The organism is Desulfogranum marinum (genome assembly GCF_963675105.2).
GTDB classification, from domain to species: Bacteria; Desulfobacterota; Desulfobulbia; order Desulfobulbales; family Desulfobulbaceae; genus Desulfogranum; species Desulfogranum marinum.
In genome coordinates this window covers 757225-872567 of sequence record NZ_CAXXRO010000002.1, presented here as the reverse complement: position 1 = coordinate 872567, position 115343 = coordinate 757225, and the positions used below count along the sequence as shown (strand labels likewise).

110 protein-coding genes, 1 tRNA gene and 1 riboswitch (1 of these 112 running past the window's edge) are annotated in these 115343 nt (G+C 45.0%); of the genes, 72 read left to right on the top strand and 39 right to left on the bottom strand.

What is annotated here, in order from left to right; all coding sequences use genetic code 11:
- The 9 genes from ACHZCY_RS04690 to ribD form a co-directional block, all read left to right on the top strand.
- Positions 1-987 carry the 3' portion of an acyl-CoA dehydrogenase family protein gene (locus ACHZCY_RS04690; protein ID WP_319548017.1) on the top strand. It extends 162 nt beyond the left edge of the window, so only the last 987 of its 1149 coding nucleotides appear in the window; its start codon lies off the left edge, out of view; it ends in the stop codon at positions 985-987.
- 11 nt (positions 988-998) lie between these two features.
- Positions 999-1778 carry an electron transfer flavoprotein subunit beta/FixA family protein gene (locus ACHZCY_RS04685; RefSeq protein WP_205223629.1) on the top strand — a complete coding sequence of 260 codons (780 nt, stop codon included), beginning with the start codon at positions 999-1001 and terminating at the stop codon, positions 1776-1778.
- A gap of 50 nt (positions 1779-1828) precedes the next feature.
- Positions 1829-3025: an FAD-binding protein gene (locus ACHZCY_RS04680; RefSeq protein ID WP_319548016.1), complete on the top strand. Its 1197-nt coding sequence runs from the start codon at positions 1829-1831 to the stop codon at positions 3023-3025.
- Positions 3015-3764: a 3-oxoacyl-ACP reductase FabG gene (gene fabG / locus ACHZCY_RS04675; RefSeq protein WP_205223627.1), complete on the top strand. Its 750-nt coding sequence runs from the start codon at positions 3015-3017 to the stop codon at positions 3762-3764. The genes ACHZCY_RS04680 and fabG overlap by 11 nt, the downstream gene beginning before the upstream one ends.
- A gap of 81 nt (positions 3765-3845) precedes the next feature.
- Positions 3846-4076, top strand: coding sequence for an acyl carrier protein (gene acpP / locus ACHZCY_RS04670; protein WP_205223626.1), 231 nt, complete (start codon positions 3846-3848; stop codon positions 4074-4076).
- 17 nt (positions 4077-4093) lie between these two features.
- Entirely contained in the window at positions 4094-5335 is a 1242-nt protein-coding gene (gene fabF, locus ACHZCY_RS04665; protein ID WP_205223625.1) for a beta-ketoacyl-ACP synthase II, read from the top strand.
- Between the two features lie 17 nt (positions 5336-5352).
- Positions 5353-5778: a ribose 5-phosphate isomerase B gene (rpiB, locus tag ACHZCY_RS04660; protein WP_319548015.1), complete on the top strand. Its 426-nt coding sequence runs from the start codon at positions 5353-5355 to the stop codon at positions 5776-5778.
- Positions 5779-5887: 109 nt separating this feature from the next.
- Positions 5888-6352, top strand: a complete 465-nt coding sequence (gene nrdR, locus ACHZCY_RS04655; protein ID WP_205223623.1) for a transcriptional regulator NrdR — start codon at positions 5888-5890, stop codon at positions 6350-6352.
- Positions 6353-6589: 237 nt separating this feature from the next.
- Positions 6590-7699: a bifunctional diaminohydroxyphosphoribosylaminopyrimidine deaminase/5-amino-6-(5-phosphoribosylamino)uracil reductase RibD gene (gene ribD / locus ACHZCY_RS04650; RefSeq protein WP_319548014.1), complete on the top strand. Its 1110-nt coding sequence runs from the start codon at positions 6590-6592 to the stop codon at positions 7697-7699.
- Here the strand turns inward: ribD and ACHZCY_RS04645 are convergent.
- The 4 genes from ACHZCY_RS04645 to ACHZCY_RS04630 form a co-directional block, all read right to left on the bottom strand.
- The gene (locus tag ACHZCY_RS04645) at positions 7680-8642 is read right to left on the bottom strand and encodes a ParB N-terminal domain-containing protein (RefSeq protein WP_319548013.1); all 963 of its coding nucleotides are present in this window, start codon (positions 8640-8642) and stop codon (positions 7680-7682) included. The two genes, ribD and ACHZCY_RS04645, sit on opposite strands and share 20 nt — an antisense overlap.
- Before the next feature lie 89 nt (positions 8643-8731).
- Entirely contained in the window at positions 8732-9019 is a 288-nt protein-coding gene (locus ACHZCY_RS04640; protein ID WP_205223620.1) for an integration host factor subunit alpha, read from the bottom strand.
- Between the two features lie 94 nt (positions 9020-9113).
- Positions 9114-10409, bottom strand: a complete 1296-nt coding sequence (gene eno / locus ACHZCY_RS04635) for a phosphopyruvate hydratase (protein ID WP_205223619.1) — start codon at positions 10407-10409, stop codon at positions 9114-9116.
- A 71-nt stretch (positions 10410-10480) separates the two neighbouring features.
- A complete protein-coding gene (locus ACHZCY_RS04630) occupies positions 10481-11686 on the bottom strand; it encodes a type II secretion system F family protein (RefSeq protein WP_319548012.1) in 1206 nt (401 codons plus the stop codon).
- A 191-nt stretch (positions 11687-11877) separates the two neighbouring features.
- Between ACHZCY_RS04630 and ACHZCY_RS04625 the strand changes: the two genes are divergently transcribed.
- The gene (locus ACHZCY_RS04625; protein WP_205223617.1) at positions 11878-12129 is read left to right on the top strand and encodes a PxxKW family cysteine-rich protein; all 252 of its coding nucleotides are present in this window, start codon (positions 11878-11880) and stop codon (positions 12127-12129) included.
- A 113-nt stretch (positions 12130-12242) separates the two neighbouring features.
- Here ACHZCY_RS04625 and ACHZCY_RS04620 read toward each other — a convergent pair whose 3' ends face one another.
- From ACHZCY_RS04620 to ACHZCY_RS04610, 3 genes are read right to left on the bottom strand one after another with little or no spacing between them, the layout of a single operon-like run.
- The gene (locus ACHZCY_RS04620; RefSeq protein ID WP_205223616.1) at positions 12243-13553 is read right to left on the bottom strand and encodes a UDP-glucose dehydrogenase family protein; all 1311 of its coding nucleotides are present in this window, start codon (positions 13551-13553) and stop codon (positions 12243-12245) included.
- Between the two features lie 12 nt (positions 13554-13565).
- Positions 13566-14255: a YggS family pyridoxal phosphate-dependent enzyme gene (locus ACHZCY_RS04615; protein ID WP_205223615.1), complete on the bottom strand. Its 690-nt coding sequence runs from the start codon at positions 14253-14255 to the stop codon at positions 13566-13568.
- Positions 14256-14264: 9 nt separating this feature from the next.
- Entirely contained in the window at positions 14265-15080 is an 816-nt protein-coding gene (locus tag ACHZCY_RS04610; protein WP_319548011.1) for a TatD family hydrolase, read from the bottom strand.
- A 457-nt stretch (positions 15081-15537) separates the two neighbouring features.
- Between ACHZCY_RS04610 and ACHZCY_RS04605 the strand changes: the two genes are divergently transcribed.
- From ACHZCY_RS04605 to yjgA, 3 genes are all read left to right on the top strand, one after another.
- A complete protein-coding gene (locus tag ACHZCY_RS04605) occupies positions 15538-16035 on the top strand; it encodes a hypothetical protein (RefSeq protein WP_205223613.1) in 498 nt (165 codons plus the stop codon).
- A gap of 55 nt (positions 16036-16090) precedes the next feature.
- Complete coding sequence (gene coaBC, locus ACHZCY_RS04600; protein ID WP_319548010.1) at positions 16091-17320, top strand: bifunctional phosphopantothenoylcysteine decarboxylase/phosphopantothenate--cysteine ligase CoaBC; 1230 nt, start codon at positions 16091-16093, stop codon at positions 17318-17320.
- A 156-nt stretch (positions 17321-17476) separates the two neighbouring features.
- Positions 17477-18010, top strand: a complete 534-nt coding sequence (gene yjgA / locus ACHZCY_RS04595) for a ribosome biogenesis factor YjgA (protein ID WP_319548009.1) — start codon at positions 17477-17479, stop codon at positions 18008-18010.
- A 90-nt stretch (positions 18011-18100) separates the two neighbouring features.
- On the opposite strand, the gene ACHZCY_RS04590 is transcribed toward yjgA, so the two are convergent.
- Positions 18101-19021: an NAD(P)/FAD-dependent oxidoreductase gene (locus tag ACHZCY_RS04590; RefSeq protein WP_205223610.1), complete on the bottom strand. Its 921-nt coding sequence runs from the start codon at positions 19019-19021 to the stop codon at positions 18101-18103.
- A gap of 387 nt (positions 19022-19408) precedes the next feature.
- Here ACHZCY_RS04590 and tolQ point away from each other — a divergent pair, with 387 nt between their 5' ends.
- From tolQ to ACHZCY_RS04555, 7 genes are all read left to right on the top strand, one after another.
- Positions 19409-20101: a protein TolQ gene (gene tolQ, locus ACHZCY_RS04585; protein ID WP_205223609.1), complete on the top strand. Its 693-nt coding sequence runs from the start codon at positions 19409-19411 to the stop codon at positions 20099-20101.
- Between the two features lie 7 nt (positions 20102-20108).
- The gene (tolR, locus tag ACHZCY_RS04580; protein WP_319548008.1) at positions 20109-20528 is read left to right on the top strand and encodes a protein TolR; all 420 of its coding nucleotides are present in this window, start codon (positions 20109-20111) and stop codon (positions 20526-20528) included.
- A gap of 14 nt (positions 20529-20542) precedes the next feature.
- Positions 20543-21538 (top strand): cell envelope integrity protein TolA, encoded by a 996-nt coding sequence (tolA, locus tag ACHZCY_RS04575; RefSeq protein ID WP_205223607.1) that lies wholly within the window; start codon positions 20543-20545, stop codon positions 21536-21538.
- 200 nt (positions 21539-21738) lie between these two features.
- Positions 21739-23034 carry a Tol-Pal system beta propeller repeat protein TolB gene (gene tolB, locus ACHZCY_RS04570; protein WP_319548007.1) on the top strand — a complete coding sequence of 432 codons (1296 nt, stop codon included), beginning with the start codon at positions 21739-21741 and terminating at the stop codon, positions 23032-23034.
- Between the two features lie 273 nt (positions 23035-23307).
- Positions 23308-24339 (top strand): tetratricopeptide repeat protein, encoded by a 1032-nt coding sequence (locus ACHZCY_RS04565; RefSeq protein WP_205223605.1) that lies wholly within the window; start codon positions 23308-23310, stop codon positions 24337-24339.
- Between the two features lie 125 nt (positions 24340-24464).
- Positions 24465-25214 (top strand): TlyA family RNA methyltransferase, encoded by a 750-nt coding sequence (locus ACHZCY_RS04560; protein ID WP_319548006.1) that lies wholly within the window; start codon positions 24465-24467, stop codon positions 25212-25214.
- Positions 25215-25246: 32 nt separating this feature from the next.
- Positions 25247-25705, top strand: coding sequence for an SH3 domain-containing protein (locus tag ACHZCY_RS04555; protein ID WP_205223604.1), 459 nt, complete (start codon positions 25247-25249; stop codon positions 25703-25705).
- A gap of 316 nt (positions 25706-26021) precedes the next feature.
- Here the strand turns inward: ACHZCY_RS04555 and ACHZCY_RS04550 are convergent, their stop codons facing one another.
- Positions 26022-28946 (bottom strand): DEAD/DEAH box helicase, encoded by a 2925-nt coding sequence (locus tag ACHZCY_RS04550; RefSeq protein ID WP_319548005.1) that lies wholly within the window; start codon positions 28944-28946, stop codon positions 26022-26024.
- Between the two features lie 334 nt (positions 28947-29280).
- On the opposite strand from ACHZCY_RS04550, the gene ACHZCY_RS04545 reads away from it, so the two are divergent.
- The 3 genes from ACHZCY_RS04545 to ACHZCY_RS04535 all read left to right on the top strand — a co-directional run bounded on the left by ACHZCY_RS04545 (position 29281) and on the right by ACHZCY_RS04535 (position 31946).
- Complete coding sequence (locus ACHZCY_RS04545) at positions 29281-30963, top strand: prephenate dehydratase domain-containing protein (RefSeq protein WP_319548004.1); 1683 nt, start codon at positions 29281-29283, stop codon at positions 30961-30963.
- Positions 30964-31160: 197 nt separating this feature from the next.
- Positions 31161-31811 (top strand): zinc ribbon domain-containing protein, encoded by a 651-nt coding sequence (locus ACHZCY_RS04540; protein WP_205223601.1) that lies wholly within the window; start codon positions 31161-31163, stop codon positions 31809-31811.
- Between the two features lie 58 nt (positions 31812-31869).
- Positions 31870-31946, top strand: a tRNA-His gene (locus tag ACHZCY_RS04535).
- A 256-nt stretch (positions 31947-32202) separates the two neighbouring features.
- Here the strand turns inward: ACHZCY_RS04535 and ACHZCY_RS04530 are convergent.
- Positions 32203-32463, bottom strand: coding sequence for a hypothetical protein (locus tag ACHZCY_RS04530; RefSeq protein WP_319548003.1), 261 nt, complete (start codon positions 32461-32463; stop codon positions 32203-32205).
- Positions 32464-32648: 185 nt separating this feature from the next.
- On the opposite strand from ACHZCY_RS04530, the gene ACHZCY_RS04525 reads away from it, so the two are divergent.
- Positions 32649-33464, top strand: coding sequence for an SIR2 family NAD-dependent protein deacylase (locus tag ACHZCY_RS04525; protein ID WP_205223599.1), 816 nt, complete (start codon positions 32649-32651; stop codon positions 33462-33464).
- A gap of 76 nt (positions 33465-33540) precedes the next feature.
- Here the strand turns inward: ACHZCY_RS04525 and ACHZCY_RS04520 are convergent, their stop codons facing one another.
- The gene (locus ACHZCY_RS04520; RefSeq protein ID WP_319548002.1) at positions 33541-34482 is read right to left on the bottom strand and encodes a 4Fe-4S binding protein; all 942 of its coding nucleotides are present in this window, start codon (positions 34480-34482) and stop codon (positions 33541-33543) included.
- A gap of 260 nt (positions 34483-34742) precedes the next feature.
- On the opposite strand from ACHZCY_RS04520, the gene ACHZCY_RS04515 reads away from it, so the two are divergent.
- Positions 34743-35909, top strand: a complete 1167-nt coding sequence (locus ACHZCY_RS04515) for an ABC transporter substrate-binding protein (protein WP_205223597.1) — start codon at positions 34743-34745, stop codon at positions 35907-35909.
- Between the two features lie 106 nt (positions 35910-36015).
- Complete coding sequence (gene ndk / locus ACHZCY_RS04510; RefSeq protein ID WP_205223596.1) at positions 36016-36432, top strand: nucleoside-diphosphate kinase; 417 nt, start codon at positions 36016-36018, stop codon at positions 36430-36432.
- A 267-nt stretch (positions 36433-36699) separates the two neighbouring features.
- On the opposite strand, the gene ACHZCY_RS04505 is transcribed toward ndk, so the two are convergent.
- The 6 genes from ACHZCY_RS04505 to ACHZCY_RS04480 all read right to left on the bottom strand — a co-directional run bounded on the left by ACHZCY_RS04505 (position 36700) and on the right by ACHZCY_RS04480 (position 43457).
- Complete coding sequence (locus ACHZCY_RS04505; protein WP_319548001.1) at positions 36700-37266, bottom strand: flavodoxin family protein; 567 nt, start codon at positions 37264-37266, stop codon at positions 36700-36702.
- A 341-nt stretch (positions 37267-37607) separates the two neighbouring features.
- Entirely contained in the window at positions 37608-39182 is a 1575-nt protein-coding gene (locus tag ACHZCY_RS04500) for a sigma-54 interaction domain-containing protein (protein WP_205223594.1), read from the bottom strand.
- An 894-nt stretch (positions 39183-40076) separates the two neighbouring features.
- Positions 40077-40700: a cytochrome b/b6 domain-containing protein gene (locus tag ACHZCY_RS04495; RefSeq protein ID WP_319548000.1), complete on the bottom strand. Its 624-nt coding sequence runs from the start codon at positions 40698-40700 to the stop codon at positions 40077-40079.
- Between the two features lie 43 nt (positions 40701-40743).
- The gene (locus ACHZCY_RS04490) at positions 40744-41859 is read right to left on the bottom strand and encodes a cytochrome c3 family protein (RefSeq protein ID WP_319547999.1); all 1116 of its coding nucleotides are present in this window, start codon (positions 41857-41859) and stop codon (positions 40744-40746) included.
- 178 nt (positions 41860-42037) lie between these two features.
- On the bottom strand, positions 42038-42397 hold the full coding sequence (locus tag ACHZCY_RS04485) for a hypothetical protein (protein ID WP_319547998.1): 360 nt from the start codon (positions 42395-42397) through the stop codon (positions 42038-42040).
- Between the two features lie 655 nt (positions 42398-43052).
- Entirely contained in the window at positions 43053-43457 is a 405-nt protein-coding gene (locus tag ACHZCY_RS04480; RefSeq protein ID WP_319547997.1) for a hypothetical protein, read from the bottom strand.
- 347 nt (positions 43458-43804) lie between these two features.
- Here ACHZCY_RS04480 and ACHZCY_RS04475 point away from each other — a divergent pair, with 347 nt between their 5' ends.
- The 9 genes from ACHZCY_RS04475 to ACHZCY_RS04435 all read left to right on the top strand — a co-directional run bounded on the left by ACHZCY_RS04475 (position 43805) and on the right by ACHZCY_RS04435 (position 50874).
- On the top strand, positions 43805-43951 hold the full coding sequence (locus ACHZCY_RS04475) for a hypothetical protein (RefSeq protein WP_319547996.1): 147 nt from the start codon (positions 43805-43807) through the stop codon (positions 43949-43951).
- Positions 43948-44346 carry a YkgJ family cysteine cluster protein gene (locus ACHZCY_RS04470; protein WP_205223588.1) on the top strand — a complete coding sequence of 133 codons (399 nt, stop codon included), beginning with the start codon at positions 43948-43950 and terminating at the stop codon, positions 44344-44346. The genes ACHZCY_RS04475 and ACHZCY_RS04470 overlap by 4 nt, the downstream gene beginning before the upstream one ends.
- A 255-nt stretch (positions 44347-44601) precedes the next feature.
- Positions 44602-44703, top strand: a riboswitch (TPP riboswitch).
- 95 nt (positions 44704-44798) lie between these two features.
- Complete coding sequence (locus ACHZCY_RS04465; protein WP_319547995.1) at positions 44799-46061, top strand: NRAMP family divalent metal transporter; 1263 nt, start codon at positions 44799-44801, stop codon at positions 46059-46061.
- Positions 46061-46597 carry a hypothetical protein gene (locus tag ACHZCY_RS04460; RefSeq protein WP_319547994.1) on the top strand — a complete coding sequence of 179 codons (537 nt, stop codon included), beginning with the start codon at positions 46061-46063 and terminating at the stop codon, positions 46595-46597. Before ACHZCY_RS04465 ends, ACHZCY_RS04460 begins: the two co-directional genes overlap by 1 nt.
- 116 nt (positions 46598-46713) lie before the next feature.
- The gene (locus tag ACHZCY_RS04455) at positions 46714-47403 is read left to right on the top strand and encodes an NAD(P)H-binding protein (protein ID WP_319547993.1); all 690 of its coding nucleotides are present in this window, start codon (positions 46714-46716) and stop codon (positions 47401-47403) included.
- A 243-nt stretch (positions 47404-47646) separates the two neighbouring features.
- A complete protein-coding gene (locus ACHZCY_RS04450) occupies positions 47647-48786 on the top strand; it encodes a PQQ-dependent sugar dehydrogenase (protein ID WP_319547992.1) in 1140 nt (379 codons plus the stop codon).
- A gap of 760 nt (positions 48787-49546) precedes the next feature.
- On the top strand, positions 49547-49750 hold the full coding sequence (locus ACHZCY_RS04445) for a hypothetical protein (RefSeq protein WP_394713366.1): 204 nt from the start codon (positions 49547-49549) through the stop codon (positions 49748-49750).
- On the top strand, positions 49747-50142 hold the full coding sequence (locus ACHZCY_RS04440; protein ID WP_319547990.1) for a YdbL family probable chaperone protein: 396 nt from the start codon (positions 49747-49749) through the stop codon (positions 50140-50142). The genes ACHZCY_RS04445 and ACHZCY_RS04440 overlap by 4 nt, the downstream gene beginning before the upstream one ends.
- 249 nt (positions 50143-50391) lie before the next feature.
- Complete coding sequence (locus tag ACHZCY_RS04435; RefSeq protein ID WP_319547989.1) at positions 50392-50874, top strand: hypothetical protein; 483 nt, start codon at positions 50392-50394, stop codon at positions 50872-50874.
- A gap of 297 nt (positions 50875-51171) precedes the next feature.
- Here ACHZCY_RS04435 and ACHZCY_RS04430 read toward each other — a convergent pair whose 3' ends face one another.
- Entirely contained in the window at positions 51172-51363 is a 192-nt protein-coding gene (locus tag ACHZCY_RS04430; protein WP_394713365.1) for an FmdB family zinc ribbon protein, read from the bottom strand.
- Between the two features lie 146 nt (positions 51364-51509).
- Between ACHZCY_RS04430 and ACHZCY_RS04425 the strand changes: the two genes are divergently transcribed.
- The 11 genes from ACHZCY_RS04425 to ACHZCY_RS04375 all read left to right on the top strand — a co-directional run bounded on the left by ACHZCY_RS04425 (position 51510) and on the right by ACHZCY_RS04375 (position 62865).
- Positions 51510-51911: a NifB/NifX family molybdenum-iron cluster-binding protein gene (locus tag ACHZCY_RS04425; RefSeq protein WP_319547988.1), complete on the top strand. Its 402-nt coding sequence runs from the start codon at positions 51510-51512 to the stop codon at positions 51909-51911.
- Positions 51912-52382: 471 nt separating this feature from the next.
- Positions 52383-53342 carry a trypsin-like serine peptidase gene (locus ACHZCY_RS04420; RefSeq protein WP_319547987.1) on the top strand — a complete coding sequence of 320 codons (960 nt, stop codon included), beginning with the start codon at positions 52383-52385 and terminating at the stop codon, positions 53340-53342.
- A gap of 121 nt (positions 53343-53463) precedes the next feature.
- Positions 53464-53769, top strand: a complete 306-nt coding sequence (locus ACHZCY_RS04415) for a hypothetical protein (RefSeq protein ID WP_319547986.1) — start codon at positions 53464-53466, stop codon at positions 53767-53769.
- A 302-nt stretch (positions 53770-54071) separates the two neighbouring features.
- Positions 54072-54227, top strand: a complete 156-nt coding sequence (locus ACHZCY_RS04410; RefSeq protein ID WP_319547985.1) for a ketopantoate reductase family protein — start codon at positions 54072-54074, stop codon at positions 54225-54227.
- Between the two features lie 24 nt (positions 54228-54251).
- On the top strand, positions 54252-54788 hold the full coding sequence (locus tag ACHZCY_RS04405; protein ID WP_319547984.1) for a hypothetical protein: 537 nt from the start codon (positions 54252-54254) through the stop codon (positions 54786-54788).
- Positions 54789-55483: 695 nt separating this feature from the next.
- Positions 55484-56065, top strand: coding sequence for a beta-class carbonic anhydrase (locus tag ACHZCY_RS04400; RefSeq protein ID WP_319547983.1), 582 nt, complete (start codon positions 55484-55486; stop codon positions 56063-56065).
- Positions 56066-56303: 238 nt separating this feature from the next.
- Complete coding sequence (locus ACHZCY_RS04395; protein ID WP_319547982.1) at positions 56304-57296, top strand: alpha/beta fold hydrolase; 993 nt, start codon at positions 56304-56306, stop codon at positions 57294-57296.
- An 806-nt stretch (positions 57297-58102) separates the two neighbouring features.
- Positions 58103-58435 (top strand): hypothetical protein, encoded by a 333-nt coding sequence (locus ACHZCY_RS04390; protein ID WP_319547981.1) that lies wholly within the window; start codon positions 58103-58105, stop codon positions 58433-58435.
- Between the two features lie 402 nt (positions 58436-58837).
- Positions 58838-60115, top strand: a complete 1278-nt coding sequence (locus ACHZCY_RS04385; RefSeq protein WP_205224251.1) for a double-cubane-cluster-containing anaerobic reductase — start codon at positions 58838-58840, stop codon at positions 60113-60115.
- An 18-nt stretch (positions 60116-60133) separates the two neighbouring features.
- Positions 60134-60895 (top strand): acyl-CoA dehydratase activase, encoded by a 762-nt coding sequence (locus ACHZCY_RS04380; RefSeq protein ID WP_319547980.1) that lies wholly within the window; start codon positions 60134-60136, stop codon positions 60893-60895.
- Between the two features lie 623 nt (positions 60896-61518).
- Positions 61519-62865, top strand: coding sequence for a hypothetical protein (locus ACHZCY_RS04375; RefSeq protein WP_319547979.1), 1347 nt, complete (start codon positions 61519-61521; stop codon positions 62863-62865).
- Positions 62866-63174: 309 nt separating this feature from the next.
- On the opposite strand, the gene ACHZCY_RS04370 is transcribed toward ACHZCY_RS04375, so the two are convergent.
- The 3 genes from ACHZCY_RS04370 to ACHZCY_RS04360 all read right to left on the bottom strand — a co-directional run bounded on the left by ACHZCY_RS04370 (position 63175) and on the right by ACHZCY_RS04360 (position 64819).
- Positions 63175-63660, bottom strand: coding sequence for an Hsp20/alpha crystallin family protein (locus tag ACHZCY_RS04370; RefSeq protein ID WP_319547978.1), 486 nt, complete (start codon positions 63658-63660; stop codon positions 63175-63177).
- A 134-nt stretch (positions 63661-63794) separates the two neighbouring features.
- Positions 63795-64235, bottom strand: coding sequence for a universal stress protein (locus tag ACHZCY_RS04365; protein ID WP_205224245.1), 441 nt, complete (start codon positions 64233-64235; stop codon positions 63795-63797).
- Between the two features lie 203 nt (positions 64236-64438).
- Positions 64439-64819, bottom strand: a complete 381-nt coding sequence (locus ACHZCY_RS04360; RefSeq protein WP_319547977.1) for a hypothetical protein — start codon at positions 64817-64819, stop codon at positions 64439-64441.
- 707 nt (positions 64820-65526) lie between these two features.
- Here ACHZCY_RS04360 and acsA point away from each other — a divergent pair.
- Complete coding sequence (acsA, locus tag ACHZCY_RS04355) at positions 65527-67290, top strand: acetate--CoA ligase (protein ID WP_394713364.1); 1764 nt, start codon at positions 65527-65529, stop codon at positions 67288-67290.
- 44 nt (positions 67291-67334) lie between these two features.
- Positions 67335-70028 carry a bifunctional acetate--CoA ligase family protein/GNAT family N-acetyltransferase gene (locus ACHZCY_RS04350; RefSeq protein ID WP_319547975.1) on the top strand — a complete coding sequence of 898 codons (2694 nt, stop codon included), beginning with the start codon at positions 67335-67337 and terminating at the stop codon, positions 70026-70028.
- A 17-nt stretch (positions 70029-70045) separates the two neighbouring features.
- On the opposite strand, the gene ACHZCY_RS04345 is transcribed toward ACHZCY_RS04350, so the two are convergent.
- The 7 genes from ACHZCY_RS04345 to ACHZCY_RS04315 form a co-directional block, all read right to left on the bottom strand.
- Positions 70046-70279, bottom strand: coding sequence for an acyl carrier protein (locus tag ACHZCY_RS04345; protein ID WP_319547974.1), 234 nt, complete (start codon positions 70277-70279; stop codon positions 70046-70048).
- Positions 70280-70486: 207 nt separating this feature from the next.
- Complete coding sequence (locus ACHZCY_RS04340; protein ID WP_319547973.1) at positions 70487-71539, bottom strand: phospholipase A; 1053 nt, start codon at positions 71537-71539, stop codon at positions 70487-70489.
- A gap of 399 nt (positions 71540-71938) precedes the next feature.
- Entirely contained in the window at positions 71939-73381 is a 1443-nt protein-coding gene (locus ACHZCY_RS04335) for a hybrid sensor histidine kinase/response regulator (RefSeq protein ID WP_319547972.1), read from the bottom strand.
- A gap of 585 nt (positions 73382-73966) precedes the next feature.
- A complete protein-coding gene (locus tag ACHZCY_RS04330) occupies positions 73967-74896 on the bottom strand; it encodes a metallophosphoesterase (RefSeq protein WP_319548321.1) in 930 nt (309 codons plus the stop codon).
- A gap of 186 nt (positions 74897-75082) precedes the next feature.
- The gene (locus ACHZCY_RS04325) at positions 75083-75787 is read right to left on the bottom strand and encodes a rhomboid family intramembrane serine protease (RefSeq protein ID WP_319547971.1); all 705 of its coding nucleotides are present in this window, start codon (positions 75785-75787) and stop codon (positions 75083-75085) included.
- A gap of 910 nt (positions 75788-76697) precedes the next feature.
- Positions 76698-76919, bottom strand: coding sequence for a DUF1653 domain-containing protein (locus tag ACHZCY_RS04320; protein ID WP_205224236.1), 222 nt, complete (start codon positions 76917-76919; stop codon positions 76698-76700).
- A 60-nt stretch (positions 76920-76979) separates the two neighbouring features.
- Positions 76980-77615 (bottom strand): hypothetical protein, encoded by a 636-nt coding sequence (locus ACHZCY_RS04315; protein ID WP_319547970.1) that lies wholly within the window; start codon positions 77613-77615, stop codon positions 76980-76982.
- A 343-nt stretch (positions 77616-77958) separates the two neighbouring features.
- Here ACHZCY_RS04315 and grxC point away from each other — a divergent pair, with 343 nt between their 5' ends.
- The 4 genes from grxC to ACHZCY_RS04295 all read left to right on the top strand — a co-directional run bounded on the left by grxC (position 77959) and on the right by ACHZCY_RS04295 (position 81733).
- A complete protein-coding gene (gene grxC, locus ACHZCY_RS04310; RefSeq protein WP_205224234.1) occupies positions 77959-78213 on the top strand; it encodes a glutaredoxin 3 in 255 nt (84 codons plus the stop codon).
- A gap of 606 nt (positions 78214-78819) precedes the next feature.
- On the top strand, positions 78820-80472 hold the full coding sequence (locus ACHZCY_RS04305) for a fatty acid--CoA ligase (protein ID WP_205224233.1): 1653 nt from the start codon (positions 78820-78822) through the stop codon (positions 80470-80472).
- A 13-nt stretch (positions 80473-80485) separates the two neighbouring features.
- Positions 80486-81307, top strand: a complete 822-nt coding sequence (gene cbiR, locus ACHZCY_RS04300; RefSeq protein WP_319547969.1) for a cobamide remodeling phosphodiesterase CbiR — start codon at positions 80486-80488, stop codon at positions 81305-81307.
- A gap of 123 nt (positions 81308-81430) precedes the next feature.
- A complete protein-coding gene (locus tag ACHZCY_RS04295) occupies positions 81431-81733 on the top strand; it encodes a Dabb family protein (RefSeq protein WP_319547968.1) in 303 nt (100 codons plus the stop codon).
- A 191-nt stretch (positions 81734-81924) separates the two neighbouring features.
- On the opposite strand, the gene ACHZCY_RS04290 is transcribed toward ACHZCY_RS04295, so the two are convergent.
- A complete protein-coding gene (locus ACHZCY_RS04290; protein ID WP_205224230.1) occupies positions 81925-82587 on the bottom strand; it encodes a histidine phosphatase family protein in 663 nt (220 codons plus the stop codon).
- Positions 82588-82920: 333 nt separating this feature from the next.
- Here ACHZCY_RS04290 and ACHZCY_RS04285 point away from each other — a divergent pair, with 333 nt between their 5' ends.
- From ACHZCY_RS04285 to ACHZCY_RS04260, 6 genes are all read left to right on the top strand, one after another.
- The gene (locus ACHZCY_RS04285; protein ID WP_319547967.1) at positions 82921-84348 is read left to right on the top strand and encodes an Lcl C-terminal domain-containing protein; all 1428 of its coding nucleotides are present in this window, start codon (positions 82921-82923) and stop codon (positions 84346-84348) included.
- A 144-nt stretch (positions 84349-84492) separates the two neighbouring features.
- Entirely contained in the window at positions 84493-84936 is a 444-nt protein-coding gene (locus tag ACHZCY_RS04280; RefSeq protein ID WP_205224228.1) for an RT0821/Lpp0805 family surface protein, read from the top strand.
- Positions 84937-85563: 627 nt separating this feature from the next.
- Positions 85564-86322 carry a sulfite exporter TauE/SafE family protein gene (locus ACHZCY_RS04275; protein ID WP_205224226.1) on the top strand — a complete coding sequence of 253 codons (759 nt, stop codon included), beginning with the start codon at positions 85564-85566 and terminating at the stop codon, positions 86320-86322.
- A 198-nt stretch (positions 86323-86520) separates the two neighbouring features.
- On the top strand, positions 86521-87297 hold the full coding sequence (locus tag ACHZCY_RS04270; RefSeq protein WP_319547966.1) for a transporter substrate-binding domain-containing protein: 777 nt from the start codon (positions 86521-86523) through the stop codon (positions 87295-87297).
- Between the two features lie 438 nt (positions 87298-87735).
- Positions 87736-88197: a DUF4920 domain-containing protein gene (locus ACHZCY_RS04265; RefSeq protein WP_319547965.1), complete on the top strand. Its 462-nt coding sequence runs from the start codon at positions 87736-87738 to the stop codon at positions 88195-88197.
- An 88-nt stretch (positions 88198-88285) separates the two neighbouring features.
- A complete protein-coding gene (locus ACHZCY_RS04260; protein WP_319547964.1) occupies positions 88286-88837 on the top strand; it encodes a PepSY-associated TM helix domain-containing protein in 552 nt (183 codons plus the stop codon).
- A 306-nt stretch (positions 88838-89143) separates the two neighbouring features.
- On the opposite strand, the gene ACHZCY_RS04255 is transcribed toward ACHZCY_RS04260, so the two are convergent.
- Positions 89144-89347: a hypothetical protein gene (locus tag ACHZCY_RS04255; RefSeq protein WP_319547963.1), complete on the bottom strand. Its 204-nt coding sequence runs from the start codon at positions 89345-89347 to the stop codon at positions 89144-89146.
- A gap of 524 nt (positions 89348-89871) precedes the next feature.
- On the opposite strand from ACHZCY_RS04255, the gene ACHZCY_RS04250 reads away from it, so the two are divergent.
- From ACHZCY_RS04250 to ACHZCY_RS04230, 5 genes are all read left to right on the top strand, one after another.
- Positions 89872-90807, top strand: a complete 936-nt coding sequence (locus ACHZCY_RS04250) for a formate/nitrite transporter family protein (protein ID WP_205224221.1) — start codon at positions 89872-89874, stop codon at positions 90805-90807.
- A 100-nt stretch (positions 90808-90907) separates the two neighbouring features.
- The gene (locus ACHZCY_RS04245) at positions 90908-92272 is read left to right on the top strand and encodes a DUF2254 domain-containing protein (RefSeq protein ID WP_319547962.1); all 1365 of its coding nucleotides are present in this window, start codon (positions 90908-90910) and stop codon (positions 92270-92272) included.
- A 21-nt stretch (positions 92273-92293) separates the two neighbouring features.
- A complete protein-coding gene (locus ACHZCY_RS04240) occupies positions 92294-93949 on the top strand; it encodes an ABC1 kinase family protein (RefSeq protein WP_319547961.1) in 1656 nt (551 codons plus the stop codon).
- A 166-nt stretch (positions 93950-94115) separates the two neighbouring features.
- On the top strand, positions 94116-94748 hold the full coding sequence (locus tag ACHZCY_RS04235) for a flavodoxin family protein (protein ID WP_319547960.1): 633 nt from the start codon (positions 94116-94118) through the stop codon (positions 94746-94748).
- 248 nt (positions 94749-94996) lie between these two features.
- Positions 94997-97111, top strand: a complete 2115-nt coding sequence (locus tag ACHZCY_RS04230) for an LOG family protein (protein WP_319547959.1) — start codon at positions 94997-94999, stop codon at positions 97109-97111.
- Positions 97112-97423: 312 nt separating this feature from the next.
- Here ACHZCY_RS04230 and ACHZCY_RS04225 read toward each other — a convergent pair whose 3' ends face one another.
- The gene (locus tag ACHZCY_RS04225) at positions 97424-99172 is read right to left on the bottom strand and encodes a mechanosensitive ion channel family protein (RefSeq protein WP_319547958.1); all 1749 of its coding nucleotides are present in this window, start codon (positions 99170-99172) and stop codon (positions 97424-97426) included.
- A 626-nt stretch (positions 99173-99798) separates the two neighbouring features.
- On the opposite strand from ACHZCY_RS04225, the gene ACHZCY_RS04220 reads away from it, so the two are divergent.
- Positions 99799-100200, top strand: coding sequence for a hypothetical protein (locus tag ACHZCY_RS04220; protein WP_319547957.1), 402 nt, complete (start codon positions 99799-99801; stop codon positions 100198-100200).
- Between the two features lie 352 nt (positions 100201-100552).
- On the opposite strand, the gene ACHZCY_RS04215 is transcribed toward ACHZCY_RS04220, so the two are convergent.
- From ACHZCY_RS04215 to ACHZCY_RS04205, 3 genes are all read right to left on the bottom strand, one after another.
- Entirely contained in the window at positions 100553-100696 is a 144-nt protein-coding gene (locus ACHZCY_RS04215; RefSeq protein ID WP_205223935.1) for an enolase C-terminal domain-like protein, read from the bottom strand.
- A gap of 65 nt (positions 100697-100761) precedes the next feature.
- On the bottom strand, positions 100762-101658 hold the full coding sequence (locus tag ACHZCY_RS04210) for a fructose bisphosphate aldolase (RefSeq protein ID WP_319547956.1): 897 nt from the start codon (positions 101656-101658) through the stop codon (positions 100762-100764).
- A gap of 267 nt (positions 101659-101925) precedes the next feature.
- The gene (locus ACHZCY_RS04205) at positions 101926-102204 is read right to left on the bottom strand and encodes a hypothetical protein (RefSeq protein ID WP_319547955.1); all 279 of its coding nucleotides are present in this window, start codon (positions 102202-102204) and stop codon (positions 101926-101928) included.
- A gap of 323 nt (positions 102205-102527) precedes the next feature.
- Between ACHZCY_RS04205 and ACHZCY_RS04200 the strand changes: the two genes are divergently transcribed.
- Positions 102528-102950 (top strand): hypothetical protein, encoded by a 423-nt coding sequence (locus ACHZCY_RS04200; RefSeq protein ID WP_319547954.1) that lies wholly within the window; start codon positions 102528-102530, stop codon positions 102948-102950.
- A gap of 197 nt (positions 102951-103147) precedes the next feature.
- Here the strand turns inward: ACHZCY_RS04200 and ACHZCY_RS04195 are convergent, their stop codons facing one another.
- Positions 103148-103933 carry an aminotransferase class IV gene (locus tag ACHZCY_RS04195; protein WP_319547953.1) on the bottom strand — a complete coding sequence of 262 codons (786 nt, stop codon included), beginning with the start codon at positions 103931-103933 and terminating at the stop codon, positions 103148-103150.
- Positions 103934-104706: 773 nt separating this feature from the next.
- Here ACHZCY_RS04195 and ACHZCY_RS04190 point away from each other — a divergent pair.
- From ACHZCY_RS04190 to ACHZCY_RS04165, 6 genes are all read left to right on the top strand, one after another.
- Entirely contained in the window at positions 104707-105438 is a 732-nt protein-coding gene (locus ACHZCY_RS04190; RefSeq protein WP_319547952.1) for a DUF1538 domain-containing protein, read from the top strand.
- A 30-nt stretch (positions 105439-105468) separates the two neighbouring features.
- Complete coding sequence (locus ACHZCY_RS04185) at positions 105469-106269, top strand: DUF1538 domain-containing protein (protein WP_319547951.1); 801 nt, start codon at positions 105469-105471, stop codon at positions 106267-106269.
- Positions 106259-106606 (top strand): P-II family nitrogen regulator, encoded by a 348-nt coding sequence (locus ACHZCY_RS04180; protein ID WP_319547950.1) that lies wholly within the window; start codon positions 106259-106261, stop codon positions 106604-106606. Before ACHZCY_RS04185 ends, ACHZCY_RS04180 begins: the two co-directional genes overlap by 11 nt.
- Positions 106607-106642: 36 nt before the next feature.
- Entirely contained in the window at positions 106643-107044 is a 402-nt protein-coding gene (locus ACHZCY_RS04175; RefSeq protein WP_319547949.1) for a CBS domain-containing protein, read from the top strand.
- A gap of 231 nt (positions 107045-107275) precedes the next feature.
- Positions 107276-108757 (top strand): multiheme c-type cytochrome, encoded by a 1482-nt coding sequence (locus tag ACHZCY_RS04170; protein ID WP_319547948.1) that lies wholly within the window; start codon positions 107276-107278, stop codon positions 108755-108757.
- 626 nt (positions 108758-109383) lie between these two features.
- A complete protein-coding gene (locus ACHZCY_RS04165; RefSeq protein WP_319547947.1) occupies positions 109384-109941 on the top strand; it encodes an acyloxyacyl hydrolase in 558 nt (185 codons plus the stop codon).
- A gap of 120 nt (positions 109942-110061) precedes the next feature.
- Here ACHZCY_RS04165 and ACHZCY_RS04160 read toward each other — a convergent pair whose 3' ends face one another.
- Positions 110062-111018: a hypothetical protein gene (locus ACHZCY_RS04160; protein WP_319547946.1), complete on the bottom strand. Its 957-nt coding sequence runs from the start codon at positions 111016-111018 to the stop codon at positions 110062-110064.
- A gap of 487 nt (positions 111019-111505) precedes the next feature.
- Here ACHZCY_RS04160 and ACHZCY_RS04155 point away from each other — a divergent pair, with 487 nt between their 5' ends.
- Complete coding sequence (locus tag ACHZCY_RS04155; RefSeq protein WP_319547945.1) at positions 111506-111919, top strand: SRPBCC family protein; 414 nt, start codon at positions 111506-111508, stop codon at positions 111917-111919.
- A gap of 66 nt (positions 111920-111985) precedes the next feature.
- Here the strand turns inward: ACHZCY_RS04155 and ACHZCY_RS04150 are convergent, their stop codons facing one another.
- From ACHZCY_RS04150 to ACHZCY_RS04140, 3 genes are all read right to left on the bottom strand, one after another.
- Positions 111986-112549 (bottom strand): peroxiredoxin-like family protein, encoded by a 564-nt coding sequence (locus ACHZCY_RS04150; protein ID WP_319547944.1) that lies wholly within the window; start codon positions 112547-112549, stop codon positions 111986-111988.
- Between the two features lie 125 nt (positions 112550-112674).
- Entirely contained in the window at positions 112675-113703 is a 1029-nt protein-coding gene (cydB, locus tag ACHZCY_RS04145) for a cytochrome d ubiquinol oxidase subunit II (protein ID WP_205223921.1), read from the bottom strand.
- Positions 113703-115262: a cytochrome ubiquinol oxidase subunit I gene (locus ACHZCY_RS04140; RefSeq protein WP_319547943.1), complete on the bottom strand. Its 1560-nt coding sequence runs from the start codon at positions 115260-115262 to the stop codon at positions 113703-113705. The genes cydB and ACHZCY_RS04140 overlap by 1 nt, the downstream gene beginning before the upstream one ends.
- Between the last annotated feature and the right edge of the window lie 81 nt (positions 115263-115343).

Here is a 115343-nt window from a genome sequence, read left to right as displayed (position 1 = left end):
GTTCCTGAGGAATACGGTGGGTTTGGTGGGGGCTGTTTTGATATAGCCCTGGCCTTGGAAGAATTGGCACGGGGCTGTGTCGGCGTTGCAACTAGCTTTGCCGCAAGTGCCCTTGGTATTTATCCTGTTCTTATTGCAGGTAGTGAAGAGCTGAAGCAGAAATATTTGCCATCCATTGCAACTGGAGAAAAATATGCTGCTTTTGGATTAACGGAAGCAAACGCAGGCAGTGATGCCTCTGGAATCCAGACAACTGCTGTCCTGGATGGCGATGAATGGGTCCTCAATGGCACTAAGCAATGGATAACCAACGGTGGAGAGGCGCAGATTTACACCATTATAGCCTTGACTGATCCCCAAAAAGGCGCTCGGGGAGCTTCTATTTTTGTCGTGGAAGACGGCGATCCTGGTTTTTCTTATGGTAAAAAAGAAGATAAGATGGGTATCCGTTCTTCATCCACGAGGGAACTTATTTTAAAAGATTGCCGGATTCCCAAAGAACGAATGGTAGGAAGAAAAGGTACAGGCTTTATAACTGTCATGAAGACGCTGGATATTTCTCGACCAGGTATTGCAGCTCTTGGAGTAGGACTCGCTCAGGGTGCATTGGATGAGGCTGTTATCTATGCCAAACAACGTGTTCAGTTCGGTAAACCTATTGTTTCTTTCCAGGCTGTTCAGCATATTCTTGCGGACATGGCTATCCAACTCGAAGCTGCACGTGCTTTGGTGTACTCTGCAGCACGCCATATTGCTAATAATCCAAAAAATATGTCCAAAGCCTCTTCAATGTGCAAGGTTTTCGCTACAGATATGGCAATGAAGGTCACAACGGATGCTGTTCAAGTACTCGGAGGTTATGGGTATATGAAAGAGTATCCTGTCGAAAAAATGATGCGTGACGCCAAAATTTTGCAAATCTATGAAGGTACAAACCAGATTCAGCGTAATGTGGTAGGCCAGGAACTCAACAAAGAATATTCATAATAGCTGAGCCCATGCATATAGTAGTGTGTATCAAACAGGTACCGGATGCCAAAGATGTCCGCCTTGACCCGGAAACAAATACATTGGCTAGAGAAGGTGTTGAATCGATCATGAATCCATATGATCGGCATGCCCTTGAAGAAGCCGTTGCTTTGAAAGAAGAACACGGCGGCACTGTAACCGTTATTACAATGGGGCCGCCGCAGGCAGAAGAAGTGTTGCGTGAGTCAATCGCCTGCGGGGCTGACCAGGCTTTACTTGTGTCGGACCGTGCGTTTGCCGGCGCTGATACGTGGGCAACTTCTTATACCTTGGCAAAGGCAATACAAACCTTAGGCAAAGTCGATTTAACCTTATGTGGCAAGCAAGCCATTGATGGTGATACCGCACAGGTCGGTCCCGGCATTGCCTGCAGGCTTGGTGTGCCTTTTGTCACTTGCGTTCAAAAAACGCGACAATCCTCCACGGAGTCGATAATCGTTGAGCGTATGATGGATGATGGGTTCGATGTTGTACAGGTGCCGTTTCCTGCACTGTTGACTGTGGTAAAAGATATTAATGAACCTCGTGTTGCGTCTTTGAAAGGGAAAATGAAGGCCAAAAAGGCAACGATTCCTACTCTTTCAGCTGCAGATATTCAAGCAGAGCCGCAAAATTTAGGACTCACTGGTTCACCCACTCAGGTAGTCCGCGTTTTTTCGCCTGAAGCGCGAGGCGATCGTACTGTGTTCACTGGAACTGTAGAAGAACAAGTTGATCAGCTGGTACGACAACTGAAGGACCACTTTTAGTAAAAGATATAACCACACCTCTGTTTTTATATATATTACGATACGAGAACATGCTTAAGATAGACTGTGACAAATGTATTGTTTGCGGAATTTGCGAAGCTAGCTGCCCTTTCAGTGCGATTCATGTAGAAGATGATTGTGTTGTCGTCGACGATAACTGCACCCTTTGCGGGGCGTGCGTTGATAATTGCGAAGTGGAAGCGCTATCAATAGAAGTTGCTGATAAAAAAGTACAGGATGATTTCGCGGACTGGGCAGGGGTTATGGTTTTTGGAGAATGCCGCCACGGGGCCATTGCCCCTGTAACCTATGAACTTCTCGGCGTAGGCAGAAAACTTGCCGACACCAGAGGGGTTGCCTTGAGTGTTGTTCTTCTTGGTAAGAATGTGGCCGAAAATAGCGATAGTCTCATTGCTGCAGGTGCTGATTATGTCTATCTTGCAGAGCATGATGACCTTGAGCAATTTCGTGAAGATGTATACGGATATGTTCTGGAAGATATTATCCGTCAAAAGAAACCTGAGATTGTCCTTGCCGGAGCCACTGCTATTGGTCGCTCTGTTATTCCTTTTGTGGCGACCTTGATTGATGCCGGATTGACTGCTGATTGCACTCGGTTGGAAATTCGCGAAAGCGACGGGATGTTGCTGCAAACCCGGCCTGCATTTGGAGGTAATATAATGGCCACTATTGTATGCCCTGATACCCGACCACAGATGGCTACGGTGAGACCCAAGGTAATGGCTGCCCTTGAACCTGATGGCAGTCGGGTCGGGGTCATTGAATCCATTGAGGTTCGAACCAATGCTGTTTCGTCCAAAATAGAAATCTTAGAAACCGTGGTGAGTGACCAAGACCAGGTGAATATACAAGAGGTCGAGACGTTGGTTGCCGGTGGGCGTGGACTTGATTCTGCAAAAGGGTTCGAGCTTATTCGGGAACTGGCAGATGAACTCGGAGCAGCTGTAGCAGCCAGCCGCGCTGCAGTAGATTCCGGCTGGATTCCTTATCCTCATCAGGTGGGACAAACCGGAAAAACAGTTAACCCAAAATTGTATATAGCCTGTGGTATTTCAGGTGCTGTCCAGCATGCCGTAGGCATGCAGTCTTCTGATATTGTTGTTGCCATCAACCGAGATGCAAATGCGCCTATTTTTGATTTTGCTACCTACGGTATTGTTGGGGATCTTTACGATGTCATACCTGCTCTTATTAAAAGAATTCAGGAGGTAAAAAGTGAGTCTTGAAGGGAAAGTAGCACTTATTACTGGTGGTAGCAGGGGGATTGGCAGGGCAGTCTGTACTCAACTCGCCTCGTTAGGCGTTTTGGTGGGCGTTAACTATGTGTCCAATCCAGCGGCTGCCGAGCAGACTTTAGAACAGGTAAAAACTGTGGGCGGGCAGGGCTTCACTTGTCAGTTTAATGTGGCAGACACTGAGGCCGTTCAGAAAAATATAAAAGCTATTATTGATCAATACGGAAGTATTGATATTTTAGTTAATAACGCCGGCATTACAAGAGATGGATTAATGGCACGTATGAAAGAATCCCATTGGGATGATGTGCTTGATACTAATCTTAAAGGTGCCTTTAATTGCAGTAAGGCTGCAATGCGTCCCATGATGAAGAAAAAGTGGGGGCGAATCATTAATATTAGTTCGGTTATTGGTTTTCTTGGTAATGGAGGTCAGGTCAACTATGGCGCAGCTAAAGCTGGGCTTGTTGGTTTTACTAAATCCATGGCCAGGGAACTTGCCGGTCGCAATATCACTGTTAATTGCGTGGCACCCGGATACATTGTTACCGACATGACTGAAGAACTTGACCAGGAAGTACAGGATGCAATTAAAATGCAAATCCCTTTGGGCCGCCTTGGTTCCCCTGAAGATGTGGCTGCTTCTGTAGCCTTTTTCGTTTCTCCAGGTGGTGATTATCTCACAGGTCAGACTCTTCACGTTAATGGCGGCATGTATATGGGGAATTAGTGACTCTTCAGTATTGACACTGCTGAAACAGTTGCTATCTGTTTTACATTCAGAAATTAAATTTATATTTAGGAGAATACAATGGCAGTTGAAGCAAAAATGATTGATATCATCGTAGAGCAGTTGAGTGTAGATAAAGAAAAGGTGGTTCCTGGAGCCTCTTTTGTGGATGATCTTGGTGCAGATTCTCTTGATCTGGTTGAACTTATTATGGCTATGGAAGAAGAATTTGATGTTGAGATTCCTGATGAGGAAGCTGAAAAAATTGCAACTGTGCAAAACGCTATCGATTTTGTAGCAAAAATTCAATAGTAAGTAAGGATAAGTTTGTGAAAAGAAGGGTCGTTGTTACAGGTATCGGATTAGTCACTCCTCTTGGTACAGGAACTGAGAAGACATGGGAAAGTCTCGTTAATGGCCGTGGTGGTATAGGGCCGATTACTCGATTTGACGCTACCGGTCATGCTTCGCAGATTGCAGCGGAAGTAACTGATTTTAAGACGGAAGACTGGTTTGAAAAAAAACAATCCAAAAATTTGGATCTGTTTGTACAATATGCAATTGCTGCTGCTGAATTGGCCTGGCAAAACAGCGGCCTTTCCATTACCGATGAAAATAGAGAGCGGGTTGGAGTCATTACCGGATGCGGTATGGGCGGTCTGCCGACTATTGAAGAGTATCATCAAATCATGGTCGAGAGAGGACCCCGCAAAATTACCCCGTTTTTTATTCCTCGTGTAATTCCAAATATGCCTTCCGGCCATATTTCCATGCGTCTAGGTTCGAAAGGACCGAATCTCACCCAGACAACAGCTTGTGCTGCAGGCACCCATGCTGTTGGAGAGGCATTTCGTCATATCGCCTACGGAGATTGCGACATAGCTGTAACAGGCGGTACTGAATCCGTTATCTGTCCACTTGCCGTAGGTGGATTTAGTGCTATGAAGGCCCTCTCTACGCGTAATGATGATCCTGAATCAGCATCAAGGCCTTTTGACAAAGACAGAGATGGTTTTATCATTTCCGAGGGGTCGGGAATGATTATTCTCGAAGAATTGGAATCAGCCAAAAAACGCGGAGCGAAAATATACGCGGAGGTCATAGGGTACGGACAGACCAGTGACGCTTATCATATTGCTGCCCCGCCCGAGGATGGAGAAGGTGGTGCTCGATGTATGGCAGCTGCCCTGCGTGATGCGAAGCTGAACCCAGAGGATGTTGATTACATTAATGCTCATGGGACCTCAACCCCGCTTAATGACAAGTGTGAGACCCAGGCTATTAAGACTGTTTTTAAAGAGCATGCACACAAGTTAGCTGTAAGTTCAACAAAGTCTATGACCGGGCATATGCTTGGAGCCGCGGGAGGAATCGAGTCAGCATTTACTGCTCTTACCTTGGATACGGGTATAATTCCGCCAACGGTTAATTTGCATAACCCCTCGCCGGAATGCGACCTCGATTACGTTCCATTGACTGCCAGAGAAGCCAACCCTATGGTTGCTATTTCAAATTCTTTTGGGTTTGGCGGAACAAACGGTGTGGTTGTTATGAAAAAGTTCTCATCGTAATTATCCTGGAGACTGATGTGAATATTATTATTGGTTGTGACCACGGTGGATTTGAACTGAAACAGGAAATCATGACCTTCCTCCTGGAGCATGACCACCAGGTAATGGATGCAGGGTGTTACTCTACAGATTCTGTGGATTATCCGGATTTCGCTTCTGAGGTATGCCGTGCAATAGATACGCAAACAACAGATAAAGGCATACTTATATGCGGGACCGGCATTGGCATGTCTATTGCCGCAAACCGCTATCCAGGTATTCGCGCCGCACTCTGCATGGAACCTTTTTCCGCACGCATGAGCCGAGAACATAACGATGCAAATGTCTTGTGCCTTGGTGGTCGCCTGACCGGAGTGTCAATGGCTACCGCTATTGTCGATACCTGGCTGAATACAGAGTTTAGCGGCGGTCGTCACCAACGGCGTATAGATATGCTTGAATAGTAGCTCTTTTTATGATTTTATCGAGTCGCTATAGACTTTTATAACCGGTATGCTTGTAACGAGCTGCCGGTTTTTTTTTACCTATACTTACATTTCTTTTGAGGATGCCATGAAATGTCCTTACTGCAGTCATCTCGAAAATCGAGTGATTGACTCTCGGGTGAACAAAGATAAAACTATTATACGTAGGCGTCGTGCGTGTTCATCGTGTCAACAACGATTCACAACCTACGAGCGAATTGAATTGATGCTGCCCATGTTGATCAAAAAAGATGGGCGGCGAGAGCCGTGGGATCGTGGTAAAATTATAGCAGGGCTCGAAAAAGCATGTGAGAAACTTCCTGTCAGCATGACTGATATTGATGCTTTTGTTGATGCTATTGAGCTACGACTTCAAGATGCCGGAGGGAAGGAAATTTCGACTACTCAAGTAGGAGAGTGGGTGATGGAGGCGCTTCCCTCTCTAGATGAGGTTGCCTATGTACGCTTTGCTTCTGTTTATCGGCAATTTAAGGATGTTAACGAGTTTATGGATGAATTAAAGATTTTCCTCGGTAATGCAAAGGACAAATAATTATTTATGGCTAAACTACTCACAGCTACTCTCGCAATCTTCCGTCGGTCGCTTACCTCCCCGGGCGGTCTCGATCTCCATTATCGATAGGCAGACGGAGTCGTCGCTTACCTTGCTAATAAACACTCCTGTTCATATATGAGACACTTGTGAGCAGGTACAGATTTCAGGGATAATACATCAAGGACTTAGCACTCCAGTGAGTTACACCTATGCTAGGTTTCAAAAAGGAAGATTATGGAAAATTTTGATATTCATTTCATGAAGTTGGCAATACAGGAAGCCGAAAAAGGCATAGGGCGAACTTCTCCCAACCCTGCTGTTGGTGCTGTGATTGTGCATGATGGCGACATAATCGGAAAAGGATATCACAAAAAAGCAGGCACACCTCATGCCGAAATTAATGCTCTTGCCGATGCAAACAAGAACACTGCCCAGGCAACAATGTACGTTACGCTTGAACCATGCAATCATACTGGGCGTACCCCGCCATGTACTGAGGCAATTTTGAGGAGCGGGATTGAACGCGTTGTTATCGGTATGAAGGATCCTAACCCGCATGTTGCCGGTGATGGTATAACTCGTTTGCTTGAAAATGGAATCAAAGTAGAGTGCGGAATATTAGAAAAAGAATGCAAATTGTTAAATCTGCCCTTTCTTAAGCATATCTCCACTGGTCTGCCATGGGTTGTCATGAAGGCCGGGGTTAGCCTTGACGGGCGAATATCCTATCAAGTGGGCAGCGGGGGGGCAATCACCGGCGTCAAGGCATTTGAAATGGTGCATAGGTTGCGAGATAGGTTTGATGCTATTCTTGTTGGTGTTGATACGGCTTTAATTGACAATCCTAGTCTTACTACTCGAATGAGTGAAGACAGCGGGCATGATCCGTTAAGAGTAGTGCTTGATTCCAGACTGAGACTTTCAGTCGACGCACAAATGTTGCGGCAACAATCCCAGGCAGAGACATGGGTTTACTGCTGTGAGGGTGCGGAAGAAAAAAAACAGAAGGCGCTTGAAAAAAATGGGGCTAAGGTCCATAGAGTCGGAGGCCACGAGGCGCACCAGTTAGATATTAAAGAGGTTCTGTCACATTTAAGCAAAGCAGGCATAACCTCAGTTTTGGTCGAAGGCGGAAGCCGTATTCACGGTGCTTTCCTTGATGCTGATGCAGTTGACGAAGTATATCTCTTTTATGCGCCCTTTTTCATCGGTGATGCCGGTACGCCGCTCGTCAAAGGATACACATCCTTTACAAAAGGGGAAGATAACTTTTTTGTTGAGCATTCAGCGCAAGTTATTGGTACGGACATACTCTTTCATGGTATTAGGCGCTATCCCTGGTAGGTGAGGCGGGCACCATTGCCTTTAAGGCGTCAAGTTTTGACTCTAGAGCATGAATGTCATCAAAGGTAATGGAGAGGTTGCAACTGTCTTTTTCAAAGGATGCACTGTGCTGAAGCTGAAAATGTTCTGGGAGTTGCAATTGATGAATGCGTAATTGAAATGCCTTCTCTGCCTTAAAAAGTTCCGGTGAACATTGATGTTGGAGAAAGTCGAGGAGTTGATTTCCCTGTTGGGGGATGTTTTTTGCGTCCGTAATATTCTGTTGATCACAGGTTGAAAGGACTTGTTCAATGGAGCATTGTCTCCTTTTCGATAATTCAATAACCATCTGTACAAAATTATGCTGTTTTGACCCGCCAAAATGGTATTTGTCAATGAGGCTCACCAGAAGATGCTGGTCTACTTGGCTAAGCTTGTTCAACTTTTTTCCTGTTTTGAGGGTGAGCTTTCCCTTATGAATACTAATCATTGCTGTTTTTTCCAGTTGGAGTAGAGAAAGCAGCTCGTTGAACTGGTGTTTATTGGGTTTATATCCCATTATCTGTAGCAGAGGGAGTGTTTCGTGGTCAGCCAGGTGCTGCTGCGTCTGCTGGAGAAGGAGGGCATCTTCGATGGGGCTGACATTATTATCCAGGTGTTTATGCTGGGCTATATATTGATACAATTCACCAAGCTCGGTCTGGCGAGAGAGGACGAGACACGGAACCAATAGAATGTTGAATGTTATCGCTGCCTGTAATCTTTTGAAACCCGATAAAAGGTTAAATATCCCACCACCGCCTTCAGTCTCAGCAACAAGCAGGGGCTGCATGATGCCGAAATTTTCAATACTTGCAAGTAATGTGTCGTCGAGTGCGGTGTGTGCATGTATCAGGTGAAAAAAATCATTATGGGTGGAGATGATGTCGGGTTCCAGTAAACGAAACGAAGGAGCATGCTTCACGGTGTCTGCCAATAAGTAAGGGGTGGGGTAAAAGATAAAGGGGCATCAGCACATGATGCCCCTTTAGTTCATGCTAAAGGAAGGAACTCTTATGCCGAATTTATGCGGGTGCGTAAAATACCGGAAGGCTTAAAAGTGACAACACGACGAGCGTCAAGAATCAGTTCATTCCCAGTCTGAGGATTTCTTCCTCGTCTTGATTTTTTGTCCTTGATATTAAATTTTCCGAATCCGCTTAACAAGAGATCCTGCCCGTTGATAAGGGACGATTTAGACAAGGTTAAAAAGGTTTCTACAGATGCAGTTGATTGAGATTTTGTCAACGTTGGGTGTGTTTTATACACTTGTTGAACTAAATCGGCCTTGGTCAAGGTCATTTTTCACCTCCAAATGAAGCGAATTTACAATGGTTTAGTTTGTAATTAAACTGTTACTTATATGATAGGCAGCCATACCCGTAATTGTCAATCCTCAATCATTAAGAAAATGAAAAGCTGTTGTGCCTGCAAACTGCGCAACTTCACCAAGTTCTTCTTCTATGCGAAGCAATTGATTGTATTTCGCAACTCGATCACTGCGTGAAGGAGCACCGGTTTTTATTTGTCCTGCATTGAGTGCGACAGCAAGGTCGGCAATTGTAGTATCTTCGGTTTCACCGGATCGGTGCGAAATAACGGCAGTGTAGGATGCCCTGTGTGCCATGTCGACAGCATCGATTGTTTCTGTTACAGAACCTATCTGGTTAAGTTTGATTAAAATAGAATTGCATACTCCGCGCTTGATACCTTTTTGTAAGATAGCAGTATTGGTCACAAAAATATCGTCACCAACCAGCTGAATCTTGTTACCCAATTCTTGGGTAAGTTTTTTCCAGCCCTTCCAGTCGGCTTCATCAAGACCGTCTTCGATGGATATAAGCGGGTATTGTCTCACCCAGTCACTGTAAAATTCGATTAACTGGTCAGCATCTTTTTTAGATTTTTTCTCAGCAGCCAGTACGTATTTCTTTTCCGTGGCATCGTAAAATTCGCTGGCAGCTGCATCTAGACCAATATAAATATCTTTGCCGGGTTTGTATCCGGCTTGGTGAATTCCTTCAAGAATAGCTTCCATCGCTTCTTCATTGGAACTCAGGTTAGGGGCAAATCCGCCTTCATCGCCACCGGCTGTTTGCAGGCCACGCTTTTTGAGCACGGATTTTAAGGCATGAAAAGTTTCGGCTCCCATACGAAGGGCGTCTGCAAAACTTTTTGCACCCACCGGCAGGATCATGAATTCCTGAATATCGACATTGTTGTCAGCGTGGGCGCCACCATTGAGGATATTCATCATAGGTACAGGCAGCACTTTTGCGTTGACACCACCAAGATAATTATAGAGTGGTAATTCAAGCTCTGCTGCAGTCGCCTTTGCAACAGCCAAAGATACGCCCAGTATGGAGTTGGCACCTAATTTTTTTTTGTTAGCAGTATTGTCCAGCCCGAGCATAACGGTGTCGATCAACACCTGGTTAGAAGATTCAAAGCCAAGAAGGGCAGGGGTGATGATGTCATTCACATTTTTTACGGCCTGCAATACCCCTTTTCCACCATACCTTCTTTTTTTGGTATCTCTTAGTTCCAGCGCTTCCCGTTTCCCTGTAGAAGCACCAGAAGGTACAGCTGCCCTGCCGACCGCCCCGGTTTCAAGGTATGCTTCAACTTCAACTGTAGGGTTACCTCTGGAGTCCAATATTTCTCGCGCAACTATATCTACTATTTCTCCCATGAAAGTACTCTCCAAAATCTATAATTTGATATTTTATATAATAATGTAAACAGTATAAGTATTGAAAGGAATTAAACAACACTTGCCATTTTAAAAATCGGCAGATACATGGCTACAACCAATCCACCAATCATTCCGCCTAAGAAGACCATCATAAACGGTTCGATCATAGCGGTTAGATTTTCTACCGCCTGGTCTACTTCTTCGTCATAAAAATCGGCGATCTTTTCAAGCATGGTGTCCAGTGCACCAACCGACTCGCCGACGTTAATCATTTGTACAACCATATTGGGAAAAACACCTGACTCGTCGAGCGGTTCAGCAATTGGACGTCCCTCTGCAATACTGTCAGCGACTCGAAAAACAGCTCGCTCGATAACCTTATTACCGGAAGTTCGCCCGACAACCTGCAGTGCCTCAAGTATGGGTACGCCACTTTGCAGCATGGTACTTAAGGTTCGAGTGAATTTCGAGACCGCGACCCGGCGGAGCAGGGTACCTACCACCGGTGATTTAAGGAGGGCCGCATCAATTTTGAGACGACCTTTTTCAGTATTGTAAATCCGTTTGAAAATCCAGGTGAAGAGAACAGCTGCAATGACAATATAGAAGAAATTACCTTTAAAAAAATGACTCATGTTGACAACAATCTGCGTTGGTGCCGGCAGTGCTGAACCAAATTCCTGAAACATTTTGTCAAAAACAGGCACAACAAAAACAAGGATGACAACAAGAATAATAAGAGAAATGCCAAGACAGATGGCAGGGTAGGTCATCGCTCCTTTTATCTTTTTCTGCAGAGCCATGGCTTTTTCTTTGAAAACGGCAAGCCTGGAGAGGATGGTGTCAAGAATACCTCCCAGCTCCCCTGCCTCGATCATGTTTGAGTACAGGTTATCAAACACTTTAGGGTGCTTGCGCATGGAATCTGCCAGTGTCGTACCAGTCTCAACGTCGGTTTGAATCTCGAGGATTATCTTTTTAAAGGTGGTGTTTTCCTGCTGTTTGCCGAGAATTTGTAAACATTGAACCAGCGGAAGGCCCGCATCAATCATAGTTGAAAGCTGCCTTGTGAAAATAACAAGGTCTTTGCCGGTGACTTTAGGTTTAAAAAGCGGAATTTGCTCTAGAATATCTTTAGGCTTTTCCTTTATTTTGACATTGTCAATCCGCATTCGCCTGAGTTGCGCCAGAGCAGAATTCTCGTCGGGTGCCTCCAGTTCCCCTTTCCGTTTTTCGCCGTAACTATTTTTTCCTTTCCAAACATAAATTGGCATGAGTCTTTCTCCGGACAACTTCCTGGTGTTTTTAAAGGCTGTTCAATATAAGGTATTGACAGAAAGCGCAATAGTCTTTATAAAATCTATTTTCTATCGGTGAAGTGACAATTCGTCACAATTAATGATATTGTAGGGAAGTTTTTTTCTTGATTCAAGAAAAAGTTTATATTTTTTCAGGAGTTGGCAAGATGCAGACAAATGATACAGCTAAATTCAGTGATGGCCCGTTTCAACCGGTTGTCGAGCAGTGCGAAGGGTGTGATCGCATTGTAGAGGTTGATGAAAAGAAATATTGCAACACATATGTACAGCCTGATGCAAAATGGCGTCTTGGTATTTGCAATTTCGCGACCCATTCCAAGCCGGAAGTGAAAGTGGTGAAAGTAAGAATTAACCCGTTGAAAGCTGCAAAGAGAGCTTCTTCCAAGCGAAGATCCTAGTAATTCAGCAACTTTCTCGGGGCAAGAAAGGAAATCCGCTGCACCATTTCTTCTTGCTGTTATTGAAAAAAAGGCCTTTGTTTCTTAGAAACAAAGGCCTTTTTTATTTTGCGTTATTTTCTTCCGACTCCCATATATTGAAAACCTAGTTCCTTCATCTTTTGCGGTTCGTATACATTACGCAAGTCGACAAATACCGGAGCATTCATGCTTTCTTTTATTCTTTCCAGGTCAAGTGCTCTGTATTGGTTCCATTCTGTCATTAGAACAACGCAGTCGGCTTCAGCAGCAGCTTCATAGGCGTTTTGAACATATTCTATTCCTGCCGGCAGGTAGTGTTTTGCCTCCTCAATACCTTTGGGGTCGTGTGCTTTGATTTTGGCCCCTTTTTCAAGAAGGGCCGGAATGATTGTTGCGGAGGGTGCATCCCGCATATCATCTGTTTCCGGTTTAAATGTAAGGCCGAGTATGGCGATAGTCTTACCTGCCTCAGACCCGCCAAGCATTTCCCTGATTTTTTTAACCATTCGTGCTTTTTGTGCTGAGTTTGCCTCTACTGCAGCTTCAACAACTCGAACATTTTCACCGTTTTCCTGGACTATACGCATCAGGGCCAGCGTATCCTTGGGAAAGCAGGAACCACCGTAGCCCGGTCCTGGGTGTAAAAATTTACTGCCGATACGTCCATCCATGCCAATAGCCTTGGCAATATCTGTAACGTTGGCGTTAACTGCTTCACAGACATTGGCAATTTCATTAATAAAGCTGATTTTTACAGCTAGAAAAGCGTTTGCTGCGTATTTAGCAAGCTCTGCAGTTTCTATGGTCGTGCTGACAATAGGGGTGTCTCTGATGTAAAGGGGTTTGTATATTTCGCGCATAACGTCCTCTGCGCGTTCTGTTTCAACCCCAATTACTACCCTGTCAGGCCGCATGAAATCAGCTATTGCGGCACCTTCTCTTAAAAATTCAGGGTTTGATGCTATATCAATATCAACAGATGGATTAGTTTCTTTGATAATGCGGCTTACCTGCCGTGCTGTACCAACCGGAACCGTGCTTTTGTCCACAACCACTGTGTAACCATTAAGATGTGGTGCTACCTCCTTTGCTGCCTGATAAATATAGCTCAGGTCCGCATAACCGTCACCGCGTCGAGAACTGGGGGTGCCGACAGCAATGAAAACAGCATCTGAGAATGGAACCGATACGGCCAGGTCGCTGGTAAAGCAGAGTCTGCCCTCATCGACATTTTTTTTCACCAGGTTGTCAAGACCTGGTTCATATATAGGGATGACTCCTTTTTTTAATTTTTCAATTTTTTCCTCTACCTTGTCAACACAGGTGACGGTATGGCCGAATTCGGCAAAACAGGTCCCTGTTACCAGGCCTACGTACCCGGTGCCAATCATGGTAATGTGCATTAACTTCTCCTTTTAATAATCTCTAGCACCAAACAGTGCCGTTCCTATTCGTATGTGTGTCGCACCCTCTTCGATAGCAACATGAAAATCTGCCGACATACCCATTGAGAGGACAACGTTTTGATTGTCTGTAAATAATTGTTTACGGGCAAAATCCTCTGCAAGTTTCCTTGTCTCTCTGAAAAAGAGCCTGGTTTCTTCCGGGTTATTTGAAAATGGAGGAATGACCATCAGGCCACGTACCTGCAGTTTGGTTTCGCTGGAAATCCGGCGCAGTAAGGACTCCGTTTCTTCAGGCAAGACGCCTGCCTTTTGTGGTTCCCTTCCGATATTGATTTGCAAAAGGATAGCGATCGATTTGCTAAGGGCGTTGGCATGTTTGTCTATGAGTTTTGCGAGTTTCAGGCTATCAACAGTTTCAATGACGTCAAAAAGACTGACAGCCTGTTTGGCCTTATTGCTTTGCAGATGCCCGATAAAATGCCATGTTATAGACGATGGAAGTTCAGGGATTTTTTGGGCTGCTTCCTGGAGATAATTTTCGCCAAAAATTCTTTGCCCACAGTCAAAAGCCTGCTGTATTAACGCGCATTCTTTTTTCTTTGAAACCGCAACCAAATGGATTGAGTCCGCTGCCCGGTTGCAGCCTGCAGCACATTGGCTGATTTTTTGGCGTATAGTTTGGTAGTTATCCTGTATCATGTTTTTGTTTTAACCCGGCAACCGAAACAGATCGATTGCATTTTTTGTTGTCATGGCAGCAACGTCATGCAGTGACATCTGCTTCAGCTCGGCCACCATTTGCGCAGTATAGGCAATTTTAGCAGGAGTGTTTCTTTTACCCCGAAAAGGGACAGGAGCCAGGAAGGGACCATCAGTTTCAAGAATAAGGTGCTGGATATCTGTTTCCCGGACAACTTCCTGAAGGTCTTTGGCGTTCTTAAAAGTAACAATACCTGGTATGGAAATATAAAAACCAAGATCTATAACCTGACGAGCGAGAGAAACATCGCCTGAGAAACAGTGCATGACCCCTCGCTTGTGGAAAGGGCCCGTTGCTCTTAGAAGTTGGATGGTCTCGTCGTGTGCTTCCCGGTCATGGATAACGACCGGTAGGTCCAATTGTTTGGCGAGTTCCAGTTGTGTTGCAAACACTTTACGCTGAACTTCACGAGGAGCATAGTTCTTTGCATAGTCAAGGCCGATTTCACCATACCCTACCACCTTGGGGGCTTTGGATAAACGTGAGAGCTCATCAAGGATGGCCGGTGTTACATTGTTAGCCTCGTGGGGATGCACTCCTACAGTAGCGTAGATCTGCGGGTATCGGTCTGCAAGTTTCACCGCAGCCCTTGAACTTGCCAAGTCTATACCAATGGTAATTATGTTGCGTATTCCAGCGTCTGCAGCTTGTTCAAGAACATGATCGAGGTCGCTGTCGTATGCCTGCATGTCCAGGTGGCAGTGGGTGTCGATGAGTGTAGCATCAGGAAGAACGGGGGGAGGGCTGGGCGATGTAGTCTGCATATATGTGTAAGTAAATATTGGTGACGTTCTCTCTAGTAGGTTGTTTTCGTTTATTTTGTATAAATGAAAATAATGCGAAAAAGCCTTGCTTCGTATAACGGACTGGTGCGTCTCTGCAACAAAAAAAGACTTATATAGCATAGTGAATGTTTATTGACATTAAAACCTTATTTTTTTACAACCAAGTATTTGTTTGTAAAAAAGTTAGCCTGAACAATAGTTTTTTTTGAGCAGTGGAATACTGGGTACTTTCTCCACTTTCTCACTGTATCGAAACAGGCTGCAATACAGGGCGCCTTAGGAAATGTAATTTGTTGATCAGGGGTAGCTTATGTGTAGATGGTAACACCGGGATCTGTTGGGGATTTCGAATGTGAAAATTTTATCATAATGCTCAGCCAGACAACAATACAGTCTCTTAAGGTGACTTACACTCTCTGATCGGAGGATGATCTGCATGAAGAAGAATTTTGTTGTATATGCCATTATTTTGGCGGGGCTGGTAGCGGTGTTTTCTTTATCGGGTTGTGTCGGTAATAAGACAGCAGTTGCCTCTGCACCTGGCGAAAGTCCTGACTCCCTTCCACCTGTACCCGGCTTTGCCGGTGATATCCAGGATATTGTTCTTCCAACGGAACTTGAGTGGAATAGAAAAAATTCGATGGGCATTAAGACCGAGTCTTTTCGAGGTGGCGTTTATGTGTATGAGGGAAAGGTTGCTGTAATGTCCTTGAAAGACTACATGGTGCAATCCATGCAGGATAACAAGTGGAAGCAAGTAGGGGAAACGTCTTCAAAGGATATTATGCTTGCATTTGTCAAGCCCAATAAAACCTGTATGATGGTTATCAGCGAGGGAGGACCTCTCTCCAAAACAAAGTTAACTTTTTATGTGACCATTGATGAAACAGCAGCTACCTCTTTAAATCCCTTTGGTGAAGCTGTAACTCAATAGTAGCGTGTATGACCCCAAAGGGTTTTTTTGAATTTCAGTAAGGTATGAGCCTGTGATGAAGAATACACATGTGGACCTGACAAAACCTGGTCTGCAGGGGGTGCGGGTATTGCTTGGAGTTACCGGATCCATTGCCGCATATAAAGCTGCGGAATGGGTTCGTGCTTTAATCAAGGAGGAAGCCATTGTAACGGTTATGATGACCAGTGCCGGACAACGGTTTGTTTCACCGTTGACCTTTTCTGCTCTTTCCGGAAATCGGGTGTATCATGATATGTTTGAGGAGGATCAGGAAGGAGTAATGGCGCACATCAATCTGTCACGAGATAATGACGTGGTGCTCGTGGCTCCTGCTACAGCTCAAACCATGACGCGATTAAGCCGGGGCATGGCTAACGACTTGGTCTCCACTACAGTATTGGCAGCTCAAAAACCTGTTATAGTGTGTCCGGCAATGAATACCAACATGTTCACCCATCCCGCAACACAAGAAAATATCAAGAAATTGGAAGGCTACGGATACCATGTGGTCGCCCCGGACAGCGGTTCGTTAGCGTGTGGGGAAGTTGGCGATGGACGGCTTCCTGACTGGGATGTGGCCAGGGAGAAATTGCTGCAGGTACTGTGTCCTGATGATCTCACTGGACAAAATATCGTTATCACTGCCGGGCCTACCAGAGAGGCTATTGATCCCGCCCGCTATCTGACTAACAGGTCCAGTGGGAAGATGGGATATGCTCTTGCAAGAGCAGCCGTGCGTCGCGGCGCTAAGGTTACATTGATAAGTGGGCCCGTAACCTTATCTGAACCTCCAGGGGTGCAGGTAGTCAAGGTCCAGTCTGCCCAAGAGATGGAAGCAGAGGTACTTTCCCATGCTGCGGAAGCATCTGTCGTTATCAAGGCAGCTGCGGTTGCAGATTATCGCCCTCTTGTTGAACAGCACCATAAAATAAAGAAAAAAGCTGATACCTTCAATCTTGAACTCGTTAAAAATAATGACATCCTTGCCAGGCTTGGAAGGGAAAGAAATGGGCGGCAATTGTTGGTCGGTTTTGCAGCAGAAAGCAAAAATCATCAACAGGAAGGTTTGCGCAAACTCACTGAGAAAAATGTGGACCTGATAGTGGTCAATGATATTCTTGGTAAGAAAACCGGCTTTGATGTTGAGACGAACCAAGTCACCTTAATAGACCGTACCGATATCTGCCAACTTCCGCTTCTCTCCAAAGAGGGGACCGCCAATCAAATTCTTAATAAAGTGTTAGAACTCCTGTCGGCACGATAAATCCGTGCCGACGGTGAGCGTAATCCCTTTTCCCCCGTTTTTTATTTTACAGCGTATCGTCCCTTTTCTTTTTACTCTTTTGTGAACTGGGTGTTTATCAAGAATAGTATTAAGACGGTATGGGGGCTCATATAATTAATTGTTGGAGTAAAAAACGTGCACATAAGTCGCTCGGAACAGAAAAGACGTATCAAGGAAATTGAAACACTGGTGGTTGAACTGGCCAAATTGTCGTCCCAGGTTATTGAAAAATGTCCTTGTTCCCAGGAAGTGAAAGAACTGCTCAACGAGGCAAGTGAACTCAAAGGCGGAGCAAAAAAAAGACAGCTTAAATACATCACCAAGCTGTTGAAGGAGCAACCCCTTGAACAACTCTATAAGTATTTAGCTGATCGAAAAGGGAATGAACTTGTTAAAAATAAACAGTTCCATGAAATTGAGTATTGGCGGGACTCGTTGCTCAACGAAGCGCTGGAGGCTAAAAAGCAATGTGCAGCTGAATTTATGGAGTGGACTGAACAATGGGATTCCAGCGTTGCCGAGTCCATAGCGAAGGAACTTCCAGGGGCAGAAAAGAATACATTGCTCAGGCTTGCATATTTATTTGTTCAGACAAGAAATCCTCGGCACAGCAGGGAAATTTTTCGCTATCTGATGGCCATCAGAGAACAGCAGCGTTTTGGAAAATAAAACGGTTCGGTGAGAGTAGAAAGCCTGTCCCTCCACGACACATATTTGCAGTGCTGGCGCGTAGCATCTGTGTCGCAGAGGTTGAGATTATTACGCTTTTTCCAGTTTTCGTTTGAATGCACGGGCAAAAGTAGCAGCCTCCATCCCGGCGACGCATCCTTCTCCGACAGCTTTTGCCATCTGGTAGGGAGGGCCGACGATGTCTCCGGCGGCATAGATGCCGGTAATGTTAGTTTCCTGTTTGTTGTTTGTCGCGATATACTTGAAGGATTCCATGTCTAGTTGAACGTCGACTTGAGTGGCAAGCTCAAGGGCGCCTTTGGAGCCCAGTTCAATGAAAACACCTTCGGTTTCAATAGTTTCTCCATTATCAAGCAATACGGAACCGACAGCATTTTCTCCTTGAATTTCCTGGATACTATTTGTGATAAATTCTACTTCACTGGCGCGTAATTTGTGTTCGAGTTCCTGAGAGACTTCAAGTTTGTTGGCAATAAGGTAGACTTTAGAGGCGTAATCAAGCAAGGTGAGAGCGCCATCTACAGCCGCGCTTCTGTCTCCTGTTACAGCTACTGTAGCTCCTCGGTAGAAATTGGCGTCGCAATCCACACAATAGCTAACTCCACGACCTGAAAAATCCTTTTCGCCGGGAACGTTCAGTTTCTTTTTCGCAACACCCATAGCAAAGATAAGCGCCCTTGTGGAGACTGATTTTCCTGTTTCCAGGGTTAAGTCAAAGCCATCTTTCTGGGCGGAAATTTTCAGCACGTCTTCGTGTGAAATCTCGGTGCCGAATGATTTCGCCTGCTCTAAACCTGTCCGGAGGATGTCGCAGCCATCAGACACGCCTGGAATAAAGGCATAGTTTTCAATGTGCGCCCCATAGAGAGCTGAATTTTCGATTCTACCGAGCATGAGAACACGCGTTTTTTTTCTCGATGCATGTATTGCTGCCTGTATACCAGCGGGACCGGCACCAATTATCACCACATCGTAAACGGATTCAGGCATATTTGTCTCCTCTTCTATACGAAAAAAAATTACCCCTGTATGTTTACACAATTAGGGGATGATATTTATCCACGAATATTTCATAAATATTTCTACACCATCCTTAGATCTAGGTCGACAGAATTATTGTTTTCATTTATAATTTCAGGCTCTAGTTTTTATTTATAATTATGGTGTGCTTTAACTCTGCCGGTATCTCTTCTGCAAGCTGTTGACAGCCCGCCGCGCGGCCCTGATGAGCTGGTTCGGTTGCAAACCCTGAAAGTGTAGCGGCCTTTTGCTTCTTTGGGCTTAGCCTTTGCATGGATAAAATCGAAGCAAAAGATACAAATCAAGCGCTGCCCGCAATTATTCGACATTAAATTCAACTTCAACGTTAGGTAAACTGTGACATTATCAATAATTGAAATGCTGCTTAATGCAGGGCTCATGGTTAAACTCGTCATGATGACTCTGTTTATTTTTTCTGTAGTATCCTGGTCGATTATCATCGTCAAGCACCTCATGTTTAAGAAATCCGAGAACGCTTCTGCTGATTTCCTTGAAGATTTCTGGAACAGTAAAACGCTTAATGAAGCCTACAACTCTGCTCAAAACTATTCACAGAGTCCAGAGGCCTCGGTTTTTATAACCGGTTATACAGAACTGAAAAAAATCAGCGCAGCCAGGAATGGTGGTGAAGGTGCCGTGACCCTGGAGATGCAGTTGGCCACCATGGAAAATTTAAAACGGTCCGTAAGAAAAGCCCAGGTGATGGAAAGTGATAGAATGTCACGCTCTCTTTCTTTTCTGGCCACCACCGGATCTGCCACGCCTTTTATCGGCTTGTTTGGCACGGTCTGGGGGATCATGACCTCATTTAAAGATATAGGTGAACGCGGATCTGCATCCTTGGCTGTTGTCGCCCCCGGCATATCAGAGGCTTTGGTGGCGACTGCTGCCGGCTTGGCTGTAGCTATCCCAGCTGTTATTTTTTTCAATTATTATTCCAACAAACTTGCTGATTCGGAATCCGATATTGATAATTTCAGTTCAGATTTTTTGAATCTCATCGAACGAGATATTCTTTCTCGCGCATAAGGATACAATGGGGCCTTCAGGATTAAGAAATAAAAAAGGTTTGGTCGCTGAAATTAATGTGACGCCCCTGGTAGATGTCATGCTGGTATTACTCATCATTTTTATGGTGACCGCGCCGATGATGACACAGGGGTTGGAGGTGGATCTTCCCGCAACAACGGCCAAAGCGTTGAGGCAGCAGGAAAAGCCGATTGTAGTCACGATCAATGAACAGGGAAAAGTTGTATTAAATAAGGTCGAAGTGAACGCCTCTTTATTGATACAGCAGTTGTCCGCCTTGCCTGACGATCAAAAGGAACAGCCTGTGTATTTACGAGCTGATAAAAATGTTCCTTACGGAGTAGTTGTGGCCACCATGGCAGATATTCGATCAGCCGGTTTTAAAAAACTAGGTATGATCACCGTGCCTGCAGACAAGAAGAAGTAGAGTCTTTTGATTAGATGGCTGTACATTTAACAGAATCCGATTTTTATATTCAGCAAAAAAATGCTGATAACAAGTGGCGTATAGCGGCACCTGTTGCGGTTGGGCTGCATGTCATTCTTCTGGTGTGGTCTTTTTTGCTGCCGGATATGTTTGATCAGAAACCGCTTTTGGATGAGTTCGTCACGGTTGATCTGGTCTCGATGCCTGAACCGCAAGCTCTGCCTGAAATAGCGACACCACCACCAAGCAAACAACCGGAAGTTGAGCAGCCACCTCAACCACCACCAGAAGAGGCGGCACAGCCTGATCCCGATGAGGTGGAAATTCCCCTTGAGTCTGAAGTTGTTCCTGATCCTGTTGTAGAGGCTAAGCCGATATCAGTAAAACCTTTAAAGCGAAAAATAAAAAAGGCCGTTGATACGCGACTTGCTGAAGAAAAGGAACGTGAAAAAAGGGCACTTGCATTGCGCGAAAAAGAGCATCAGCGAAAGCGAAATGAGCAGTTGGAGAGAGAACAAAAGCAAAAGGCTGCTGCTGCCCGAAAAGCGGCTGCGGTTGCACGAGCTGAACAAGCAAGAAAAGAAGCTGATCTCGCCGCCAAAGATGCGAGAAGAGCCCTGGCGGAGATGTATCGTCGCCAAGGCGCATTGGAAACAAAAAATACAACTGCTGCTGCAAGCGGTTCTGGAAACTCTGCTAGGCGTCAGGTGCAGTCAATTGTTGCCCAGCAATACTATGCTGCCCTCTATTCGCATATACAAGGATACTGGGTGTTGCCCGATATGCGCAAGTGGGATCGCAACCTTGAGGCGACAGTTGTCCTGGTGATTAATAACAACGGACAGGTACTGAAAACAACTGTCGAAAAGCAATCACGAGACCCCTTTTTCAACCAGGTCGTGGTAAAAACACTGCATAGTGCTGCTCCAATGCCGACTTTTCCAAAGCTCATGAAGGAAAGAACCATTGAGGTGGGGTTACGTTTTCGGCCTGGTAAACTGGAAATGTGATGAAAACAAAACGCAACTGTGCAGCCGCATCCACGGTGGCTGGGTTCACCTCTGCATACGATAAGGCCGGAAGGCATAGCTTGCGGTAGTATAGTTATCCAGCCCGCTTGATTGTCGGAGCACAACTGAACAGTTACAGGTCGAAGTTAAGGCGAGCTTTTTTTCGCTGAACAGTTCCAATAAAACATACAACAAAAACTATGATTTTTTTCAAACGCAACTTTTTGGTCATTGTAGCTCTTATATTTACGTGCGGTTTTTTGCCGGACAATGCCTCTGCTGAACGGGTATATCTTGACATCACCGCAGCTGATGTTCGTAAAGTGGTTGTAGCTGTGCCTGCCTTTACCTTCACCGGATCGCCGGCCGGTAGTCAAAAGGGCAAAGAGATGGCGCAACTGCTCGGTCGTGCACTGGAAATTCATGGTTTTATTGATTTAGTCGATACCAGCCGTTATGCTGGTGTGCAAAATGTCGATTGGCGTGCCTTGGGTGTTGATTATGCTGTTATGGGAAAGTTCACCCAGAGCGCTCAAGAGATGGTTATTGAAGGGCGGCTGCTTGATGTTGCTGAAAACAGACTTCTGGCAGGAAGGCGCTACCGAGGAGCCGCCAGCCAGCAGGATGACATGGTTTTACGACTTGCCGATGGTTTGATAGAGGAATTCACCGGTGAACCGGGGATCAGCAGAACTTCCATCGCCTATGTGTCTGATGTGTCAGGTCGAAAGGAAATATATATCTCGGATATTTTAGGTCGAAATCAAAGACAGATCACTAAACACAAGCATTTAGCTGTTTCTCCAAGATTTACCCCTGATGGCAATTATCTCGCTTATACCACCTATCACCGTGGTAATCAGGACCTTTACATTACCGATCTCAGGCAAAACAAGGTGACCAGGTCACTTTCTCGCAGAAGCGGGATGAACTTAGCACCTGCTTTTTCTCCGGATGGCAAGAATATGGTCGTCACCTTGAGTAAAGATGGTGGACCTGACTTGTACCTTTTAGATAGAAAAGGGGAAATACTCAAACGCATCACATCAAGGTCTGGAATTAATGTCTCTGCCTCCTATTCTCCTGATGGTAACAACATTGTGTTTGTTTCCGATCGCAGTGGGAAGCCTCAAGTGTATACAATGGATTTAAGGAGTGGAAATGTGAAGCGTTTGACCTTTAAATCCGCCGGCTCGCAGAACAGCGAACCTAATTGGTCACCCAAAGGAGACTTGATTGCTTTTTCAGGATTGGTTGACGGGCATAATCAGCTTTTTATTATGGATCCACAGGGAAACAATGTGAAACGGTTGACCACAAGTTGGGGTGATTACGAGTCGCCTTCATGGTCGCCGGATGGAAAATTGTTGACTTTTGCCCGGAGAAGAAACGGTAAATCAGAGATCTGTATTATAGGTAAAAATGGAAAAGGATTGCGTGTGCTTTTTCCTTTTAAGGGCAATAAGTCGTACCCGCAATGGTCCCCTTCTTTATAACACTTTCCATGGTCGTCACTCCAATCAAAGGTGAGTTGTCCTTTTTTGCCGGGGTACTTGAGAAGGTCTTTTCTAAGAGAACAGGGCGCTGCTGCGCAATAAAGATTTTTAAAGTAACATGAGTATAGAAATGTAATTTAAAAAATCCATTTTTCCGCCCCTTTTCGGTGAGGCTTTGCATGGTTGTTATCGCAAAGGGCTGACCGTCTTTTGGGCGGAATTTGAGGTTTCCTTAAATCGGTTTATTATAGAGTGAAAGAAAAGGGAGCGTACATGAAAACTATTCGTAATATTACTGTGGCCGGCTGTTCATTGTTACTGCTAACCCAATGTGCAACACAAGATGAGGTTCGAGTTCTGAATAATCAACTCCGGGCCGTTAATCAAAAAGTGGATGAGGTTAAGTCCACTACAGTCAATCAAATGCAAAAGCGGCAGGCCAGCTCCGTGAATAAAATAGGTCAAGTAGAAAGCGAAACTATGCGCCTGCAGTCCATGATTGAAGAGAGTGCCCACCAGGCAAGTCTCTACCGGGAGCAGGGCAAAGAGGATATTGCTAACCTGCAGGCTGCAATAGAGGCAATGCGTGAAGAGAATAAAACCAAGCTGCTTGAAACAGATCAAAAAATTTCTGTTCTAGAGCAACAGGTCGCTCTGTTAAGAGGAAATATTGAGCAAGCCCAGCAACAAAGGGTTCGAGAGGCGGAAAAACGTGCCCGCGCAGCTGCTATAAAAGCTGAAGAGGCGCGTCGTCAGAGCTATGTTGCTGCAACCAGCGGCTCGCAACTGGCAAGAGTCACTCCAGATAAAAAGAAAGTAAAGATTGGCAGCGCCCCTGTTGTCAATGGTGAGGAAACTCCTGCTCAGGCTTCCGTGGCGACTGCCCCAAAAGTAGAAGAAGTACAGCCACAGGTTAAAACGGTTGTTACTCCTGATTTGACATCAGAGCCATTTAACCAGGCGATGCAGCAGTATCAGGCAAAAAAATATCAGGATGCCTATCGGGGATTTGAGCAGGTATTAGCCGGTAATCCACAAGGGAAACGCGCTGCCGAAACGCTTTTTTACATGGGAGAATGCCTTTTTTATCAAGGTGAGTATGATCTGGCAATCCTTGATTATCAAAAAGTGATTTCTAATCACTCTAGAAACAGCCTTACCCCCCAGGCCCTGCTGAAACAAGGGATGTCATTTGAAAAACTCACTGACCATGAAACAGCTAAAATTATCTATAAAAAGCTTATCAATGATTATGCGGGCAGTAGTGAGGCCGGCCAGGCAAAGAGTCGACTGGCAAATCTTTAAGCTGAGAGGATGACTCAAACCGAATCATTACAAGGCATTGTGCCGTCAACAGTTTCAAATATCAGGCTGCATGCACTCAATCGGTTGGACAAGAACGACCTTTTTTATTTCTGGATTGACTAACAGTGGGCAAGAAAAAACGACTCGACATAATGTTGGTTGAAAGGCAGCTTGCCAAAAGCCTTGATGAAGCCCGGCGGTTAATCTGTTCGGGTGTGATTCGGGTAAACGGAATGCTTCGTGAGAAAGCGGAAAGTCAACACGAAGAGCACGTCAAGATCAGCCTTCATAAAACAAAACGTTTTGTGAGTAGGGGCGGCGAAAAACTTGCACCAGCGCTTGAGCATTTTGCCATTGATCCGGCAGGGAAAATCTGTCTTGATATAGGTAGTTCTACAGGAGGTTTTACTGATTGCCTGCTCCAGAATAATGCGAAACGCGCTTATTGCGTGGATGTCGGCTATGGTATATTGGACTGGAAAATTCGCCAGGATAAAAGAGTGGTTGTGTTGGAGCGAACCAATGCCCGTTTCCTCACCAAAAAGGAAATACCGGAATCTGTAGATTTTTGCGTTATTGATGCTTCCTTCATTTCGCTGAATCTCCTACTGGAACCACTTGTTCAGTTTTTTGATACCACTGTTATGATTTTGGCATTAATTAAACCACAGTTCCAGTTACCGCAAAAAAAAATTACAGCAGGTGGGGTTATCACTGATCAGGACTTGCACGCTGAAGCTATTGAAATGGTAGAGACCCATGCTGCAACGCTTGGCTTATATTCCCAAGGAATTATTGCCTCACCCATACGCGGGGCAAAAGGTAATCAGGAGTTTTTTATACTGCTTACCGGACAATCAAGTGATCTTCACTGAAGAATAGGGTTAAGATAAATAAGGAGATAACGATGAAAAGAAATATCGTCAAAAATGTATTCATATCAACTGTTACAGCTGCCACTCTAGTGGGAGCGACCGTTTTGAGTTCATCGGCAGCAGAATATGTAACTGTTACAAAAGACGGCGTAAACCTACGTTCCGGCCCAGGCACCAATTATGAGGCTATTTATCAGTTACCTATGCATTATCCTTTACGAGTTTTATCAAAAAAAGGACAGTGGGTCAAAATTGAGGATTATGAGGGCGACAAGGGGTGGATTTATGATACCTTAGTTTCGGCATCTCCTTATGTGATTGTAAAGGTCGAGGAAGGGAATGTTCGCAGTGGTCCTGGAACCAACAATGCAAAGGTAGGGACCGTGTCCAAAGACGTTATTTTAAAAAAGGGTGATAATCAGGGGGACTGGATACAGGTCAGTCACCCAGAGATCAACGGCTGGGTCCACCGCTCCCTGGTATGGCCGTAAGTTTTTTTTTCTAAAAACGAGAAGTTACTGTAGTCGCTCACCACAATTTTTAATCTACCGCTGTTTAGCCTGATCTGATACTCGGGCTAGCCCGAATTTCTCATGAGTTTTTTGGTTTTCGACTTAAGTTTTGATATTTATAGAAAATACGGTAGCGCTAAAAAAACAGACTGTTTTTTCGTCGATAATCAAAAAACTCACCCTCCGGGTCAGCGGATTTTTCCGCAGACTCTTTGTTGCAGGCCATTTGCGGTAGCTTACTATCGGAGTCTACGCTTACCTGCTGCGTGTCCTGCGCCTCGACCTGTGAAAAACTTCACTGATGAGAAATCCTGGCTAACGCGGCTTGAAAATTAACCGGCAGTCGCACCTTTTTCTTCGCTTTGTTTCGGAAAAGAAGGTGTTGCTGCCGGATTCCAAAGAGAAAAAGTTCTTTTGTCAATTGTACATCCTCTCGGCAATAGGCTGTCAGCTTTTCCATTTCTCCCTGTTTAAACCATTCAAGAGCCTGCAGGCCATGTCCTTGCTTGCTTTTGCCCAGTGTCTGTTCGGCGAGGTGATCCAGACTGAGCCGGTAGCCAAGTTGATTGTAAATTACTTCCAGGATGTCAAAGGACGGCAGGGAGGAAAGATTTTTTCGGGTATAGGCTGAGAGCACTTTGTTGTCAAACCGTTTGTTATTAAAGCCGACAACGAGGTCAAATGAGAAAAGAGATATGATCAGTTGTTCTATCTGTTTCTCTTCATACACAAGAAATTTTTGTTGCCTGTTGTCATATACTACGGCAACGCTGACCCCCATATTTTGTGCTCTATGCCAGCCGCCTACCTCCTGGGCTGACCTTTTTGTTTCTATATCGAAAACACAATAATTTTCGGGCAGGATGACCTGCTCGGTGTGATTCGTTGTTTTTTTGAGAGCCGGTAAAGGGGGATGCTCTACCATTGTTGAGTTAGAAGCAGGCGGCGGTTTCAGCAATGCCTCCATGATATAAACGCATGCATTTTTGTCTATTGGGCGGTTACCTGAACCGCATTTAGAAGAATGGACACAGCTCGGGCAACCTGCGTCACAGCTGCAGGAGCGTACGGCGTTCAGAGTACTTTCAACCAGGCTGTGTATATGAGAAAATGCCTCACGTGCCAGTCCCACGCCACCGGCATGGCCGTCGTAGACAAAAACAGCGGCTCCTTCTATTTGGTCATGCCAAGGATGAGAAATGCCGCCAATGTCATTGCGGTCACAAAGTACCAAAAGCGGCATCAGTCCAATAAGAGCATGCTCCATGGCGTGTATGCCGCCCATAAAATGAAGTTGGTGGTGTTCGCAGGCATTTTTGATGTAAGGGGGAAGCAGGAGCCAGTAGCCTTCTGTTTCAAAGGTCTGCGGGGGAAGATCAAGCGGACGACGACCGATGATCTTCATGCTGCCGGAGAGAATTTTCAAGTATCCCGTGATATGCTCGGTCACCCGTAGCCGCCCAAAAACAACGACCACACCTTTGAGTTGAGTTCGTGAGAATTCCTCGAGTATCTCGGTGGTTTTGGTTGATTGGACACGGGTAAAATAATTGGGGGATATTGGGCTGACATAGACTGCCTTTTCTTCCATATCAAGGCCGTCGACGTAATAGCTTTGTGCCATATGCAGATAGATTGCTCCCTTATGACATTCTGTGATAACGCGACGCCCGTCAATTTCACCTATAATTTTATTGTTTGCTGAAAGGTAAATCATAAAGGGGTGGCCGCTCCCCCTGATACTGACATGACGTTGCGGGTACTTTCGAGCGGCAAACCAAGAGTTGCCATTTGCAGACTGCAGCAACTCTCCGGCAGTGGTTAGTTCATGCAACTGTTGATCGAGTTTATAGGCCTGGAGCAGTGGCTCCTCTCTGTGGAGAGGTATTTCCGCAGCTGCGCATACCAGGTGCCGGCCGGCAATAAAGGTATTGAGCGGGTTGATGGTGACAGATTCAACCGGGCGGGCGAAAAAATCTTCAGGGTTGCGCATAAAGTACTGATCAAGGGCATCTTCATGACCTATAAGGATGACCAATGATTCGCGATTATTTCTCCCGACCCTTCCAGCCCGTTGCCTGGCTGCCATTATAGATCCGGGATAACCAACCATTATACATATGTCCAGGGCACCGATATCTATGCCCAGCTCAAGTGCTGAAGTGGTGATAACGGCAAGCAGTTCCCCTGTCACAAGCTTTTTTTCTATATGGCGTCGATCTTCAGGGAGAAAGCCGGCCCGATAAGAAGCTATGTTGTGTTGATACTCTTTGAGTCGCTTGCCGGACCACATGGTGATCAGCTCTGTCATCTTTCTTGATTGCGTATAGATGATGGTCCGCAGTTTTCTGTGCACAGCAGCGTCGAGTAGCAGGGTTGCCGCGCCTGCTGCTGAGTCTATCGGGTTAAGCAGCAGGGTATGTTTGGCTGCTTTACCGGCTCCTGAGGCGGTAATTGAAACAAACCGATGTCCGGTCAGGTTTTGTGCCAGGTCTTCAGGGTTGCCAACCGTAGCAGACGTGAGGATGTAGGTCGGTTGGGTACCGTAAACTTCGCACATCCTATTCAAGCGGCGCAGTACCCAGGCGATATGCGAGCCGAAAACACCTCGATACGTATGTACTTCATCAATGATAATATACTTGAGATGTGAGAAAAAATGCGCCCACTTGTCGCTGTAAGGTAACAGGGAGAGATGGAGCATGTCAGGGTTGGTTATAAGCACTGCCGGTAGTTGTTCACGTATCTTTTTTCGTTTATAGCCGGAGGTGTCACCGTCATATATTGCAGCCGTATCGGTTTCCGGCAGAACCTCCTCTGGAAGGTTATGGACGAGGGTTTGAAGGGCTTTTAACTGGTCCTGAGCCAGCGCTTTTAAGGGAAATAAATAAAGGGCTTTTGTCTGGGGCTCGGTAAGTAGGCTTTGTATTACAGGTAGATTATATATCAGGCTTTTCCCCGAGGCCGTAGCTGTAGAAATAATAACATGTCGTCCTGCTGCAACATATTCTATGGCTGCTGCCTGGTGGGAGTAGAGGGCCTTTATCCCAATATTGTGTAACAGGCTCCGTATCGGGTCGGACAGCAGTTTAGACGAAGCATGTTCAGCTATTTGGGGAGCATCGGTGTGGTGAGCAACAACTTGCCGGCCGAATTTTTCAGATTGTTTAAGTGCGGTAACATACTCTGCAACGCCTGTTTTCTCTCCTTCTGTCCCCATTGATAACTATTAGTGTTTGTTATTTTAAAAATATCTTATACTATTGCTTGGCCCTTTTCCACCATGGTCGGGAAGGGCGTCACTCAATCGACTTGAGTGGCTTGAGCGTATAAAAAATGTTTTGGTAACTATTCGCAAAGATCTACAAACTCTCAATCTATCCCGAACTGTAGCTATTCATCTGTGTTTCAAATATTCATAAGCATACCGATTAGCTCTACATCGCTATGCTGGGGCGGATTGTGGAGAATAGGGTGCTGCTCAATAGTTACGTGTTTTTTTGCTGTTTTCCGGCTGCTGCAGTACTGTATACACAAATTCCATAGGTATAGAAATGTTAACCATTGCCACAATTGGACCTCAAGGATCTTTAGCGTGGAAAGCTGCACAAAAATATGCAGATGATGCAGTTTTGCGTACCCATTCGAGTTCGAAAAAAGTGATTTCCTCTTTTGTTAATCACGATGTGGATTGCGCAATCCTGCCTGTCTATAATACCCGCGAAGGGGAGAATAAACAGTATTTTCGTATTTTTGACCACCTGAAAGCAGGGTATTGGGTGGACAATGTTATTGTCTACTCCGACCTTTCACTGGGGATGCATCAGCCGGATGCTGATTTACATTCCATACATTTACTGGTTGGAAGGCGAGAAGTCCTGGGCCAGTGTGCCGAGTTTATTGATCAGCATTTACCAGACGTTGACCAGATGGTGGTCAGCGATGTCGAACAGGTAATGGCTGACATCAGCAGCGGGCAACGATCAGGAGTCGGATTCATTGCTCCTGTGGAAATGCTTAGTGAGCACGGATTTCATATACTTGAGCGGGAGGTCGCTCCCCATAACCGTACCAGATTTGCTGTGTTTGCGCATGATTTACCCAAGCCGACCGGGTATGATGCCACCACCTTTGTCACTGTACCTTTAGATGATCGCGTAGGGTTACTGGTAGATATCCTCCAGGAATTCTCTCAGCGGGGTATTAATATTCTCGATATGCGCTCAGAGAATGATATAAAAACCCAAAAGCTGCAGATCTACATAGAAGCAGAAGGTCATATCAGCACCGAGATGATGAGCAGTGCACTGCAGCATATCGAGAACAAGGTTATTCAGCAGCCGGGCGCTATTCAAGTGCTTGGCAGTTTCCCTCGGATCGATATGCGAACCAAGCACATAAAATCGTTTGGCTTTATCGGCACCGGAGCGATGAGCAAGTGGTTTGCAGATCGCTTGGAGAGTGAAGGGTACAAAGTGTTCATGAGTGGTCGCTCCACCTCGTTGCGACCGGAAGAGATGATCCGTTATGTGGACGTTGTCATCATCTGTGTTCCGATATCGGTTACCACCGAAACCATTGCTAAATATGGGCCGATGATTGCCGGAAACAAAGCGCTTATTTTACTTGCAGGCGAATCGGAAAAAACAGTTAACACGGCACTTGAAACTACCTCGGAAACGGTAGAAGTTATGTTGGTGCATAATTTGTGGGGGCCTCAGGCAGCCACAATGAAAGATAAAAATGCAGTGGTGGTCAGAACGCCGCGGAGCGGTTTGTATTGCAGTGAGTTTGAAGCATTTATGTATAAACATGGTGCTGATATTTATCACGACAGCTCTACCCAGCATGATTTATTGATGGGGGTCGGTCAGAAGTTGCCCACTGCTATTTCGGTTGCTCTGGCCATGACACTGCAGGAAAATGAAATCACCAGTGAAGATATTGCCAGTCATAGTACCCTGACATCCCTGTACCCTATTTTAGCTATGGCCAGGGTGCATTCACAGAATCCGAGGACCTATGCGGAAATAATGTCCACCTCTGGTGCCGGCAATAAAATTGTGATCGATTTTTTAAAAAATCTGCAGACAATAATGGAACTCGCAGATGCGGCTTCCATAGGTCCTTTAAGCGAACTGATTAATAAGAATGCTCAACATCTGAGTGACTCGTTCCTTCGTGCAAGAATGGAGCAGGCTAAAGCCGTGGATACGGTATTGGGGAAAATGATTTAATAAGGTGTGTTGACCATTAAGGTACCAGTGGTTATTTTTCACCTTTGCGTTCGCCTTTATGGGCGGAAATTGTCAAATATGTCAAACAGCACCTGTTATAGAGGGTTATCAGATGACGCAGAGAAAACTGAATAACCTTAGATGGTAGGATAAGAAGAATATGTTCAATTTTCTCTAAAAAAGGAGCTTTTGCCTTTATGTTGTCCCGTGCATTGAAGTATCTCGAAGAAAAACATACCTGTCCCCACTGTAAACAAGAGTTGTCGCTTTGTCATGCGCCACCAATGCATGTCGGTGATGGGCTTGGCTGGGGATCTGAATTTCTTTTTGTCTGTCTCAATGATGAATGCCCTCTTTTTGTTAAAGGATGGAAGTACATCGAAGACCAATACGGTCATGTCGGCTCTTATCGACATATGGAAATCCCGGATTCCAATGAAAACTATAATATGATGGTTGCCGGTCATGATGCTTTTAAAGGCAGTCTGGTTGATGTTGAGAGCATGAAAAAGCAGAATGATCGTTTTCAAAAAGAAAAAAAAGCTGTTGCAGCTCTGGACACCTGTGTTGAAAAGGGTGATCTGGAATCTGTACTGTTCTTGATCCTCGATGAACATGCCAAACTGTCGGACAGAAAGCGAGCTGTTACGTACCTGGTTCCCCTAAATGATGTTTCCTGTATAGAACCTCTTCGCAATTTTAGTTATAGGGATACAGATCTTGAGCAGGCAGTGAATATGGCGCTCAATAAATTACTGGCGCAGAATTTTTTGAAAGAGTGCCCATTCTGTAGCGAGTTGATTAAAAGTCGGGCTAAAGTGTGTAAACACTGCCAGAAAGATTTATAAATTGAACTTTCTGCTTGCCAAAAGATCTGCTTGAGGGTATATAAGCCCACGTTCAGTGGTGAGCGTAGCTCAGCTGGTGGTAGCACCGGGTTGTGGCCTCGGAGGTCGTGGGTTCAAGTCCCATCGCTCACCCCACAAATTGAAAAGGCATTTCAAGTATCGCACTTGAAGTGCCTTTTTTTTTTCTCTGGAAAACTCTCGTCCTTTTCATGCGTTAGCGCCCACCCAGGCAGGTTCTTTTCTCCGCAAAATATTGATGTTTAAGCAGGGTAAACCTGCGCTCTCTTTGGTCATCGCTCTTAACCCTGATTGTATGATTCCTCATGAATATTTTTTCATGAAACAAGAAAATGTTTATGAGGAATCCGGGCCGTTAACCGAAAGTTACTTTTCAAAGAGAGACCGGGGTTGCGGTTGTATAGTATCCATTACGCTGTTTTTGATGGATGGTTGATGGGCTTTTAGTGTATTTATAAAAAAGAGGGATAAAATCGTCAGCGACCCCTATTGCTTTACAAAAATCTGCTGCATTGATTGCTTGCAGTTGCGGGGCAAGTATCCTACAGGCTGTTTGGAAGAGAATTTTCGTTTTTTCTCTATCAGAGTGCCGTATCAGTTCTTTAAAGTAGGGTGCACAAACAAAAATGACCATAATTCACCTCAAAATTTTTTTCTATTACTGATGCACTTTTCATTCCAGATTGTTTTTTTAGCTCTAGTGCGTTGGAATTGTAGAGTTTGTTCAATTTGTTGATTCTTGTTTTTATTTGTTGTTTCGGAAAAAAGGAATTTTCAAAACTGTATTCCGGAATTGCGCGTTGCAGGTGTAGCGGTTAGGTGACTTTTGTTGTTGACAGTGAGAATACCACCATGTTGCAGATACTTCCTTTTGAACAGAGTGTTGAAGTACAGCAAGCTGTTGAAGCCTATCAGAATGCCGAATATCCTATTGCCCTGACTGGTGCCGGAATTTCGGTTGCTTCCGGGATACCTGATTTCAGGAGTCCAGGTGGATTATGGAGCATATTCAATCCTGAAGAGTACGCTACTTTGGAGGTGTTTTTGCGTAATCCCGATAAAGCGTGGCAACTATATCGTGAACTTGGTTTGGTTCTGTTGGATAAGGAGCCAAGTAAGGCCCATAATGCTCTGGTGGAGTTAGAAAGAGAGGGATTGCTGAAAGCGGTTATTACGCAGAATGTTGATCGACTCCACCAGAAAGCCGGAAGCCGTCAGGTAGTAGAAATACATGGCGAGCATCAACACCTCCAGTGCCTGCAGTGCAGGAACCGCATGCCGGTTAGCAAGTCACACTATCAGGGCAGGGGCAGTGTACCTTGTCCAAAGTGCGGTTTTCCTTTAAAGCCTGGTATTGTCCTTTTCGGCGAGGATGTGCGTGAGTATGACAGAATTGCTGCCATAGCTTCCAAAGCCGATTTTTTGCTGGTCATAGGTACTTCCGCCCAGGTGTATCCTGCTGCGGAGATACCGTTTTTGGTGAAACGCAATAACGGGCGTGTGTACGAATTTAATCAGGAACACGTACTTGCAAGGCAGCTGTCTGCACAAAGCGGCAGGGAGGGTGATTATTGTTTTAAAGGCGATGTGGAAGAAACACTTCCCTGGTTTGTCAGTTTGGTTGTAGCAGCATGAAAAAACAACCTTGCATCATTTTCACCCAATCTCTCAGAGCCTGGTGCTTACTATGGTAGGCGAAAAAACTGTTAATTTACTCCGAATTTTCACTGTTCAGCAGTTTTTCAACTACCAGCGGGACGCCTTTTTCAGGGGCTCTTGTTAAGGTGATGGCTCCATTTTTACATTTGTCGGCACAAACCCCGCAGCCAAGACATTGTGCAGTATCAACTGTAACGCTCTGGTGACGTTCCCCTGCAATTGCCTGAAATTGACAGAAATGGACACATGCCAGGCATCCTTCACACAGTTCAGCATCGATGTTTGCTATATACCCGGATGATGCAAGCATTGGAGTACCATTCTTCATGGCTTGGATAGCCCCGCAGCAACAGCCACAGCAATTACAGATAGCATAAAATCGATTGAGCATGGCTTCTTTGAAAAAGGCATGCTGCACGTGGCCTCTTTTATGCTCTTGTTCAACAATGGTAAGAGCCTCAGCCTGTGTTATTTTTCTTGAGCGGTGAGGATGATGTTCCACAACAAAAGATGCAAAGGGCTCCCCAATAATTAAACAGACATCCACCGGCAGGCATGGAGTAGGACTTGATAATCTGCAGGGGCAGTCAAGGACAACAATATTTTCTGGATTTTTGAGAATAATGCTTCTTGCTTTGGTGTAAGGGATAACTTTTTCCAGATCATCAATGACTATTTCACGGTTTACTGTCACCAGTTTTTTGGCCTCATTTACGGAAATAACCTTGCCGTGGTAGGTGTCGCTGAAAGTGGTTTTTTTGTTCCCAGTTGTGAGGGTAGGTAAAAAATAGCTGATACGCTGAAAAAAACCGACCATCGGTCGGATAATTTTTGCAAGCGGATGATTTCCTTTGCCAATCCCTATATAGAGGTAGGTCCACCGTCCATACACGTAGCCGTGGATCCAATCCATCAGTGAAAACGAAGGGCTCTTCGAGGCTTCACGGATAAAAGCAATAGTCGATGGTCGGGGAAATATCCTGAATTTGCGCATTTTCAACCTCTGTATGGGATGAGGAGATACCTGCATTTTACTAAAACATCTATGCTTAAATGTACTCTCTCCTTATGAACTATACCATGATCCGCAGCTGCAGAAAAGTTAGGAAATGTTGACTTGCTGGCCTGTTATGGTATTAACTGGTTGGAATTATGTCGTTTGGAGAGTGGGTAAAGCTGTTTTTACGGAGTATAAATGCTTTGCTAAAGGTTGATAAAGTCCATTGAATTGATTTTAAGAAAAGGAGAGAGAGGATGCGTAAAAAAGAAGGCCTTACCGTTTTTTGGGGTAGTTATTTGTTGGCTGTGGGTGCTGTTGTATTATTTGCCACTGGAGCCGTTGCTGCTACGTATAAGATAGGCGCAATATTGGCGGAAACCGGTCCGGCTTCTTTTCTTGGCGGCCCGGAAAGCCGTTCGTTGCGTATGTTGGTTGACGATATTAATCAACGTGGCGGTATTAATGGCAATCAGGTTGAGCTGATTGTCAAGGATTCCGGAGGCAGTCCTGAAAAGGCCATATCTTTTGCCCGCCAACTTATTGAAGAAGAAAAAGTCTTTGCCATCATTGGTCCATCCACCAGTGGTGAAACCCTGAAAATTAAAAAGATATGTCAGCAGGGCAAAACTATTCTTATCTCGTGTGCTTCTGCAGAACTGATTGTTAATCCACTCGCCTCTTATGTCTTTAAGACGGCGCCAAGCGATAGCTATGCAGCACAACAGATTTTTATGACCATGCAGGATATGGGCATTACAAAAATTGCCGTATTGGCTGGAAATACAGGTTTTGGTAAGGCTGGGAAAAAGCAACTGGAAAAAATAGCTCCGGAATACAGCGTCGAGATTGTTGCTCAGGAGGTTTACGACAAGAAGACCACTGATCTCTCAGCGGTGGTTGCCAAACTTAAAGCTAACGAGAGCATTCAGGCGGTTATTAATTGGTCCATCGTTCCAGCTCAGTCAATCGTGGCTAAAAATATTCGCCAGGCAGGTTGGGATGTCCCTCTCTTCCAGAGTCATGGTTTTGCTAATATTAAATATGTGGAAGCTGCCGGAGCTGCTGCAGAGGGTATAATTTTTCCTGCGAGCAAATTAATGGTCGCCGAAAGCCTCCCCGCAGGAGATCAAAAAGATTTTCTCCTGAAGTATAAAGAAATGTATGAGAATAAATTTAATGAAGATATTTCTACTTTTGGCGGTCATTCCTATGATGCCATGAGTATTCTTGCCAAGGCCATTGAGCAGGGTGGGGACGATCGTGAAAAGGTACGCGCATCCATCGAAACCATCAAAGATATGATAGGTACTGCAGGTATCTTTAACTTTTCAGCAACAGACCATAATGGTCTGGGGCTCGATGCCTTTGCCATGCTGACCGTAAAAGACGGCAAGTTTGTTTTAATGAATGAGAAAAAGTAGTTTCTGTTTGTTGCCACATGGGGGACGATCATGGTATAGCTCCGTGCGTAAAAAAACAATATTGTTAACAGGCAACTTTTAAAAGGAACTACGAGGGATTTTTACCATGGAAAGAACATTTGCCATTATTAAACCAAATGCTTTTGCCGCCGGTAATGCCGGTAAAATAATTGATCGCATTTATGCTGAAGGGTTTGCCATTGTCGGTCTGAAAAAGCTCTATCTCAGCAAGCTGGAGGCCGAAGGGTTTTATCATGTCCACAGCGAAAGACCTTTTTTTGGGGAACTGACAGACTTTATGTCAAGCGGACCATGTATTGTGATGGTGCTTGAAGCAGAAGGCGCGATTAAAAAATGGCGCGATCTGATGGGTGCTACAAACCCTGCCGATGCTGAAGAGGGTACCCTTCGCAAAGAATTTGGTGATTCTCTGGAGGCAAATGCAACTCATGGTTCCGATGCACCGGAAACCGCTGCATTTGAGATTGGTTACTTTTTCTCAGGTCTTGAAATGCTGATGTAGTTCCTGTAGGCTCAGCACTAAAAAAGGCGGTCACCTGAAAGGTGACCGCCTTTTTTTTTTTAGACAGCTTCAGTTGCTTCATCTATCAGGGATAAAAGAGAAATGTGGGTGGATATTGCCCTGCAGGGCAAGCCCTCTCTCGCACGTTTTGCTGGTTGATTTTATGTCTATTCCTTTGGCAATAGAGCCTAAATTATTAGCAACCAGGTTGGCCACCTTTTCTGGAAAGGGAAGAGCGTAGAGCGAAAAAGAGATGTTACCTAAAATTTAGCTTACAATTGTATGAGCAAAGGCTATGGCCTTCTTTTTCGCTTCGCTGTCAAGATTTTCAGGGGTTGTACAGGAACCAATGTATAGTTCTCCGGCATTGATCGCCTTATGCGGAGCCTGCAATTTTCGGAATGCTTCAAATACCGGTTCTGCATTGTTTTCGTACGGTCCGCCCCCGGTCATAAGCAGCGCCTGTCGTTGTCCTTCAACCAGCGAAGAATGTCCGGGTTGATGATACCCAGTGTAGAGGCTGTATGTTCTGTCGATAAATGATTTGAGAGGACCGGCCAACCCCCAAAAATAAAGCGGAGATGTGAAGATTACCAGGTCTGCAGCGACCATCTCGTCAAGGATAGGCCATGTGTCGTCTTTCTGGATGCAGTTAATTTTATCTGCTTCTTTTTTGCACTGGCCGCAGGCAAGGCAGCCTTTTATAGTTTTGTCATGCAAGGTAATAGAGGTGATTTCGTGTCCCATGGAGGTTACTTCGGAAACAACCCAATCGAGTATGGTGGCTGTGTTGCCTTTTTGCCTGGCTCCACCCTGGAGTGTAAGAATTTTCAAAATATCTTCCTTGTATAGTCTTTGTCGTCTGTATGTTGAGAAAACATGTAACTGTTCAGCAGTGCTCCAAATGTTCACAAACTGAGCGATTTAGCAGATATGCCTCAACTTCCACGCATCGGTATGCTGAACGGGTAGATCGTGAAGGGTTGGGGTGCTCCCGAACAGATACGGAAAAAGAAGAACAGGCCCAATGCATGAAAGGGCTTTGCATTAAGGTTTGTTGCTACGGGTGTGTTTGTACAGGATAGCGTGGATTTGTCCAGTCAATTTGTGTTTGCTAAACGTTTTATCGCAATGCAATGGAACAGGGAGAAATAAATTGTCCGTTGTTGCTTAGCTTATATCCTCAGCTCATTTTCTTGGTTAGCGTTCCCATTCGCCCGCTTTTTCTTTTTGGCTGCAAACTGGATCGAGTATTTCTTCATTTTTCGCCAGAGTGTTGTTTTGTCTATGTTCAAATGGGCAGCTGTTTTTCCCCTGTGTCCGTTGAATTTGTGAAGTGCTGCCCATATGGCGCTGGCTTCTGCGTTTGAAAGAGGGTTTGCCTCACTCTCATCAGCTTTGCTGGTGTGTAAGGTGGACTCAACAATTTCTTCAGGCAGGCAACCCACATCAATAATTGAATCCTGACACATGACAAAACAGTGTTCAATAATATTTTCAAGCTCTCTGATATTGCCTGGAAAGTCATACTGCATAAGAATTTTCAGCACAGCCGGAGTGGCGGCCTGAATATTCTTTTTTTGAGACTCTCTGAATTTGTCTATAAAATGCTGCACAAGCAAGGGTAAATCTTCTCGCCGCTTACAGAATGGAGGGAGTGCTATATTGATAACATTGAGACGAAAATAGAGGTCACTGCGAAAAATACCTTTAGTGACCTGTTCTTTCAGCTTTTTATTGGTCGCTGCAATGGTTCGTACGTTTGCTTTGAGGGTGGTGGTGCCGCCTAGTGGTTCATATTCTTTTTCCTGGAGCACACGCAAAAGTTTTGCCTGCAGGGCAGGGGATATATCACCGATTTCATCTAGAAAAAGGGTGCCGTTTTCTGCCATTGCAAAACGGCCCAGCTTATCTTTTGTAGCACCTGTAAAGGCCCCTTTTTTATAGCCGAATAATTCAGATTCCAACAAGGTGTCGGGCAGCGCTGCGCAGTTAATAGCTACAAAAGGGCCCTTTCTTGAGCTGAGGGTATGGATAGCGCGGGCAAAAAGTTCTTTGCCTGACCCGCTTTCACCTTCGATGAGTACCGTACTGGTACTTTTGGCTATTGTTGGCAAAGTTGAAAATATTTTTTGTATTCTGCTGTTTTTACTAATAATGTTTTGGAAATTGTATTTTTGCGGAATGTTTTTTCGTACATTGCCAAGGCTGGAGACATTACGGAATGTTTCCACGCCTCCAATAACAACCTGGTCGCCATCTTTCAGCACAGAGGTGTTAATGGCTATTTTTAAATCATCGCCATGAATATCTTTGATAATCGATTTTTGGTTAACCATTTCCTTGCCGGTCTCAATGGATTTTTTGAGTGGACAGTCCGGTTTGGAGATGTTGGCTCCAAACAGGTTGAAGCACTTGGTGCCGATGGCTTCCTCCCGCTTAAAACCGGTTATCATTTCAGCAGCCCGGTTAAAGGAAGTTATTTCAAAATCATGATTAACAGTAAATGCACCGTCTGCAATGGACTCGAGGATGCAGGTGCTAAAGGTGTTATTGTTTTCGGGTAAATGACTGAGACATGAGCCCGGACACGCTGATGTTAAATCGGACCCGGACTGGGCAGAAGCAACATTGTCAGCAGGCAATTTTTCTTCTGTCTCGTTCTTGATTTTTTGCTTTTCGATTGAGTCAGCTTTATCAGGAGCGTGCTTTTTGGGTTGCCTGGCTGCTGGGTATTTACTTTTCTGCATGAGAAATACCTTGGTGCGGAACCTGTAACCGCATTGTTTCTATGCTTAGCACAGGTATTTCATCTGGTTGTTTAATGATGAGATAAGCGTGCAAGCAGTGGTCCCATTTTTTTTGGTTAGAACCATACTGTTCCTCTTTCTGTATTGTCTGCAACGACTAATGGGGGCAGCCGAGCTTGATAGATAGAGATAGTCTCCATACAAGATACCCGGTAGTACCAGCTGTCGTCAATACATGTGAAGTAACAGTTATGATAGAATATAAGGTCGATTGTTATCTTTACAAGCAATATCGATTGCTTAGTTCTTTATTGCCTGTCGTTTTATAGATGTGTAAAGTCGCGATTACAATTAATTGTTTGCACAATTTTCATATTGTCCGAAGACAAAAAAAACTCGTCGGGCTACATTTTTTGCATCTTTAACCGTAACAGTCATCAGCAGTATAGAGATGAATTTCCATCCAACGTTTTTGGAAAATTGCTCATTTGTCCGATTTCTTGTTCTATCCACGATTTTATCCTCGGAGGCAAGCGTAGGCTCAGCTGTTCAGCATACGTCTGCTGAAAAAATCATCGTTGTTCTCGGAGTCGAGGGTTATCCATACTTTAAATTTTACCTAAATCTTGCCACCTTTCGGGATTGCCGATTTTACCGAATCTGTCTTGTTTGCGCACACTTGAAGTACTACAATACGTCTGCGTGTACGCAGCCTCGCACCTTCGGCAAACTTGGCAATTGCAGGATTTAGGTTTTAATAAAAGACTCATTAGAGCTCTGTGCAGACAGCGCCATCTCCGTCAGTATTATGCCGGCTACAATAGTCACCAACTATGCATCATTGCCAACAACAGTTTTGAATCTGACGCCATCTGAACTAATAAGCAATCCAGTTTAATCGTGGTGCTCCTCGTAGCCGGTAAACATGGCCTTGAAATGAGCAAGCGGTGTGTGTCCTAACGTCGCAAGATAACAATGGATAAATATAAATGAGGTGAAAAAGAAAAATATAAGGACATGGATAGTGTCGATAATTTTTATTCCACCCAGTAACATGACATATTCCTCGTACCCCTTTACCTTCCACAGAAATAGTCCGGATATCATTTGCGCAGGGAGAAGTACCATCATGATGACGAGGTATGCTTGCTGCTGAAGGGCATTAAATTTATTTTCAGGGGTCATTACGTGCGGATTGGGTTTACCGACAAAGAATCCGTAACCATAATACTGAGCCTGTTTGATTGCCATGGCGACCACGTTTCTAAGATCAGGAATATAAATTTTTATTTTCCCTGTCCCGAGGTAATAGGCAAACCAAATAAAATAGTTGGCGATAGCCGCAAATCCAACATAATTATGGATTGAGATAGCGCTACTCAGCGTCATGAATTCTAATGTTTCCGCGTACCTGATCTGGATTCCGGTAATTATCAGGACAATAAACGATACCGCATTTATCCAGTGCCATATCCGGACAGGAACAGGGTGAATGTATATGAGTTTTTGATGATTCACTGAGGAACCTCCTTGTAAATTGAAAGAGAATAGAAAATGACTGTCACTGTTCTTTTCTTCTGTTGCGGAGCCTGACCGTTACAATTCTTAAAAAAAGATGACCAAATGCCCCCAGAATGCCGCCACCAAGAATAAGAATGCCTATTTTGTCCAACATTTTAATTTTGGTTCCACCCAGAAGGTAGAAGTGGCTTACATGGTAGCTCTCCAGCACCGAACGATCGATTGTATACCTTTCAACTGTGCCGTCATTATGTGGCAGGAGAATTGATACCTCGTTGAAGTAAGGCGAGTCGCCTGAATGACATTTTTCACAGTCATTTTGTGCGGCACCTCTGTTTATCTGGTGTGCTATTGGATGTATGTCGGCAACTAGTTCAGCCCGCAAGAGGGTGTGTATGTTCTGTTGCTTGAGCATGAAAAGCAAGTCCTCAAGTTCATCGCTATCGATGATTTTGTTGCCATTCTTGTCAATGGTGGCCATAAAGTTTTCATTGGTAAGACCAAGGGCCTTTAAGATTTGGTCACCGTCATAAAATTTATTGGTAACAAGATCATAAAAACGAAGATTGATGTATTTCGGTACATCAGGGGCATGGCACACAACACACTCAACAAAAGCAAAGTGCGAATCGCCGGCTGGTAACCAGTCGTGGGAAAGATTGGGGTTGTGGCATTTCAGGCAGATAGTGTTTGCCCTTTCTGCTACCTGTACCCCTTCCATCGGCTTCACATAATGGTAATCATGGCAGGCATAACAACTCATGGTTACACCTTTTTTACGGATTTTCATGTGCACACTGTTTTGGAACTCTGTTCCGGACTCTTCGTGGCATTCGGTACAGGATACAGGCTGTAGCTCCGCCTTATGGGGTATATCTTCATCCCAGTTGAGTTCCTCTATGTCAGTGTGGCAGTCAACACAGGTTATGCCGTTTATGTTGTGGATCGAATGTTCAAATTTTTCTTCATCCACATACATGGATTCTGTAATCGCGGTCTGCAGGATGTTGTCAGTACTTTCCTTGGTAAGCGTTTCATCGGAATGACACTCAAAGCATTCTGAATTTTCAGTCGCCCTGAGTGGCGTTGGGTAAAGCCAGGATGCAAGCATAAGGGAACATCCCAGGTGCAACATACAGCGGGTTACTTTTTTCATGGCATGGTTTCTCCTGGTAGACTCCCATCTGTTGTTTGGAGCCTGGTGAGTAAAGTGAAGTGGTTTAACATTTTTTATATGCTGTTATTTATCTTGTCCGGTCGCTGACAACTATCTTGCCCGGCATTTCACTCGTTGTATAACTGTCATTACTTTTGTGAAGCAAAAGGCGTCCTTGCTAGAGTTTGTACTGATCTTTCCACTGGCTTACCCTGCGTTGAAAGGTACGCAGCTTGTTATCGGAAAATCTACCTGGATGTTCTTTCTGCAAATGTTTAAATAAAGTATTTGCGGTCAACCTCGGATTTTCCTTCAAAAGCGGTACAACCTCCTCGCCCCATACCTCAGCAAAAGAATCGGGGTGGGTTCTCCAATTTCTCTTTTTATTATTAATGGGTTGGAATTCCCCTTTTTCAATCCTGCGACCAGACCTTTCCGATATACCGGCGATGGCAGCAGCCGTTTTTTGGGTTTTGCCGTTGTCGCGTGCTTCCTTATACAGTTTTATTTGTTCTATATTTATGGGCTTGCCAGACACGCGAAACCTCCATTCACAAAAGATGTTTCTTGGCCGATATGCAGCAAATACAATCGGCCATTTTAATTGCCATTTATCGGCCATTGTAATTGTCATCTGTAAGGCACAATACAACGTGTCGATACATACAGGTTGCATTTCATGTGCCACCTTCTGTTGTGCGTAAAATCAGTGAGATGGAGTGGGCGTTGCTGAAAGATGTTGCAATGATGCAATCCTTTTTTTAAGGAATGCTTGCAAAAATGCAATCATTGCAAGTCGTGTAGGTAAGCTGAAATAGTGGAGTAGTAGCTCAGCTCCGAGGATATAATTTTGAGCATATCGAGATTAGGAGAGAAAGCTGTTATTCAAGATGTGCAGAGGTAAAATGCACAGCCTCTTCATAAAGTTGTCAGGGTATGGTGGCAGCAAGGTAGCAGGTTGATAGTTGCTGACTGTATGTTCAACACAAAGGGGGTGTGTAGTTGTTTATAGCATTGACGTAATCTTGAATCCGGGACGGCACAGAATAATGTGTAGGAAAAATCAGGATGATTGTGCGGAAAAAGGCAGTTTTACTGTTGCAGATGCAATCAGCAAAACTGCCTGGGGAAAAGTAAGGTGAAAAAGAAAGTGTTTATTGTTCGTTGTGTAACAGATTGTATTTTTTACTGTATTAAACCGGCATCATATGGCCGCTTGCTCCTGTTTCTGTTTCCAGCTTCTTATCAATAGAATATCCGATCAATCCATAGCAATGGGCAAACAGAACTGCATTTACAATATTGATCATAACTAATTGAGGCGCACTGATAACTGAATTAAGTTCAAGTACTCCGCTGCCGAGCAAGCATAAAAAGCCTATTGATCCATGTGTTAAATTGGCTATAAGTCCTATTAATCCCAGCAACTTTCCGATCAAAGGAATATACGTCATTTGTAATAAACCGAGACTTACCGGAGCAACGACTAGTCCAAAAGCGATACCATTAATCAACCATCTGTGCTTAACTTGGAAGTGCTTTGTAAGTTGTATGCTTGACAGGGGGATGATTGCAAGAAAAATTAACCATTGACTCATGACGCGTCTCCAATCTTTTGTAATTAGTCAGTATAATCACCTGGGATGTTTTAAATTCCGGATGATTACCCTTAAATTGTCTTCATGAATAAGTTCATGAAAAATTTTCTTTAGTTGTTTTATTCATTGCACGTACTGTGCCAATGAGTTTTTTGTAGCTTTATGTATAATATTCAGTAGTTTATGCGTTGCATGGTTGTTTGGAGTATTGCAATAAATGATTGCAGAACTGCAATGAAAGGGTGAAAAGAAGGAAATGCGTGCACTGGTCAGGATGCATCTTGAGTGAAAAAACAACCTGTTTTTTTCAGATCTCAGCCGGTAAGTCCTGTTGCTGAAAAGGAAAAATGGCACACTATGTAGAGTGGCTGGTGGGGGAATGCAAAATAGCTTGTGGGGTAGCAGGTTCAGCAGTATGTATCATGGATATATATGCCTGGAAAGAGTGTCGCCTCAGGCTCTATGCGTTCACCTCTACCCAGGCCTGTCCATGAAAAAATCCACAGTTCTCTATTGTCTTGCCGGAAATAAAACCTACTGTAATTATTGTCCCGGCTACTGCTGCTACCGTTTGCAAGGGTCAACGCTCTATCTGGATGCCATTGATATCAATCGGATAGCCCGCCATTTTCACATTACTGATGGGACGGTTAGGCTACGGTATATGGAAGGAAAAAATACCTTCAAGGTCAGGGAAGACGGCTCTTGTATTTTCCTCAACAACAACAAGTTTCATGCCCGCTGTATGATTCACACTGCCCGCCCCAGACAGTGCCGTGAGTTTCCGTATGAGCGCCCCTGTCCCTATCTGGAACGTGAAGATTTGCTGGAAACTATCCAGCCCCGCATAGAACAGTATATAGCAGACCGTTTTAAGAGCGGTTCTTAATCTGCTGAAAGCTTCATTGGCTCCCGGAGATACTTTGGATTGCTCAGGACAGCGTCAGGCAACTGATCCAAGGATATGTTGCCTTTTTTTCATAGATTGTATGCCAAGGAGATAGCGCAGCCTTTGATCAGGCTGCCGGTGGAAAAATACATGCAATCAGTCCGCTGGCTGCTTAGGCCAATAATCGGCAGAGTAGCTTGCGTAATCAGGAAATAAAATAAATTGCTTTTTTTATCATTACTCATTAGTACTTGCTCGTTCCGATTGGGGTGTTCTGCACTAGTGGCAGGGCTGAGATCATACTCATCGAACCTGATACAGTTCATACTGTCGCAGGGAATTCGGAGATCGCTTTCCCCGCCGGAATTTTTCCAGCCTCCTGCAAAGCCTTCCCGCCTTTCCCCGACAGTCTCGTTGTTTTTAATCGTTGCCGATACAAAAGGAGATTGTGCATGAAAAGCGGAGAAGCTCTAACCCGTTCCCCCAAAGGTGGGGAGCAAAGCGTTTCTGTCATACAAAGATACGGTCATTATATCAGTCAGTTGGGTCCGGCATGGATCATCGGTGCCGTGGCCTGCGGGCCGGCAACCCTGGCCAGCGTAGCCATTGCCGGAGCAACATACGGCTACAAGATGCTGTGGGTGGTAATCTTGAGTGCTGTATTCGGCACCACCGCACAGTATCTGGCTGCCAGGGTCGGTATCCTGGAAGGAATGGGCATAATTGAGGCAACGGAAAAATACTTAGGCAAAAGCTGGGCATGGATACTCACCATTGACGCACTCCTGGCCACCTGGCTGGCCGCCATGTTCCTCATGAACGCCCTTGCAGGCGTAACCTCACTGGTGACCGGCCTGGAAACCCCATACTGGGGAGTTGTATACGGCATACTGATCACTCTTTTTCTGGTGCGCAAAGGATATCGGAAATTTGAAACAGTTTGCAAAATCCTGGTTATCTTTGTTGTGGCATGTTTTGTGGCGACCCTTTTTATGGCAGATCTCTCGGCCGCAGGAATCTTGGGGGGAATTCTTCCTAATCTGCCGGGCGGCATTGATGCGGCCCTGATGATGGCGGCTATCATGGGCGGTGCGGTTCACATCACCATTATCGGGATGCATACCTACAATACCAATGCCAGAGATTGGAAACCTAAAGACCTGCCCCTGGCAAGATTCGACACCGTAACCTCAATGGGGATGGCTTTTGGTCTCTACAGTGTCGCTATTTTTCTGGTAGCTGCAGCCGTACTTCATCCCAATGGAATTGGAGTGAAAAGGGCAACAGACGCAGCATTGGCTCTGCAGCCTCTTTTAGGGGACAGTGCCATGAAAATTTTCATGATCGGCCTCTGGGCTGCAACGCTGTCCACCCTTTCTCCCACCTTTATGGCTGGAGCATATTTCATTTCCGGGAAAATGGGATGGGCACAGAATGTTAAGGATAAGCGTTTTGCAGGAGCGGTTTTTGCCGGATGTTTGGTGAGTATGCTCGGTCCCTTTGTCAAGGGCAGCTTTTTCCTCCTGCTCCCATTGATGCTTGCCCTGGGCCTTACTGGCACACCGTTGGTCATCGCGATTATTCTCTACCTGCTCAACCGATCAGGCTGCACCGTCAAGAATTCGGCTTTACTCAATTTTATGGGTGGCCTCACTTTGCTGGTGACCTCCTTTCTTGCCGTCAGGTTTCTTCTTACTCAATTTGGGATTATGTAATGCAGGATGTCGATATTCAGCACTATCTTAACAGGCAGACCCTGATTGCCGGTGATGTTAACTCCGGCAAGACCACCAAGACCACTACGGTCCTGGAGCAGTTCCTCCATGCTGGATACGGTGAGCAGATAGCAGTGCTGGATTTGTCTCCAGATCCTGTTCAAGGGATCGGCGGAAAGCTGCCCCTTGGTCCGGGAACGCCTGTTATGTACCTGACCACCCAGATTATTGCGCCCCGCCTTATGGGCAGGGATGCGGAGCATACACTTGAGCTGGCGGCTGAGAACGCTCGTAAAATAGAAGGATTGTTTGCGGAGTTTGCTAGGCAGAAACGGGATATTTTGTTTGTTAACGATGCAACCCTTTATCTCCAAGCCGGTAATTATTATCTGTTTCTTGAAACGTTGGCAAAAAGTTCAACTCGAATTATTAACGCCTACTATGGGATTACGTTTGCAGATTCAGAGCTGACCAAGCGGGAAAGAACGTTGACCGACGCCTTAATGGGCGTCAGTGATGAAGTTATCCGTATGTAAAAGGAGTATTACTCGTAATGTCGTTTTGGAGGAGCAAGTAGTTTGGGAGGTGGTTGAGCGTTTTCTATGGCTATGAACAGTGTTGAACGCATTTATTTTCAAAACAGAGGCAATTCATGGCAACCAAAAAAGCACTCATCGTGGGGGCAACCGGACTTATCGGCGGGTACTGCCTCCAGGCACTCCTCAAAGACCCAGCGTATGCAGGGGTCATTGCTCTTGTAAGAAGTCCTCAGCCCATGACCCATCCTAAGCTCAAAACAGTATATGCAGGATTTGATAACCTGGAGCCTGCGCTGGCAGGGATAGAGGTGCATGATGTCTTTTGCTGTTTGGGAACCACGATTAAAAAAGCCGGATCTCAACAAGCCTTTAGAAAGGTAGACTTTACTCTGGTGCTTACAATAGCTGAGCTGATGAGAAAAAAAGGTGCAATCCAATTTCTGGTAATCTCTTCGATGGGTGCCGATAAAAACGCAAAGGTATTCTATAGCCGGGTGAAGGGGGAGATGGAAACGGCGCTCAAGCATGTGGGGTATCCGTGCTTACGTATTATTCGACCATCGTTGCTGCTGGGACCCAGAAAAGAATTCCGCCTGGGAGAGAAAGTAGGAACACTGTTAACTCCCGTGCTGCAACTGTTTTTGCGTGGGCCGCTGGGGAAATATCGACCAGTCCAGGCAGAAGCAGTTGCTCGCTTTATGGTAATGGTGGCTCATCAACAACCATCGTCCGGCGTCCATGTATACGAATCGGATATGATTTGCCAACCAAAAGGAATGAAAAGGCAAAAGGATCAAAAATAGTGGTTTCGGCAAGTAAGCCCCAACCCTATGGGTACCTTTTCCTCGCCGCAAGATAATGAGCGTCCACCTTCTTCTCTGCTTCTGTAACCAGAAGCCACCACCCGACCTGGAATTGTTCATTTCCCCTGTATCCTGTATTTTGTTTGACTTGAAATAGCGACAGATGTATCGTCTAATCTGTTGAACTTACATGACAACCTGGTTCCTCCAGGTGTCCAATGTCATTTTCAAGTGGAGACAATTATGCAATTTTTACGATCAGTATCTTACCTCTCTCTCTTGTTGCTCCTCCTTTCCTGCCCAATCTACGCAGCGTCTGCCGACACCACAATCAACGGCAATGCCGGGTCAACCCTTTTTGCGCAAAGTTTTGGCGCATTCAATGAACCCTGGGCTATGACCTTTCTACCTGATGGAAACCTCCTGGTAACGGAGAAACCCGGCACTTTACTCCTCGTCGACCTGGATGATCGCTCAACAATAACCGTAGAAGGTGTACCTGAAGTAGCTTACGGGGGGCAGGGTGGTCTGGGTGATATAATCCTCCATCCTCAGTACGAGGAGAACCACTGGGTATACTTTTCGTATGCTGAGGAGGATGCATATGGAAAAAGGGGTGCTGTCGTTGCCCGGGCCACATTCCGTCCTGCTTCTGCCAAGCCAAAACTGGAAAACGTGGAAGTCATCTGGCGGCAGACACCGAAAGTATCAGGGAGTGGGCATTACTCACATCGGTTGGCATTCAGCCCAGATGGAAAATTATTCATCACTTCCGGTGAACGGCAAAAACAGAAGCCGGCCCAAAGCTGGACCCAAGACTTGGGCAAAGTTATCAGGCTCAACGCAGACGGCTCAGTGCCCGCAGATAACCCGTTTCAGGACAAGGGCGAACTCGCGAAAACCTTCTGGTCCCTGGGGCATCGCAATCTGCTTGGTATTGCTTTTGATGGGCAGGGGCGACTGTGGACACACGAAATGGGCCCAAGGCACGGTGATGAATTTAACCTGACTGTTGGTGGAGATAATTACGGTTGGCCAATTGTATCCTGGGGCGATCAATACTACGGTGTTCCCATTCCCGACCATGACACGCGTCCGGAATTCAATGCACCAGAGGTCTACTGGGTGCCCACCGTTGCTCCCTCAGGACTGATTATTTACAATGGTTCGCTCTTTCCAGCCTGGCAGGGGAATGCCTTTCTCGGCGGACTCAGGTCAGAATCTCTCGTACGAATCAAGATTGAAGGCGACCAGGCCGAAGAGGTCGAACGTTTTGCCATGGGCAAACGCATCCGAGAGGTTGAGCAAGGACCCAAAGGTGCCATATGGGTGCTGGAGGATAAGAAAGGTGGTCGTTTGCTTCGGCTTACCCCGCAGGAGTAACCATGGGGTAACAAATGTGCATGGTGTGGACAGGATGTTCAGGGAAAGTAATCACACCGTTTACCCAATAGAAGTAGAGGTGTTCATGTGTTGAATTTTGAGGATCCTTTTTTCATTTTGCGCATTTCAATATTAGTTATCGTGGAAAGTTGGATGGATGGAATAAAAGGTGGACAAGGTTTTCCATGTTGAGCTGGTTGGTATGAGATAAGCTGGAAAAACTTTCCAGTTATAAGTAGATATTATGGACTTTTTCCATGTATTACACTGATAGGCCGGACCGCTTCGCGCTCCGACCTATCGTCCCCGAGATGAGCTACGCTCTATTAACTTGACAGCCGAAGCGCAAAAGCGCTCCGCCTATCAAGCCAATAGAGCTGACTGCGGCGGCTTGCAAAAGTTATAGCTACCGCAATAACTTTAACAAACCGTCCTCGCAGCTCATATCGGGGACATTAGCATGGTGGTCCTTGGTCCATTTGAGCAGGAATTTAATAGTCATTACTGCTTCAAATAAATCAGAAAATAAAACAGCTTTGGAGAATCAGTGGAAAAAATATTTGAAATCGCTGCAAGTATCAAAACCCCACTAGCCCTCGGCGGTCTTGTTGCTATTATTTTCTTTTTTATTGTGAAAAAAATAATCAATAAAGTTGAGATTCCAAAATCAATACAAGTTCGTGCTGGAATTTTAAAAAAAATTATCAATTTTTCATATGTGCTCGCTATCCTTGCTGTGATCCTCGGCTTTCTTGGATATATTGCAGCATATACGGACTTTCATCTAAATATAATTAGGCAGGTAAAAATTGATCCCATTGAGGTGAAACCAATCCATATTACAATCGATGTCAATGTAAAGATCGATAAGGCTTTAGACGACTTTTTCAGCGAGATCGATGAAGCAGGTGCAAATTCAGATATTGAATCAGCAGTTAAGGAACAAAAAAGAGGGCAAAAATGAGAGGCAGATACAGCAATGTATGGTGCAATTACTTAAGGGTAATCAGCTTGATAGGTCTTTTTTTATTTGCTCTGTCGTATACTGAGAATCTTTTTGCAAGTGGTGAGAAAGACAGAATGTTGGCTAGATTGCCTTTGATCAATCAACTCAAAGCTGAAGGCATTGTCGGTGAAAACAACAAAGGATACCTTAGTTTTGTAGGAAACAAGCGGGTGAAAGTTGATGTGATTAAGTCTGAAAATTCAGATCGACGCAACGTGTATATCGATATTGCTAAAAAGAATGGAATAAACCTTGAACTTGTAGAAAAACGGCGAGTTTTACAAATTGTAGACAAGGCAAAACCAGGGACCTGGCTGCAGAGGGAAGATGGATCCTGGTATCATAAATGAGTGAAGACGGGATCGAACCTTTGTTATAAGAGAATGGACGGGTATGCAGAATATAGTTGCAGGAAGATCTGGGGATTTTTGATGGAAAATTGGGTGCTTTTTGCATCCTTTATGGGGTCGTTTTTAAAGATTTATCGTGGATGAAGTCTCTTAATTAGTAAACTGACTAACAAGGTTAATTCTGCTGACGCAAAAAATAGCACAGCCGATTTGCGGCGTTATACAAAAATCTGACAAAGGAGAATTCTTGTGAGGGGAAAAAGTCCATTTATGGTGTTGAGAATCTCTGTAATATTTGTCTTGTTTGGTGCAACCGTTACTTTCGCGAACCCTCCATTAATTGTCGACCCCTGTGATTTAATCACCCACATGGAAGTCGAGGAGATTATGGGAGAAAAGATGAAAGCAGGAACGTTACGAGAACAAAAAGCAACTGACATGAAATTGTGCCTTTACGAGGCCGCTGATGACAATTCATTTGGCATTTTACAAGTCAGCATTATTCAAGGGCAAAGTGCCAAAGAGACTTTTTCGATGATCAAAAATAATTTCCCAGATCATGAGATGATTGATGGAATTGGAGACTATGCATTCATTGCTACGCCTGGGATTCATATTCTGAAAAATGGCTGCTACTTGACCATCGCGGCAGGTAACCTTAATCGCAATAGGGACAAAGTACTGGTAGCAGGAAAAAGGGCTGTGGCCGACCTCGAAATGGAGGTGAGGTAGATCTCATACCCTTTTGCTCTTATATATTTTCATATGGAATGATGGATAAATAAGAAAAATAATAACCGTACAACCAGCCGTTTCACAACGTTTCGCTATGCTTCCTTCGGACTCGATTAAGCTCGCTAGTGAACTCCACATTCCGACCTGTCGTCCCGAGAAAAGCTGCGCTCTATCAACTGGACAAACGAGGCGCAAAATCGCTCATCGGCTCAAGCCGATGGAGTTGCCAAGCGCCATTCGGGTCAGACCCCGTTTACTTTGTTAACCTTCAAACTGAAGGTTCATTCATTGCGCTCATGAAGGGCCTTTGGGGAAAGACGTTGCACAGGTGCCGATACTGGCGCCCATAAAAGAGGATGCGCTCATATTTTTCTTTATATCTTTGCTTTTGCATGCAGGACAAGTGATCCCCTTTTCTTTACCTGACAAAACAACTCTCTCAAACTCTTTACCACATTGTTTACACGTATATTCCAAAATAGGCATGGGTAAAACTCCCTCATTCGTAGATAAAATAATCATCCAAAATATACTTTGATATTAAAACGAAGTCCTTCGTGCTGTTGATCAATAGGGCAGCTTTTCATCCCAGGTATGCTACGACAGACGCGCCGGTAACAAGGAGAAACATAATGAACATGCAATCAATACAAACAATTTTACTGAGTATTGTTGTCGTATTGTTTGTGGCTATTAGCCCTGGAGTTACTGCTCAAACAATGAAGATTGCTGTTCCTGCAACAGGGGCTGAAAAAAATTCCCTTATTAGCGAAGAAACCGGTAGAGCACCCTATTATCTTCTGTTTGACGAAAAGGGACATTTTATAGAAGCCATGAAAAATCCGGCCAAGGATCAGGCCGGTGGTATCAGCCGTACCGTTGCCTCCTTACTGTCTGCCAACAATGTCACCATTATTATTGCTCAAGCCATCGGTGACAAGATGAAACAAGCCTTAACTGCTCATAATATTAAATTTGTCAATAATGGTGGTGCTGCCGACGACTCTGTCAAAACTTTTCTACAGGGACAATAAAGTGGGATAGAGGTTAAAAGGGAGTAGGGTGAAATTAACACTCGTAAAATTTAACCTCACTCTCGACTCTTCAACTGCGACGAAAAGTATTAACCGCCTTCTGTTTCCTATGGTGCTGATATTGAGTAATAAATGGAAGTAGACCGTCCGGTTGATAGCTTGCCTGCATCCCCAAGACCATCTCTGCCCTGAAAAATCCCGCCACCTTTCCGATGTTTTTGGTTGATATGCACCACCACTATTGGTGCATATCAACCATCAGTAGTTGCCTCTCTCCTGGTTCCTCTTTTTATTTCTTACACAATCTAGCCACTTAGCATGGATTCTGGTTTTCAAAAGCCATGGCACAGCATCTGCAGATTTATCTTTGATAGTGTGCAGGGAAAATACTGCACCCATCTGCTGAGGAGAAGCACTGCACTGCCTGATGCGTCAATCACCATCACCAAAACAATAACAGGAGAAACAACCATGTCTGATTATGAAAGTGTTTCATCAAATGATTGGGATGAGGAAGAGCTCGAATTGCATACCGAGGATTCAAGTGAAGGTAGCGCAGCAACCACAGCGGCCTATAAGCCTGAATCTGAAGATGATTTTGAAGAAGACGGGTTTGATGTCGGTACCCATGGCGGCGGCAGTTTGGAAAATGTAGCAGAGTTCGACGGCTCGTATGCACTCACCGAGGGCTTTACCATACTGGACGAGGGCGAAGCCATCGATCTTGCCACGGTTCCTCCGGCCTGCGATGAAACCTATGACCAGCCTGAATCTGTCTGTGGCAGGGATGATCGTAAAAAAATTTCCGGAACCACTTCCATACCATGGCGAATGATCTGTAAGCTCATCATTACCACTGCCGGCGGCAGCAGGTCCGGTTGTACAGGTTGGTTCATTGGCCCGAGGACGGTCATGACGGCTGGGCACTGTGTTTACAGTCATACCAGGGGCGGTTGGGCAAAAAAGATTGAGGTAATCCCAGGTATGAACGGCACCGTCAAACCGTACGGCTCCCAGATAGGTACTTCATTCAGGAGTGTCACTGGTTGGACAAAAAGTAAGAAATCCACCCATGATTATGGCTGCATCATTCTCCCTAATGATACTCTTGGGCGCCGCGTAGGTTGGTTTGGTTTTGCAAATTTATCTGCAGCATCCCTCCGCAACCTGCTGGCCAACAATTCCGGATATGCAGGAGATAAACCTTTTGGAACCCAGTGGTATAACGCAGGAAGAATCAGCAAGGTAGAGGCCCGGCGTCTCCATTACATGCTCGATACCTTCGGCGGCCAAAGCGGCAGCCCTACCTGGCGATATCGTGACGGCAAAAGGCACGCCATCGGTATTCATGCTTATGGTGGCTGTCCCAACAAATCAACCAGGATCACCAAACCGGTTTTTAACAACATGAAGAATTGGAAAAACGTGTAGCTGGTTATTGGCTGCATTATGGAACGCTGGGCCGTATTGCCTATGCGTTCCTCGATGCAGGCTGCGGCAGCAACAGCGGTGCATATGAGGTGACCACAAGGGACGTAAGGAGTAGTAAACAATGGGTAGTGATGATAACGCTGTAATCAGTAGCGATTCCCCCCCTCCACCTGTACTGCCGTCGTCGCCCGGATGGACGACAGCGACAATCACAGACATCATGGAAAGCTGGCCGCTGCAGCTCAGGCTCTCTATCGGCGATACAGACATGATGATTGAGCTTGCTGCAGATGCAATGGTCGAGTCAGAGGGGATACCCTTGTCACCGGGAGAGCTCTCACCGGGTGATCGCATCGAGATTCGTATTGAACGCGACCAGGCAGGTTCCGGCAAATGCCACGCCGTATACATCAAAAAAATACGCTGACGGTCAAGTTATATAATCGTTTACCGCTACCGCGTTATCACCGGTAATCCGTGGGGCAAGTAGGGTGGATAAGCGCAGCGCATCCACGCTGAATCCGATACTTGGATTGGTGGATGCGCGCTTATCTACTCTACAAAGCTGTGGTGCTGCTTAACAGTTACCGTTCGGGGTAGATTGACGGCTTTTAGATCTTCGCTGAACAAGTTACGTTTGAAATTTATATTTTTTTTTATGAAATGATAAAATGTTCAGGAGGAGTGCGGATTAGCAGCGTTCGGTCCAAATGAGGCAGAGGATTGCTGATGAAAGTTCTATTTTCTGGCGCAAGGCCTTTGGGTTCTGTCTATGCACACTTGCTTTACGAGCAAGGTGGAGATGTGACTGTCCTTGCCCGCGAGGAGCGGCATCATTGGCTCAAGGAAAACGGTCTGGTATTGATAAATGAAATTACGGGGTAAAAAGATCGATCGGCCGTCAAGGTGGTGAATGAACTGCAGCCTGAGGATGAGTACGACCTGGTAATCGTCCTTGTTAGAAAGAACAAACTCCTTCCGGTCTTTAACATTCTTGAAGCCGGCCATGGCTTCAAGAATGTCCTTTTCATGGGCAATAACTCCTTGGGCTTTGATGAGTATGTGAAGCACCTACCGGCCGAGAAGGTGCTTTTCGGCTTCCCTGGTGCGGGTGGAGGGATTCGTGAGCAAGTTGTCCGTTATGCGGATCGAGAGAAGCCGACAGGGAGACGGAGAACCGTGACCATTGGCGAGCTCGATGGTCGGAACAAAGAGAGAACGTTGGCGATCAAATCGTTGTTCGAATCTGCCGGAGTCCCGTTAGATCTTACTTCGGACATCGACGGATGGCTCAAATATCATGTTGCATTGGTCAGTCCCCTTGCCGGCGCTCTGTATAAGCACAATTGTGATAACTACCAGGCCGCGAAAGACAAGGAAACGCTTCGCGCTGCGGTCCGAGCTGCCAAAGAGGGGGGCCCGCGTGCTCAGGGCCCTCGGTTTTAGGAAACGACAGTCCTTGGAGATTAACTTGCTGTACTGGCTACCAGAGTCAATGAGCATGATGGTCTTGAAACGCTTGCTTGAGAGCACGTTCGCAGAGGTGGCTTTTGCTATGCATGCCAAGGCCGCTCAAGACGAGTTGGAAGCTCTCGCCCATTAGTTCCATGAACTGGCCGCAAGGACCTCCGTTGATACACCAAACATAGATTAGCTCAGAAATTACATCATCTAAGGGCGACCAGCCGAACCGGCGTTACATTTGTTTTAAAAGGGGCAGAGTAAAAGTAACCCTCGGGATATTTATTTTCATTCAGCCTCCTAACTCTCTTTTAAGCTCTTTTTGATTTTTCACGTTCTCATGGTCGCAACGTAATTAACTATTTGTTTTTACAATAAATAGAGCCGGCTGCGGCTGCTTGCAAAGGTGCTGCAGGAAAAGAAAGAGTCTAAATAAGGAGAATTCCGTTCCGTTCCAAAAACCTTGGTGCAAGGGTTTTGAAGAAAACCTAGCTCATAGCAAAGTGATGATTATGTAGAATAATTGAACTCATATGAGCTGCAGCTTAGTTTTGGTCTTACATTGTACGACCGGCTGCGTTGAATGAGTTTTGGGTCTTGAACGCATTTATATTTCTAATGTTATGATCTTTTTAAAAGGGGGCGTAGGGAGAAATTGGTGCCACCGAAAGGAGAATAAGATGAGTAAAATAGTAGATGAAGTGACATCCCCAAACGCTGATTATGTAGCCGGCTTTGGAGATAAAGGCGATTTGCCAATGCCTCCCGGCAGGCAGTTTGCCATCCTGACATGTATGGATGCACGCTTGGATCCTGCCAAATATGCAGGTCTTGCCGAAGGCGATGCTCATGTGATTCGTAACGCCGGCGGTAGGGCAAGTGATGATGCTATTCGTTCCTTGGTCATTTCTTGCAAACTGCTAGGGACAAAAGAATGGTTTGTTATCCACCACACAAATTGTGGAATGGAAACATTCTCAAACGAAATTATGGGGGATTTACTCTCGGGCAGTCTCAAAACAGCAAGTGTGGATGCTTCTGGCTGGCATGACAGCAACGCAGGTGGTGGCACCATTGATGGCAAGTTTGTTAATTGGCTGCCCATTAGTGACCAAGCCAAAAGTGTTGTGGAGGATGTTCTACGAATCAGGGCGAATTCAATGGTTCCGGGTGATATTCCCATTTATGGATATATTTATGACTGTAAGACCGGAGCGCTTAACGAGCTCCCTGAAGCAACAGAAGTCGGAAAGGCAAAATGAGGTAACTCCACTGGTAGCTAACTACAGCCTGATCCAAACAATGAATAGAGACGTAGCTGATATCATGACCCCTGGTCGCACTAGGAATTTTTGCTCGTATTGTTCCAGTGTGATCAGTGGTGTCTCAAGGACTTGCCGGAAAGAACCCCGATGTAATGCTCTGTAACTGTTTAAGGCTTCGTTCAAATCGGTGGTTGTCGCATTAACTTAATAAAATGAGATGATAAATGAGGATGGCATGAAGAAATACTTTCTGGCTTTGCTTTGTGTATTTGTTTTGCTTTCGCAGGCAGTTGCTGAGGATACCATTACCTATAATAAAGAGCTCGATGGGTTTGATTACCCATTTAAGGTCAGCACTTTTAATTTTGATTCTCAAAAGAAAAATTTGAAAATGCGATATATGGATATCGGGAATAAAGATACTGAAAAAGTAATTGTCTTATTACATGGCAAGAATTTTTCAGGGTACTATTGGGAAAGTGTTGCAAATGATCTTCTCCAGAGAAAATACAGGGTGATTATACCCGATCAAATTGGCTTTGGTAAATCTTCAAAGCCGGATTTCTATCAATATAGTTTTGGGCAATTAGCGTTAAATACCAAATCTTTATTGGATAATTTACATATCAAAAAAATTGATCTTGTAGGCCACTCAATGGGGGGGATGTTGGCTACCACCTTTGCCGTGAATTATCCTCAATCAGTTAATAAACTTATCCTGATCAACCCTATTGGTTTAGAAAATTACGGAAAGTATGTACAATTCAAAGATGTTAACTTCTTCTATAAAAGAGAGCTTGCTAAAACCCTCGATAAAGCAAGGGCGTACCAGAAAAAGAATTATTATGATGGAAAATGGTCAAGCGAATATGAGAAGCTTTTAGTTCCATTAAAAGGAATGCTAGCAGGAGAAGATTGGAAAATTGTTGCCTGGAATAATGCTTTAACGTATGGCCCTATTTTTTCAGAAAATATAGTGGACAGGTTGTCACAAATTCAAAGTAAAACATTCCTGATCATTGGTACCAGAGATAAAACCGGACCAGGCAGGGGTTGGAAAAAAGATGGTGTGACGAGAAAGCTGGGAGAATATAACATGCTTGGCAAGAATGCCAAAAATACTATAAAAGATTCAACACTTATCGAGTTGCCAGGACTGGGCCACATGCCACAGTATGAAAATTATGACGCTTTCATTCAAGCTTTCCATCAAGCGATTGATGAATAATCAACTGATCGGCTGGTGTGCTGGGCACGACCATTCATCACGTTTTTTCTGGTTCATCCGATAAATGCGTACTTTTCAGCATGGAGGGAATAGGGTCGGAGCTTGAAATATTCCATGTCCCTGAAGCCGTATGCTTGCCGTTTAATTTTTAATTTTGTTGTTGAACCCCTCCAGAGGGCCATTTTATATTTTATGTGGATAGTAGCTTCGCAGCCCCTTTATCCGTCTGAGAATCGTCATGCCAACAGAGGTAAGTTGCTTAATACCGGAGACTAAGGCACCGAAAACTTATTGTTTTAGAAAACGCTCTGCTCTAGCAGTGGTTCCTTGTTCCCAAAACAGTCGCAACTGTTCTTTCATGAAATGGATAGTCAGTAAAGGCTGGTTGGCTTCCTGTCATTTATCTAATCTCATGCCGTGTCCTTTTGCTATTTTTTTTCAGATCACGTATGCGTTTACCGGATAAACCAATATTGTTTCGATTCTCAATCCCCAGACGTCTACTGACAATGGACAAGACGACCTGGGATTCGGTCCTGGTTTGCACCTGACCGATCAGTTGACCAGAAAACTCGGCTGGCAGTTCAACGACACCTCCACCGTGCAACTACATAAAGTTTCAATAGTATTTGACAAGGAGTATGTTCTGCCAATGATAACCTGAATCAGTGAGCAGTCAAAAAACGGTAAAGGTGCAAAGCGACAACGCAATTGTATCGGTCAGAGTTAAATTAACCCTCGAAAAATTTAATTTTGCTCCGACCCCTTTAATGGGTCCCATGAAAAGCAACGATATGGTGAAATAATTGAATAAGCAATCTACAAGCGTCGATGCAATTGTAATAAATGAAGTGCAACTTCTATTGGCTGAAAAAAGAACATCTCTAGCAGTCATGAGAACGGGAATTGCTGTCTTAGCATTACCATTGTCTGTTATCAGTTTACTTATAGCCACTTCAAAATACTATGATTTTATAGGTGTCTTACATCTAATCGTACCATTAACTATCTTGAATTTAGGCTTGATTATTCTAGGGGTTTACCTTGTTACGAAAGCAGTAATGAAGATGAAAGCTTATGATCTCCATATTCATCAAATAAAACTAAAGTACAGTGCGATCGGTGAGTTTATAGAATAATTGCAAGCCAGAAAGAGGGTAAGGCAGTTTACGTTTTCACCACCCCTCAAGTGCGGTTCCCCAATGAGTGTGTAGTAAGGCGGCATGATGCAATTAATCCTTGTGAATGTTTCATTACGTCTTGCAGTCTGTAACTCCCTGACTTTCTTCCCGCCAGTAAAGTTTAGTTTGGCCTTGTCGTTTCTCTATTACATTATTTGTTGCCTTTATCTGCATTGAAAGGATTGATGACAGGCTTTCTCTGTATAGGTATTACCAATTGGACATATTAAGACATTCTATCTTATATTGTTTGCCGTTCAGCGCAGGTTGTATTTTTTAAAAAAATGTCATGAAACGGTAGAGACAAAAACTTTTTTCGCTGTCGATACTTTGGAAATGCAAAAAAATAAGGAGAGAGGAATGGCAGAAGATTATCGTTTAATGTGGCAGGAAATGGGACTTGATCTTGAAGCCCATGATGCGCTGCTCGGAGTTCTGGGGCAGGCATATGAGGATATTTACTTAGCCCAGAAAAACAGACCTGAGGGGATGGCTTATTTTGATTTTGTGATGAGTGAGGTTCACGGTTTACGAATCAGGGAGCTGCTGGACGAGAAAAAGGCAGGACGGAAAATTATAGGTTCGTACTGTGTCTTTGTGCCGGAAGAAATCGCACTCGCCGCCAATGCAACGCTTGTCGGATTGTGCTCAGGAGCAGACTTTGCCACAGAGGAGGTGGAGAAGCTGCTGCCAAGAAACACCTGTGCCCTGATTAAATCGTCGTTTGGTTTTAAGATCGGTAAAGTCTGCCCATACCTTGAAGGTGCCGACATGGTGGTTGGCGAAAATACCTGCGACGGCAAAAAAAAGGCATATGAAACACTTGGGAATATGGTCGATAATCTCTACGTGATGGATCTTCCCCAAGTCAAATCAGAAAATGGCCGGGCCTTGCTGAAGGCAGAATTTTATCGATTCATGGAGGCTGTTGAGGAGCTCACCGGTGTTACTGTAACAGCGGAAAGCCTCAAGCAGGGAATCCAGACGGTTAATGCCAAGCGGGCTGCAATTCACCGTCTCTCTCTCCTTCGCCAAGCCGATCCGGCGCCGATTTCAGGACTGGATGCACTGCTCGCCAACCAGGTCTTTTTTTATGATAATCCTGCCCGCTTTACAGAATCCGTCAACAAGATCTGTGACGAATTGGAGCAGAGGGTAGAGGCCGGCCAGGGAGCGTTCCCAAAACGTACACCGCGTATTCTCGTTTCCGGATGCCCTCAGGCCGTGCCTAACTGGAAGTTACCGATGATTGTTGAAACTTCAGGAGCGGTAATTGTCGGGGAAGAGTCATGCGTCGGAGAGCGCGGTACCCGCAATCTTACCGGAGAGTCCGGCACTACTGTAGACGAAATGATGGAAAGTCTGGTCGATCGCTACTTCAAGGTCGATTGTGCCGTATTCACCCCTAACTCAGATAGACTTGATCATATCAAGGAAATGGCTGCAGCATACAAGGCCGAGGGTGTCATCCATTACGGGCTGCAGTTCTGCCAACCCTACATCATGGAATCCATTCCCGTTGAGAATGCCCTTGAAGAGGACGGTATACCCTGTCTGAGGATAGACACCGACTATTCGCTGGAAGATGCCGGGCAATTGAAGACTCGCGTCGAAGCGTTCATTGAACAGCTGAGATAATCAGCATAAGGATCGATTATGCGTTATGCTGGAATTGACATCGGTTCCCGAACGATAGAACTGGTGACTGTAGATGACCGGGGAGAACAACAGGACAGCCTGCAGACCGAAACCGGTTTCGATCCTATTGCCCAGGCCAAAGAACTGATAGCTAAGGTGAAGTTCGATCATATAACGGCTACAGGCTATGGGAGGAGTCTTTTTGAAATAGCATTTGATTCGTCGACTGTTACTGAAATTAAGGCACATGCCACAGGGGCCTGGACTCTTTTTCCAGAAGCTTTAGGGGTACTCGATATTGGTGGGCAGGACAGTAAGGCTATTTCTCTGCGCAATAACGGACGAGTGAAAAAGTTTGAAATGAACGATCGTTGTGCTGCTGGGACCGGAAAATTCCTTGAAATTATGGCCAAGAGCCTCGGATATGGGCTTGATGAATTCGGTACCGAGGCATTATTGGCCGAGACGGACATAAACATTTCTTCCATGTGTACCGTGTTTGCCGAGTCGGAAGTGACATCGCTGATCGCCAAAGGAGAGAACAGGCGTGAAATTGCCCGTGGAGTCCATGAGAGTGTTGTCAGAAGGGCGGCGGCTATGGTCAATCGTGTTGCAGGAGAGGGCGATATCGTTTTTACAGGAGGTGTTGGTAAAAATCCATGCATTGTCAGCTTGTTGGTTGAGAAACTCGGACGAAGCGTGTTCATCCCTGACGATCCTCAGGCCATTGGAGCGTTTGGCGCTGCCTTGCTGACATGGCAGGCAAACAGTGGTCAGTAGTACCCCACGAGTGTGTGACCGGTGACCGTTTTACTGCCTTGCCGGCCTCCCTTCTCAAAGGGTGGTACACTTGGGATAACTCCCAAATACTGCCAGGATGCAGAGTAATCCCGGTTGTTCGTGTGCGTAATCAAAATTGATTAGCATGGTTAGAAGAGCCTGTCGGAACAAAGATATTGCCCGATAGGCCCTTAATCACATCTGTTGTCTTCCTCGCGTCAGGTGTGTCGAAAAGTTGGCTCGTACAGGATCAGCTTCGCATCCAAGGAACAGAAAACAACTTTCTTTTTTGGTCAGGGAGTATTTTTTACGGATAAAAATAAGCAAAAGTGAGCAATCAGCCGATATAGTCTTAAGTGAAGTGCATTATGGATCACTACTTGCTTACATTCCAAGAGAGGGATGGTGAGCCCAGTGTCCTGTCAATGCTGCCTTGTCGCATCTTTCATGTCTTTTTCCGCGCCTGCGAAGTCGGGCCATGTGGCACATAGCACAACTATGCACCACATGGCCCGACTTCACAGGAACAAAAAAATAGAATGAAATAAACCGACAATTCATCGCTGACAGGACACTACTTCCATTTTTTCCATTGACGATTACTCGTTTCGACACACAGCCAAATGATGGAAATACAAAAGACTATACATACCGCCGGGCAAACAACAACCAGAGAACGATCAGACAAAGCAACCGGTTCCTTTGATGAGGTGCTTTCCGGGACGGTGGCTGCGAAAAAGCAGGCTTCAGGACAACAGCAAACAGGCAATCTGCAGGAAATAGGGACCATCACACGGCAAACTCCAACTGTATCCGAATTGCTTCGCAAGCATGAACAACTCAAAGGGCAAACGTGGGATATCCTCTCTGATAACCAAAATCAGTACAAAAACTACAAATCCATCCTTCCTGGAACCAAGATATATATTGACCGGACCTCCGGTGAATTGTCCTGGTCAGGTGCAGAGCAAAAGCAGCCAACAGTCATGTTGCAGGAAGCTGTTGTCGGAACACGTGCCACCTCTTCATCTCCTCAGCAGCTTGAGAGCGGCCTTGTTGTACAAGAGACATCTCTTGCCCAACAAAGCGAACCTGTTAGTCTTGGTATGATCAGCAATGAAACCCCTACGGTTTCTCATCTTTTGCGTCAGGATGCACGCTTTCGCAATCAGACCTGGGATATCCTTGGTCAGGCAGTCAATACGGATAAACCGTTTCACAGCATGCAGGTCGGTTCTGAGGTATTGCTGAACCCCGCAACCATGGAGATCTCCTGGCAAGCCGGGACGGATACACGACCATCTGCCCCCAATGCAGTTGCGATGGCGCCAACAAAAAATTCTCTGCCAATGGAACCTGGGAATAGCGCGAATGAGCCGGTTGCAGATCTCAGTCAAGCAGTACAGCCATATATGGGGAAATCATACCAGGAAATCAATTGTTATGAACTGCTGGTCAATGGCTTGAAACAGCTCGATATTCCTTACGGGGGTCGCAATGGTCTGTACTCCAGGTTGACCAGCATGGCCGTTGACCGGGGAATGGCTGCAAATGCCTATCTCAATGGAGAAGGCATTGTTGAGGCGGCTGGTTCAACCGTCTTGTCCAAAAACTACGAACACGTTGCCGATTGGCAAAAGAATGCCGCTGATTTGATCAGTGAGATCGAACCGCTTTTGAATAGTGGCCAGATTCTCTCTTTTTCCACTCAAACCAGGGGGCATACTGGTATTGTTTCCCGTCAGGATGAGCGCTGGACCTTTATCAACTCCGGGAGATTGGATAATCCTGTTGGTGAGCGCGGTTTGAGCAAAGGGGTAGGGGAGGAGATCCTTGATAAGGAAATCCAGAACTGGTTTAAGCTGGCCCACAAGAATGGAGAACACCTGCGGGTGACACTGGGTGAGCTGAGTCAGGATAAAATGCGAACCGCTTCGATCATTGGAACCCTGCCGGATAATCGAATCTGATTGTAGGTGTTCTGAATAATTGCCTTTAACCTTACCTCCCCGATTTTTGGACTTGCCTGACCTCGAACGAAACCGCTACTCATCCACGATACCCTCCAGTTATATTCGGTTTTTTTCCCTTAACGATTTGTTCATATTTCCGGCACCACCTCTCAGTAGGCCGCTCACCCCGGATTGCTCATGAGAAATTCGAGTTAAGGTGGCCAACTGGTATTTGGCCTCTGGTAAGTGCGGAGTACACAATGGGGGATAAGTATATCCCCCATTGTGTGTAATCTGTAGGTTTCTTGTTAGCCTCAAAAAGGGTTGCTAACTAATAGTTACCTTTTTTTGTTTACTTTCCTTTGTTTTGGGAAGGCTGATTTCAAGTACCCCATTTTTGAACGAGGCCTCTGCTTTATCTGCATCTACATCTGCGGGCAGTCGGAACCTGCGGCAGAAGGAGCCGTATCTACGTTCCTCCCGGTGATAATCCTTTTTCTCAACCTTCTTCTCCTGTTTCTTCTCTCCTGAGATAGTCACCGTATTTTCCGTAATGGATACATCCAAGTCTTCCTTGTTGATTCCTGGAATTTCGGCTTTCACTATCATCTTGCCTTTTTCTTCATAAATATCAACAGATGGCGACATCTCTTCCATTGCTGGAAAATCAAAACCAGACCATGAGGGACGTGTCATAAGGGAAAAGGGATGTTTGAAAAATTTGTCAAAATATCTCTCCATATCCTCAAACGGAGAAACAGGATGACTTTCTTCCTTTCTGACCAATTCAGTATTTTTTTCTTTTTTTGCCATGATTATCTTCCTGGTTCGGTTTGATAATTACATGCAGGGAATGCCGATACTTTTTGTGAAAAAGTCACCCTGTCATTTTCTCCTTGTCTACTTTCTTGAGGTTTGTGGCTCATGGTTGCCTTACAAACTCGACTTTACTTATAAGGGTTGAAAAGGAGCGTCGGGCAGGGTGCTTGTTTAGCAATTTCACTGGCCACGCTGCCTAACATGATTTTTTCAAGACCTTTTCTGCCATGGGTACCGATAATAATCATCGATGCCTTTTCTGCCTCTACATAGGCCAAGATTTGATCAACGGCGTCTCCATAGCTTACTTTGCCGCTGCAGCCTGCACATTGAGCTTTATTATCAGTGACAAGGTTATCTATTTTTTCTTGTGCATGCTCCTTGAGTTCCTTTTCTATTTGATCCCAGGAAGGGTGAACAACGCCGGAATAACTGTCAAGCGGCTTTACAACGTGAATAAAACTTACTGCGGCGTCAAGTTTACCGGCAATGTTGATGGCAAATTCGGTCAGCTTTTCGGTGTGTTGTTGTAAATCTACAGGGACGACAATCTTTGTAATGTTTTGCATGACCTTCCTCCTGGAAACGTTTTTAGGGTTTGCAACACCTGTTACTCAGTTTCTTCTGCCGGACCTCCTCTATCCTTAAAAAAACAGCGCCGGAAGATTGCTTTGCAAGCAATTAAGTTCCCTTCAAGTAATGGGAGTTGCCTTAAAAAATGTACCTGCTGGTTGAGCTATGATACACATGTATTTGTTTATGCTTCAGACATCTAGGGTGTCCGGATCGTAGCCTTAGCATCACAAACTGGATATGTCTTGCCTTGTAAAAGCCGATAAATAATAGTCCGATCAGGTCGACTTACGTTCACTCCAATTTTGGTTGCACTGCCAAAATCAAAAATTGCATATTTGTCGTTCGGCTTATTAACGAATTTTATAATCTTTGTTGTGCTTGCGGCAGGAATTGTGCCTCCACTATCAGTGCTGAAAATAATAAATGCCTTTTGCTCTTTGAGGTTGAAATCTATGCCGTATCCTTGAGTAGTGCACTGCACACTCCAGTAATCGTCTGCTATTGCTAAGCTAGGGCCGAACAATAGGAACAAAATGCATGCACCCATAACGTATTTTGCATGAGGCCTTTTTTTCATTTGCCAAACTCCCTAGTTAATAATGATTTGTGGAAAAAGTATTTTTCCAGCTGGATAGAGATTAAAAAATGTTAATATTTCAATAAACACAACAAGTTCTAAAACATCTACAGCTTTCAAAGCAAATAGTGTTCCTGTGTTTCCTAAAAGTTTCAATTAGATTTAATTCCTTGCTCAGTGGATATTCCACCAAAATCAAATGGAAAAAGTAAATAGATTCTATTTGCGTACAATGCTCAGCCTGTTATGCGTATAGATAGACAGCAGACTGATTTTATTTTTCTTTTCTGGAAAACAAGCGCCAGATCTATTCTCATGAAAAAACATGAAAATGAATGAGTGTTTTCTGTCTGTACTAAAATAAACAATCCAACTGCCGAGGTCGAAAAAATGGCTTGGTTTCATGGGTAAGCGGAAAGGGGATTGTGGTGCATTTGAACCAACTATGGTGGTGCATTTGAACCAAGCACCAATTAGTAATTATTCTTATTTGTTGTTCTATGGAATTGCAGCATTCATATGCGGCTAATTTCGGAGAGAGGGCTTCAACAGAATCGATTGTACCGTTGGTTTATATAGCTTGTTCTGGCAGTAATTTTGCAATTTAGAACAAGGGAATGACAAAACCAAACCGGCTGGAGAACTGCTCAAAACAACCCGGTGACGAGTTACGTTCGCTGAAAGTTTATATAACAAAAGGTGGGTATGTGCACTGGCAAGCAATTAAAAAGACCCCAAAATCGTTCAGGGTCACCCCGCATCTGCTTGATTACGAAGAGACTTGTGCACATTTTTCCTGGGAAACCATTGGTCGTGAGTTAAACGGGTTACCCGGTGGTAAAGGGCTCAATATCGCCCATGAGGCTGTGGACCGTCATGCCAACACGCATTTGGCGCATCATCCGGCTCTTCGCTGGCTGGGACCTGACGGCACTGTCCTTGAGTATACATACACCGATCTTCAGCAACAGAGTAACCGTTTTGCCAATGTATTGCGGCAGCTGGGGGTAGGCAAGGGTGATACGGTCTTTGTTTTTGCGGACCGGATACCGGCTTTATACTTTGCCGCTCTGGGATCGCTGAAAAACGGCAGTATTTTTTGTCCGCTCTTTTCAGCATTCGGACCGGAACCGGTTTACCAGCGTTTACAGCGGGGCCATGCCAAGGTTCTGGTCACCACCACCCAAATCTTTCAGCAAAAAGTGGAGCAACTGCGAGAGCGCCTGCCGCAATTGCAGCATATATTGCTCATAGATGCGTCTGATGACCTCGGCGAAGGACATTGGTCTCTGCCGCAAAAAATGATGGTTGCTTCCGAGGACTTCACCATCGAGGCAACTGATCCGGAAGATCCGGCTTTGCTCCACTTTACCAGTGGCACCACCGGTATGCCCAAAGGAGCATTGCATGTACACAAAGCAGTCTTCACCCATTACGCGACCGGGAAATTTGTCCTTGATTTTCATCCGGACGATATCTTCTGGTGCACTGCCGATCCTGGCTGGGTGACAGGAATGGCTTACGGTATCATTGCGCCCCTGGTGGCCGGCATTACCTGCATTATTGATTCCGAACCCTTTAATGCTGAACGCTGGTACAAGATTCTGGAACGTGAGCAGGTGAGTATCTGGTACACTTCACCGACCGCAATTCGACGTTTGATGCGTCTGGATATTCAACCTCGCCGCCTCTACGATCTCCGGCACCTCCGAGCTGTCCACAGTGTTGGTGAACCCCTCAATCCCGAGGCTGTAATCTGGGGTCAGGATGCTTTAGGCACAGCCATTCATGACAACTGGTGGCAGACGGAAACAGGGGGGATAATGATTGCCAATTACCTTGCCATGGAAATTCGTCCCGGCTCCATGGGGCGTCCCCTGCCTGGTATTCAAGCCGCTGTTATACGACGGCAAAAGGATCATAGTCTCGAGGTCATTACAGAGGATAATGTTGAGGGAGAACTGGCCCTGCAAAAAGGGTGGCCTTCCATGTTTCGTGCCTATGTGGACGAGGACACCCGTTATCGCAAGTGTTTTGTTGATCAATGGTATCTTACCGGAGATATAGTCCGGCGTGATGGTGATGGGTATTTCTGGTTTGTCGGGCGCGCAGACGATATTATTAAAACTGCAGGCCATATGGTCAGCCCTTTTGAAGTCGAGAGCACTCTGATGGCCCATCCAGCAGTAGCAGAGGCCGGAGTGATCGGTAAACCCGATGTCCTGCTTGGGGAACTGGTCAAAGCTTTTGTCGCTCTTAAACCTGGAACTGTTGCCGATGATCAACTCCGTCTTGAGCTGATAGGATTCACCCGTCGTCGTCTAGGTCCGGCTGTAGCTCCGCGAGAGATCGAGTTCCAAAACCAACTCCCCAAAAACAGGGCAGGCAAAATTATGCGCCGTCTTCTCAAGGACCGTGAACTGGGTATGCCTGAAGGCGATTTCTCGACCATGGAGACCGAAAACGAGTAACTTCAGGCCGGCACGAACAAGACGCCGACACAGAGGAAACAGCTATGTCAATGAGAAACCTTAACTCCATGTTCAACCCCTCTTCAGTGGCACTGATCGGAGCCAGTCAAAAACCAGGAACCATCGGCAGTGTACTGGCGCGCAATGTATTTAGTGCTGGCTATCAGGGAAAAATGTTCCCGGTAAATCCTAAATATTCGGCCATTGAAGGGGTTACAGCCTATCAAGACATTGCGAGTCTTCCCCAGGCGCCTGATTTGGCAATCATTGCTACTCCGCCGGATACGGTTCCCAGCTTGATAGCCGAGTTGGGTAAACGGGGAACCCGTGCAGTGGTGATCATTACAGCTGGTTTTGCTGAAGGGACCAACTTGCATGGTCGCGAATTGACCCGCTCCATGCTTGTAGCCGCTAAGCCGCATCTGGTACGGATTGTCGGACCAAACTGTCTTGGAATCATGGTGCCCGGGGTTGGGCTCAATGGCGGGTTTGCCCATGTTCAGCCCCTGGTTGGCAATCTGGGCTTTGTGGCTCAATCCGGAGCCGTGCTGACAGCGGTTATCGACTGGGCAACCTCACGTAAGATTGGTTTTTCCCACTGCGTTTCTCTGGGGGATATGATCGACGTCGACTTCGGGGATATGCTTGATTATCTGGCAAACGACACCTCAACCAGGGCAATTCTTCTCTATATAGAATCGATCACCCAGCCTCGAAAATTTATGTCTGCGGCCCGGGCTGCAGCCCGCATTAAACCGGTGATCGTGGTGAAAGCCGGCCGCCATGTTGCAAGCGCGAAAGCAGCGGCTTCCCATACCGGTGCCCTAGCCGGCACTGATGCGGTGTATGAAGCAGCTTTTCGTCGAGCAGGAATACTGCGGGTCAACGATATGCAGGCGCTGTTTGATGCGGTCCAGACGGTGGCAATGGTACGACAGGTTGCCGGGGAACGGCTGGCTATTGTAACTAATGGTGGCGGTATCGGCGTAATGGCAACAGACAGCCTGCTTGACCGTGGCGGTCACCTGGCAACGCTTACCCCGGAATCTATTCAAGCTCTCAATAAGGTTTTGCCGCCCACCTGGTCTCAGTCCAACCCTGTGGATATTATCGGTGATGCTTCGCCCGATCGCTACGGTGATGCGCTGGAAATACTGTTACGTGATAAAGGGTCGGATGCGGTGCTGGTACTCAATTGCCCTACAGCTATAGCAAATACTAGTGATGCCGCTCAAGCAGTTATAGATACTTTGCAAAAGGAGAGTCTTAAATACAATCGTAAGGCGTTGTTTACTTGCTGGCTGGGAAATGGGGCTGCGGTGGCAGCTCGGCACATTTTTACTGAAAATAAAATCGCAACCTATACAACCCCTACTGAGGCGGTACGTGGGTTTATGCAAATGGTTCGCTACCGCAAAAGTCAGGAAATGTTGATAGAAACCCCGCCCAATATACCCGAGGTTTTTACTCCGGATACGGACAAGGCCAGGGAAATTCTCAACAGAGCGTTGGCTGAAAATCGTGCCTGGTTGGCGGAACCGGAAGCCAAGGCCGTTCTTGCAGCCTATGATATACCCGTCGTCGAAACCCACAAGGCCGCTTCTCCAGAGGCAGCCGCTGAGATTGCTGCAAAGTTTGGCGCGCCGGTGGTGTTGAAAATTTATTCACCGGATATAACCCATAAATCCGAGGTCAACGGGGTTAGCCTCAACCTTGAAACACCAGAGGTTGTCAGCCATAATGCTGCTGCTATGCTTGAACGTGTCCAGCACCTCCGGCCCGAAGCCAGGTTGGAGGGGTTTACAGTTCAGCCCATGATCTCTAAATCCAATGCCTATGAACTGATCATCGGCATGAAGAATGATATTCAATTCGGGCCGGTGCTTCTTTTCGGTCATGGCGGTACAGCAGTAGAGGTCATCCAGGATAAAGCATTGGCCTTGCCGCCGCTCAATATGCATTTGGCTGTAGATTTAATGGAACGGACAAAAATCTATCAGCTCCTTCAGGGGTACCGGTTGACCCAGCCTGCAGATCTTAACAGTATAGCCTTGACCCTGGTAAAGGTGTCGCAGATGATCTGTGACCTTGGTGATATTGACGAGTTGGATATTAATCCGCTGCTTGTGGATAAGGATGGAGTACTGGCTTTGGATGCTCGTATCAAGGTAGTGAAGAGCATTGGCCAACCAGTTGATCGATTGGCTATCCTTCCTTATCCTAAAGAGTTGGAGGAAAAGCTGACCTTTCCGGATGGGCAAAATCTGCTTATTCGGCCGATTCGTCCGGAAGATGAACCCAATATTCAAAAAATATTTAACAACTTGTCCCCGGAAGAAATACGTTTACGATTCCTGCATCCGATGAAAGTTATGCCCCATACCTTGGCCGCCCGCCTCACCCAGATCGATTATGACCGGGAAATGGCGCTGGTGGTGGAAGGTAAAGATCAGGAAGGAGAAGCAAAACTATACGGTGGGGTGCGCATCAGTGCTGACCCGGATAACGAGCGTGCTGAATATGCTATTTTGATCCATCGTGACATGACCGGCCTGGGGCTGGGGCCCATGCTTTTACGGCGCATCATTGAGTATGCTCGCAACCGTGGAATCGGGGAGATTTATGGTGAAGTCTTAGATGACAATACCACCATGCTCAGGCTTTGCAGCGCATTTGGATTCGCCGTCAAAGCCAGCCCGGGCGAGCCGGGAATGAAAACTGTTTCGCTCAAATTATAGCATAGACACGGGAACAGTTATCTCAAGTAGTCAATGCAGCCATTGAGGGTCGTCAATTGAGGGTAATCTGTCTCCGGAATTTTAATATCAAGGGCTTTCTGGAGCTGCTCGATAAAATTAACACAATCCACAGAATCAAATTGGATTTGATCACGAAAAACAATATCAGGCTTGAGGCTGTCGAGGTTTGATTCCGGCGCAATCGTGGAGATGGTTTTGAGGACAAGTTTTTTTATCTCAGCTGGTGTCATGATGAGTTCTCCTGATTTGTTTTTTAGACAATTATACCATAAATGGAGCTTATCATCATTGTTAACGCATTGTTTTTAAAGTGGCATCTCGTTTTCAATAGATGTGGTTTAACTGGGATGTACGACAAGCTGTAATGATTTTGATGACGGACAGGTAGATTCAATTGAATTGGGGAAATGATAATGGTGAGGAACGAGATGATGCGTCTATAAAAAGTCTGTGAACTGTAAGCCGATACCTATTCGGTTCACGTACTTGTTATAATCGATCAGGCTTTCGCCGTACCCAGTGAAGTACTGGATGTAGCCTTTGAGGTAAGGGTACCCGAAAAGCGGGAAGCTCCAGTCGAGTGACACTGCACCTCGGGAAAAACCAGACTCCAGATTATTACGAGTCATGAAGCTGAAGGTGTGGCGATTATGTTTATAGCTCAGCCATAATTCTCCATGACCGTAGTAGTCGGTAATATCTGGATTATCGTCCTCTTCAACGTCTTCTGCAATGCGAATCCATGGTCTGAGTATTATGGCGAGATTGCCGCGTTCAAGCGAGGAAAAACCATATATTCTATTCCAACTGCGGGACAACGATCCCCCCTGACCATTGGACATGTGGTTGAAGCCGATTGCGTTAACCGTATTTTTAAAACCGAAAATTGTCCGATCTTGAGGCCTTTCCTGGAGCCATATCTCGGGTTCATGATTGGTTTCCCGAAATGGCGAGGAGGCATCCTTGTTAAAGACCTGCCAGAATGACCGGGCTGTGTATCCGGCAAAAATATCAAGGTGCTGGTCAAACAATTCCACGGCAAGCGGTGTTTTGATGCTCAGTTGAAACTGGACCTCAGCGTTGTCTATCTCCAAGCCATCTTGACCATAGGCTACGGCATAAGGAGTTATATCCCAGCCTTGAAAATTATACGCAGCGAAAAGAATGTAATTATTTTTGTGGGACATCAACGTGAAAGGTTTACGGAGGTTCGTCTTGTCAACCTTCAGACGTCCTTCCACTGGTCCATCACTCTTTTGTACTATTGCCTCTTTATCATCCGGTTTTGCTGTGGTGGTGTTGCAGGCGGCTCTGGCTTCACCCATGGTCATGGTGTCCGGACCGGTCAAAATAAGATGCTGGATACACTCCTGCTGGGTGGAAAAAGATGCTGCATGACCATCGACACCGATGCACAGGAGAATGCAAAGGGAAATGAAAGGCTGCAAAAAGAGCAGCTGTCGGTATTTTTGAGCCAATTCTATCGCCATTGTGTCGGATATTTTGGGAGTTATGGTGTGTTTTATTAGGAGTTCTATCGTCTTTTCTTTTCACCCATCTGGATTACGCTAGAACCTGATGGGTAAAATTGCTACCTCAATTTTTTTCCATAAGTTGGAAAAACAATTCAGATACTCAATGCGATCCTATTTGGCAAGACCCAAGCTTTGGGTGATGAGAAGTACTACAAAAGTTATTTGCTGAAAGAAATTATTCAATTGTCCGGCTTCTCTGTTCCGGAAAAAATAGTACCCCTGGAAAGAGGAGAAGGCTCTTATCGGAATGTAGTGCCTATGGTAATATCGTGGATGGTCACAAATGTGAACCACTTTTCTATTTTTTTCAAGACGATCCGAAGCTTTTGTGACCAATCAAATACTCTCATAAATTCAACTGGTCAGCCCTTTGTTAATGGCCACAGCCAAGTCCTTGAGCGAATAGGGTTTTTTGACGAACTGACTCACGCCTAAAGCCATCATTGTTTTCACTTCAATGTCATCGGCAAAACCACTTACAATAATTGCTCGCTGGTTTTTTCTTTTAGCGATAATTTTTTCATAGGTTTCACGTCCCCCAATACCTGGGGCCATGATCATATCGATGAGAATCAAATCGAATTTTTCAGTGAGTGCCCGTTCTATGCCGGATTCGCCTGAACTTACAAAAGTTCCTTGATATCCAAGAATCTCTAACATGTGTCGAGCCACATTACGCTGTTGCAACTCGTCATCTATCACCAGGATTTTTTCTCCACTTCCGTGTAAAGCGCTGACCTGTATTTCTCCCTCTGATTGTGGAGCTGTCTGCGTTGTTGCCGGCAGGTAAAAACTAAAGCGGCTACCGCCTCCAACATTTTCCGCGAAAACTCCACCTCCATGATCTTGAGCACTGTTCCAGACAATGGTTAAGCCCAGACCGGTTCCACTTTTGCCCATGGTCTTTTTTGTATAAAAAGGTTCAAAGATATGGGGGAGGAAATCCTCTGGAATACCACCACCGGTATCTTCTACAGATATAACCACATACCGCCCTGATTTTAACGTCTTCGGTGGATGTTCCGAGATAAAAGTCGAAAGAACTATTGACTGACCAGCTTTGGTTACCTCAAAGGCGTTCGTTACCAGATTCATTATCGATTTGGAAATATGAGTCGGCGAACACGAGACATTGTCCAGATCAGGGGCAAGATGCAGCTCCAGAGTCACTCCCTGGTGAGATACTTCAAGCTGTTTAAATTCCGGGGATGATACATATTCTTGAATCAATGCGTTGAGATTAATGTTTTTAATTGTTGCCGCTGCGCCTCTGGCAACAGTAAGCAGGTCTGCCACAATATTTGCAGCCTTTATACCGGATTGACGAATAGTTTCTACGTGGCCGTAGATTTTGCTTTCCTTAGGTAACTTCATCAAAACGAGTTCGGGGTATGAAACAATACCAGATAAGATATTGTTCAAATCATGAGCAACGCCACCGGCCATCATGCCGATGGTCTCCATCTTCATGGACCTGTGCAGACGAGCCTCCATTTCAAGCCTTTTGGAGATGTCTTGAAAGAAGACGAAGTTACAGTATATATCAGCGTATTTGAAAGAGCTGATATACTGTTCTACAGGCATTGATGTTCCGTCCTTTCTTTTAAAGCTGGAAATTGAAGAGTGTGCACTGCCCCCATTGTGTGCATCATTAAAAAGCAGTAGAGAGTCTGCGGACTCACCTTGGGTAATCTCGTTCATGCTGAGAGCTAGAAATTCATCCAGTGAGTAACCCAGAGTAGTGGCAGCTTGAATATTTGCATGGACAACTCTGCCCCCCTGCATCTCTTTGTTCATGCATATCCAGAAAATGGGAAAAGCACAGCTGTCAATGGCGTGCTAGGTCATCGTTCGATACTTTTTTGCGAAGGATTCTCAATAATGTCATCATCTACGATTTGCTATTTAAGCTGCTTTAAAAAGACTACGTAATATACACGTGTTCTTATAAAACCTAAATCCTGCAATTGCCAAATTTGCGGAAGGTGCGAGGCTGCGTACACGCAGACGTACTGTAGTACTTCAAGTATGCGCAAACAAAGCAGATTCGGTAAAATCGGCAATCCCGAAGGGTGGCAAGCATGAGAAAAATGCTCTTAAACCTAACTCACATAAAAAGTGAACTGATTTCTTGTTGATAAAACCGATAACAGTCTGGAAAAACATAACTAAAAGCGTTTTTGTCATGTTTGACATGCAAGATTTAGGTAAAAGGTGGTTGTGTATTATCGAAGGAGCGGAATTGCCACCGGCAAAAATCGAATAAGCAGCAACTCTACTGATAAGTAGTGTTACTTCCAAATCATAATTATCAGCGGAGCACCGGGTAATGGATATCGAAAAGGGATATGATAAGCTTAATTCATTGTCTTGGCGGTTAAACTAATCCGAGAAAGTGAAATTCATCGCGTTCAAGTGGCTGCTGCCTGTAGGGTTTTTCAAACTATAACTGACAAGTTTGCCGCCTTTGCCGGCGGAGTAATCGACGCAGCACACATTGCTTTGTTGCAAAGCAGGGGTACCTGTCAGCCAGTAATGGCCAAAAAAGACCGGTTTTCTTGTTGAGTCGTAAAAAGGAATATCTGCAGAGTTTAGGACAGGGGTATCAGGAAAACTCTTTTTTCCTACACCGTATCCAAAAGCAAGCTGTTGGTAACCGGCATCTCGGCCCGCCCACCACTTCACTCGTATGGAATGGCGTATCTTACCATCTTTATCTTGAAATGAGTGCGGCGGTGGTAAGCGCACCTCAACACCTTTGAGTAATCGTTCTATACAGTTGAAAAAAGAAGTTCCTTGAGTGGCCGACCTGGCGAGATATCTTACATGTATAGTATTGTCTGTATTGAGATAGGGTTTGGCCTGCATGATTGCCGTTTCATCCCAACAGGCATGAATGACTCGAAAGCAGTCAAATTCCAGAAACAAGGGCAATGTTTTAAACCATGCTATCAACTCATCGGTATCCTTTTGCCCCAAGGGGTATTCCTTTAAAAAAAATTCATGCTGACGAAATTTGCTTTTGCTATGAGGACGCAAATAATCGGTTGCCGATTTGGGCGTATGATAACAAATGGCATTATATTCGTGATTACCCATCACCGCGAAAGCATGCCCATGGGTAACCATAGTCCTGACCACCTCAATAACCCTGCGCTGCTGTTCACCACGATCAATCAAATCTCCAACAAAAACAGCTTTGCGCGCAGGATGTTGATACATCCCATTCACCATGACGTACCCGAGCTTGAGAAGTAAATTCTCTAACTTGTTCGCTTGTCCGTGTATGTCACCAATAATATCATAAATCATATTTTTCAATAGATTGTCTTGCTGGAAGAAGAGTCTTGGCACCTCAGAAAGTTCATGGTGTAAAGTTCCCACCGTAGCCAGGTGGTTATCTTGTCCTTGTACGCTCAAAAACTTGGATCAGGCGCTATTGTTTAACGAAAACAATCGGTTTCACCTGCCAACGGTATTTACCGAGTCGCGTAGCCGTTAAGCAAAACCATACCATAGACCATTAATAACCGACCAAACCAGTACCCCGGATGTACAGATAATACAAGTCATGCTCAGGGCACGGTGGACCGCATTTTCTTTTCTTCGTTCGCGGTAGCCAAGCAAATAGGCAGCAAGCGCTCCCATCAGCATCCCGCCGACATGGCCGGAATTGTTGATTCCCGGAACCATAAAACCAAAAATGATTATCCCCACTGCCCAGCCACCGATTTGGGTATAGATGGCCTGCCCATAGGTGCCACCACGGCTCTTTCCGTAATAAAGGGCCGCGCCGATGAGCCCGCAGACTGCTGCAGAGGCACCAATCGTAAATTGCACACCAAGCAGAGCAGAGAGAAGGTAGCCAACAATCCCGCTGAGTGTGTAGATAATGAGCATCCTGCTTTTCCCATATTCCTGAATAATGAGTGGCCCTAGCTGGTTCAATGCGATCATGTTGAAGATGATGTGGAGCAGGCTGCCATGGAGAAAGCTGGCCGAAATGAGCGACCACCAGCGGTGGTAATGAAACAGTGGTATGGTCCCAGTGGAGCCGAGTACCAACAGGCTGTTGTTGCTTGGAGAGAGAAAGGTAAAAGGGCTGCTGGAAAATACTGATGGACGGAGGTCAATAACCAGGGAGAGCACAAACATGGCAATGTTAGCGATGATAATGACCTTTATTATACCTGCATGGTCCACGGAATTTCTCGTGAAAATATTATCCTTCCACATGGAACCCGGCTTTTTTAAGCCACAGTGCGGACATACGGGTGCAGAACGGCTGATTAATTTACGGCAATTGGGACAGAGTAATGAGTTTCGTTTTTTATTTGGCTGCATGAATAATCCAGAGTGTATCGGGAGAGTATACTTTTTTTATTTTTTGGGGATTTTTAATAGAATCCCTTTTTTCAACCTAGAGGGTATCTTCAATTAATAGTAATTGAGTTAGAGTTCAGGTAAGCCTTGACTCTAAGGCATGTGATAAATTTTACCACAGGTCTATAATAAAAATCGGAGTCTTCGCTTATCTCCGAGGATGAAATTTTGAGCATAACGCAGAAAGCGGGCTAGATGGCAATTATTTAAGGTAGACTACAGTACAAGGTTCTTACCTCTTTATACGGTTCTTTCCCACCTTCAAAGCGACTGCTTGCGTTATTTTTCCGATCAATACCGCCATAGAGCCTGCACCGCTTGCTGTATGGTTGCCAGCGGGAACTTGCAAAAAAGGTTTGAAAAAAGAGGAGATTATATAAGGAGGATATTGGCTCGGCAACATCGGGGAATTTTATTATCGGCAAAGATCCAGTAAGCAGAAATCAAAAAATATATTTGACTTGCATTTTGGGCTAATGTCGGCAACTCGAGTACTAACCATGGCCAGATTAACAAGCTTGCAGGGTTTAGTAATTGCTACATCGCCTCCGGCCGGAAACTGTTCAACTAGCTAAGTTCAACCAGCAGAGATGGTTTTCTCTGTTCTTATTTGAATTGTCGGGGGAGTAGCAGAAACTGTTAAAATGCATTCAAGATGTGGATAACTTTATTGGTTAGCTTTTTCGTTTAACTTGCTGATTAACCATTTTTATGGTTCCATGTGGGGCTTCTATTCGGATTCAGACACAAATTCAAATCGTGGGACTAGGTTGCCATTCACTTCAACATGTTCGGTAAACATCTCTTTGGGCCGTACCCACATGCTGTAGTCGCCATAAAGACATTGGTAAACAACGAGTTTTTCTTCGGTTTCAGAGTGACTCGCTTCGCCGATAACTTTATAGTTCTTGCTTTTGTAATGCTTATAAATACCAGGTTTTATAGTGTTCATGTTTGTAGTATACCCTATAGGTTGAGTTCCGGGTGGGCAGACCTGGCCCCGTGCACAATTTTACCGTTCCAATTTCTCTGCCATCCTCAGGCCGTCTAATTGGTCCTGCAAAATTTGTTTTTCCCCTTGTAGTTGATGAAGCGTTTCTTCTGCCTCTTTTCTCTCTTTTGCCTTTGGGATTTCCTCTGCCACTGAATTGAGTTCATTTTCCATATGCCTTTTATGCGTTTCCAGGTCGGGTATTGTCTCTGTTTCCAGCTTGTGAATATGAGCGCTGATATCAGGTGCTGTTCTTTCCTGTCCGCGAAGCTCATCTCGCTCTTGTCTGGCTGCTGCAAGCATTTGCTCCAGTTCCCCAATATTCTTTTCAATTTCTTCTCGGTGATGTTCCAATTCCTCGATAAGACCGGTCGGCAGTGGAATCGTGGCGAATTTCTCTTCCAATTCATTTATTGTCACAGAAATCTCGTGTATTCTGCTTTCCAGTTTGTCTACCTGGTCAGGTGATGGGGGAGGTGGAACCGTCGGCAAAGAAGATAATTCTTTTTGATCGCTTGTGAGTGGTGGTTTATTATTTACCGGAAGTATGTTCAGTTGGATGAGCACCAAAAGAAGACTCACGATTGCGCCGATAACAGCAGCTATACCACTTAAAATACCAGGTAATGAAGTCCAAAACGATTGTGTGTCATTCATGCATTGCCTCCATCCATATTTCAATGGTTGAATGCCCGCCTGTCAATCACCTCGTAAAAGAGTAGGTATTGCAGGTAATTGTATGTAGTAAAATTGTATGATCATTGCTTTCTTGTATATCATCGCTTGTAGCTGTTTGCAACATGTTGACATTGTAGCAGAATGCAGAGGGGTATGTCAGGGGGCACAATGTGTGGGTAGCGTATGTGTTTACCACCGGGGGGGGGTACGCGACTGGTCGAAACCATGGAGAAAAAATGGTGTTGGTGTTTGTTTTTTATCCGGGAATACTTACTCTATGCGTACCACTGATTTTGATAAACCATGAGACCAAGGAAAACATATGGCAAAAATAGAGATATATTCCAGTGATCGCTGCCCCTATTGTGTCAAGGCAAAGGCCTTGCTTGAGCGAAAGGGAGCAAGTTTTGAAGAGATCGATGTTACCAATGATGATGAAGCGCGACGTCGGCTTGTGGAAAAGGCCAACGGCATGAGAACTGTGCCTCAGATTTTTATCAATGATGCCCATATAGGCGGTTGCGATGACCTTTATGCACTTGAAAATAAGGGTGAACTAGAGAAATTGCTGCGCTAACCCGAATTTCTCATGAGCTTTTTAATTTTAAATTCAATTGATTGATATTATTATATAAAGTGCAATCGTACAGTTAACAGTCTGTTTTTCGTTTTCAATCAATAAGTTCCCCCTTCCGGTCAATATACGCTTGTTTATGCGCGGCGGCTGTCTGTTTGGTATAGGCTATCTTATCAGCAATTCAGCCGCCTCTTTTATTTTGTATTTCTTGGTTTGGAAGTGTACTATCGATTTTCTGCCAACACCGCCTCTGCTGTTTCCTGATATTTTTAACTGCCCAGATTTACATATAAAAACGATAGCTATAGCCTAACACAACGAGTCTATATTGATTTGCGTCCAGGATATGGTAAGTTGGCCGCCAAACCTGCGGCCGGCTGTGTAAATTGTTTGCAAGTATTGAGCAGCATCCAGCTGCGTACGATCTGAGAGGAAACAGCTGCTGCTAAATTCATATTAGTTATATAATTGTAAATAGTTCCTAACTGCTCATTGGCACCTGGACTGAAATATTCAACATAAAGCACCTTGCAAAAGACAATCTACCTTTTCAAATTTTTAACCTTTAATCCCATTGGACAGACACTACCTTAAGGAGTGGAGTGAATGACAGACAATTTGATTCAGTGTACCCCATCGGCTTACTCGTATCCGTTATCGATAAAAAATCTTTTTCTTGCCCCGGTTGTAGAAAATCCCGAGCAGGAAATTGTGTACAAAGATCTATTCCGTTTCAGCTATGATCAATTTCGCGAGCGTGTTTGCAAGCTCGCAAATGCTTTAACTGAGCTTGGGGTGAAACCTGGAGATACGGTCGCTGTTATGGATTGGGACAGCCATCGTTATCTGGAGTGTTATTATGCCGTGCCCATGCTTGGTGCTGTTCTTCACATGATCAATATCCGTCTTTCTCCTGAGCAGATCCTCTACACCATTGACCATGCCGAAGATGATTATCTTTTGGTCAATGGCGAATTTATCCCCATTCTTGAACAGATTAAAGGTCGTATTGATTCAGTACGGAAATATATTCTTTTGCAAGACGATGCGTCTCACCCTGATACCTCGCTGCAGTTTTCAGGCGAATATGAAGAGCTGCTGAACAATGCAGCTGCTACCTTTGAGTTTGCAGACTTTGATGAAAACACCAGGGCTACCACTTTTTATACAACCGGTACTACCGGAATGCCGAAAGGCGTTTATTTCAGCCATCGCCAACTTGTTCTGCATACCATGAGCACCATTGCATCGCTGGCAACATCTCCAGAGCAAGGAAGGTTTCACCAAAATGATGTTTATATGCCTATCACTCCAATGTTCCATGTGCATGCCTGGGGGTTTCCTTTTGTGGCAACAGCTCTAGGGGTGAAGCAGGTATATCCTGGTAAATATGTGCCGAACACTTTGCTCCAACTCATTAAAAAAGAAGGGGTGACATTTTCGCACTGTGTGCCGACCATCTTAAGTATGCTTATGGCTAGTCCTGAGTATCAAAAAATGGATCTTTCGAAGTGGAAAGTCGTGATAGGTGGTGCTTCCATGTCGAAAAAAATGTGTAAATCAGGAAGAGAAAAAGGCGTTGATATTTTCACAGGCTATGGAATGTCTGAGACATGTCCGATTTTAAGCATTGCTCACGTTGGAAATAAGGAGCTTACTGAGGATGAAGATGTGGAGATTCGTTGTAAAACCGGTCGTCCGCTGCCTTTGGTGCAAATGCGAGTCGTCGATGAACAAATGAATGACATACCCAAGGACAGTGTAAGTGTGGGCGAGATTGTGGTACGTGCTCCCTGGCTTACTCAAGGATACTGGAAAGACAACCGAAACTCTGAAATATTATGGAAAGGCGGGCATCTTCACACCGGTGATGTCGCACATATCAACGAAAAAAGGTATGTCAAAATCACTGATCGAATGAAGGATGTTATAAAAATTGGTGGTGAGTGGCTATCGTCACTTGAATTGGAGGATGTTATAAATCTGCATCCCGTAGTTTTAGAAGTTGCTGTGATCGGAATGCCCCATGAAAAGTGGGGGGAAAAGCCACTTGCCCTTATCGTGGTAAAGGAGAATGAGGATGTGCCGAGGCCAAGAGACATTATTCGGCACGTAAAAGCCTATATTGACAAGGGACTGATGAGTAAGGTCGCACTGCTGACCAAGATTATGTATGTAGACGCGATTGACAAAACAAGTGTCGGCAAGATCAATAAAAAGTTGTTAAGAGAAAAGTACGTGGTCAGCCCCTCGTCATAATTGGTTGTTGATTGTGAAGAAAGCAGCGTCCCACTTGCCTTATAAAATGAGTGCGCCTTCCATGGTTTTTGGGGAAGACCTGGTTGATAATGTGCAGCGATTATCAAAACTCGTAGATCATGTCGAGATTGTCCTGTTTCATACGCCAATGCTGCACAATTTCCCTTCTTCCAGAGAGATTGACGCCTTGCTTGAGATAAAGGCGCGGGAAAAAATTTCGTTTTCAGTGCATCTGCCGACATCTTTGGAGATAGCCTCTACGGAGCGAGAAAAAAGGGAAGCTTCTGTCCAGCTGGCAAGAGAGTTGTTTTTGCAAATGTCCATTCTTGAGCCTTTATACTATATTTTGCATATTCCCTTTACGCCTCCCACGTTGGTTCCGGTTCCAGGAAGCTATATTGCAAAGGATCATTCCACACAATGGGGCGATTGGCCCCAACGGGCTCTGGCATCTTTGGAAATTCTTTATGGTGCTTTGGACAATAGGCAAAAGATACTTGTTGAAAATATTAACTATTCACCTTGTTTTTTAGAACCTTTCCTGCAGAGCAAATTTTGTGAACTCTGCCTAGATCTGGGCCATTTAATGCTTGGCAATGAAAAGGTCACAGATGTATTAACCCGGTATATTGAAGTAACACCTGAAATTCATCTGCACGGTGTGAAAGGGCATGAAGAACACGTGAGTCTTTCTGCCTTGCCGCGACCCCTGGTAACAGAATGGATGCAAATTCTACACACGGCCGGCTTTAGCGGTATATTAAATTTGGAAGTATTTAGTCCTGCTGATTTAGAGGAGTCTGATACTCTTGTCAGGGAGACATTTTTTCGTTGAGTAATAAAATAGAATCGTTATTGTTTGAAGGAGGATGAAATGTGAAAAACATGAAACCTCCGGCAGGGTTCAATTGTCAACCATTGGTAGAACAGCCATTATAGAAATTAAAGAGGAAAAATAATGATTAAGCATGTCGTAATGTGGAAATTCAAGGAAAGTGCGTTAAATAATACAAAAGAGGAGAATATCGACGAGTTCACTTCCAAGTTGGAAGCGCTTGTCGGCGTGATCGATGAGATTGTCAGCTTGCAAGTGGAAAAGAATATTCTGCCGGCTGAAACTGGTTCTGATTTGATTTTACTCTCAGAATTCAACTCGTTGCAAGATCTTGACACATATAACAATCATCCTGAACACCAAAAAGTTCTCGCCTTTGGCAAGGAAGTTATCGGCGAAAGACGAGCTGTCGATTTTGAGATGTGATCATATTGCCATTTGCAGTAGTTCGGACGTAGTTCGGCTTTGAGCTGACAGGTTTTGGATTTGTCGGGGCCTGTCAGTTCAAAAGATACCCCAAGTCTTTTCCTCCTTTTTTCTATTTTTTATATAGCACGGTACGTAAACGTTTTCGTTGACAGTGAGAGGAGATGTTTAGCCTGCATGAGAAGTCCTGGTTAGAGGTGCGTCCGGTCATTCACCTTTTCAACTTGAAAACCTGTTTCATCCTGATAGAGGATATTCAGGGCTGCTGTACCCTGCCGCAACTTTCGAAAGTGGTCCAGCGGCGTTTGGGATGCAAAACACAATAAGGATGTGATAACGAAATTGTGTGAGCAGATCACGAGGGTGCTCCCTTGGGCACAGGACTCGGAAATACGCAGCAGCGTACCAACTGCCCGCTGCTGGACTTGATTGAGGCTCTCTCCTCCCGGCATGGACAAAAAGGAAGGGCTCTTTTCCCAGGCTTTTCGAAAAGCAGGATGCTCTTTCTTCCACTGCTGCGCTTCCATTCCTTCGAAGTCTCCTAAATCCATCTCTATTAATCCTGATTCTTTCATCAACGGTACGGAAGGGTGAAATTGAGCTATATGAGAAGCCGTTTCAACTGCACGTTCCAGGGGGCTGGAATAAATGGCTGTAATAGTTTCTTTTTTTAAAGCCAAACCCAGGGCACGGGCCTGGTGATTCCCTTTCGGGTTAAGCGGTATATCGCTTCGGCCTTGAAAGCGGTGCAGTCGGTTCCATTCAGTTTCCCCATGTCGGACCAGCAAGATTCTATTGCCTGATTTTTTTTTGGTTTTGTCGGTATGGCGATCCTTAATAGCTTTAATATCCATACATATTCCTAACTATTCAAGTTGAGATGTCCGAGTGCCGGCTGATAGCTTCTATGACGCCGGGGGGAAGCGAAGTCGCAGGCCATCAGCATCACTTGCCGCTCAAAGATTTGTATGCTCTGCCATTTGTCACAATGTAGGGTATCCCATTTTCGGAAGGCTGTATAGTCAGTAGCGAATACTTTTAACTCACCAAAAGAACGTCCAGCGCAAACTGGAAAACCTTTTTTCCTCCATATTCTCTCCATGAATGACCGTTAATGTGACGATAAACCATTTTACTAGAGGGCTTTCCGCCTTTTGGGGAAGAGCATCGTAAACAGTGAGGAGTTCATGGAAATTGTGAAAAGAAGAGGGGAAATTCAGATGAAAAATTGTACCACCATCCTGTTAGTTTTGCTGAGTCTCACGCTGGGCATCCAAACAGCGGCGGGTGCTCAATCAGGGAGTCGGCAGAGTGCTGGTTATTCGTATGGAGACCAGTGGCATAGTTCAGATTTTGCAGACCGTCTAGGCTCCCCCCCAACTGCATACAATATTCGCAATGGGAAAATGCCAAGTACTTTTCCTGTGGTCGATACCAGTCAAGACGAATGTTACGACAATGGCGTGGAGATAACATGCCCCTTTGAAAGGGAGGCCTTTTACGGTCAAGATGCTCAGTACTCGCGTCAAATGCCCAGCTACACCGACAACGGTGATGGCACGGTCACTGACAATGTTACCGGCCTGATGTGGCAACAAAGTCCTGATAGAGATGGAGATGGTGATATAGATGCTGATGATAAGGTATCGTACGTTGTCGCCGTTTTTGGAGCGGAGGAGCTTCAACTAGGTGGATACGACGATTGGCGTCTGCCGACAATCAAAGAACTCTATTCGCTGATCGATTTCCGGGGTATCGATCCCAGCGGTTACGAACAAGGGGATGGGGCATTCCTGGTGCCGTTTATTGATACCCGTTACTTTGATTTTAATTATGGTGATACCGCAGCAGGTGAGCGTATTATCGATTCCCAGTACGCTTCCAGTACCCTGTACGCTGCTAATACAGAAGGTAACAGTCAAAACAATCTTCTTTTCGGGGTGAATTTTGCCGATGGGCGAATCAAAGGATATGGCCTTACCCTATTTGGCCGCGATAAGAAATTCTTTGTTATGTATGTCCGTGGCAATGCTATTTACGGGCGGAATCAGTTTAAAGAAAACCGCAATGGTACTATCACAGATACATCGACGCAGTTGATGTGGGCAAAAGATGACAGTACCATTGGTCTCAACTGGGAGGAGGCCTTGAGCTGGGTAGAAGAAATGAATGCTCTCCATTATATGGGGTACAATGATTGGCGTTTGCCCAATGTAAAAGAGCTGCAAGGAATTGTTGATTATACTCGTTCTCCGGATGCTACCGATTCAGCGGCTATTGATCCGATTTTTAATGCCACCAGTATTACTAATGAGGCGGGGCAACCAGACTACCCCTGCTACTGGAGCAGCACTACCCATGCCAACTGGACCGACAGTCCCGGTTCGCATGGGGCCTACGTAGCTTTTGGCAGGGCAATGGGATATATGAATACGCTTGATGAAACTACGGAAGAAATGGTCAGCGGCTGGGTTGATGTTCATGGTGCCGGAGCCCAGCGCAGTGATCCTAAAGTGGGCAACCCTGATGATTTTCCAGAAGGGTACGGGCCCCAGGGAGACGCTATCCGTATATACAACTATGTCCGTCTGGTACGCGATGTAAGCAGTCGTTAATTTTTGAAAAAATAGGATTCATCCATTCTAAAGTCGCAGCACTTGTTCACCAAAGGGCTGACCATGTCAATACTTGTGAGTGTAAGTTACTCGAGCCGTGGCTGACACTCTCAAGATATCAACCAACTGAGGAGGAAAAGTACCATGAGGCATATCACTGTTACCGCAATTGTTGTATTGACCTTGCTATCAGGTTGTGCAAATTTGAATAAAGCCCAAACAGGGGCTGTCGGCGGAGCTGCCGGTGGTGCTCTTATTGGGCAGATGATCGGCCATAACACCGAGGCCACTTTGATAGGTGCAGCTGTGGGAACTATGCTCGGTTATATCGTCGGCAATGAAATGGATAAATACGATAAGCAACAATTAAACCACGTGTATGAGCGCGGAGCTTCAAACCAACAGTCATCATGGATTAACCCTGACACAGGCAACCAGTACGCCGTCACTCCGCAACCGGCTTTTAAAAATCCGACAACTGACCAAATCTGCAGGAAGGCGGAAATTAGTGCAATTATTGACGGTAAAAAGCAAAAAACGTATACCACTGCCTGTCGTGATGCTAATGGTCAGTGGCAATTGCAATAAAGGAGTTTGAGCAGCACTGAGTAGTTATCCTCAATTATTGGTCTCAGCACAGAGAGGTATCTTGCCTCTCTGGGTTATTTCCCGCCTCACAAACAATGTAACTACTCAAAGGTCACCACTGAGTCTCCCGTTGGTCGCATGCTTCTTTGTACAATCACGCTTTTTCGCATAGGTAGGCTACCGGAGCATTCGTTTACCCAAATCAGGCAACCTCTGAGCAGTTAAAAATCGAGGCATGGAAAACGAGGAGTTGCTACCAATGTGAGTAGTTTACAAATATCCATTACGCTTATCTATCTATAAATATCGAATTTTGACCTCAGAGCAAGATGGTAGTTTCTCTCTTGATAATGTTGCCGTCCGAGCGGGTCTTACCTTTACTTTTTGATTTAAAACGAAAAACAGACTGTTATTTGTACAATTGCTTTTTAAGTAATAATATCAAATAATTGAGTTTGAAACCAAAAAGTTCATGAGAAATTCGGGCCAAGCACCTTTCTTGATATCAAAAAAAGCTCTTTCAATGGTATGCAGGTTGGCTGTGTTCTGGTACTTTTATGTAGTCCTCCTATCAGTAAGTTCGACTAAAATAGTAGCTCCCGCTTTTCTTGAAAAAGAGATAGATCTATGACATCTATTGCCTCGGTTGAGACCCTGTTGCTTCTCTTTGTTTCTTTTTTAGTGGGGGGGCTGGTGAAGGGCATCATAGGAACCGGGCTCCCTACAATCGCTCTGGCCCTTTTGACAGCAACCATTGGCATAAAAGAAGGGATGGCTATAATTTTGTTACCTTCCATCCTGACGAATATTCAACAGGGCGTCTTTGGGGGGTATTTTAAGGCCATTGTTTTCAGGAGCTGGTCTTTTTTTCTGGCAACTTTCTGTACTATCTGGCTAGGGGCATTTCTTCTGCAAAGAGTAGATGTTTCATGGCTTTCAGCTTTGTTGGGATGCATCCTTTTCCTGTATGCCCTTTTTGGCCTGTCTTCCAAGGAGTTGAAGCCTCCTGGTCAGGCTGAGCAATGGCTTAATCCATTAATTGGAGCTATAAACGGCCTGCTCACGGGTATGACGGGCTCAGCTATTGTTCCCGGGGTGCTCTATTTGCAGAGTCTTGCTATGGAGAGGGAGAAATTGATCCAAACGATGGGGCTGGTTTTTCTGGTCTCGACCATTACCCTTGCCTTTGCCTTGCAAAAAAACAAATTGCTTACCGGAGAGTTGCTTTTGCTATCAGCAATTTCATTTTTGCCTGCCTACTTGGGTATGCTGATAGGCAACCGACTGCGGAGAAACATTTCAGAACAGCTTTTTCGCAAACTTTTTTTCTCTTTTATGCTCCTGTTGGGTTGTTATATCGTTGCTCGATCCTTTTTCACACATTGATGAGCACCTGCATCGCATTATTCCACACCAGCTTTACCCATTTTGCAATTTGTTCAGACAAGATCTATAAATTTTCAATTTACCCCATTTTGTAATATTTTTTCTGTTGATTTGTTGATTGTAATTCTGCAGGTAGAGTGTATCCTGGGAAATAATGGCTGACGTTGTTTGGATAAAACCTAATTATCGGAGGTAATCATGAGCAGAGTGGTATCGTTTTTAATGTGTTGTGTCTTGGTAGCTATAACAGCGAATTTTGCATATGCTCGTAGTCTTGATGAAATACTCTCGACAGGTGTTTTGAAAGTCGGAACCACCGGCGATTATAAACCTTTTTCTTTTAACAACGCTGGAAACTACGAAGGTTTTGATATTGCCGTAGCAAAGAGTTTTGCCTCTAAACTGGGGGTAAAGCTTGAGTTGATTAAAACCTCTTGGCCGACACTGATGGGTGATTTGAAAGAGGGGAAATATGATATCGGAATGAGTGGTATTACGCGAACAGTCACCAGGCAGAAAGAGGCTCGATTTTCTCAAGGATATGTAATGTTTGGCAAAACCCCTTTAGTTGCAGCGAGTAATGCAGAAAAGTACGCATCACTGGCGGACATAGACCAAAAAGGGGTCAAGATAGGCGTGAATCCTGGTGGTACCAATGAAAAGTTTGTGAAGGCAAATATTCATAATGCGGAGGTGATTCTTTATGAATCCAACCTTGCGATTCCCGAAGCGGTTGCTGCTCAAGAAGTGGATGTGATGATCACCGACAGTGTAGAGGCGCTTTATTATGCCGCTATAGACGCAAAGCTGAGCGCTCCTCTGGCAGATAAACCTTTCACCCGCGCTGAACTTGGTTATCTCATGTCGGCTGGCGCCGAACGTTTGCAGGATACGGTTAATTTTATGATGGACCAGATGATCCTGAAAGGTGAGATGGCAACCTTGAAAAAGGAATATTTGCATATGGCCGAATAACGCAATTCGTGCACTATCAACCCGGATTTCTCATGAGCATTTTGTCATTTTTAGAAAAATTGGTAATTCCAGACTCCTGTTATTAAAACCAATCAGATATAAAAGTAGCAAAATGCTCACCAAAAGTCAGTCCATGCGGTACCATCTTCTTCACTATTTTAACAGTAAAAGGAAAACGTAGATTCCGATAGCCGGTTATCGGAATCTCAGCACAGCTCCCAGGGTTAGCTTGGGCCTAGGCAGTTCCATTATTGCTCGACCAATTTTTACAACTCGATAAACACTTGCGGTGGACTACTCGACACCGGTGTTGTGTGCTCTGTCGAGGGCTGTTTTGGGTTGATTGCGGGTAAGTTCGCCTATTGACTGAATTCGCACTTTGTGGTACACGGTTTCATTTAAATCAATCCAAAAAAATAATAATAATGGGGCACTATTATGTCTAAAATCTTGTCTTTTTTGTTCGTCACTCTCCTTTTTTCTCCGTCTGTATATGCACAAGAACTCCAGTTGGGGGATCCAATAACCCTGACAGAGGTTACCAAAGTCTCTGAAATTAATGCACACCCCGAAAAATACAAAGGGAAGAAAGTTTTGATTGAAGGAATGATAATTAATGTTTGCGCTGCCCGCGGATGTTGGATGGATATTGCCAGTGATGTGCCTTTTGAAAAGATTCAAGTAAAAGTAGTTGATGGTGAAATTGTCTTTCCCATGGAAGCCAAAGGACGTACCGCAAAAGTAGAGGGAATTGCCGAAGAGCTCAAACTCTCTAGAGAACAGGCAATTGCCATGGGCAAGCACCGAGCCGAGGAGCAGGGGGGGGAATTTGATCCTTCCAGTATAACCGGTCCTGTAAGTTTCCTTCGTATTCGGGGCTTGGGTGCTGTTATACAATAAAGCAGCCTAAAATTAAAAAAATGCCTTTCTCTCGAACCCTTCGTTTAAATTAAAGAGTTAAGCTTTTTTACTCTACCTAGGTTGACCCATGCGTTGGCGAAAATGGAATTTTATTCTTCACAGAGATATCGGCTATCTTTGTATCGGCCTGACCCTGATATATGCCATAAGCGGGGTAGCGGTTAATCACACCTCTCATAGTTTCAATCCCAGTTACACCATTGAAAAAAGTGCTGCCACTGTGTCAAAGCTTGAGGATGGTAAACAACCGGATAGAGAGTATGTGAATCAGGTGTTGGCTGAGCTCGGGGAAACCGGCACTTTTAAAAATGTTGCCATGCTTAATCCCAGTACCATGCGAATTTTTGTTGAAGGTAACAGCATTGATGTAACCCTTGCAACAGGGGCAGTAATCCAAGAAAAAATTGCCCGAAAACCAGGTCTGTTTGAGATGAACTACCTACATCTGAATAAACACAAAAAAACCTGGACCTTGATCGCAGACATCTACGCCATTGCTCTGGGACTCCTTGCTGTAACAGGCTTGTTAATGATAAGGGGGAAAAATAAACTCCGTGGTATTCTTCTTACTTCTGCAGGTATTGCGTTACCCTTGCTCTTTCTGTTTGCGGTTCTTTAAAAGGGCATGTGCAAGCCGATTGTTGCACTCGTTTTTTGTCTCTGTATGGAGCCTGCAGAGCAGCCACAAACAGAGGGGAAATACTAGAGAACGGCTTTTTCGATAACGTGTTTATTCTTTACAGAGGTCAAGGTAACAGCCCCCCCTGTTACCGGCCTGATTTGCGCGAGTTTTGATAAAGCAAAGAACATCACTGGGGTGCACAAGACGCACTGCAGACTCCGTATACAGCCGGCATATGACAAGCAGCAGGCAGGTCGAGAGGTATTTTCCATGGCCTGCCTTTTAACAGTGTTCACCAACCCGTTAAAGAAGGAGCTGGATAAGCTGCCATAAGATCAAAATTGCAGCCGCTATCAAGAGCAGTATCTTAACCACTCCTGCCCACCTCGGATTGACAGCCGATGGCATTTCTTCTTTGTAATCATGACAGACATGACCTGGAGAAGAGTCCTCTGGTTTGCCCATGAACAAAATCAGGTCCAGCCATTTCTTCAATTTCTCGCGCATCACATCCTCCCTCGCAGACATCTTGCGGGTATTTATGAGTACACTATTTCTTACGCAATATAGAGACCATCCAGCATAATTGCCTTATTGTCCACTCCCTCGGATTCAGCCCGGATTTTCCGTCATTTCAGGCGGTACCAGGTGTAGTGTTTTTGTTAGTGTCTAGATTGTTATGCTCAAAAAAATATCCTCAGAGGTAAGCTAAGACTCGAGCATGGATTATATGACTAAGGAGATCTTTTTGAGCATGCCTTAATCTCGTGCGAAAATATAATTATTAAATATATACTATATTATAAGACTCCTCGACGGGTGAGGGTAATGAAATCGTTACCATTTCTTTGCATGGGGCATTGGAGGGTAGGGTCGAAAGCGCCGGGATAAACCTGTCGCCTGAATTCAGGATTACCTTTGTTTTTCCTCCAAGTGGAATTTTTTATTTGATAAGCTATATCATCTACCTCCATATCATGGCACAATGGGGCAACTTATAATATCAATGAGAGGAAAAGGGCGATTGTACAATGGCAGAAATAAAGAATAATCATGGAGCTGAAAGCCGGCCTGCTTCCGGACGTTCAGATGAAGATATTGAGCAATCTACTGAGGAAGTCTATACAGAGCGAGGGCTAGAGCGGAAAAACGAAGACGAAAAATATGTTCCGGTTATCATAAAGCGGAGCGATGAAACAGTCCGTCACCCTGATGATGTGCTTGAGAAGGCAATAGGTGAAGGCCTTGAACAAGTGGAGCGGCCATTTTGGTCACTGTTGTTATCTTCGATTGGCGCCGGCCTGATTCTGGGGTTCACCGCTATGGCAGTGGCTGTCATGGCTACTCTTACCAGTGAGTTGAATGCATCGCAATTCTTAAGAATCTCCATGGCTCTTGTTTATCCATTGGGTTTTATTATATGCATAATGAGCGGGACCCAACTTTTTACCGAGCATACAGCCACTGCGGTATATCCTTTATTTGCTAAAAAGATCACCATGAAACGACTTGTGAGGTTATGGCTGGTTGTTATCTTTGGTAATTTAATAGGGGCGCTTGGTAGCGCAGGCCTTCTGACACTTGCCGACAAGGTGATAATGGCCCGGGAGGGGTATATCCTGATTGGTCATCATCTGGTGCACCAGGATAACCTGACCCTCCTTGTCAGCGCTTTGCTGGCAGGCTGGTTGATGGCTTTGGGCGGATGGCTTGTTCTGGTAACCTCTCCTGCATTAAGCCAGATTGTTTGCATCTATATTGTTACTTTTCTTATCGGCCTGGGGGGACTCCATCATTCAATAGCCGGGTCTGTCGAGATGTTTACTGTTTTAATGGTCAGTGATGAGTACCATATATTGCAGGGATTGAAATTTATCGGGCTTGCCCTGGTCGGTAACCTGATAGGCGGAAGTATTTTTGTTGCCGGTTTTAATTACAGCCACATACGTAGAACTCAGCAGGTGTAACCCCTCTTTCTCTATCCAAAGATTGGCATGGGATGATGGCGTCGTAAAAAGTCCGATCTACTAACAACAATATATCAATTTGTTTAACTATTTGAAAAATATGAGAAAAATAAGACTGTTTAATATGTGGTATGATATCAAAAGCAGCTTTTGGTTCATCCCCCTATTGATGATATTTTCTTCATTTATTTTTTCTCTTTTCACCCTTTTTATTGATCAGGTTTTATACAAGGAGGAGCTTTTCCAAAGCTACGAATACACGCAAAATATTCTAAAGTATTTTGTTTTTGTCGGTGCGGATGGCGCCCGGTCGGTGTTAACGACTGTTTCCGGGTCGATGATCACGGTCGCCGGTGTTACTTTTTCCATAACAATCGTTTCGTTAACGATGGCTGCTTCTCAGTTTGGTTCCAGGCTGTTAGTAAATTTTATGCAGGATAAAAGCACACAGTTCGTACTTGGTACCTTTGTGTCCACATATGTGTATTGCCTGCTTGTACTCAGGTCGGTTCATTCCGATTACGAGAACCTATTTGTGCCTACATTTTCAGTCAATTGCGCCGTGCTGTTGGCTTTTTTCAACGTTGGCGTCCTGGTTTTTTTCATTCATCATATTTCCATTTCCATCAAGGCTGAGTGTGTTATCGATTCCGTCTACAAACAACTCAAATTGGACATTGATCGCATGTTTATCGACGGCGATCATGAAAAAAGCGATGACGATTCCATTAAGCAAACTGATTTCAATAGCCCTGAACTAGCTGCAGAGTACCCGGCAAAAAGTGCTATGTATTCCCCAAAAACAGGTTATCTGCAAGCGATCGACTACGATAAGCTGATGGAGTTGTCTGTCGAAAAGGACTTGGTCGTGCAACTGGAAACAAAGGCAGGCGACTATTTTGTTCCCGGCTTCCCGGTGGCGACCATAAGGAGTAAATCTAGAATCCAGGGCGAATTTGTGACGGGGTTGAGCGACGTTTTTCTTTGCGGTCACCAGAGGACGGGAGAACAGGACATTGAGTCCGGGATCCATCAGCTGGTAGAGATCGCGGTCAGGTCGCTTTCACCAGGCATAAACGACCCGTTCACAGCGATAAGCTGTATAGACTGTCTGAGTTCGGTTTTTACCATATTGGCGCAAAAACGGCCTCCAGCAGCGTGGCATCATGATGCCGAAGGGTGCCTGAGGGTACTCGCCAAACCAGTTGAATACAGCATGTTACTGGAGGCTGCTTTCAATCAAATACGTCAAAACAGCAAAACAAGTGTCGCGGTAACCATCAGGTTGATGGATGCTTATCATCGTATTGCATTTTCCCTTAAAGACGTTGCAAATAAAGCAGTCTTGCGAAGGCATGTGGAAATGTTGCTGGCTGCCGGCGCATGCAATATAGACTGTGAGCATGATATGCAGGATCTCAAGAGGAGATACGATGACTGCATTGATTTGCTTGATATTACATAACCCTATTTCTTGAGTGTATACATGGTTAAATTTGAAGACTTAAAGAAGCTGAAGAGATTTAATGAAATTGCGGCAGTACTGGCGAAGTACGGTTTTGATGAAATTATCGATCGCTTCGAACTCAATGGTTCAGTGCTGTTGCAGAAGATCAATCCTATTAAAGAAGATCTGGGTGTCTTTGAGCGTATCAGGCTGTCTATCGAAGAACTTGGGCCTACTTTTATAAAATTCGGCCAAATAATGAGTCTTAGACCGGACCTGTTGCCGGGAAAACTGCTTCATGAATTGGAGAAACTGCAGGATAATGTCCCGGCAGTTGATTTCAATGAGATTGAAAAGGAAATTATTGCGTGCATAGGAGGGCCTTTAAACAAGCATTTTTCTCAGTTTCATATCGAACCGGTAGCTGCCGCATCTCTCTCTCAGGTCCATGTTGGCGTATTGTTGAGTAATGGCGATAAAGTTGCTGTAAAAGTACAGCGCCCCGGAGTCGAGGAGAATGTCCACTCGGATCTGGATCTTTTAAAATCTATCGCATCTTTTATTGATCAGCAATTTGATGATTTGAAATGTTATGATTTTCCGGGGTTGGTTGAAACAATCAGGTATACTCTTTTAAGAGAACTCGATTTCAACAATGAAGTCAGCAATATGAGTATTGCCCGTGCTCATTTGGAGAACCGGAAGGTGTATATCCCCAAAGTATACGAGGAATACTGTTCAAAGACTCTTTTGGTGATGGAATATTATGAGGGCAAAAGGTTTACGGAAATTTTATCGTGCAGTGATGATGACAGAAAAAAAGTTGCCCAAAACGGACTCTACGCAGCGACAAAGCAAATTTTGGAGGATGGTTTTTTTCACGCGGATCCGCATCCCGGTAATCTGTTAATCGGCGACGGCATGCAGCTTTGCTTCATTGATTGGGGGATGACAGGCAGGCTTACGGAGCAGGAGCGGTTGTCGTTAATTGAGCTGCTTGGTTCCATAGTTGATAAGGATGTAGGAAAACTGACAGATTCATTCTTGCGAATATGTAGAAAACAGGAGAGAGCTGACGGGGAAAGAGATATTGAAAGAGCCTTGGCCGAATTGCTGGACAGGTATCATTCAATCCCAATATACAAAATGAATATTGGTGATTTTTTATTTGGTATCCTTACGCTTTTGCGCGACCACCGTCTAAGCTTGCCGATTGAATATAGCATCATGATAAAGGCATTGATCACTGCTGACGGTACGGCACGGATCGCATATCCCAAATTAAATGTCGTTGATGAAATTAAAGGGCAGGTGGAGGCGATTTCCCGAAAAAGATATTCCCCTGAAAATATATGGAAAAGTGTCAACAGGTCGTTTGCCCGTTTTATCGCATTTAAAAGAGACTTACCTGAGAAATTCGTTAAGATCATCGAAAAAATAGAAAGTGATGATATTGGAGTTACTTTTAAATTAGATAAACTGGAACGAATAATAAATACCCTGGAAAATGCTTCTAATCGGCTGACGATTGGTATCGTCACAGGTTCGATTATAATCGGATCATCCATGATAATAACAACAGGCGTTAAACCCTTTCTGTTCGGTTTTCCGGCCTTGGGAGTTGTCGGCTATTTAATCTCGGTGGTCCTTGGCCTCTGGATTGTGGTTACAATTATCAGAAACAGGAAATACTAGTTGCTACGCACGGGGGGGTGATTACTCCTTGAGGTATTATACCTAAAACCTGTAATTGCTTACAGGTGCCATCCGTAGGGTGCCTGTGAGTAGTCACTAATATTTTTCTCAAAACAGCATCCGACCAGAACTTCAGGAATCCCCTTCTGATAATTGCAGCGACGGATTGCAACAAAACTTTATCCCAGACATGCAGACAACAAAAAAAATATTGGCTATCAATGGTTCCTACCGGGAGGGTGGTATTACCGATCAAACTCTGGAGGAGTTTGTCCTGCTAAACGAGCGGTACAACGCAGAAGTCGAAGTGGTATATTTGCGCGACTATCCCATTGAATTTTGTCGAAACTGTCGTGACTGCTGCCAGATGCCGGGCGAAAATCCAGGGAAATGCGTACTTGAAGACGGCATGGCCTCACTTGTCGAAAAGCTAGAGCTAGCTGACGGGTACATTCTTGCATCACCCACAAATTTTTACACAGTCACGGCCCTCTACAAGAGATTCCTGGAAAGACTTATCCCTTACGGCTACTGGCCCTGGGATATGAATGCGCCTGAAAATAGGAAAAAGAAAAGTACAGGCAAAAAAGCTGTACTCGTTTCTTCCTGCGCAGCCCCTGGATTTATGGGCAAGGTGGTCTACGGCACCCGTAGACAATTGAAGTTGACGGCAAAAACCATAGGCGCAGAGGTTGTCGGCACCATTTTTACCGGTCTTATCAGTAAACAGGCCAATGCAAGTCTTCCTGATAAATCGCGGAAAAAGGTTGCAAAACTGATGACTGCTTTGCTCGACTGAAGTACACTCCTTCTTTTGCCTGCCAAACCAAATCACAATGTACAACCCTGCAAAAATTTTATTCATTGGGTGCAGCTGCTGCACTGGCGATTGAGTTGGTGACGGCTTAGAGTCCGGGGCCTAGGTAAAGTATTTATTGGCAAAAACGTGCTTATAGCAGGAGCAAATTGAGAAGCAGCAACCTGCTCCGCTCCGGAACGTAAAACGGTTCAGGAAATAAATTACATCACACTTTTAACACAGTTGCCATGAAAATAGCGCAAATCGTCAGTTCAGACGGACATATCAGTGAAATACCGGGTAAGCTCGAAGGGGGCGACATCCTGCAAGCACGTTTTTCCTTTGTCGATGTATCTGATTATATATGTGGTGCCCTCCAGGAGCAGAAACCTTTTCTTTTTTCGGCTCGGAGTGGAAACACCCAGCTTGGAATCAAGACCGACCTGCTTTCCCCTGATACCCTGCCGCAGATCAATGGCAGAGAGGTACACCTGGACGGTAAGGTGGAAAATCTCAATCCACTGCTCGGCGACGTACTTGGTCAGTTTAAGATAGGAGATGAAATAGGCCGGCTGGTGGTTATGGACCCTGAACTGCGCATCCATGATGTTCGCCATTACCTGCACAAAAGGCTTTTTGTAGGACGAAGCAGCGGCAAGGGACGCTATGACGGTTTTCAGATCAAACGGGAGAGGGATTCGCTCACCGGCAAGGAAAGCGACTATATCCTTGCTGATCTCGAACCCTATCAATACTGTTTCGAATCCGACGCCATTAATGAATCCAGCGTCAATGAAGTGATCAAGAAAGGGCGGATGGCCCTGACAAAAATCCGCTCACGTGTGCCTCTGGACCTGCACAAGGCCACGCTCAGTCCTGGGAACCTCTTTATCGGTGCGATCAAGATATCGCTTGGAGACATCTACGGTATTATAGATGCCGTGACTGAACCTGAAACGAATGGTATAGAACACTTGCCTGCCAGGGTTCTGGATCCATTCAGGACATTTCGTGACCGCCAGGTTGAGCTTTTTCACTTTGGCAAAGAAAAAGTTCCGCTGCACCAGGTAAAGGTGAGAGTTCGCTTTTTCAGAGCCGAAAATCCGTTGACCGTCCCGCTTTCCAAGCACAAGGTCAAGTATGGTTATCGACTCTACGATCTGCTCACCACCGGCGATGTCAGCAGCTTGTTTGACTTCGTTGAAGACGATTCGCTTGGTATGATTCTCAACAAAAATAATTTTTCCCAAATTGCCAATGCCAAAGATGCTTTGGGGCGGGCACAGCTGGAAATCATTCGCAACGCAGTCCAGAAAAGCACCATTCGTCACCCCGAAAACATCCAGCTAACGGAAAGACACAGCGACTTTGCGCAAACCCTGGAAAAACTTTCCGTGCTCGGGGGGATTAACAGCAGGGTATTTATCGGTGACAGGTTTCCTTCCACCGAAGTGATTGACACCCTACGTAGAAGCGGAGTCAGGACTTTTCTTATCAATATGGAAGACCCGGCATTTGCAGACGACTACATCAAACAAATGCTCAAACTGACCCACGCGGCCACTTCAGGCTGTGAATTTCTTCGTTATGATGCAGCCACGGACAAGCTTTACTCTTTTTATCACGGCTGCTTCATGGAACCGGATGACCGAGAGCGTTTTGATTTGGTCAGGTACTGGTTTGCTTTCTACGGTTCCCACACCAACGAGGCGGACAACCGCTTGACCATTGACCTGATCAACAAGCTGGCCTTGTCCTTCGGTAACGAGATGGGGATTGTTCACGGCGGGGGACCGGGTCTGATGAAGGAGGCCAATGACCTTGCCAGGCAGCACAATATCATGAGCATCGGGGTGGCCATCAACCTGGAAGGTGAACAACAGACTTCGCTCACCACCTGTGACGGCCTGATCAAGTACAGAGAAGGGCTCCGTCTTTCTCGCCAGGACCACCTGCAGAAACTGAGCAATCTCCCTGTCATCAACACAGGCGGCTACGGCACTGCTGAGGAGTTGTGCATCACCATCACTTCAATGAAAATTCATGAAAATCCCCTTGCGCCCATCATCCTGCTGGACCAGGATAACCTATGGGGCCACACCCAGCAGCAGGTGGCTGCAATTGCAGGAAAAAACTATGGTCCGGCATTTGTTCCATACCTGGTCAAGTCATGCCGCGATGCCGATACCGCTCATGCCGAGCTGCTGCGATTCTGCCAAAATCCGGATGCGTGGTACGAGGAAAATCACATTACCGCCTCCAGTGTAGAGCGAGCTAGGAACAAATCAGAACGAATCAGAAAAAACATGTTCAACCAGGACAGTATCGAGGTTTTCAATACCCCGTATCAAAACACAAAATAGATCATAGAACCTGCTCCACTTGCAGCAGAAGGAAAACACTTATGCCGATGGCGTAGGAATAGTAACTCATCTTGTCGGATTGCGGGCGTATCTTATAGCTATTTTCATTTTCACTGTTTGCCGATTTTTCCCCAAACTAAAATCCCCCCCTTACTATTTTTCTATTATGTTTTGCTATCATTGCATTTTTTATGGTTTTGTTAATGGATAGCTGGGGCGTTTATAATCGTCGCAGCAAGGCAACCAAACGGTAATGGAATGAAAGCATAACCAAACCTATCGTCGCGTCGTAAACGTTCAGGTGAAATATTCTTATGAGGTAGAGTCTGTATGATAAATGTGAACATCCCGCTGTGGGTATGGGATGGAGATACCCTCTTCGTCCAACCGTTTTTTAACTGTTCTGGTTATGTCCCAATACACGGTCCAGTAGTCCTCGCTCATGACCCAGGGGCGAACAATAAAATCCACAGATGATTCACCAAGGGTGTGGAGTTTGATGACGGATTCCGGACGAGTGAGCACTAGTTCATGACCATCTAAAATTTCCTGAAATATTCGCTCTGCCTGATCAATATCAGCTTCATAGGCAATTCCAAATACGAGGTCAACCCTTCGAACTCTTTCTGAGTGGACGTTACGGATAATGTTACCCCAAATTTTGTTATTGGGTACAATAAGCTTTTGGTTGTCAAAGGTTAGAATAATGCTGGAGACCAAGTTCATGCTCTGCACTTTACCGCTTACTTCCGGAACCTCGATGACGTCACCGACATCAAATGGCTGATACATAAGGATCATCACCCCGGAAGCAAAATTGGACAAAACATCCTGTAAGGCAAAACCAATAATAAACCCTGCAATACCAAGGCCTGCGAGAAGTGGCCCTATTTTAACTCCCAGTTGGGACAAGGCCACCAATACTCCTAATACCATGACGATCTTGCCGGACATGGAAACCAGAAAATTACCGGCAAGTTGTGACATCCTCGAATTTTTAGCTATAAATACCCTCTTCAACAGACGTTTAGTCAACCACGCCAGCACCTTAAAAAAGGCCAGTATAAACAATACAAAGAGCAGGTTTAAGGAAAGCCTCAGGCCATTTTCTTGAAGCCAAATTTTCGCGTCACTCATGGTGTGAGAGAACAGGGAAAAAGCAACCTGTTTATCAAAAATTTCAGTTGATATTTGCCCGGTAGCTTTGATCAGGAGTTCGCTGTATTCAAGTGCATCGATTTCTCGCTTATGAAGAAGCTTAACCAGCGCTGTCAGGCTGTCTGTAAGTCCTTCCTTGAATTCTTCCAGGGCCAATATTTTGGTATTAAGTTTTTCCTTGTCGCCTTCAGCAGCAGTTTTATACTGTTCGTGCAAGTCAGATAACGTATTGAGTACCAGTTTGATTTCACTGGAAACCGTCAATGATCGTTGCTTTAATAGGTTGTCAAGCACCGCCAGATCATCGGTAACAGAGAGTTCAAGCAGTTCCAGCCGTTGCGCATTCTCATATAAGTCTTTCAATAAAGCATCGTAGATCCCGTAGTAATTACTGATCTCCTGTTTTCTGGCAAAGAGCTGCAACGAATCAAGATTTTTCTGGTCTTTGACCAGGGATGCAATATGATTATTTGCATAGGTTAATTCACGTTGGATGATCTTGGATTCTTCTTGCAACAGAGATTTTATTTGAGGAAGGATGTAAGGCTTGAGGGTATTTTTCTTCTTTTCTTCGGCGATGTGATTGAGTACATCCCCAAATATCTTTCGCAGTTGTATCTCTGTTTCACGCACTTGCATGCCCAAGGCCAATTGTTGCTCACCTGTTAACCTTTTCATCTCCTTGCGCATTACTGTAAGTTTCGTTTTGAATTCCTTTATTTCAGCAAAAAAACGTTCATCTATGGAAGGTTCTTTTTCTTGACTCGCTTCCGCTTTTGCGGCCTTGGATAGCGCTGACTCCTCGACCGTTGCTGCGTGTACTGTCTGGAAGGAGGAGAAACAGAGAAGAAAAAACCCTAAAATAAGAGGCCGCACGGGCAATGAGTAAAATTGCATAGTCATCAAGGTCTGTAGGTTCGAATGAAAAAAGATGATGTATTAATATAAGCCTTTCTACCTAAATCTTGCATGTCAAACATGACAAAAATACTTTTAATTATGTTTTTTCAGACTGTTGTCGGTTTTATCAACAAGAAATCAGTTCACTTTTTATGTGAGTTACATTTAAGAGCATTGTTCTCATGCTTGCCATGCAGGACTTAGATTCTATTTTTTAACGCCACCAGAGCATCACTCTTTTTCAGGTTCTAGATGCATGCCTTTACCTGGCTTTGTTTGGTATACCACACGTGCTACAATCACCAAGGATAACAGTTGCGGGCTGTATACTGCCGGTATGTGGAATGTATGTATATTCTTACGTGAACTGCCCGTACCCCGATGATGTTTGAAAATACTGACAGGAAAAATGAAGTTATTTTAATGAAAAAATACGGGAAAAGAAGTTTTTACAGTAAAATAAAAGGGCGAAATAGAAGAATCAACGTAACTTCAGCAGCAGCTCAACTCTTTATGATCTGCCCGGCCGGCATCCCGATGTATCGAAATCGGTGTTTATCTCCTAATCTGTCAGCTTGTGAACATGTGGAGTACTGTTGAACCGTTACAAATCAACAAGGAGAAGACCTATGAAAAAGATTATCCCTGCCATTATTGTTCTTTTATTTGCAGCATCTAATCTCGCCGCATTTACCATTGATGCTACAGCAAAGCGAAATACCATCTATGATATCCCAACCATGGTTCGCGGATCATTTGGAAAACTACGTTCAACCGGAGAATATGGAATTTATATATATGTTGATACAAGGAGCGAAGAAGGCGAAAGAAGCCTTGAAACAATTTTTTTTCGCTTAAATTGTACAGTAGAAAAAGTGGATGATTATCTCCAAACGATAATTGATGGTAAAAAAATTATCCTTGCCGAAAAAAAATGGCATGGGTGGAAAAGTGCTGATGGTGTGATAATCAAATACACTGTAGAGGGTAGCCCCTATGCTACAGTTGACGCCTGGGTTGAGATTGAATAAGTGTAGGGTATCTTGGATGTTCAGAATTTTCGTTCAAGCTTGAGGCATGCTTAAAAAATTACCACAGGCAGGTACCTAATATTCAGAGGATAATTTTAAAGCATAGCGAAAAGATTGAGTGAAAAGGCAATTATGCAAGATGGCCTATGGCCTTTTTCGTGATCTGTCCCCAAAATATATGTTTTTTGCCGAAGAAAAAAGGTCTGGTTATGAGAGAAAGAGGGTGTTGTTACCCTACGATGAGTTAAACAATAACCTCTTTTCTTTTTTTGAACAGGGATATCAGCAACGTCGCCAAAGGGTTTAAACACGAAACAATACAATTCGATTAGCCCTGCAGCAATGTGCAGGGCTAATGGGTTCTCCACTGCGTATTCCACTGAATCCGGCCATTGGCATCTATGGCCAGGGTTTGACCGTTGCCGGCGACCTCCAATACGGCTTCGATTCGGGCCAGGTCTTCGAATAAAGGGAGTCCGCCGATTTTTATTTTCACCGTATTATAGCTGAAACCAAAGATGCCTCTGCATAGGGCGACCCCTCTTGAAGCAGGCGCCTCTATTAGGTGTTTGAAGCATCAAAAATAGACTGAATAGTGGCATCTAACGTGCTATCGAAATTCTCATTTGATTGTTGGACACTCAACCCCTCTGTCAACGCACGCGAGAAACTCGCAATCATGCCGACATTTTCGCTTAAACGCTTGTTTGCCACTTCGCGGCTATAGCCACCTGATAAAGCTACTACTTTAAGTACTTGTGGATGGTTTACGCATTCAGTATAGAAATTAGTTTGCTCCGGCAATGTTAATTTTAACATCACGTATTGATCGCCCTTTAATTCGTCAAGTTGAGCTAATATTGCTGCTTTCAACAAAACCTCCGCCTCTGCTTTTTCAGGGCTGTTAATGTCTATTTCCGGCTCAATAATCGGCACTAAACCAGCTGCTATAATTTGTTTCCCTACTGCAAATTGCTGTTCAACAACCGCATCAATACCAGCTTTGTTTGCTAATTTGACGACCGAACGCATTTTGGTACCAAACACATCTTGGGCATTGGCTTTTGCCAGCAATGCCTCAAGGTCGGGCATAGGCTTCATGATTTGTGCGCCATTTTCTTCATCAGCTAACCCTTTGTCAACTTTCAAAAAAGGCACTACCTTTTTGTTCTGCCACAAGTAATGCGACGAAGATTTATCTTCAATCTCTCTGTCCAAAGTATTTTCAAATAAGATAGCGCCAAGTATCCGATTGCCATCAAAAGCCGGACTGGTGATTATGCGAGTACGCATGGCATGTACACAGGCAAACATTTCTTCATCATTGCTATAGGCAGACTCATCTACACCATAAAGCTTTAAAGCCTTCGGCGTACTACCGCCACTTTGATCAAGGGCTGCAATAAAACCCGGTGCGCTTTTTATTTTTTCTAACATTGCTTTTTGTGCTGTTGTCATGTTTCAGTCCTTTTGGTGTGGAGTAGTTGAATTAACCAGTAAAAAAAGGGCAGCCCTCTGCTTGATTATTGCCAATGTAAGGCTACGTTTTTTGATTCGATTTTTGTGGTGTTTGTTTGTTTTTCAAGATTTCTATTCTCGTGTCAATGCTGCACACCGTAACAAATATAAAGCAACTAGCTTAAACTAGCACTATTCTGGGTGTCCCCTATAGATTCATAGTTCTTGGTTGATTTATAGTTCAACCTACCAACGTGTGAAGATAGATCATGTGCTTTTCCATATGTTAGCTACAGCTCGGTCACTGCCAAGAAAAGCTACAATTTCACAGACAAAACCTAATAACAGAAAAACAATGGCAGGAAGAACACCGCCCAACTGGGATGTCTTGATAGTAGCATAGATAGAGCCTGAGGAGAGGATGAGAAACAGAAAACCCAAAATTTTGAGTATATTCCTATGTGATTTTCGATAAATATATTCAGTTCCACCGGACTCAAACATATTCAGAAGAGGCGAAAATATTTTTCTAATTTTCTTTTTCATTAATAACTTTCCTGCACATAATGTGCTGGTCACCGGTTTATCTGGTGCATAATTTTGTTGGGGAAAACTGTAATCATAGTTTGTCCGTAACTACGCACGGGGGGGGGGGGAACTCTTTGATTTAGTATGCTTAAAAGCTGTAACTGCTTACAGGCTCCTCCTGTTTGGACAGGCGCGATTTTTCGCGACCCGAATTTCCCATGAATTTTTTAATTTTAAACGCAATTAATTGATATTATAACGTAAAGAGTAATTGCACAATTACCAGTCTATTTTTTGTTTTCAATCAAAAAGTTCCCCCTTCGGGCTCATCAACGAAATAAATGGAACATCCTGATTTTCTCATCATAATTTGGATATGTATTGTAACTGCAATATGGAGGTATATAAGAAAAAAGAAACCGGGCTTGCTTGGCTTGGGGAACGACCCGAACAAGCAAAAACTTGATGGTGCAAAGTATACAGGTTGTCCGAAATGTGAATGGGGGGTTCTAGAGCCGGTTTTTCGTTGGTGGCAATATACGTTGCTTATTTCTACGCCCATTGGTTTTATTCTTTTTGGAAAACCGATAAGATATCAATGCAATAAATGCTCTTTTCAAAAACACGGTTCTACAAAAAGAATACCATTAACCAGGCTTTCCCTTTCTCATAGATTGACGAAACCGTTTTGTATCGGTATCTCGGTTAACATTGTTTTAGGCTTAATTATAGGATTGATTTTTTTGAATTGTGTGATTAAATAATTGAAAACAATTGGTTTTTTACAATAGAGGGCAGGCTGCGGTGTAAAATTATAAACCACATCAATGTCTCTTTCTTCCTCCTTCCTTCCCCTACAGGTACCACACTGTTTGGGGTGATCACGCTCCCAGCGTTGTTTGCCTACTCAGCGGGGTTTCAAGTTTTTCAAAACAAGCCGGTAAGATTGGTCTGCCAAGCGTTACTGCATCGATCTTGATAGAGCATTATAAGCCTGCATTAATTTCAACACTACGGGCTGTTTGGCTGAATCATACACATGGTGATCAATTGATTTTATCGGCAGGACGCCTAGGGATGTACCAGTTAAAAAACAACCGTCCATTTGATCCAGCTGATTGATATCAACTCCTTTATACGTAACTTCAAGACCTAGCGTTTCACTTATTTTTATTACGTTTTGGAATGTAATGCCGGTTAATATTTCATCAAGTGGTGCACTATAAAGGGTGTTTTTTTTGAAAAAAAGCAAATTAGAACTACTTCCTTCTATAATTTTATGCTGTTGATTGACTAGAAGCACTTCAAAAAAAGTATCGCCTTTAATTCGCTCAATCTTATGTTTGTACTCCATGTCAAGTTGCTTTATTGTTGGGTTGTTACGTTCTAAGTGAACGGCAGCTGTCTCTACCCCATCCTCATAAAATTTTCTTTTGGGATAAGTACTTTCTATGAAATAAAGCTGGTACTTTCCATTCGTAACATCCAACTTAATATTTTTATCCATTTGCTTGTTAATGGATACCAAACGAAGAAGTTGTTCTTGTATGTATTTCACATCTGCTTGAACTGCTGCCTTGCCAAGTGAGTGTTGCAACCTCTCCATATGATCTTCTAAAAATAGAATATGACCATTAATAACCCGCAACACTTCATAAATAACAGTATCACCCTTTAACGGTTTAAATGTTGCAGAGGACATGATTTGGCCATCGATGATATAGTATGCACCAATATTTTTATACATAATCTAGTGAATATTTTTCTAATTCAATTTTTACGAATAATAGGGAGGGATCACAAAAAAAAGTAAGACCTAAGAGAAATGGAACATTGTTTATCAGAGGTCAGGGGTAATATGTTATCCTTGCCGTACAAGTCCACTATTTCGGTGACCTTAGTTCTGCGATCGGAGTTCAACTCCTGCCGCCTGACCATTCATGTTTAAAAAGCCGAACAATTCTTGCTGGTGGGCTTTTTGCGTCTCCAATTCCCTGCAGTCCTTCTTCCTTTGTATACAGCTCCCAATAGTTTCCATCATACAGTTAGTAGGTTTTATAGGGCCTGCTAATATCGCCTTTTATTCACCGAAAATAAGCGCACACTTCAACCCCTACCATGTAATTAAATTGAATTAATTATTAGGCGATATTGTCAAAAGAGGTATCTTTGTATTTTGCATGATAAAATATAACGATTATAGCTGAAAATAAAAGGGAGGAAGTAGTTATTCAGCACCATCCCAACTCTTCACGATTTGCCCACCCAGCGTACCGGTGTAGAGCTAATCGGTCAGCGTGTGACCATTTGGAGTATTGCGGAACAGCTACAGTTCGGGGTAGATTGGCAGTTTTTAGACCTTCGTGGGATACTTATACGGTAGGCATGCTCATAAAATGCAGCAGGTTGATTCCATGAGTGGTTTATACTGCCTTACATCCTGACTTCTTTATTTTAAGAGAGAGTTATGTTCGTTATTTGGTTCGTTAATCATGATTCCCATAAGGGTTTTTACTAACAATGATTGCTTCGATAATCTGGAAAAAATTGAGAGATGCCTTCACTGATTTGCTGCCAATTATTCTGGTTATCGGTTTTTTTCAGATTGTTGTCATTCGGCAACCATTGCCTCAAATAGGAGAAGTGCTGTTTGGGGCTCTTTTAGTGGTTGTCGGTCTCAGTCTGTTTGTCCAAGGACTGGAAATGGGGCTGTTTCCCATCGGTGAATCGATGGCACGCGCCCTGGCCAGAAAGGGGAGCCTTTTCTGGCTCCTTACCTTTGCTTTTACGTTGGGTTTCTCCACCACGGTTGCGGAGCCTTCTCTGATTGCTGTTGCAGACAAGGCCGCTGAAATAGCCGGCCAGGGCGGTCTGATTGATCCGGGAGTGGACTCGCTTGAGCAATATGCTTTTTGGCTTCGGATGGTTGTCGCATTTTCAGTTGGACTTTCTATTCTTATCGGCGTCATGCGTATCCTCCTTGGCTGGCCCCTGCATTACCTGATTATTTGCGGGTACGCGGTGGTTATGTTGATGACTGTCATCGCCCCAAAGGAAATCATCGGCATTGCCTACGATGCTGGCGGGGTTACGACCTCGACCATCACCGTCCCCCTGGTTGCAGCTTTAGGAGTAGGCCTGGCTTCATCCATTAAGGGACGGAGTCCTCTTCTGGATGGTTTTGGCCTTATTGCTCTGGCCTCCCTTTTGCCGATGATTTTTGTCATGGGCTATGGCCTTATCGTTTTTTGATAAGAAACACTGACTACGGAGCGTATTGACATGGTATTTCTTGTTGATTTTGGAAGTATATTTCTTACCACCTGCAGGGATGTCATTCCTATTGTGATTTTAATTGTCGGGTTCCAAGTGCTGGTGCTACGTGAGCCTATTCCGCACTTGCGACGTCTTGTAGTCGGCGGTGTTTTTGTTGTTATCGGCCTTGCGCTTTTTCTGGCAGGTCTTGAAAAAGCACTTTTTCCGCTGGGGCAGATAATGGCTACCCAACTCTCTGATCCAGACTTTATTTACGAAGCAGGTGCCGTTGTTACCAAAGCTGACTGGAAAGAATACGGATGGATATATCTTTTTGCGGCCATGATTGGTTTTGCAACAACCATTGCCGAGCCATCCTTGATTGCTGTGGCCTTTAAGGCAAATGAAGCTTCAGCAGGAACATTAAGTCAGTGGGGGTTGCGCATCACTGTGGCCATCGGTGTTGCATTCGGGATCAGCCTTGGCTGTTTTCGTATTATCTCAGGAACTCCACTTTATATTTATGTACTTGTCGGTTACCTGATCGTTATTGTGCAGACCCTTTTTGCTCCCAAAAATATCATCCCTCTGGCCTATGATTCGGGTGGGGTGACAACCTCAACTGTTACAGTCCCGTTAGTAGCGGCTCTTGGCCTTGGCCTGGCGTCTACTGTGCCGGGGAGGAATCCTGCCTTAGATGGTTTTGGCCTGATTGCCTTTGCCAGTCTCTTTCCGATCATAAGCGTTATGGGCTACGCTCAGTTGATGGAGTGGAGCGTTAAACGAAAAAAAAGAATACAAAAATTGGAGAAAACGCATGCGCTTTAAACTTGTTTTAGCATCGGTCAAAGCGGATATAACCGACCAGGTTGTTGATGCTGGAAAAGAGGCTGGTGCTACAGGGGCAACGATTATTCCGGCGAGGGGGACAGGTATCCATGAGGCAAAAACATTTTTCGGTCTCACCCTGGAGGCACAGACTGACATCATTATGATGTTGGTTGAGGAGCATCTCGTTGCAAAAATTCTCGATTCGGTAAAAAAAGCAGGCGAGTTTGGTAAACCGGGAACAGGTATAGCCTTTGTGCTTCCCGTGGAGCATGTAGTCGGACTTGAGAGCCAGATGGAAAAATTTAAAGAAGACGTGCGTAACAGCTATTTCTAACGGATACGAATCATATACTGCATGGAGAAACGCAACATGGAAATCAACGCCACTATAGTTCGGGCTAAAGACGTAATGCAAAAGAAGATTGTCTCGGTTGACGGAATGGCAACGGCAAAAGAAGCCGCAGCGAAAATGCGTTCGGAAAACGTGTATGCCCTTTTGGTCGACAAGCGCAATGCAGACGACGCCTGGGGGATCCTGGTTTACCAGGATTTTATAAAGGGAGTGATGATACCGGGACGAACTTCGGAAGAGGTTAATGTCTATGAGATTATGAGCAAGCCTGTCATCACTGTGCCTGCCGAGATGGATGTGCGCTATGTAGCGCGGTTATTGTATAGAGCCGGAATCAGAAGAGCTCCGGTGGAAGAAAAAGGTGAGCTGGTTGGCTTTATATCCCTTTCTTCGTTAATTTTGGACAATGAGCTGTTCTGACGTACCACCAAACAGTAGCTTCGACTCTGGCCTGATACATTTGGGGTATCTCGGTCTTTTCGCCCAGAGGTGAGGCGGTTCTCTGTCTCTGAGGGTGGAACCCAGGTAATTTTTCTTTGCAGTCGGTTGTGTATATACAGAGCGGTCTGGATTTATTTAGATGAGAATGGTACTCATAAAAAAGCCTAGCTACAGTTGGTTATAAGATAATCTATTTATTGGGAGGCATTCATGAGAACTACCTTGGTAATAATCATCGCGTCCATAGTTTTTCCATCTCAATTGCCGGCTGTGAATATCAGTGAGGACACTGAGGGATGTATCGGCTGCCATGAATTGGTGACTCCGGGAATTGTTGCCGACTGGAAGAAGAGTCGGCATTCCCAGGTGAGTCCTTTCATAGCAATGGCCAAGCAACCTCAAGAAAAGAGAATGTCGGCACTGAAAGTTGCCGATAATCTATTGGAAACAGCAGTTGGCTGCGCGGAATGCCACACCATGAATGCAAGCGCACATCCGGGCAGCTTCGACCATAACGGCTACACTGTTCATACTGTGGTTTCGCCTGCTGATTGTGCAACCTGTCATCCCGTTGAGGTTGAGGAATACAGTGAAAACCTGATGAGCCAGGCATATGGCAACCTGATGGGAAATCCGCTCTACTTAAAGATGGTCGATGTCACCAACGGTCTCCACGAATATAGCAACGGCGACATCAATTATCATGGGACTGATGAGGCGAACAATGCCGATTCATGTCTATCGTGCCATGGGACCGAGGTGAGGATAACCGGTCTTGAGACCCGAGATACGATTATGGGGGAAATGGATTTTTCAGCCCTGGCAAATTGGCCTAACATCGGGGTTGGGCGATTGAATCCGGATGGCTCGGTCGGTTCCTGCTCTCCTTGTCATGCCAGACATCATTATTCGATCGAGGTTGCACGAAAGCCGTACACCTGCGCACAGTGCCATAAAGGGCCTGATGTGCCCGCTGCCAAGGTTTATGCTGTCAGTGTACACGGCAATATCCAGAAATCGATTGATAAACAATGGAACTTCGAATCCGTACCATGGACTGTAGGTACTGATTTCACAGCTCCAACCTGTGCAACCTGTCACATCTCATTGGTTGTTGACGAGGAAGGCGAGGTATTGGCCGAGCGGTCACATCGAATGAATGACCGTCTGCCATGGCGCCTTTTCGGGTTGCCATATGCGCACCCGCATCCGATTGCCGCTGATACTACAACGATCGTCAATCAGGATGGGTTGCATCTGCCAACGGAACTAAGTGGAGAACCTGTGAGCAAATTTCTGATCGATGCCGAAGAGATGACTGTCAGAAAAGAGACCATGGCTAATGTTTGTCTTGGCTGTCATGGTCGTCAATGGGTAGATGGCCATTTCAACCGTCTCGACACATCGATTGCCAGCACAAATCATATGACTCTTCAGGCTACACGAATGGTAACCGAAGCGTGGGAAGAAGGGCTGGCCAACGATGATAACCCCTTTGACGAAGCGATTGAGATAGAGTGGATTGAACAGTGGCTTTTTTACGGTAACTCAACCCGGTTAGCCAGCGCCATGGGCGGTACTGATTACGGAGTATTTGACAATGGCCGCTGGTGGCAGCATAAAAATCTGCAAAAAATGCGCGAACATTTGTTGCTGCTCCGTGGCTTGCAGAAACAGGCCCCTCCCAAATAAATGCTTGATCCTATGAACAAATGATTGGTGGGGCAGAATAGACGATTATCAGTTGAATAACTCCCTGGCAGATCCACTGAGTGCGGCCTGAAAAGCGGTTCTTGTTTTGCCGGCAAGAAAATAGGGCATGATTCAAGATGAGCACTCTACGGGACAGATCAGGATGTTAGTGCTGTTATCCAGTACAAAACCGGGTCTGTTCCAAGTGGAGGCTTTTTTGCCGCAGCGTTTTGTCAATCTTGCCCGCACATGTAGTCTGCGCCGAACTCCAAGGCTGCCTCTGTGAATTGATATCGGTCTATCAATATATAACCTAGCCACGGTAGCTTGATGTAGCCATTGACCGTCACATTTGCCGAGAAATATAATGAAACCTAAATCTTGCATGTCAAACATGACAAAATGCTTTTAGTTATGTTTTTCCAGACTGTTGTCGGTTTTATCAACAAGAAATCAGTTCACTTTTTATGTGAGTTACATTTAAGAGCATTTTTCTCATGCTTGCCACCCTTTGGGATTGCCGATTTTACCGAATCTGCTTTGTTTGCGCACACTTGAAGTACTACAGTACGTCTGCGTGTACGCAGCCTCGCACCTTCGGCAAACTTGGCAATTGCAGGATTTAGGTGAAAGTAGTGTCACCTGTCAGTCAACTCAGTTTGTTTTTTATTTTTCTGTTGCTCATCCTTATGCCCATGGTCACTTATGCAGAGCCGCTGATCAGTGAGGTCCGTCTTGGGTTGCTGGGCCATGATGTGGACGGCCTCTGGAGCGGCAGTCGTTATGAGAAAGGCACAGATTTTAATGCAGAGTTGGTTTTTTCTCCCTCTTGGCCTCTTTGGGGAGGGCAGGTTCGGCCAAATTTTGGTATCACGATTAACGACTCTGGAGATACCAGCAAGGTGTATGGAGGTGGTTTGTGGGAGTACTCATGGAATAACGGTTTTTTTGTGGTCATTGGCGGTGGACTCGCCGTACACAACGGGGAAACCGATGATGCGAATAAGAGAAATAAAAAACAGCTCGGCTCTCCGGTCCTCTTTCGCGTCAGCTTTGAAACTGGGTTTACCATGGCCAAACGCCATCGCCTTTCTGTTATGTTTGATCACGTTTCCAACGGATACCTGGCAGATCCTAACGATGGACTGGATACGCTGGGGATTCGTTACGGTATCCTTTTTTAAAAGAAACGTACGTCTGATGCTCTGCAGACCGTCAATAAGCCCAACCCGTGCTCAATGATAAGCAACAGGTAGCTGATATTGTATGAGCGAAGACATGCTTCCCCAGGCATGAATATTTCCTTAACATTTACGGTCTAAGTATCTTTGGACAGCCTCTTGAGCTTCATGGGTGGCGAGGGGAGAAATATTATTGTATATTTTTCTGCAGTCATTGAACGAGAGCATGTTGACGGTTTTGATGGCCTTGAACTCATCATGAACATGGGGAAATAACTGATCACCGCCATCAATTTCTTCTTTATGGATGATTTTTGCGTAAATCAGTGACCGTGCGCACAGGAGGTTTTCTTGCGCTCTGTTGAGTGTTTTGTTAAAAATATAGGCAAAAGTAAGCTCATCCCCTGGACTTATCATGTTGCCTTTCAGCTCCAAACCTGAAGCAATCTCATTTTCGAGCCAGCGAACCTTGAGCGTCCATCCTGGTGGAATATTTTTTTTGAGTTCGGTCTGCAGGTATTGATGCATCGTGCCAGCCTCGACAAAGGTATTGCAGCCTCTTTTTAATGCACTGACTATTGCACCAGCCCTGAGCGTATCTCGTAGTTTGAAACGCTGCGCATCGGCCTTTGCAAATGTCTGCATAGCCAGAAGTAGCCTATCGAAATCATCTGCTTGTGAAGCCTTGTAGTATGCAATCAGGCAACCGGTCGCATTGCGCTCTGCGATATACACATCATAGAGAACCGTGCCTTGGACCAGTTCTTGCGGAGCGTGTCCTTCTGCAAAAAAAAAGTGAATCCGTAGTAGATAAGCCAAGAAAGGTTCGAGCTGCATAATGTCTTTTCCTTGTGCCTTCATCTTTTGCAATATCTGGTAGTATTGATGGATAAAAAGTGGATATTCCACATCAAGTTCCAGCAAGAGGTCGTCAATGGCATAATCACCGCGCAGCATGTCCTGAAAACAACCATGGGGCGGCTCTTCCAGAAAAATTGCCTCATGCTGCTGCATAAGAGCAGATACCATTGCCAAGGTTTCCGGTCGATGATTAGAGTAGCAAAGAGTGAGAATATTCATACCAATACGTAGTGAGAGGGTAACCAGCCGAAAAGGATTGAAAAGTGGTGTGTCATGCTGCTATTGAATACAGTCTAACCTGGATTTCTCATCAGTTCAGGCAGCGCCAAGTTCAAAGTTTTTGGTAATGAATCATAGTCGCCTATATTCATTGCCAAAATACTGAAGAAAATGGTGCTGGATGGACTGACCTTTGGTGAACATTGTGAAAAACTTTCGACTTCATCTTAGTTTGTATAACATATAAAAATTGTTTGTAATTTGACAGGTTGACACAATGTTCATGAGAAATTCTGGCTAGTTGTAGATTTATGTATGGCAATCCCCACACCGCCAACCCGAAGGGGGAATTTTTTGATTGAAAACGAAAAACATATTGTTAATTGTGCAGTTATTTTTTTAACAATAATATCAATTGATTGAGTTTGAAATCAAAAAGTTCATGAGACATTCGGGCCAACCGAGCAGTCAAGCCCCGAGGAAAACAATGATCAGCTTTGCAAATGGTCAAGCCATGGTAAGCGTGCATCTCGGCGTCAGCCGAGAAAAAGCCTGGGAAATAGTAACCGACACCCATTTATGGCCACGATGGGGACCTTCCCTGACTGCAGTGCAATGTAGTGATAGGTTTATCCACGGGAACAGTTACGGTAGGGTCAAGACGATTTTTGGCCTGTGGCTGCCTTTTACCATAACAGAATTTGAAAACCTTAGTTTCTGGAGTTGGCGTATTGGCAGGATTACGGCCACAGGGCATCGTATTACAACACAAGGGGACGGGTGCTGTGAACTCACTTTTACAATGCCCTGGTGGGCAAGTCCGTACTTGGTAGTCTGTGCACTTGCGCTTCGACGAATAGAGCGTATTGCCGGCCAACGAAGCCAGTCGTCAGACCAATAATTTCCTACCTGATTGCTATAATCCGAATCCGTATGTGCCTGGTCTGGCTACTCTAGCTAACTATAGCTAATTGTGCAGTGGAGGTTGGTCGTCCCTGCAGCTATGGAGAATTTCTTCGACTGGGGGATGATCAGCGGCCTGTTGACCACGAAAGTAATAATAGAGTAGCGCACCTGGGCCAACAACCACTGCGCCTCCTAATTGCAGAGCATCCCCTTGCATTGTTCCCGGCCGATAGCCATCCTTTAACGCTTTTAATCCACCGACAAGAGCACTGGTTGCAAAAATACCGGAAACTTTACGGGTAAATCCAAGAGCCTTGAAACTCTTGAGCGTTGGATCGGTGAAGAGCTTGCCGCTATAGCCCGTCAACTCCGAAAATTCTGGTAAATCAGTGGGCTGCCCATTGCCGATAACTATCAGTGCCGCGTTAGCTGCTGTAAATTGTTGCTGATACTTTGCCAAGTCAGCTACCTGCTGACGGCAAAATATTCAGCCAAAATGGCGGACAAAAACCATTGCAGCCCGTTGTTCTGCCCAAAAGGACAGAAGTATATGGCTTTTTCCCTGAGCATCAAGAACGGGTAGGGTGCCAAAACTACCAATATCAAAATCATGTGCGCTTTTCATCACTTTTTATCTCCATCTTTACTTGTATTCCTTACTCCAGTTAAACAGTAAGGACTTTTGAAAAAAATGGACGAGATTATCCAGTGGTGCCAGTCAACATGCCGATCTTTCTTTTAAGTTGTCCATTAATAACTATGTTCATCCAGCTGCACCTTCCCCCTAAAGGTCCAGTAGATCAAAACCGTGTATGAAAGCACCAGCGGCATACCAATGGCAACGATCACTAATCCTATTTTCAGGGTAAGAGGGCTGGAAGCACCATTGAAAATGGTGATACTGTGTGCGGCATTGTTTACAGCCGGAACCAAATCCGGAAAAATAGCTGCGCTAAAAAGAAACACAAGGGCTGCTATTGTACAGCAACTGCTGATAAACGCATAAAAAGGGCGTTCCTGCTGTATTGCTCTGGGGATATTTGCGATAGCAAGGACATTGAGTAGCGGCACAACCCATAAAACAGGATAGCTGCTAAAATGCTGGAGCGATGCCGGTATAAAAAAAGTTGACCAGGCCGTTACCAGAATGAATAAGCTCACGTACACATAAAATGTCCCCTTCATCCACCCCAAAAGCCGTTGCTGAAGGGGGCCTTCTGTTTTCAAGTAGAGATAGATAGCACCATGCATGGCTAAAAGGGATACCGTAAAAAAACCGACAGCAAGACTGAAGCCGGAGATCATGTCCCAAAAGGTACCAAGATAATCGCCCCGTTCTGAAAGCTCGAGTCCCTGCATGAGTGCGCCTATGGCTACGCCAAAAAGGAGTGCAGCCAGGGTAGATCCAATAAAAAACAGGATATCCCAAAAAGTCCGCCAAACTGCGCTCACCTTTTTTGATCGAAATTCGAGCGAAACCGCGCGAAAAATGAGCGCAAACAAAAGCAAGACAAAGGGAAGGTAAAAGGCACTGAAGATCGAGGCATAGGCATCCGGAAACATGGCAAAAAGCGCGCCGCCAAAGGTAACCAGCCACACTTCATTGCCGTCCCATAATGGGCCGATACTGTTCATGACTAAACGTCTTTCATTATCCGACCTGGCCACAAACGGATGAAGAATACCAACCCCCAGGTCAAACCCGTCGAGAATCGCATACCCTATGAGCAAAACATTGAGGAGGATAAACCAAGTAATGGACAAGAGTTCGGGGTTCATTAGGCACCTCCTTTTACGATGCTGTCATCGTTAAGCCGCGCATGCTGGCGATCACTCGTTGCCTGTTGTATACCGCCTGGTCCATGTGCATCCGTACCATCTTCAAGCTTGGGCCCTGTGCGTATTTTTCGATCAAGAACCATGATCCAGACGGCAAGCAATGCCAGGTAAAGAATCGAAAAAAGCACGAGAGAACTCTTGGCTTCGGTTGTGGAAACAGCGGCGCTCACTGAATCTTTGGTCCGCAGCCCAAGTGACTCGTCGTATTGATAACGTCCGTCTGCTGCCGTGATAAGATCTGTCCCTTCTGCATTCCATTCGACCGGCGGATGGACTGTCCAAGGTTGCCTGCCTACCTCTGCTGCAATCCAACCCGATTGATTGGCAAGTATTACAAACCCTATCCCAAAAACAAAGGTCCAGAGAAGCCATTTTTTTTCAGCAAGTGTTTTTTTGATACTGAACCAGAGTCCCAGGCTACAGACAACAATCATTAAACCGCCTAAACCAACCATGATGCGCCACGAGAAAAAGGGGATCACCAGTGGAGGTCTGTCCTCGACGTGAAAGCGATCCAGTCCGACAACGGTTTTGCTGAAGCTTAAATCATCAAAAACCATAAAACTGAGACCACCTGGAATATTGATCGCAAAATCGATACGTTCCTGTTCTGCATTTGGCCAGCCTATGAGATTGAGGTCACCTCGGCCGGTTTCAAAATGACCTTCAAATGCTGCCAGTTTTGCCGGTTGATATGCATAGACATTCTGGGCTTGGGAATGACCATTGGCAGCAAGTCCAAGGGCGGCAACAAGACCAAAGATGACCGCACCATTGAATGAATGTTTGGCAAATTCCCGGTGTTTGTTGGTAAGGATGTAGTAGGCAGAAATGCTTAATACAAAAAAGGCACCCACAGCTGCACACCCCAATAGAACATGGGTTAGTCGGTACACGGTAGATGGGTTGAAGACCATGCCCATAAAATCAACAATTTCTGCGCGACGCTGCACAACACCGTCAACGACCCAGGGAAGAACCCCACTGCTTCCATCGGCCAAGGTTGTTGGACGCAGCACATCAACAATGTGGTGCCCGGCAGGCGTCTGTTGCCAACTGTTGGCGACTACAATCCATATTGATGAAAACACCGATCCGAGCGCAACCATGTACACGCTGAACAAGTACAACCCTGCACGGACTCTTTGCCGACCAAAAGCAACAACAGCGAGGAAGCCGGATTCTAGAAAAAAAGCAAAAATACCTTCAGCAGCAAGGGCACTGCCAAAAACATCACCTACAAATCGTGAGTAGGTCGCCCAGTTTGTACCAAACTGAAATTCCATAACAATGCCGCTGGCAACACCAATGGCAAAATTAAGAACAAAAATCCTGGTCCAAAATTGGGAAGCAATCGAAAAAATGGGCTTTTTGGTGAAAAAAAATCTGGTTTCGAGGTAGGCAAGAATAAGTCCAAGCCCGATGGTCAGTGGTGGAAAAATGTAGTGAAACATGATGGTGAAAGCAAACTGCAAACGGGACAGCAAAACAACGTCCATAACAGCACCTCCTTTGCGGCGAGTTGCCTCTTGCTGGGTATGACGTGGCAGTCAGCGCAGAGGCGGGTTAAAGAGAAGTTT

Bases quoted from the DNA above. Each gene is read 5' to 3' on its own strand.
- ACHZCY_RS04685 (WP_205223629.1), top strand. From the start codon at position 999: ATGCATATAGTAGTGTGTATCAAACAGGTACCGGATGCCAAAGATGTC.
- ACHZCY_RS04680 (WP_319548016.1), top strand. From the start codon at position 1,829: ATGCTTAAGATAGACTGTGACAAATGTATTGTTTGCGGAATTTGCGAA.
- acpP (WP_205223626.1), top strand. From the start codon at position 3,846: ATGGCAGTTGAAGCAAAAATGATTGATATCATCGTAGAGCAGTTGAGT.
- nrdR (WP_205223623.1), top strand. From the start codon at position 5,888: ATGAAATGTCCTTACTGCAGTCATCTCGAAAATCGAGTGATTGACTCT.
- ribD (WP_319548014.1), top strand. From the start codon at position 6,590: ATGGAAAATTTTGATATTCATTTCATGAAGTTGGCAATACAGGAAGCC.
- ACHZCY_RS04640 (WP_205223620.1), bottom strand. From the start codon at position 9,019: ATGACCTTGACCAAGGCCGATTTAGTTCAACAAGTGTATAAAACACAC.
- eno (WP_205223619.1), bottom strand. From the start codon at position 10,409: ATGGGAGAAATAGTAGATATAGTTGCGCGAGAAATATTGGACTCCAGA.
- ACHZCY_RS04630 (WP_319548012.1), bottom strand. From the start codon at position 11,686: ATGCCAATTTATGTTTGGAAAGGAAAAAATAGTTACGGCGAAAAACGG.
- ACHZCY_RS04625 (WP_205223617.1), top strand. From the start codon at position 11,878: ATGCAGACAAATGATACAGCTAAATTCAGTGATGGCCCGTTTCAACCG.
- ACHZCY_RS04620 (WP_205223616.1), bottom strand. From the start codon at position 13,553: ATGCACATTACCATGATTGGCACCGGGTACGTAGGCCTGGTAACAGGG.
- ACHZCY_RS04615 (WP_205223615.1), bottom strand. From the start codon at position 14,255: ATGATACAGGATAACTACCAAACTATACGCCAAAAAATCAGCCAATGT.
- ACHZCY_RS04610 (WP_319548011.1), bottom strand. From the start codon at position 15,080: ATGCAGACTACATCGCCCAGCCCTCCCCCCGTTCTTCCTGATGCTACA.
- ACHZCY_RS04605 (WP_205223613.1), top strand. From the start codon at position 15,538: ATGAAGAAGAATTTTGTTGTATATGCCATTATTTTGGCGGGGCTGGTA.
- coaBC (WP_319548010.1), top strand. From the start codon at position 16,091: ATGAAGAATACACATGTGGACCTGACAAAACCTGGTCTGCAGGGGGTG.
- ACHZCY_RS04590 (WP_205223610.1), bottom strand. From the start codon at position 19,021: ATGCCTGAATCCGTTTACGATGTGGTGATAATTGGTGCCGGTCCCGCT.
- tolR (WP_319548008.1), top strand. From the start codon at position 20,109: ATGGGGCCTTCAGGATTAAGAAATAAAAAAGGTTTGGTCGCTGAAATT.
- tolA (WP_205223607.1), top strand. From the start codon at position 20,543: ATGGCTGTACATTTAACAGAATCCGATTTTTATATTCAGCAAAAAAAT.
- tolB (WP_319548007.1), top strand. From the start codon at position 21,739: ATGATTTTTTTCAAACGCAACTTTTTGGTCATTGTAGCTCTTATATTT.
- ACHZCY_RS04565 (WP_205223605.1), top strand. From the start codon at position 23,308: ATGAAAACTATTCGTAATATTACTGTGGCCGGCTGTTCATTGTTACTG.
- ACHZCY_RS04555 (WP_205223604.1), top strand. From the start codon at position 25,247: ATGAAAAGAAATATCGTCAAAAATGTATTCATATCAACTGTTACAGCT.
- ACHZCY_RS04550 (WP_319548005.1), bottom strand. From the start codon at position 28,946: ATGGGGACAGAAGGAGAGAAAACAGGCGTTGCAGAGTATGTTACCGCA.
- ACHZCY_RS04545 (WP_319548004.1), top strand. From the start codon at position 29,281: ATGTTAACCATTGCCACAATTGGACCTCAAGGATCTTTAGCGTGGAAA.
- ACHZCY_RS04540 (WP_205223601.1), top strand. From the start codon at position 31,161: ATGTTGTCCCGTGCATTGAAGTATCTCGAAGAAAAACATACCTGTCCC.
- ACHZCY_RS04530 (WP_319548003.1), bottom strand. From the start codon at position 32,463: ATGGTCATTTTTGTTTGTGCACCCTACTTTAAAGAACTGATACGGCAC.
- ACHZCY_RS04520 (WP_319548002.1), bottom strand. From the start codon at position 34,482: ATGCGCAAATTCAGGATATTTCCCCGACCATCGACTATTGCTTTTATC.
- ACHZCY_RS04515 (WP_205223597.1), top strand. From the start codon at position 34,743: ATGCGTAAAAAAGAAGGCCTTACCGTTTTTTGGGGTAGTTATTTGTTG.
- ndk (WP_205223596.1), top strand. From the start codon at position 36,016: ATGGAAAGAACATTTGCCATTATTAAACCAAATGCTTTTGCCGCCGGT.
- ACHZCY_RS04500 (WP_205223594.1), bottom strand. From the start codon at position 39,182: ATGCAGAAAAGTAAATACCCAGCAGCCAGGCAACCCAAAAAGCACGCT.
- ACHZCY_RS04490 (WP_319547999.1), bottom strand. From the start codon at position 41,859: ATGAAAAAAGTAACCCGCTGTATGTTGCACCTGGGATGTTCCCTTATG.
- ACHZCY_RS04480 (WP_319547997.1), bottom strand. From the start codon at position 43,457: ATGAGTCAATGGTTAATTTTTCTTGCAATCATCCCCCTGTCAAGCATA.
- ACHZCY_RS04475 (WP_319547996.1), top strand. From the start codon at position 43,805: ATGGCACACTATGTAGAGTGGCTGGTGGGGGAATGCAAAATAGCTTGT.
- ACHZCY_RS04470 (WP_205223588.1), top strand. From the start codon at position 43,948: ATGAAAAAATCCACAGTTCTCTATTGTCTTGCCGGAAATAAAACCTAC.
- ACHZCY_RS04465 (WP_319547995.1), top strand. From the start codon at position 44,799: ATGAAAAGCGGAGAAGCTCTAACCCGTTCCCCCAAAGGTGGGGAGCAA.
- ACHZCY_RS04460 (WP_319547994.1), top strand. From the start codon at position 46,061: ATGCAGGATGTCGATATTCAGCACTATCTTAACAGGCAGACCCTGATT.
- ACHZCY_RS04455 (WP_319547993.1), top strand. From the start codon at position 46,714: ATGGCAACCAAAAAAGCACTCATCGTGGGGGCAACCGGACTTATCGGC.
- ACHZCY_RS04450 (WP_319547992.1), top strand. From the start codon at position 47,647: ATGCAATTTTTACGATCAGTATCTTACCTCTCTCTCTTGTTGCTCCTC.
- ACHZCY_RS04440 (WP_319547990.1), top strand. From the start codon at position 49,747: ATGAGAGGCAGATACAGCAATGTATGGTGCAATTACTTAAGGGTAATC.
- ACHZCY_RS04430 (WP_394713365.1), bottom strand. From the start codon at position 51,363: ATGCCTATTTTGGAATATACGTGTAAACAATGTGGTAAAGAGTTTGAG.
- ACHZCY_RS04425 (WP_319547988.1), top strand. From the start codon at position 51,510: ATGAACATGCAATCAATACAAACAATTTTACTGAGTATTGTTGTCGTA.
- ACHZCY_RS04420 (WP_319547987.1), top strand. From the start codon at position 52,383: ATGTCTGATTATGAAAGTGTTTCATCAAATGATTGGGATGAGGAAGAG.
- ACHZCY_RS04415 (WP_319547986.1), top strand. From the start codon at position 53,464: ATGGGTAGTGATGATAACGCTGTAATCAGTAGCGATTCCCCCCCTCCA.
- ACHZCY_RS04410 (WP_319547985.1), top strand. From the start codon at position 54,072: ATGAAAGTTCTATTTTCTGGCGCAAGGCCTTTGGGTTCTGTCTATGCA.
- ACHZCY_RS04400 (WP_319547983.1), top strand. From the start codon at position 55,484: ATGAGTAAAATAGTAGATGAAGTGACATCCCCAAACGCTGATTATGTA.
- ACHZCY_RS04395 (WP_319547982.1), top strand. From the start codon at position 56,304: ATGAAGAAATACTTTCTGGCTTTGCTTTGTGTATTTGTTTTGCTTTCG.
- ACHZCY_RS04385 (WP_205224251.1), top strand. From the start codon at position 58,838: ATGGCAGAAGATTATCGTTTAATGTGGCAGGAAATGGGACTTGATCTT.
- ACHZCY_RS04380 (WP_319547980.1), top strand. From the start codon at position 60,134: ATGCGTTATGCTGGAATTGACATCGGTTCCCGAACGATAGAACTGGTG.
- ACHZCY_RS04375 (WP_319547979.1), top strand. From the start codon at position 61,519: ATGATGGAAATACAAAAGACTATACATACCGCCGGGCAAACAACAACC.
- ACHZCY_RS04370 (WP_319547978.1), bottom strand. From the start codon at position 63,660: ATGGCAAAAAAAGAAAAAAATACTGAATTGGTCAGAAAGGAAGAAAGT.
- ACHZCY_RS04365 (WP_205224245.1), bottom strand. From the start codon at position 64,235: ATGCAAAACATTACAAAGATTGTCGTCCCTGTAGATTTACAACAACAC.
- ACHZCY_RS04360 (WP_319547977.1), bottom strand. From the start codon at position 64,819: ATGAAAAAAAGGCCTCATGCAAAATACGTTATGGGTGCATGCATTTTG.
- ACHZCY_RS04350 (WP_319547975.1), top strand. From the start codon at position 67,335: ATGTCAATGAGAAACCTTAACTCCATGTTCAACCCCTCTTCAGTGGCA.
- ACHZCY_RS04345 (WP_319547974.1), bottom strand. From the start codon at position 70,279: ATGACACCAGCTGAGATAAAAAAACTTGTCCTCAAAACCATCTCCACG.
- ACHZCY_RS04340 (WP_319547973.1), bottom strand. From the start codon at position 71,539: ATGGCGATAGAATTGGCTCAAAAATACCGACAGCTGCTCTTTTTGCAG.
- ACHZCY_RS04335 (WP_319547972.1), bottom strand. From the start codon at position 73,381: ATGAACAAAGAGATGCAGGGGGGCAGAGTTGTCCATGCAAATATTCAA.
- ACHZCY_RS04330 (WP_319548321.1), bottom strand. From the start codon at position 74,896: ATGATTTATGATATTATTGGTGACATACACGGACAAGCGAACAAGTTA.
- ACHZCY_RS04320 (WP_205224236.1), bottom strand. From the start codon at position 76,919: ATGAACACTATAAAACCTGGTATTTATAAGCATTACAAAAGCAAGAAC.
- ACHZCY_RS04315 (WP_319547970.1), bottom strand. From the start codon at position 77,615: ATGAATGACACACAATCGTTTTGGACTTCATTACCTGGTATTTTAAGT.
- grxC (WP_205224234.1), top strand. From the start codon at position 77,959: ATGGCAAAAATAGAGATATATTCCAGTGATCGCTGCCCCTATTGTGTC.
- ACHZCY_RS04305 (WP_205224233.1), top strand. From the start codon at position 78,820: ATGACAGACAATTTGATTCAGTGTACCCCATCGGCTTACTCGTATCCG.
- ACHZCY_RS04295 (WP_319547968.1), top strand. From the start codon at position 81,431: ATGATTAAGCATGTCGTAATGTGGAAATTCAAGGAAAGTGCGTTAAAT.
- ACHZCY_RS04290 (WP_205224230.1), bottom strand. From the start codon at position 82,587: ATGGATATTAAAGCTATTAAGGATCGCCATACCGACAAAACCAAAAAA.
- ACHZCY_RS04285 (WP_319547967.1), top strand. From the start codon at position 82,921: ATGGAAATTGTGAAAAGAAGAGGGGAAATTCAGATGAAAAATTGTACC.
- ACHZCY_RS04280 (WP_205224228.1), top strand. From the start codon at position 84,493: ATGAGGCATATCACTGTTACCGCAATTGTTGTATTGACCTTGCTATCA.
- ACHZCY_RS04275 (WP_205224226.1), top strand. From the start codon at position 85,564: ATGACATCTATTGCCTCGGTTGAGACCCTGTTGCTTCTCTTTGTTTCT.
- ACHZCY_RS04270 (WP_319547966.1), top strand. From the start codon at position 86,521: ATGAGCAGAGTGGTATCGTTTTTAATGTGTTGTGTCTTGGTAGCTATA.
- ACHZCY_RS04265 (WP_319547965.1), top strand. From the start codon at position 87,736: ATGTCTAAAATCTTGTCTTTTTTGTTCGTCACTCTCCTTTTTTCTCCG.
- ACHZCY_RS04260 (WP_319547964.1), top strand. From the start codon at position 88,286: ATGCGTTGGCGAAAATGGAATTTTATTCTTCACAGAGATATCGGCTAT.
- ACHZCY_RS04255 (WP_319547963.1), bottom strand. From the start codon at position 89,347: ATGCGCGAGAAATTGAAGAAATGGCTGGACCTGATTTTGTTCATGGGC.
- ACHZCY_RS04250 (WP_205224221.1), top strand. From the start codon at position 89,872: ATGGCAGAAATAAAGAATAATCATGGAGCTGAAAGCCGGCCTGCTTCC.
- ACHZCY_RS04245 (WP_319547962.1), top strand. From the start codon at position 90,908: ATGAGAAAAATAAGACTGTTTAATATGTGGTATGATATCAAAAGCAGC.
- ACHZCY_RS04240 (WP_319547961.1), top strand. From the start codon at position 92,294: ATGGTTAAATTTGAAGACTTAAAGAAGCTGAAGAGATTTAATGAAATT.
- ACHZCY_RS04230 (WP_319547959.1), top strand. From the start codon at position 94,997: ATGAAAATAGCGCAAATCGTCAGTTCAGACGGACATATCAGTGAAATA.
- ACHZCY_RS04225 (WP_319547958.1), bottom strand. From the start codon at position 99,172: ATGACTATGCAATTTTACTCATTGCCCGTGCGGCCTCTTATTTTAGGG.
- ACHZCY_RS04220 (WP_319547957.1), top strand. From the start codon at position 99,799: ATGAAAAAGATTATCCCTGCCATTATTGTTCTTTTATTTGCAGCATCT.
- ACHZCY_RS04210 (WP_319547956.1), bottom strand. From the start codon at position 101,658: ATGACAACAGCACAAAAAGCAATGTTAGAAAAAATAAAAAGCGCACCG.
- ACHZCY_RS04205 (WP_319547955.1), bottom strand. From the start codon at position 102,204: ATGAAAAAGAAAATTAGAAAAATATTTTCGCCTCTTCTGAATATGTTT.
- ACHZCY_RS04200 (WP_319547954.1), top strand. From the start codon at position 102,528: ATGGAACATCCTGATTTTCTCATCATAATTTGGATATGTATTGTAACT.
- ACHZCY_RS04195 (WP_319547953.1), bottom strand. From the start codon at position 103,933: ATGTATAAAAATATTGGTGCATACTATATCATCGATGGCCAAATCATG.
- ACHZCY_RS04190 (WP_319547952.1), top strand. From the start codon at position 104,707: ATGATTGCTTCGATAATCTGGAAAAAATTGAGAGATGCCTTCACTGAT.
- ACHZCY_RS04185 (WP_319547951.1), top strand. From the start codon at position 105,469: ATGGTATTTCTTGTTGATTTTGGAAGTATATTTCTTACCACCTGCAGG.
- ACHZCY_RS04180 (WP_319547950.1), top strand. From the start codon at position 106,259: ATGCGCTTTAAACTTGTTTTAGCATCGGTCAAAGCGGATATAACCGAC.
- ACHZCY_RS04175 (WP_319547949.1), top strand. From the start codon at position 106,643: ATGGAAATCAACGCCACTATAGTTCGGGCTAAAGACGTAATGCAAAAG.
- ACHZCY_RS04170 (WP_319547948.1), top strand. From the start codon at position 107,276: ATGAGAACTACCTTGGTAATAATCATCGCGTCCATAGTTTTTCCATCT.
- ACHZCY_RS04160 (WP_319547946.1), bottom strand. From the start codon at position 111,018: ATGAATATTCTCACTCTTTGCTACTCTAATCATCGACCGGAAACCTTG.
- ACHZCY_RS04155 (WP_319547945.1), top strand. From the start codon at position 111,506: ATGATCAGCTTTGCAAATGGTCAAGCCATGGTAAGCGTGCATCTCGGC.
- cydB (WP_205223921.1), bottom strand. From the start codon at position 113,703: ATGAACCCCGAACTCTTGTCCATTACTTGGTTTATCCTCCTCAATGTT.
- ACHZCY_RS04140 (WP_319547943.1), bottom strand. From the start codon at position 115,262: ATGGACGTTGTTTTGCTGTCCCGTTTGCAGTTTGCTTTCACCATCATG.